The 98,028-nt window shown below is 68.3% G+C and carries 96 protein-coding genes and 3 tRNA genes; 63 read left to right on the top strand and 36 right to left on the bottom strand.

The genetic code is table 11. The annotated features are described in order from the left end of the window. Window positions 1-178: 178 nt before the first annotated feature. Genes arsC through LCM15_RS20275 form a run of 4 tightly spaced genes read right to left on the bottom strand, consistent with a single transcriptional unit; the run spans window position 179 to window position 2,183 of the window. Complete coding sequence (arsC, locus tag LCM15_RS20290) at window positions 179-517, bottom strand: arsenate reductase (glutaredoxin) (RefSeq protein WP_224859646.1); 339 nt, start codon at window positions 515-517, stop codon at window positions 179-181. Then, window positions 514-1,572, bottom strand: a complete 1,059-nt coding sequence (locus tag LCM15_RS20285) for a quinone-dependent dihydroorotate dehydrogenase (protein ID WP_224859645.1) — start codon at window positions 1,570-1,572, stop codon at window positions 514-516. The genes arsC and LCM15_RS20285 overlap by 4 nt, the downstream gene beginning before the upstream one ends. Continuing rightward, entirely contained in the window at window positions 1,569-1,907 is a 339-nt protein-coding gene (locus LCM15_RS20280) for a DUF952 domain-containing protein (protein ID WP_224859644.1), read from the bottom strand. Before LCM15_RS20280 ends, LCM15_RS20285 begins: the two co-directional genes overlap by 4 nt. Before the next feature lie 57 nt (window positions 1,908-1,964). Further along, window positions 1,965-2,183: a hypothetical protein gene (locus LCM15_RS20275; protein WP_224859643.1), complete on the bottom strand. Its 219-nt coding sequence runs from the start codon at window positions 2,181-2,183 to the stop codon at window positions 1,965-1,967. 111 nt (window positions 2,184-2,294) lie between these two features. Here LCM15_RS20275 and LCM15_RS20270 point away from each other — a divergent pair, with 111 nt between their 5' ends. The 6 genes from LCM15_RS20270 to LCM15_RS20245 all read left to right on the top strand — a co-directional run bounded on the left by LCM15_RS20270 (window position 2,295) and on the right by LCM15_RS20245 (window position 9,059). Beyond that, on the top strand, window positions 2,295-2,867 hold the full coding sequence (locus LCM15_RS20270; RefSeq protein ID WP_224859642.1) for a TetR/AcrR family transcriptional regulator: 573 nt from the start codon (window positions 2,295-2,297) through the stop codon (window positions 2,865-2,867). A 164-nt stretch (window positions 2,868-3,031) separates the two neighbouring features. Beyond that, on the top strand, window positions 3,032-4,594 hold the full coding sequence (locus LCM15_RS20265) for a bifunctional metallophosphatase/5'-nucleotidase (RefSeq protein WP_224859641.1): 1,563 nt from the start codon (window positions 3,032-3,034) through the stop codon (window positions 4,592-4,594). Between the two features lie 322 nt (window positions 4,595-4,916). After that, complete coding sequence (locus tag LCM15_RS20260) at window positions 4,917-5,348, top strand: MarR family winged helix-turn-helix transcriptional regulator (protein ID WP_224859640.1); 432 nt, start codon at window positions 4,917-4,919, stop codon at window positions 5,346-5,348. A gap of 87 nt (window positions 5,349-5,435) precedes the next feature. Beyond that, complete coding sequence (locus tag LCM15_RS20255; RefSeq protein WP_224859639.1) at window positions 5,436-5,738, top strand: DUF1992 domain-containing protein; 303 nt, start codon at window positions 5,436-5,438, stop codon at window positions 5,736-5,738. A gap of 62 nt (window positions 5,739-5,800) precedes the next feature. Next, window positions 5,801-7,015, top strand: a complete 1,215-nt coding sequence (locus tag LCM15_RS20250) for a class I SAM-dependent methyltransferase (RefSeq protein ID WP_224859638.1) — start codon at window positions 5,801-5,803, stop codon at window positions 7,013-7,015. Window positions 7,016-7,157: 142 nt separating this feature from the next. After that, on the top strand, window positions 7,158-9,059 hold the full coding sequence (locus tag LCM15_RS20245) for an acyl-CoA synthetase (protein ID WP_224859637.1): 1,902 nt from the start codon (window positions 7,158-7,160) through the stop codon (window positions 9,057-9,059). A 57-nt stretch (window positions 9,060-9,116) separates the two neighbouring features. Here LCM15_RS20245 and LCM15_RS20240 read toward each other — a convergent pair whose 3' ends face one another. The 5 genes from LCM15_RS20240 to LCM15_RS20220 all read right to left on the bottom strand — a co-directional run bounded on the left by LCM15_RS20240 (window position 9,117) and on the right by LCM15_RS20220 (window position 13,024). Further along, a complete protein-coding gene (locus tag LCM15_RS20240; RefSeq protein WP_224859650.1) occupies window positions 9,117-9,407 on the bottom strand; it encodes an ArsR/SmtB family transcription factor in 291 nt (96 codons plus the stop codon). A 157-nt stretch (window positions 9,408-9,564) separates the two neighbouring features. Then, window positions 9,565-10,518 carry a hypothetical protein gene (locus LCM15_RS20235; protein ID WP_224859636.1) on the bottom strand — a complete coding sequence of 318 codons (954 nt, stop codon included), beginning with the start codon at window positions 10,516-10,518 and terminating at the stop codon, window positions 9,565-9,567. A 69-nt stretch (window positions 10,519-10,587) separates the two neighbouring features. Beyond that, a complete protein-coding gene (locus LCM15_RS20230; RefSeq protein WP_224859635.1) occupies window positions 10,588-11,298 on the bottom strand; it encodes an alpha/beta fold hydrolase in 711 nt (236 codons plus the stop codon). Beyond that, on the bottom strand, window positions 11,298-12,086 hold the full coding sequence (gene pcaD / locus LCM15_RS20225; RefSeq protein WP_224859634.1) for a 3-oxoadipate enol-lactonase: 789 nt from the start codon (window positions 12,084-12,086) through the stop codon (window positions 11,298-11,300). Before pcaD ends, LCM15_RS20230 begins: the two co-directional genes overlap by 1 nt. Before the next feature lie 509 nt (window positions 12,087-12,595). Then, the gene (locus LCM15_RS20220) at window positions 12,596-13,024 is read right to left on the bottom strand and encodes an FKBP-type peptidyl-prolyl cis-trans isomerase (protein WP_224859633.1); all 429 of its coding nucleotides are present in this window, start codon (window positions 13,022-13,024) and stop codon (window positions 12,596-12,598) included. 179 nt (window positions 13,025-13,203) lie between these two features. Between LCM15_RS20220 and LCM15_RS20215 the strand changes: the two genes are divergently transcribed. Both LCM15_RS20215 and LCM15_RS20210 read left to right on the top strand, forming a co-directional pair. Then, the gene (locus tag LCM15_RS20215; protein ID WP_224859632.1) at window positions 13,204-13,881 is read left to right on the top strand and encodes a haloacid dehalogenase type II; all 678 of its coding nucleotides are present in this window, start codon (window positions 13,204-13,206) and stop codon (window positions 13,879-13,881) included. Further along, window positions 13,881-14,702 (top strand): alpha/beta fold hydrolase, encoded by an 822-nt coding sequence (locus LCM15_RS20210; RefSeq protein WP_224859631.1) that lies wholly within the window; start codon window positions 13,881-13,883, stop codon window positions 14,700-14,702. The genes LCM15_RS20215 and LCM15_RS20210 overlap by 1 nt, the downstream gene beginning before the upstream one ends. Before the next feature lie 86 nt (window positions 14,703-14,788). Here the strand turns inward: LCM15_RS20210 and truB are convergent, their stop codons facing one another. Then, the gene (truB, locus tag LCM15_RS20205; protein ID WP_224859630.1) at window positions 14,789-15,703 is read right to left on the bottom strand and encodes a tRNA pseudouridine(55) synthase TruB; all 915 of its coding nucleotides are present in this window, start codon (window positions 15,701-15,703) and stop codon (window positions 14,789-14,791) included. Window positions 15,704-15,931: 228 nt separating this feature from the next. Next, on the bottom strand, window positions 15,932-17,644 hold the full coding sequence (metG, locus tag LCM15_RS20200) for a methionine--tRNA ligase (RefSeq protein WP_224859629.1): 1,713 nt from the start codon (window positions 17,642-17,644) through the stop codon (window positions 15,932-15,934). Window positions 17,645-17,840: 196 nt separating this feature from the next. On the opposite strand from metG, the gene LCM15_RS20195 reads away from it, so the two are divergent. Further along, the gene (locus LCM15_RS20195; protein ID WP_224859628.1) at window positions 17,841-18,881 is read left to right on the top strand and encodes an aldo/keto reductase; all 1,041 of its coding nucleotides are present in this window, start codon (window positions 17,841-17,843) and stop codon (window positions 18,879-18,881) included. A 67-nt stretch (window positions 18,882-18,948) separates the two neighbouring features. On the opposite strand, the gene LCM15_RS20190 is transcribed toward LCM15_RS20195, so the two are convergent. Together LCM15_RS20190 and LCM15_RS20185 are read right to left on the bottom strand one after the other, a co-directional pair. Next, the gene (locus tag LCM15_RS20190) at window positions 18,949-19,911 is read right to left on the bottom strand and encodes an acetyl-CoA carboxylase carboxyltransferase subunit alpha (protein ID WP_224859626.1); all 963 of its coding nucleotides are present in this window, start codon (window positions 19,909-19,911) and stop codon (window positions 18,949-18,951) included. Between the two features lie 81 nt (window positions 19,912-19,992). After that, complete coding sequence (locus LCM15_RS20185; protein ID WP_224859625.1) at window positions 19,993-20,592, bottom strand: LysE family translocator; 600 nt, start codon at window positions 20,590-20,592, stop codon at window positions 19,993-19,995. Window positions 20,593-20,664: 72 nt separating this feature from the next. On the opposite strand from LCM15_RS20185, the gene LCM15_RS20180 reads away from it, so the two are divergent. Further along, window positions 20,665-21,117 carry an Lrp/AsnC family transcriptional regulator gene (locus tag LCM15_RS20180; RefSeq protein WP_224859623.1) on the top strand — a complete coding sequence of 151 codons (453 nt, stop codon included), beginning with the start codon at window positions 20,665-20,667 and terminating at the stop codon, window positions 21,115-21,117. 146 nt (window positions 21,118-21,263) lie between these two features. Then, window positions 21,264-22,121 (top strand): hypothetical protein, encoded by an 858-nt coding sequence (locus LCM15_RS20175; RefSeq protein ID WP_224859621.1) that lies wholly within the window; start codon window positions 21,264-21,266, stop codon window positions 22,119-22,121. A 320-nt stretch (window positions 22,122-22,441) separates the two neighbouring features. Here LCM15_RS20175 and ilvD read toward each other — a convergent pair whose 3' ends face one another. From ilvD to LCM15_RS20160, 3 genes are all read right to left on the bottom strand, one after another. Then, window positions 22,442-24,271 (bottom strand): dihydroxy-acid dehydratase, encoded by a 1,830-nt coding sequence (gene ilvD, locus LCM15_RS20170; protein WP_224859620.1) that lies wholly within the window; start codon window positions 24,269-24,271, stop codon window positions 22,442-22,444. A 207-nt stretch (window positions 24,272-24,478) separates the two neighbouring features. Next, window positions 24,479-25,864 carry a 30S ribosomal protein S6--L-glutamate ligase gene (rimK, locus tag LCM15_RS20165; protein ID WP_224859618.1) on the bottom strand — a complete coding sequence of 462 codons (1,386 nt, stop codon included), beginning with the start codon at window positions 25,862-25,864 and terminating at the stop codon, window positions 24,479-24,481. 336 nt (window positions 25,865-26,200) lie between these two features. Beyond that, entirely contained in the window at window positions 26,201-27,160 is a 960-nt protein-coding gene (locus LCM15_RS20160) for an L-malyl-CoA/beta-methylmalyl-CoA lyase (protein ID WP_224859616.1), read from the bottom strand. Between the two features lie 260 nt (window positions 27,161-27,420). Between LCM15_RS20160 and dgcN the strand changes: the two genes are divergently transcribed. The 4 genes from dgcN to LCM15_RS20140 all read left to right on the top strand — a co-directional run bounded on the left by dgcN (window position 27,421) and on the right by LCM15_RS20140 (window position 30,966). Next, window positions 27,421-28,422: an N-acetyltransferase DgcN gene (gene dgcN / locus LCM15_RS20155; protein ID WP_224859614.1), complete on the top strand. Its 1,002-nt coding sequence runs from the start codon at window positions 27,421-27,423 to the stop codon at window positions 28,420-28,422. A gap of 96 nt (window positions 28,423-28,518) precedes the next feature. After that, the gene (dgcA, locus tag LCM15_RS20150) at window positions 28,519-29,484 is read left to right on the top strand and encodes an N-acetyl-D-Glu racemase DgcA (protein ID WP_224859612.1); all 966 of its coding nucleotides are present in this window, start codon (window positions 28,519-28,521) and stop codon (window positions 29,482-29,484) included. A gap of 44 nt (window positions 29,485-29,528) precedes the next feature. Further along, complete coding sequence (locus LCM15_RS20145; RefSeq protein ID WP_224859609.1) at window positions 29,529-30,392, top strand: D-amino-acid transaminase; 864 nt, start codon at window positions 29,529-29,531, stop codon at window positions 30,390-30,392. A gap of 130 nt (window positions 30,393-30,522) precedes the next feature. Further along, on the top strand, window positions 30,523-30,966 hold the full coding sequence (locus LCM15_RS20140) for a pyridoxamine 5'-phosphate oxidase family protein (RefSeq protein WP_224859608.1): 444 nt from the start codon (window positions 30,523-30,525) through the stop codon (window positions 30,964-30,966). Here the strand turns inward: LCM15_RS20140 and LCM15_RS20135 are convergent. Then, on the bottom strand, window positions 30,936-32,144 hold the full coding sequence (locus LCM15_RS20135; RefSeq protein ID WP_224859607.1) for a TIGR03862 family flavoprotein: 1,209 nt from the start codon (window positions 32,142-32,144) through the stop codon (window positions 30,936-30,938). The genes LCM15_RS20140 and LCM15_RS20135 overlap by 31 nt on opposite strands. 74 nt (window positions 32,145-32,218) lie before the next feature. Between LCM15_RS20135 and LCM15_RS20130 the strand changes: the two genes are divergently transcribed. Together LCM15_RS20130 and LCM15_RS20125 are read left to right on the top strand one after the other, a co-directional pair. Continuing rightward, entirely contained in the window at window positions 32,219-32,512 is a 294-nt protein-coding gene (locus LCM15_RS20130; protein WP_224859606.1) for an HNH endonuclease, read from the top strand. 128 nt (window positions 32,513-32,640) lie between these two features. Next, the gene (locus tag LCM15_RS20125) at window positions 32,641-32,790 is read left to right on the top strand and encodes a hypothetical protein (RefSeq protein ID WP_224859604.1); all 150 of its coding nucleotides are present in this window, start codon (window positions 32,641-32,643) and stop codon (window positions 32,788-32,790) included. Window positions 32,791-32,826: 36 nt separating this feature from the next. Here LCM15_RS20125 and LCM15_RS20120 read toward each other — a convergent pair whose 3' ends face one another. Beyond that, a complete protein-coding gene (locus tag LCM15_RS20120) occupies window positions 32,827-34,086 on the bottom strand; it encodes a glycosyltransferase family 4 protein (protein WP_224859649.1) in 1,260 nt (419 codons plus the stop codon). 186 nt (window positions 34,087-34,272) lie between these two features. Between LCM15_RS20120 and leuS the strand changes: the two genes are divergently transcribed. From leuS to folD, 17 genes are all read left to right on the top strand, one after another. Continuing rightward, window positions 34,273-36,843, top strand: coding sequence for a leucine--tRNA ligase (gene leuS / locus LCM15_RS20115; protein ID WP_224859602.1), 2,571 nt, complete (start codon window positions 34,273-34,275; stop codon window positions 36,841-36,843). Then, window positions 36,830-37,315 (top strand): LPS assembly lipoprotein LptE, encoded by a 486-nt coding sequence (lptE, locus tag LCM15_RS20110; protein WP_224859601.1) that lies wholly within the window; start codon window positions 36,830-36,832, stop codon window positions 37,313-37,315. The genes leuS and lptE overlap by 14 nt, the downstream gene beginning before the upstream one ends. Further along, window positions 37,312-38,340, top strand: a complete 1,029-nt coding sequence (gene holA / locus LCM15_RS20105) for a DNA polymerase III subunit delta (RefSeq protein ID WP_224859599.1) — start codon at window positions 37,312-37,314, stop codon at window positions 38,338-38,340. Before lptE ends, holA begins: the two co-directional genes overlap by 4 nt. A 78-nt stretch (window positions 38,341-38,418) precedes the next feature. Continuing rightward, window positions 38,419-38,808: a tol-pal system-associated acyl-CoA thioesterase gene (gene ybgC, locus LCM15_RS20100; protein WP_224859596.1), complete on the top strand. Its 390-nt coding sequence runs from the start codon at window positions 38,419-38,421 to the stop codon at window positions 38,806-38,808. A gap of 158 nt (window positions 38,809-38,966) precedes the next feature. Further along, the gene (gene tolQ / locus LCM15_RS20095; protein WP_224859595.1) at window positions 38,967-39,662 is read left to right on the top strand and encodes a protein TolQ; all 696 of its coding nucleotides are present in this window, start codon (window positions 38,967-38,969) and stop codon (window positions 39,660-39,662) included. Between the two features lie 3 nt (window positions 39,663-39,665). Continuing rightward, window positions 39,666-40,148 (top strand): protein TolR, encoded by a 483-nt coding sequence (tolR, locus tag LCM15_RS20090; RefSeq protein ID WP_040544365.1) that lies wholly within the window; start codon window positions 39,666-39,668, stop codon window positions 40,146-40,148. 10 nt (window positions 40,149-40,158) lie between these two features. Continuing rightward, window positions 40,159-41,331, top strand: a complete 1,173-nt coding sequence (locus tag LCM15_RS20085) for a cell envelope biogenesis protein TolA (RefSeq protein WP_224859593.1) — start codon at window positions 40,159-40,161, stop codon at window positions 41,329-41,331. A 125-nt stretch (window positions 41,332-41,456) separates the two neighbouring features. Further along, window positions 41,457-42,797: a Tol-Pal system beta propeller repeat protein TolB gene (gene tolB, locus LCM15_RS20080; RefSeq protein ID WP_224859591.1), complete on the top strand. Its 1,341-nt coding sequence runs from the start codon at window positions 41,457-41,459 to the stop codon at window positions 42,795-42,797. A gap of 153 nt (window positions 42,798-42,950) precedes the next feature. Further along, window positions 42,951-43,481 carry a peptidoglycan-associated lipoprotein Pal gene (pal, locus tag LCM15_RS20075; protein WP_224859588.1) on the top strand — a complete coding sequence of 177 codons (531 nt, stop codon included), beginning with the start codon at window positions 42,951-42,953 and terminating at the stop codon, window positions 43,479-43,481. A gap of 5 nt (window positions 43,482-43,486) precedes the next feature. Beyond that, window positions 43,487-44,314 (top strand): tol-pal system protein YbgF, encoded by an 828-nt coding sequence (gene ybgF, locus LCM15_RS20070; RefSeq protein ID WP_224859586.1) that lies wholly within the window; start codon window positions 43,487-43,489, stop codon window positions 44,312-44,314. 22 nt (window positions 44,315-44,336) lie between these two features. Then, entirely contained in the window at window positions 44,337-45,683 is a 1,347-nt protein-coding gene (gene tilS, locus LCM15_RS20065; protein ID WP_224859583.1) for a tRNA lysidine(34) synthetase TilS, read from the top strand. An 86-nt stretch (window positions 45,684-45,769) separates the two neighbouring features. Next, on the top strand, window positions 45,770-47,683 hold the full coding sequence (gene ftsH / locus LCM15_RS20060; RefSeq protein WP_224859581.1) for an ATP-dependent zinc metalloprotease FtsH: 1,914 nt from the start codon (window positions 45,770-45,772) through the stop codon (window positions 47,681-47,683). Further along, window positions 47,680-48,456, top strand: coding sequence for a methyltransferase domain-containing protein (locus tag LCM15_RS20055; RefSeq protein ID WP_224859579.1), 777 nt, complete (start codon window positions 47,680-47,682; stop codon window positions 48,454-48,456). The genes ftsH and LCM15_RS20055 overlap by 4 nt, the downstream gene beginning before the upstream one ends. A 93-nt stretch (window positions 48,457-48,549) precedes the next feature. After that, window positions 48,550-49,149: an MOSC domain-containing protein gene (locus LCM15_RS20050; RefSeq protein WP_224859576.1), complete on the top strand. Its 600-nt coding sequence runs from the start codon at window positions 48,550-48,552 to the stop codon at window positions 49,147-49,149. Window positions 49,150-49,232: 83 nt separating this feature from the next. After that, a complete protein-coding gene (locus tag LCM15_RS20045) occupies window positions 49,233-50,909 on the top strand; it encodes a formate--tetrahydrofolate ligase (protein ID WP_224859573.1) in 1,677 nt (558 codons plus the stop codon). A gap of 129 nt (window positions 50,910-51,038) precedes the next feature. Then, on the top strand, window positions 51,039-51,335 hold the full coding sequence (locus LCM15_RS20040; RefSeq protein ID WP_224859570.1) for a chorismate mutase: 297 nt from the start codon (window positions 51,039-51,041) through the stop codon (window positions 51,333-51,335). An 11-nt stretch (window positions 51,336-51,346) separates the two neighbouring features. Then, window positions 51,347-52,249, top strand: coding sequence for a bifunctional methylenetetrahydrofolate dehydrogenase/methenyltetrahydrofolate cyclohydrolase FolD (gene folD, locus LCM15_RS20035; RefSeq protein ID WP_224859569.1), 903 nt, complete (start codon window positions 51,347-51,349; stop codon window positions 52,247-52,249). 48 nt (window positions 52,250-52,297) lie between these two features. Here folD and LCM15_RS20030 read toward each other — a convergent pair whose 3' ends face one another. The 4 genes from LCM15_RS20030 to LCM15_RS20015 form a co-directional block, all read right to left on the bottom strand. Then, window positions 52,298-52,705 carry a PaaI family thioesterase gene (locus LCM15_RS20030; RefSeq protein ID WP_224859567.1) on the bottom strand — a complete coding sequence of 136 codons (408 nt, stop codon included), beginning with the start codon at window positions 52,703-52,705 and terminating at the stop codon, window positions 52,298-52,300. Between the two features lie 40 nt (window positions 52,706-52,745). Next, window positions 52,746-53,408 (bottom strand): ligase-associated DNA damage response endonuclease PdeM, encoded by a 663-nt coding sequence (pdeM, locus tag LCM15_RS20025; RefSeq protein WP_224859566.1) that lies wholly within the window; start codon window positions 53,406-53,408, stop codon window positions 52,746-52,748. A gap of 67 nt (window positions 53,409-53,475) precedes the next feature. Next, on the bottom strand, window positions 53,476-53,619 hold the full coding sequence (locus LCM15_RS20020) for a hypothetical protein (protein ID WP_224859564.1): 144 nt from the start codon (window positions 53,617-53,619) through the stop codon (window positions 53,476-53,478). 93 nt (window positions 53,620-53,712) lie between these two features. Continuing rightward, window positions 53,713-56,142 (bottom strand): ligase-associated DNA damage response DEXH box helicase, encoded by a 2,430-nt coding sequence (locus LCM15_RS20015; protein WP_224859562.1) that lies wholly within the window; start codon window positions 56,140-56,142, stop codon window positions 53,713-53,715. Between the two features lie 174 nt (window positions 56,143-56,316). On the opposite strand from LCM15_RS20015, the gene yghU reads away from it, so the two are divergent. From yghU to LCM15_RS20000, 3 genes are all read left to right on the top strand, one after another. Then, entirely contained in the window at window positions 56,317-57,177 is an 861-nt protein-coding gene (yghU, locus tag LCM15_RS20010; protein ID WP_224859560.1) for a glutathione-dependent disulfide-bond oxidoreductase, read from the top strand. Window positions 57,178-57,268: 91 nt separating this feature from the next. Next, on the top strand, window positions 57,269-57,763 hold the full coding sequence (gene purE / locus LCM15_RS20005) for a 5-(carboxyamino)imidazole ribonucleotide mutase (RefSeq protein WP_224859558.1): 495 nt from the start codon (window positions 57,269-57,271) through the stop codon (window positions 57,761-57,763). A 73-nt stretch (window positions 57,764-57,836) separates the two neighbouring features. After that, window positions 57,837-58,907, top strand: coding sequence for a 5-(carboxyamino)imidazole ribonucleotide synthase (locus LCM15_RS20000; RefSeq protein WP_224859556.1), 1,071 nt, complete (start codon window positions 57,837-57,839; stop codon window positions 58,905-58,907). Window positions 58,908-58,935: 28 nt separating this feature from the next. Here the strand turns inward: LCM15_RS20000 and acpS are convergent, their stop codons facing one another. Genes acpS through LCM15_RS19985 form a run of 3 tightly spaced genes read right to left on the bottom strand, consistent with a single transcriptional unit; the run spans window position 58,936 to window position 60,544 of the window. Continuing rightward, complete coding sequence (acpS, locus tag LCM15_RS19995) at window positions 58,936-59,340, bottom strand: holo-ACP synthase (protein WP_224859554.1); 405 nt, start codon at window positions 59,338-59,340, stop codon at window positions 58,936-58,938. Continuing rightward, a complete protein-coding gene (locus LCM15_RS19990; protein WP_224859552.1) occupies window positions 59,337-59,795 on the bottom strand; it encodes a nucleoside deaminase in 459 nt (152 codons plus the stop codon). Before LCM15_RS19990 ends, acpS begins: the two co-directional genes overlap by 4 nt. After that, window positions 59,792-60,544 carry a pyridoxine 5'-phosphate synthase gene (locus LCM15_RS19985; RefSeq protein WP_224859551.1) on the bottom strand — a complete coding sequence of 251 codons (753 nt, stop codon included), beginning with the start codon at window positions 60,542-60,544 and terminating at the stop codon, window positions 59,792-59,794. The genes LCM15_RS19990 and LCM15_RS19985 overlap by 4 nt, the downstream gene beginning before the upstream one ends. A gap of 244 nt (window positions 60,545-60,788) precedes the next feature. Between LCM15_RS19985 and LCM15_RS19980 the strand changes: the two genes are divergently transcribed. Further along, a complete protein-coding gene (locus LCM15_RS19980; protein ID WP_224859549.1) occupies window positions 60,789-61,250 on the top strand; it encodes an NUDIX hydrolase in 462 nt (153 codons plus the stop codon). A 7-nt stretch (window positions 61,251-61,257) separates the two neighbouring features. Here LCM15_RS19980 and LCM15_RS19975 read toward each other — a convergent pair whose 3' ends face one another. Together LCM15_RS19975 and LCM15_RS19970 are read right to left on the bottom strand one after the other, a co-directional pair. Further along, entirely contained in the window at window positions 61,258-61,761 is a 504-nt protein-coding gene (locus tag LCM15_RS19975; RefSeq protein WP_224859547.1) for a flavin reductase family protein, read from the bottom strand. 915 nt (window positions 61,762-62,676) lie between these two features. Continuing rightward, window positions 62,677-63,279, bottom strand: a complete 603-nt coding sequence (locus tag LCM15_RS19970) for a GcrA family cell cycle regulator (RefSeq protein WP_224859545.1) — start codon at window positions 63,277-63,279, stop codon at window positions 62,677-62,679. A gap of 121 nt (window positions 63,280-63,400) precedes the next feature. On the opposite strand from LCM15_RS19970, the gene LCM15_RS19965 reads away from it, so the two are divergent. Further along, the gene (locus tag LCM15_RS19965; protein WP_224859544.1) at window positions 63,401-64,210 is read left to right on the top strand and encodes an ABC transporter permease; all 810 of its coding nucleotides are present in this window, start codon (window positions 63,401-63,403) and stop codon (window positions 64,208-64,210) included. Here LCM15_RS19965 and LCM15_RS19960 read toward each other — a convergent pair. Then, the gene (locus tag LCM15_RS19960; RefSeq protein ID WP_224859542.1) at window positions 64,131-65,090 is read right to left on the bottom strand and encodes a DMT family transporter; all 960 of its coding nucleotides are present in this window, start codon (window positions 65,088-65,090) and stop codon (window positions 64,131-64,133) included. The two genes, LCM15_RS19965 and LCM15_RS19960, sit on opposite strands and share 80 nt — an antisense overlap. Before the next feature lie 310 nt (window positions 65,091-65,400). On the opposite strand from LCM15_RS19960, the gene leuC reads away from it, so the two are divergent. Continuing rightward, window positions 65,401-66,822, top strand: coding sequence for a 3-isopropylmalate dehydratase large subunit (gene leuC, locus LCM15_RS19955; protein ID WP_224859540.1), 1,422 nt, complete (start codon window positions 65,401-65,403; stop codon window positions 66,820-66,822). Window positions 66,823-66,859: 37 nt separating this feature from the next. Here leuC and LCM15_RS19950 read toward each other — a convergent pair whose 3' ends face one another. After that, window positions 66,860-67,075, bottom strand: coding sequence for a DUF2945 domain-containing protein (locus LCM15_RS19950; RefSeq protein WP_224859538.1), 216 nt, complete (start codon window positions 67,073-67,075; stop codon window positions 66,860-66,862). Between the two features lie 76 nt (window positions 67,076-67,151). Between LCM15_RS19950 and leuD the strand changes: the two genes are divergently transcribed. From leuD to LCM15_RS19880, 14 genes are all read left to right on the top strand, one after another. Continuing rightward, on the top strand, window positions 67,152-67,757 hold the full coding sequence (gene leuD, locus LCM15_RS19945; RefSeq protein WP_224859536.1) for a 3-isopropylmalate dehydratase small subunit: 606 nt from the start codon (window positions 67,152-67,154) through the stop codon (window positions 67,755-67,757). 677 nt (window positions 67,758-68,434) lie between these two features. Further along, window positions 68,435-69,253: a hypothetical protein gene (locus tag LCM15_RS19940; RefSeq protein WP_224859648.1), complete on the top strand. Its 819-nt coding sequence runs from the start codon at window positions 68,435-68,437 to the stop codon at window positions 69,251-69,253. 50 nt (window positions 69,254-69,303) lie between these two features. Next, entirely contained in the window at window positions 69,304-70,209 is a 906-nt protein-coding gene (locus LCM15_RS19935) for an endonuclease/exonuclease/phosphatase family protein (RefSeq protein WP_412103307.1), read from the top strand. Between the two features lie 85 nt (window positions 70,210-70,294). Continuing rightward, the gene (gene leuB / locus LCM15_RS19930; RefSeq protein WP_224859532.1) at window positions 70,295-71,398 is read left to right on the top strand and encodes a 3-isopropylmalate dehydrogenase; all 1,104 of its coding nucleotides are present in this window, start codon (window positions 70,295-70,297) and stop codon (window positions 71,396-71,398) included. 383 nt (window positions 71,399-71,781) lie between these two features. Further along, window positions 71,782-72,759 carry a DMT family transporter gene (locus LCM15_RS19925; RefSeq protein WP_224859531.1) on the top strand — a complete coding sequence of 326 codons (978 nt, stop codon included), beginning with the start codon at window positions 71,782-71,784 and terminating at the stop codon, window positions 72,757-72,759. A gap of 44 nt (window positions 72,760-72,803) precedes the next feature. Beyond that, window positions 72,804-72,880, top strand: a tRNA-Pro gene (locus LCM15_RS19920). A gap of 602 nt (window positions 72,881-73,482) precedes the next feature. After that, window positions 73,483-74,424, top strand: a complete 942-nt coding sequence (locus tag LCM15_RS19915; RefSeq protein ID WP_224859529.1) for a sulfurtransferase — start codon at window positions 73,483-73,485, stop codon at window positions 74,422-74,424. Continuing rightward, window positions 74,421-75,560: a YeeE/YedE family protein gene (locus LCM15_RS19910; protein WP_224859527.1), complete on the top strand. Its 1,140-nt coding sequence runs from the start codon at window positions 74,421-74,423 to the stop codon at window positions 75,558-75,560. The genes LCM15_RS19915 and LCM15_RS19910 overlap by 4 nt, the downstream gene beginning before the upstream one ends. Further along, window positions 75,557-75,721 (top strand): hypothetical protein, encoded by a 165-nt coding sequence (locus LCM15_RS19905; protein ID WP_224859526.1) that lies wholly within the window; start codon window positions 75,557-75,559, stop codon window positions 75,719-75,721. Before LCM15_RS19910 ends, LCM15_RS19905 begins: the two co-directional genes overlap by 4 nt. A gap of 406 nt (window positions 75,722-76,127) precedes the next feature. Beyond that, entirely contained in the window at window positions 76,128-77,420 is a 1,293-nt protein-coding gene (locus tag LCM15_RS19900) for an NAD(P)/FAD-dependent oxidoreductase (protein WP_224859525.1), read from the top strand. Continuing rightward, the gene (locus LCM15_RS19895) at window positions 77,417-78,205 is read left to right on the top strand and encodes a DUF1365 domain-containing protein (protein ID WP_224859524.1); all 789 of its coding nucleotides are present in this window, start codon (window positions 77,417-77,419) and stop codon (window positions 78,203-78,205) included. Before LCM15_RS19900 ends, LCM15_RS19895 begins: the two co-directional genes overlap by 4 nt. Then, on the top strand, window positions 78,198-79,370 hold the full coding sequence (locus LCM15_RS19890) for an SAM-dependent methyltransferase (protein WP_224859523.1): 1,173 nt from the start codon (window positions 78,198-78,200) through the stop codon (window positions 79,368-79,370). Before LCM15_RS19895 ends, LCM15_RS19890 begins: the two co-directional genes overlap by 8 nt. Next, entirely contained in the window at window positions 79,363-80,106 is a 744-nt protein-coding gene (locus LCM15_RS19885; protein WP_224859522.1) for an SDR family NAD(P)-dependent oxidoreductase, read from the top strand. Before LCM15_RS19890 ends, LCM15_RS19885 begins: the two co-directional genes overlap by 8 nt. After that, a complete protein-coding gene (locus tag LCM15_RS19880) occupies window positions 80,103-80,807 on the top strand; it encodes a tryptophan-rich sensory protein (protein WP_224859521.1) in 705 nt (234 codons plus the stop codon). The genes LCM15_RS19885 and LCM15_RS19880 overlap by 4 nt, the downstream gene beginning before the upstream one ends. 8 nt (window positions 80,808-80,815) lie before the next feature. On the opposite strand, the gene LCM15_RS19875 is transcribed toward LCM15_RS19880, so the two are convergent. Beyond that, on the bottom strand, window positions 80,816-81,217 hold the full coding sequence (locus LCM15_RS19875) for a DUF2177 family protein (protein ID WP_224859520.1): 402 nt from the start codon (window positions 81,215-81,217) through the stop codon (window positions 80,816-80,818). 178 nt (window positions 81,218-81,395) lie between these two features. Here LCM15_RS19875 and LCM15_RS19870 point away from each other — a divergent pair, with 178 nt between their 5' ends. Beyond that, window positions 81,396-81,548, top strand: coding sequence for a DUF2256 domain-containing protein (locus tag LCM15_RS19870; protein WP_224859519.1), 153 nt, complete (start codon window positions 81,396-81,398; stop codon window positions 81,546-81,548). Next, window positions 81,545-83,077: a cryptochrome/photolyase family protein gene (locus tag LCM15_RS19865; protein ID WP_224859518.1), complete on the top strand. Its 1,533-nt coding sequence runs from the start codon at window positions 81,545-81,547 to the stop codon at window positions 83,075-83,077. Before LCM15_RS19870 ends, LCM15_RS19865 begins: the two co-directional genes overlap by 4 nt. Before the next feature lie 21 nt (window positions 83,078-83,098). Here the strand turns inward: LCM15_RS19865 and LCM15_RS19860 are convergent, their stop codons facing one another. Both LCM15_RS19860 and LCM15_RS19855 read right to left on the bottom strand, forming a co-directional pair. Next, window positions 83,099-84,898 carry an ABC transporter transmembrane domain-containing protein gene (locus LCM15_RS19860; protein ID WP_224859517.1) on the bottom strand — a complete coding sequence of 600 codons (1,800 nt, stop codon included), beginning with the start codon at window positions 84,896-84,898 and terminating at the stop codon, window positions 83,099-83,101. A gap of 143 nt (window positions 84,899-85,041) precedes the next feature. Further along, window positions 85,042-85,115 (bottom strand) — tRNA-Gly (locus tag LCM15_RS19855). A gap of 97 nt (window positions 85,116-85,212) precedes the next feature. Here LCM15_RS19855 and LCM15_RS19850 point away from each other — a divergent pair. Next, the gene (locus LCM15_RS19850) at window positions 85,213-85,695 is read left to right on the top strand and encodes a flavodoxin family protein (RefSeq protein ID WP_224859516.1); all 483 of its coding nucleotides are present in this window, start codon (window positions 85,213-85,215) and stop codon (window positions 85,693-85,695) included. 27 nt (window positions 85,696-85,722) lie between these two features. On the opposite strand, the gene ggt is transcribed toward LCM15_RS19850, so the two are convergent. After that, entirely contained in the window at window positions 85,723-87,528 is a 1,806-nt protein-coding gene (ggt, locus tag LCM15_RS19845) for a gamma-glutamyltransferase (protein ID WP_224859515.1), read from the bottom strand. A gap of 235 nt (window positions 87,529-87,763) precedes the next feature. On the opposite strand from ggt, the gene LCM15_RS19840 reads away from it, so the two are divergent. Both LCM15_RS19840 and LCM15_RS19835 read left to right on the top strand, forming a co-directional pair. Next, a complete protein-coding gene (locus LCM15_RS19840; protein WP_224859514.1) occupies window positions 87,764-89,806 on the top strand; it encodes an ATP-dependent helicase in 2,043 nt (680 codons plus the stop codon). Window positions 89,807-89,930: 124 nt separating this feature from the next. Then, complete coding sequence (locus LCM15_RS19835) at window positions 89,931-91,139, top strand: lytic murein transglycosylase (protein ID WP_224859647.1); 1,209 nt, start codon at window positions 89,931-89,933, stop codon at window positions 91,137-91,139. 18 nt (window positions 91,140-91,157) lie between these two features. Here the strand turns inward: LCM15_RS19835 and LCM15_RS19830 are convergent, their stop codons facing one another. The 3 genes from LCM15_RS19830 to LCM15_RS19820 form a co-directional block, all read right to left on the bottom strand. Next, the gene (locus LCM15_RS19830; protein ID WP_224859513.1) at window positions 91,158-92,336 is read right to left on the bottom strand and encodes an acetyl-CoA C-acyltransferase family protein; all 1,179 of its coding nucleotides are present in this window, start codon (window positions 92,334-92,336) and stop codon (window positions 91,158-91,160) included. 62 nt (window positions 92,337-92,398) lie between these two features. Beyond that, window positions 92,399-93,763 (bottom strand): mechanosensitive ion channel family protein, encoded by a 1,365-nt coding sequence (locus tag LCM15_RS19825; protein WP_224859512.1) that lies wholly within the window; start codon window positions 93,761-93,763, stop codon window positions 92,399-92,401. 332 nt (window positions 93,764-94,095) lie between these two features. Then, a tRNA-Lys gene (locus LCM15_RS19820) sits at window positions 94,096-94,171 on the bottom strand. A gap of 108 nt (window positions 94,172-94,279) precedes the next feature. Here LCM15_RS19820 and dapF point away from each other — a divergent pair. Genes dapF through LCM15_RS19800 form a run of 4 tightly spaced genes read left to right on the top strand, consistent with a single transcriptional unit; the run spans window position 94,280 to window position 97,729 of the window. Continuing rightward, entirely contained in the window at window positions 94,280-95,119 is an 840-nt protein-coding gene (gene dapF / locus LCM15_RS19815; RefSeq protein WP_224859510.1) for a diaminopimelate epimerase, read from the top strand. Beyond that, on the top strand, window positions 95,116-96,369 hold the full coding sequence (gene mtaB / locus LCM15_RS19810; protein WP_224859508.1) for a tRNA (N(6)-L-threonylcarbamoyladenosine(37)-C(2))-methylthiotransferase MtaB: 1,254 nt from the start codon (window positions 95,116-95,118) through the stop codon (window positions 96,367-96,369). Before dapF ends, mtaB begins: the two co-directional genes overlap by 4 nt. Window position 96,370: 1 nt before the next feature. After that, the gene (locus tag LCM15_RS19805; RefSeq protein WP_224859506.1) at window positions 96,371-96,994 is read left to right on the top strand and encodes an FMN-binding negative transcriptional regulator; all 624 of its coding nucleotides are present in this window, start codon (window positions 96,371-96,373) and stop codon (window positions 96,992-96,994) included. 39 nt (window positions 96,995-97,033) lie between these two features. Then, window positions 97,034-97,729 (top strand): CDP-alcohol phosphatidyltransferase family protein, encoded by a 696-nt coding sequence (locus LCM15_RS19800; protein ID WP_224859504.1) that lies wholly within the window; start codon window positions 97,034-97,036, stop codon window positions 97,727-97,729. Window positions 97,730-98,028 lie beyond the last annotated feature (299 nt).

Here is a 98,028-nt window from a genome sequence, read left to right as displayed (position 1 = left end):
ACCGAGATCTACACTCGGATTCACACTCTTTCCCTACACGACGCTCTTCCGATCTCTGTCGCGCCGCAGGCGCGCAATCGAGAAAAAGAGAGGGGGCTCTGCCCCCTCTTGGCGCTGTGCGCCAATTCACCCCCGAGGTATTTTTGAACCAAAGAAGACGGGGGCGTCTGGCTGGCGCCTAGAGAAGGTCGAGGACCTTTTCCGGGGGGCGGCCGAGGACGGCGCGGGTGCCTTCGATCGCGAGGGGGCGTTCGATGAGCCTCGGTTCGGCGGCCATGGCGCGCAGCAGGGTGTCGTCGTCGGCGGTCTTGCTCAGGCCCATCTCGCGGAAGGCGGGCTCCTTGGTTCGCATCATCTCGATCGCCGGCAGGGCCAGCGCGGTCCGGGCGGCCCTGAGTTCGTCGTAGGAGGGGGCGTCTTCGAGATACCGGCGGATCTCGGGGCGGACGCCGCGCGCTTCGAGCAGGGTGAGGGCTTCGCGGGATTTCGAGCAGCGCGGGTTGTGCCAGAGGATCACAGCCAGTCCTCCCGCCCGCTGCCCACCGCCTCGGCGACGCTGGCAAAGCCGTCCCGCTCGAGCAGCGCATCGAGGCCGCGCACGATCTCGGGCACGAGGCTCATGCCGCCGAAGACCAGCGCGGTATAGACCTGCAGGGCCGAGGCGCCGGCGCGGATCTTGGCATAGGCCTGCTCGGCCGAGCCCACGCCGCCGACGCCGATCAGCGGCAGCCGGCCCTCGGTGAGCTGCGACAGCCGCGCCAGAACGCGGGTGGATCTCTCGAACAGCGGCTGGCCCGAGAGCCCGCCCGCCTGCCCCGCGAAGGGCGAGCTCAGCCCCTCGCGCGAGAGCGTGGTGTTGGTGGCGATGATGCCGTCGATGCCGGAGGCCAGCGCCACCTCGGCCACGTCCGCCAGCCCCGCCTCGTCGAGATCCGGCGCGATCTTGAGGAAGACCGGGATCGGCCTCTCCAGCCCGTCGCGCGCCGCCAGCACGCCGGCGAGCAGCGCCGAAAGCGCCGCCTTGCCCTGCAGGTCGCGCAGCTTCTCGGTGTTGGGCGAGCTAACGTTGACCGTGGCGAAGTCCAGATCGCCGCCGCAGCGGGCCAGCACCTGCGCGAAATCCGCGGCGCGGTCGTCGCTGTCCTTGTTGGCGCCGAGATTGAGCCCCAGAACCATGTCGCGCGGGCGATGCGCGAGGCGACCGGCGATCGCCTCCATGCCGTCATTGTTGAAGCCGAAGCGGTTGATCGCCGCCTGCTCCTGCGTCAGGCGGAAGAGCCGCGGCTTGGGGTTGCCGGGCTGCGGGCGCGGCGTGGCGGCGCCGACCTCGACGAAGCCGAAGCCGGATTTCGTCAGCCCCGACAGCGCCTCTGCGTTCTTGTCGAAACCGGCGGCGAGGCCCACCGGGTTGACCAGCGAAAGACCGGCAACGCTGCAGCGCAGGCGCTCGGAGGTCAGCGCGCCCGCCGACGGCGCCAGCCCCCTCTTGAGCGCCAGCAGGGCGAGACCGTGGGCGGCCTCGGGGTCGATGCGGTGCAGCACCGCAAGGCCCGCGCGTTCGATCAGGCTCATGTCATGTCATCCGGGAAGATATGGCCGCCGAGGCCCAGCGGCAGCGGGCGCGACCAGCGCACGTCTGCAAGCCTCAGGGGGCCGTAGAGATGCGGGAACAGGGCGCCGCCGCGCGACGGCTCCCATTTGAGCGCGTCGCCGAGATCGTCGGACTCGAAGGCGAGGATGTAGAGCCCGTCCTCGTCGGCGAAATGCTTGGCAGCGGTCTCGCGCACCTGCGCGAGGGTCGAGAAATGGATATAGCCATCGGCCTCGTCCACCGGCGCCCCGGCGGTCTCGGCCTCGGCCTGCAGCGCGGCCCATTCACCGGACCTCAGGATTTTGTAGATCAGCATGATCCCCAGATGACCGCGAACGCGCCGTCGGTCAATCCCCGGCGGCGTCGCGGTGGGTCAGAGCCAGCGGCCGCAATGGCGGTGGATGCGGGGAATGATCCCCCAGATCATGCTGACGACGATGATCGGCACCATCACGAGATTGCGCTGCCAGATCTCCCAGCCCACGGTGAACGGGGCGAGGGCATAGATCAGGGCCGTCACCAGCGGATAGACCCCGAGAAACACGAAGATCGCGAGCCGGGTGCGGGAGGGGGGTCGGGGGGCTGCGGACATGGGCTGGTCCTTTGCGGATGTCTTTTGAAACGGAACGTACCGTTCTAGTAAGGGCTGGCCTTGGGTCTTGTAAAGACGTAAGACGTCACAAAAGCACCGGACCCACTGCCCATGACCGAAAAACGCGCGTCCATCGGCGCCCGCCGCAACCCCGAGACCGAGACCGCGGTGCTCGACGCCGCCGAGGCGCTGGTGGCGGAGAAGGGCATTTCGGGGCTGACCATGGAAGCGGTGGCCCGGCGCGCGCGCGCCGGCAAGGCGACGCTCTATCGCTGGTGGCCGACCCGCGGCGCGCTGCTGATGGCGGTCTACCAGCGCCAGAAGCGCATCGCGGGCTATCCCGACACCGGCACGCTCGAGGGCGATGTGAAGGGGGTGCTCGACACGCTCTTCGCGCATTGGGGCCGTCCGGAAGGCCGCATCTTCCGCCACATCATCGCGGCCTCGCAGTCTGACCCGGATGTGCTCGAGGCGCTGGAGGCCTACCGGCTCGGGCGGCTCGAGAGCCTTTCGGTGCTGTTCGAGCGGGCGCGGGCGCGCGGCGAGCTGTGCGCCGAGGTCCCGGCGGCCGAGATGGCGCGGGCGGTGATGGCGATGGCGTGGCTGCACCTTCTGGTGGGCCGCCTCGATGCCGATACCGCCAGCATGGCGCGCACGCTGGTGCGGGGCTGGACCGCCGGCTGACGCCCCACTGACACCCGCGCGCGCCCGGATCGCCGCGCGCCGAATGGGCGCCGCCAGCCGGGTTCGACGGGGCGCCGCTGCGTCAGGTGAAGCCGTGCTTTGACTCGCACGCGGAAGCGTTGCAACACTTCTGCCATAACACGCCCACAGAGAGGTTTTCCCCGATGACTTTCCGTCTGCTGACCAGCGCCGCCGCGCTTGCGCTTACCGCCGGCGCTGCGAGTGCCGAGTACTCGCTGACCATTCTGCACACCAACGATTTCCACGATCGCTGGGAGCCGATCAGCAAGTACGATTCGACCTGCGCGCCGGAAGAGAACGAGGCCGGAGAGTGCTTCGGCGGCATCGCGCGCCTTGTCTCCGCTGTCGAATCCCGCCGCGCCGAGGCCGAGGGCGACGTGCTGCTGCTCGACGCCGGGGACATGTTCCAGGGCTCGCTGTTCTTCACCCAGTACGGCGGAGACCTCGCCGCCGAGTTCATGACGGCGCTCGATTACGACGCCATGGCCGTCGGCAACCACGAGTTCGACAAGGGGCCCGAGGGGCTCGCAGCCTTCCTCGACAAGGTCACGTTCCCGGTGCTCTCGGCCAATATCGACGTCAGCGGTGTGCCCGATCTGGCGGGCCGGGTCGGCAAGTCGGTCCTCCTGCAGCCCGGCGGCGAGCAGATCGGCATCGTGTCGGTGCTGGCCGAGGACACGCCCGAGACCTCCTCGCCCGGCGACGCGGTGATCTTCTCGCCGATCATCGACGCGGCGCAGGCGCAGATCGACAGCCTGACCGAGGAGGGAGTCAACAAGATCATCCTGCTCACCCATGTCGGGCTCAACGCCGACATCCGTCTCGCCGAAGCGCTCACCGGGGCCGACCTGATCATCGGCGGTCACAGCCACACCCTGCTGGGCGACATGGACGACGCCCAGGGGCCCTATCCGACGATGGCCAATGACACGCCGATCGTCACCGCCTACGCCTATGGCAAGTATCTTGGCGAGGTCGTCGCGACCTTCGACGAAGACGGCAAACTCACCGAGCTGACCGGCGCCCCCGTGCTGCTGGACGCCTCGGTCGAGGAAGACGCTGACACCAAGGCCCGGGTGGACGAGCTCGCGGGTCCGCTCGAGGAGATGCGCGCCACCGTGGTGGCAGAAAGCTCCGAGCCGATCGAGGGCGCACGCGAGGTGTGCCGCGCCATGGAATGCCAGATGGGCAACCTCGTGTCCGACGCCATGCTCGACCGCGTGAAGGACCAGGGAATCCAGATCGCCATCCAGAACAGCGGTGGCGTGCGCGCCTCGATCGACGCGGGCGAGGTGACCATGGGCGAGGTGCTGACGGTGCTGCCGTTCCAGAACACGCTCTCGACCTTCCAGATCACTGGCGCCACGCTGGTGGAGGCGCTCGAGAACGGTGCCAGCCAGATGGACGAGGGCGCCGGCCGCTTCCCGCAGGTGGCTGGCCTGTCGTTCAGCGTCGATCCCTCCGCCGAGGCGGGCAGCCGGATCTCCGAGGTCATGGTCGGCGGCGAGCCGGTCGATCCCGAGGCCACTTATGGCGCGGTATCGAACAACTACGTGCGGAATGGCGGCGACGGCTACAAGATGTTCGTCGATGCCGAGAACGCCTACGATTTCGGCCCCGACCTCGCGGACGTGGTGGCCGAATACCTCGCCGCCAACGCCCCCTACACGCCTTACACCGATGGCCGAATCACCGTGACGGAATAAGCGCTCTGCTCCGAGAGCGTTAACCGGGCGCGCGGCATGATGTCCGCGCGCCCTTTTTCGTGCCCCAGGCCTTCCAATCGCCGGAAGACTCCCGAAAGCCGCGCCTGGCCGCCGGGGACGGCCTGCCTCCGGCGGGAGTATTTTCGACGAAGAGACGCCAGGGGCGCTGTGCCCATGTCTTCTTCTGGCCTGAAATATCCCGGGGGAGTCCGCGCCCTGCGCGGGCGGGGGCAGCGCCCCCTCCACAAAGGCCACGCCGTGCCGCGACGTCTCAAGGGGCTGCCAATGGCCACACGATCCTTCCGCTGCTAAGGCCATGCACATGAAGGATTTTGACACCTCGCGCTCCGCCGCCGACCTCGCCAATCACCAGGCTCGGCTCTTCGCCCAGGCGCTGGCCGAGCGCATCAAACCGATGGGGCTGGCACCGGCGCAGTTCAAATGCCTGCTCGAACTCTGGCGCGAAGAGGGGCTGACCCAGCGCGACCTCATGCAGCGACTGAATGTCGAACAGGCGACGATGGCCAACACGCTCAAGCGCATGGAGCGCGACGGGCTGATCGAGCGCCGCGCCCACGAGGGCGACGCCCGCACCCGCACCATTCACCTGACCGGACGCGCCCGGGACCTTCAGGGGCCGGCCCAGGCCGAGGCGCACGCGGTCAATGCCCGCGCCACCGCCGGGATGAGCGCGCAGGAGCGCAGCCTCTACCTCGATCTCATGGCCCGGGCCGTGGCGGCGTTGCGCAGGTAGGCCGCCCGGGGGCTGGAAACGCGCGGCGATCTGCAGCAGTCTTGCCGGCAGGGCCACCCGGCCCATGTGCCCGTTCCGGAGTCGCCGATGGATCATCCGCTGATCGACCTGATCAACGCCCGCATCGCCAAGGCCGAAGGCGAGGGGGCGTTCGACAACCTCCCCGGGGCCGGCAAGCCCCTGCCGGCCTGCGACGATCCCGAGGGCGCGGTGATGACGCGCATCCTCAAGGACAACGGCGCGGTGCCCGAGTTCGTCTCGCTCTCGCGCGAGCTGGCACGGCTGCGCGAGGAGCTGCGCGAGACCGCCGACCGCAGCGAACGGCGGCGCATGATGCAGGAGATGTCGCTGCTCGAGGCGAAGATCGCCATCGCCCGCAAGGCGCGCTGAGGCTTGGACAATCCCCCGGCGCCGTGTCAGGGTCGCGGCCGCATCAAGGAGGGCCGTGCCGGATGGTCAGCGTCAAGGAACAGTACGAAACCTATCCCTATCCCGAGCGCGATCCAGAGGACGAGAAGACCCGGCTGATCACCGGCTCCCCGTCGCACCCGCTCGAGATGGATCACTTCCTGTGGCGCGGCCGGCGCGACTGGTCGCAGCCGTTGAAGGTGCTGGTCGCCGGCGGCGGCACCGGCGACGGGCTGATCCAGCTCGCCACGTTGCTCGACAAGGCCGGCGCCGCGGCCGAGATCACCTATCTCGATCTCTCCACCGCCTCGCGCGAGGTGGCCGAGACGCGCGCCAAGGTGCGCGGGCTGACCAGCATCACCTTTCACACCGCAAGCCTGCTCGATGCCGCCGAGTATGGCCCTTTCGATTACATTGACTGCTGCGGCGTGCTGCATCATCTGCCCGACCCGGCCGAGGGCTTCCGCGCCCTGCGCGCGGCGCTGGCGCCCGGGGGCGGGATGGGCTTCATGGTCTACGCGCCCTATGGCCGCTCGGGCGTCTATCCGCTGCAGGAGGCGTTCGGCGCGCTGTTCGAGGGCCTGCCCGCGGCGGAGCGGCTCGAGCGCGCCAAGACCATCGCCGCGACGCTGCCCGAGGGGCACCCCTTCGCCAGCAACCGCAATCTCGGCGACCACCACAAGAGCGACGCGGGCTTCTACGACCTGTTACTGCACGGGCAGGACCGGGCCTTCAGCGTGCCCGATCTGCTCGACATTCTCGGCCAGACCGGCTGGGCGCTCGCCTCGTTCACCACGCCGGCGATCTACGATCTGGCGCAGATCACCGAGGTGCCCGCGGGCATGGACCGGGCGCAGCAGATGGCGGTGGCCGAGAAGCTGCGCGGCACCATCCGGATGCACACCGCCTATGCGGTGCCCGAGGGCAGCGAGGCGACCATCGCGAAAGGCACCGACCGCAGCCTCGTGCCGCATCTGCGCGGGGTGCAGCGCCAGCCGCTCGCCAAGGCCGTGGCGCAGGGCCGCAGCCTGCCGCTGCGCATCGGCCAGCTGTCCGCCGAGATTACCCTGCCGCGGGGCGCGGCGCCGGTGCTGGCGGCGATCGACGGACGCCGCAGCCTGACCGAGATCGCCCGCGCGGCGCGCTTCGACGCGCTGGGATTCGGCACCGTCTGGGCGCAGGTCGAGGCGGCGCTGGCGCCCTGGGGGCTTTTGCTCTATTCCGGGTTGCTCCAAACGGCTGGGCGGGCGCCCCGCTGACCGCCGCGGGGGTCGGAACGTTGCGTCGTGACGGGGCTGCCGTAACGTCCCTGTGCCTTGCGCCGAGGCCCGTTCCTTCTCAGACTGGGACGCGAGGAGAACATCGCCCGGCGCCGTCCGGGCTCGAGGGAGGAGCCACACCATGAGCTTTGCGTCCGTGAGCGACCGCAACGCGATCGAAGCCGAGATGCCGTGGGCGGAACGCGATGTTCCCGCCACGCTCTGGGGCCAGCTGAGCCGCACGGCAACGGCCTTCCCCGATCGTCCGGCGGTCAGCTACCAGATGTTCTCGGGCCCCAAGGACAAGGCCGAGACCATCACGTGGGCGCAGCTGCGCGACCGCACGGCGCAGGCGGCCAACCTGTTCCGCAGCCTCGGAATCGGCGAGACCGACGTGGTCGCCTACGTGCTGCCGAACTGCAACGAGACGCTCTACACCCTGCTGGGCGGCGCGGTGGCGGGGATCGTGAACCCGATCAACCCGCTGCTCGAGCCCGAGCAGATCGCCGCCATTCTGCGCGAGACCAACGCCAAGGTGGTGGTGACGCTCAAGCCCTTCCCCAAGACCGACGTGTCGCAGAAGGTGGCCGAGGCCTGCCGCCACGCGCCGCATGTGCACACCGTGCTCGAGATCGACCTCAACCGGTATCTCACGCCGCCGAAATCGTGGATCGTGCCACTGATCCGCCCCAAGCCCGGCGGCCATCCCCACGCCGACGTGCTGTGCTTCAACAAGGAACTGCGCAAGCAGCCGACCGAGCTCGGGTTCGCCGACAGCAAGGGCGACCGCGTCGCGGCCTATTTCCATACCGGCGGCACCACCGGGATGCCCAAGGTGGCGCAGCATCTCTATTCGGGGATGCTCTACAACGGCTGGCTTGGCCACAACCTGCTGTTCGACGAGAACGACAACATCATGTGCCCCCTGCCGCTGTTCCACGTCTTCGCGGTGCACGTGATCCTGATGTCGGCGATCTGCTCCGGCGCGCACGTGGTCTTCCCGACGCCCGCTGGCTATCGCGGCGATGGCGTGTTCGACAATTTCTGGAAGCTCTGCGAGCGCTGGAAGATCACCTTCGTGATCACCGTGCCCACCGCCGTCTCGGCGCTGATGCAGCGCAAGGTCGACGCCGACATCTCGAGCGTGCAGGTGGCCTTCTCCGGCTCGGCCCCGATGCCGCTGGAGCTGTTCAAGCGCTTCGAGAGCGCCTGCGGCGTCACCATCTGCGAGGGCTACGGGCTGACCGAGGCGACCTGTCTGGTCTCGGTGAACCCGCCGGAGGGGAAGAAGAAGGTCGGCTCGATCGGCATCCCCTTCCCCTATACCCACGTCAAGATCGTCAAGCAGACGCCGGAGGGGCCGCGGGAATGCGACACCGACGAGGTCGGCGAGATCTGTGTTGCCAACCCGGGCGTCTATGCCGGCTCGACCTATACCGAAGAGGACAAGAACCACGAGCTCTTCCACGAGGGCATCTACCTGCGCACCGGCGATCTGGGCCGCGTCGATGACGAGGGCTATCTCTGGATCACCGGCCGGGCCAAGGACCTGATCATCCGCGGCGGCCACAACATCGATCCGGCCGAGATCGAGGAGGCGCTGCTGGCGCACCCGGCGGTGGCCTTCGCCGGCGCCATCGGTCAGCCCGACGCCCATGCCGGCGAGCTGCCCTGCGCCTTCGTGGAACTGGTGGGGGATGCCACCGTCACCGAAGATGAACTGATGAAGCACGCGCGCGTGCACATCCACGAGCGCGCCGCCTATCCCAAGCACATGACCATCCTGCCCGAGCTTCCGAAGACCGCGGTGGGCAAGGTGTTCAAGCCGCAGCTGCGGATGCTGGCGATCGAGCGGGTCTACAACGCCGCGCTCGAGGCGGCGGGGCTGCCGGCGCGGGTGGTCAAGGTGATCGACGATCGCAAGCGTGGTCTGGTGGCGCAGGTCGACCGCAACGGCGCAGAGCAGGAGGCGGTGCGCCAGTGCCTTGGCGCCTTCACCCGCCCGTGGGACTGGGCCACGGACCGCAATACCGCGGCCGAGTAGCCCTCGTGCCGCGCGGGCGGCTCAGGCCGCCCGGGGGATAAGCCTCGGAAAGGGGAGTCAGCCCGCGTCGCGGGCGCAGAAGATCTCGTAAAGCAGGCCGATGACCCTGCGGGTGTCCGCGTTGGCGAGGCTGTAATAGATCGTCTTGCCCTCGCGCCGGGTGGTCACAAGCTCTTCTTCGCGCAGGCGGGCGAGCATCTGGCTCACCGCGGCCTGCCGCGTGTCCAGCAACTGCTCGAGCTCCCCAACCGATTTCTCGCCTGTCCCCAGATGGCACAGGATCATCAGCCGGCCTTCATGCGCCAGCGTCTTGAGATAGGCCGCGGCACTGCGCGCGTTCTCGGCCATTTCCTTCGGCGGGGGGACAACAGGGGTCTGATCGGTCACTTTGCGGGCTCACTTTGCGAATGCTGCATATATAGCATGTCCCGCAACGATTGCGAGATCGCGCCAAGGTTTGCGGGGGAGGGCAGCGCCCGAGTGCCGCCCCGATGACCCCGCCTGCCTAGTCGCGCGCCACCGCGGCGACGAAACGCCCGAGCGCCTCCTGCGTGAGCCTGTGGTCCGGCCCGGTCGGGTCGCGGTCCATTCGCAGCGTGGCGAGGGCGCGCGCGTGCATCAGGGCGGCCCCCGTGCCCAGCATGAGCTGGGGCAGGGCCAGCCATTCGGTGAAGCGCGCCGCCGGCCCGCACTGGGCGCTCGGGAACATGCTGCGCATCGCCGAGGAGTGCACCCAGAGGGAGGCCAAGGCCGCGGCCTCGGTGCCTGTCTCGCCCGGCGCACGGATCAGCGTCAGCGCCTGCGTGAGCTGTGCCGCCCAGTCGGCGATGGCCCGCGGGCCGCTGCGCTCTTCGCGCCAGTCGCAGCCCGGATCTGCAAGGTTGAGCGCCTCGGCCAGCGCCGCGCGCAGCTCCGTATTGTCGCCAAGAGAGACGCAGAGCGCGCGCTCGCGCAGCTCGGGCAAGGCGTCGCGCAACGGCAGCAGCGCGCGCCCACAGGTCAGCGCCTCGCAGGGGTGGCGGTCGCTGCGCGCCAGCGTCACGAGTTGATCCAGCAGCGCATTGAGCGCCTCGTCGCAGAGCGTCAGCGCCTGCCGCAGCCGCAGCATCAGCGCGCTGTCCTCGATGTCCTCGGGGCGCGTGTCATGGGCGAGGTAGCGGGCGTATTCTGGCGCCTGCATCAGGCCGCCAAAGGCCTCGACCAACGCCGGCACCGTGCTGCCGTCCCGCGCCGCCTGCTCCGCCAGCCCGCGCGGATCGACTTGCAGCTCGAGCGAAGCGCGGTGAATCGCCTTGGCCGCGGTCTCGGGAATCTGGCTCGCGGCGCCCTGCACCTTGGCCAGCGTGCCAAGCACGATCATCATCGCGCGGATCTCGGCGCTGTCCGAGAACAGCTTGCCGATCTCGCCGGCGGCGAAGAGCTTGTGCAAATGGGCGCTGTCGAATGGCGTGGCGGTCATGGCGTCCTCCTGCGAATGGCGCTCCCCCTATAGTGGGGCGCCGGTGGCGTGGCCAGTGCAGGTTGCGCCTCAGGACGCAGCGATGTCCGCAAGCAGCGAGGCGAGCGCTTCGGGGGTCGCGAGGAAGGGCGAATGCGACCACGGTCTCTCGTGGACGTCGCTCGACGGCAGCGGCTCTGCCATCCTGCGCTGGTCGCGCGGCGGGATCGCGCGATCCTCGCTGCACAGGATGTAGCTGCGCGGGACAGAGGCGATGGCGCCGGTGAGCGTGACCGGCTCGGCCTGCGGGCGGATCGCCTGCGGCACCAGCCGGTCCAGCGCATAGGCGCGATCCGCGGTGCTGCAATCATGGTAGAACAGCTCCGGCGCCATGGCGGGATCGAAACGGAAGGTCACGCCGTCGGGGGCGCGGCGGATCGCGGGCAGCAGCGGCTGCTCGGCCTGTGCGCGGCGCAGACCGGCGACGCTGTCACCGTCCTCGGGCCGGTAGGCGCAGAGATAGACCAGACGCTGCACCCGGTCCGGGGCGCGGTCGGCGGCGCCGGTGGCGGGGACTCCGGCCATGGAATGCGCCACCACGAGGGCGGGCTCGGGCAGGGCGGCGAGGATGGCGTCGATATAGTCCTGCAGGCCGATCGCGGCCGCCGGGGTCGGGTCCGCGCCGTGCGACGGCAGGTCGATGGCGGTGACCGCGTGGCCATGCGCGATCAGCGCGGGCACCACGTCGCGCCAGCACCACGCCCCGTGCGAGGCACCATGCACCAGCAGGAACCGCGCCATCAGAGATGCCCCTGCGCGGTCAGGAACGCGCTCAGCACCGCTGCATACGCGTCTGCCGCCTCGACGCAGGCGAGGTGCCCGGCGCCACGGATCAGCTGGAACTGCGCGCCGGGGATCAGCTCGGTGGTCTCGCGCACCAGATCCGGCGGGGTCGAGCCGTCCTCCGAGGCCGCGATGCCGAGCGCAGCGAGCCGCAGTCCGGAGGTCGGGGTGATGAAATCGGTGCCGGCGATGGCGTGGCAGCAGCCGAGATAGCCCTGCACCGGGCTGCGCTCGAGCATGTGGCGCCACACCGCGAACTCGGGCGTCGCCCGGAACCGCGCCGAGAACCAGCGCTGCAGGGTGCCCTCGGCCAGTGCCGCGACGCCGCCAGCCTCGACCTGCGCGATGCGCTGCTCCCAGATCGCCCGCGTGCCGATCTTGCAGGCGGTGTTCGACAGCACCAGCGCGCGCACCAGATCGAGCCGCTTGGCCGCCAGCCCCTGCGCGATCATGCCACCGAGCGAGAGCCCCACGACCACCGCGTCGCGCATCTCCACATGCGCCATCAGCTGCTCGGCGTCGCGCACCAGAGTGCCCATTGAATAGGGCCCCTCGGGCGCATCCGAGAGCCCGTGTCCGCGCGTATCGTAGCGCAGGATCCGCAGCCCCTCGGGGAGCTGGTCGACCACCCGGTCCCAGATCCTCAGATCGGTGCCGAGCGCGTTCAGGAACACCAGCGGCGCGCCGTCCTCTGGTCCGTCGATGCGGTAATGCAGGCGGACACCGCCCAGATCGGCCATCTGCATGGAGACCCTCCTGTCGTTCGCGGCGACCCTACCGTCCCCCGCCTCCCGAGGGAAGCCAAGCCGCAGCGCGCTCATCTCCTCTACGTCCGAATACTCCCGCCGGAGGCGTCCACCCGCCCCACCGGATGCACCGCCGGACCCGCCCCGACCTTTTCACGCCCGAAGCGCAGGCCCCCCGCCAAAGCGCAGCACCCCCATCTTCTCTACGTCCCAAATACTCCCGCCGGAGGCGTCCCCACGCCCCACCGGATGCTCCGCTGGAGCCGTCCCGACGAGCACGCCACCCCAAGCGAAGTCCCCCGCCAAAGCGCAGCACCCCGATCTTCTCTATGTCCCAAATACTCCCGCCGGAGGCATCCCACCGCCCCGCCTGGCGGTCCGCCGGGACATACGGCCCGCCGGCGGACTAAACAAAAAAAGACCCCGAGGCAGTTTGCACTGCCCCGGGGCCTCTCTGTGTCTCGAATGCACCCGTCGGAAGCTTCCGCCCCCGTCACCGGGCGCACCGGTCAGGCAATCTCGACCAGCTCGATGTCGAAGGTCAGGTCCTTGCCCGCCAGCGGGTGGTTGGCGTCGAGGGTGACCTCGGTCTCGGTCACCTCGGCGACCACCACCTGCACGGTCTGGCCGGTGGGCGTCTGGACCTGCAGCTGGGTGCCGAGATCGAGCGGGATGTGGTCCGGGATCTCGGTGCGCGGCACCTGCTGGACGGCCTCGGGGTGGACCTCGCCATAGGCCTCTTCCGAGGCGATCTCGACGGTTTTCTTGTCGCCGGGCGCCATGCCGGGCATCGCCTTGTCGAGGCCGGGAATGATCTGGCCGGAGCCGACGGTGAACTCCAGCGGATCGCGGCCGTCGCTCGAATCGAAGGTGGTGCCGTCGGACAGGGTGCCGGTGTAGTGAATGCGAACGGTGTCGCCGGTCTTGACCTGCGTCATGAGAAACTCCGTGTCTTTTCGGGAAGATAATGCGTGAATTGACGAGGCCGCCGGGGGCGGGTGCTCGTGTCGATCCCCACAAAGCTAACCATCCACTTCCCGGATTGCAAACGGACGCCCTGAATTCTCCTTTAAACACTGCCGTTGCCGTGCAAGTTTTCCGCCGGGAGGACGCTTGCATGACCATCACCACCTGCATTTTCGACGCCTATGGCACGCTGTTCGACGTGGCGAGCGCGGCGCGGCGCAAGGCCGAGCAGCCCGGGCAGGGGGCTCTTGCGGCGGTCTGGGTCGGGCTGGCCGAGGACTGGCGGCGCAAGCAGCTGGAATACTCCTGGCTGCGGGCGATCACCGGCGAGCACGTGCCGTTCTGGCAGGTGACGCAGGATGCTCTCGACTGGGCGATGGAGCGCCACGGGCTTGACGATCTCGAACTGCGGGAGGAGCTTCTTGCGCTTTACTGGCAGCTCGCCCCCTACCGGGAGGTGCCGAAGCTTCTGGCGCAACTCAAGGCGCAGGGAAAGACCTGCGCCATCCTGTCCAATGGCTCGCCGGACATGCTCGAGGGGGCGGTCGACAGCGCCGGGATCGGGCTTTATCTCGACGCGGTGCTCTCGGTCGAGGAGGTCGGCGTCTTCAAGCCCGCCCGCGCGGTCTATGACATGGTCGGCGACCGGTTCGGAACCGAACCGTCCGAGGTGCTGTTTGTCTCCTCGAACGGATGGGACGCGGCTGGTGCCGCGGGGTATGGCTTCACCACTGCCTGGGTCAACCGCGCCGGCGTGCCGGTGGACCGGCTGCCGGCGCGCCCGAGCCACGTCCTGACCGACCTGACCACGATCCCGGAGATACTCTGATGCCGCATTTCACCACCTCGGACGGTCTGTCGCTGCACTATACCGACGAGGGCACGGGCCTGCCGCTGCTCTGCCTCTCGGGGCTGACCCGCGACGGGCGGGATTTCGACTATGTAGCCCCGCATCTCGAACAGGTGCGGCTGATCCGGATGGATTACCGTGGGCGGGGCCAGTCGGAGTGGGGCGATCACAGCCAGTACACCGTCCCGGTCGAGGCCCGCGACGCGCTGGAGCTGCTCGACCACCTCGGGCTCGAGAGCGCCGCGGTGCTCGGCACCTCGCGCGGGGGGCTGATCGCGATGCTGCTCGCCGCCACCGCCAAGGAGCGGCTGACCGGCGTGGCGCTGAACGATATCGGCCCCGAGATCGCCCCGGCGGGGCTGGCGGTGATCGAGGCCTATCTCGGTCGCAACCCGGCCTTCGGCACGCTCGAGGAGGCGGCGATCGCGTTCTCGACCCTGCTGACGCAGTTCGAGGGCGTTCCGATGACGCGCTGGCGGGCCGAGGTCGAAAAGTTCTTCCGCGAGACGCCAGACGGGCTGGAGATCGTCTACGATCCGCGCCTGCGCGACGCGGTTCTGGGCGAGGGCGCGCAGCCTGCGGCGGACATGTGGCCGCTCTTCGATGCGCTCAAGGGGCTGCCGCTCTGCGCCATCCGCGGGGCCAATTCCGACCTGCTGACGCCCGGGACCTTTGCCGAGATGCAGCACCGGCGCCCGGACATGATCGCAGTCGAGGTGCCTGGGCGGGGCCACATTCCCTATCTCGACGAGCCCGAAGCGCTCGATGCCTTGACGCGCTGGCTGGCGATGCTGCGCTGAGGGCCAAGATTTTTCGTCCGAAAAATCTTTTGGGCGGACGGGAAAGATCGGGGTAAGAAGATTTTTCGTTCGAAAAATCTTCGGGTTCAACCGGCCGAGGGCTGCACGAACACCCGGTTCGGGTGCAGCTCACCGCCCTTGAAGACGCCCACCGCCACTGCGCGGCCCTCGAACGAGGCCCAGGCCTCGTCGCCGTAGTCGACATCTCCGGGGATCACCATCCCGGGATTGCCGTTGCGCAGGCGCGCAGCCCCCTCGGCGGTGCATTTCAGTTCCGGAAGCTCGGCCAGACCGACCTCGAGCGGCAGCAGCCTGTCGTCGAGCTCGGGCGTCTTGGCCAGCGCGTCGACCTGTTCGATGCTGATGCCGTCCTCGGCCTCGAACGGGCCCGACCATATGCGGCGCAGCCTGAGCACGTGGCCGTGGCAGCCGAGCGCCTCGCCCAGGTCGCGGGCGATCGAGCGCACATAGCCGCCCTTGCCGCAGGTCATCTCCAGCTCGACATGGTCCGCGTCGGGGCGGCCGGTCATCACCAGCTCCTCGACCCAGAGCGGGCGCGGCTCGATCTCCATAGTTTCGCCGTCACGAGCGCGCTTGTAGGCACGCTCGCCGTCGATCTTCACCGCCGAGAACTGCGGCGGCACCTGCTGGATCTCACCCACGAAGCCGTGCAGCGCTTCCTTGATCTCGTCATCGCCGGGGCGCGCGTCGGAGGAGGCGATGACCTCGCCTTCGGCATCGTCGGTGTTGGTTCGCTGACCGAGCCGCACGGTGAAGCGATAGGCCTTGAGCGCGTCGGTGATGAAGGGCACGGTCTTGGTGGCCTCCCCGAGCGCTACCGCGAGCACGCCGGTCGCCTCCGGGTCGAGGGTGCCCGCATGGCCCGCCTTTTTCGCCGCCAGCGCCCAGCGGACCTTGTTGACCACCGAGGTCGAAGTCATGCCCGCCGGCTTGTCGACGATCAGCCAGCCGGAAATGTCGCGGCCCTTCTTGCGTGCCATGGTCTGCCCTCGCATGTGATGAGGCGCGCGAGGTAGCAAGCCTCCGCGTGGCTTGTCAATCGCGCATGGTCGGGGGCGCTGCCCCCGCCGCGGCAAGCCGCGACTCCCCCGGGATATTTTCGGCCAGAAGACGCCCGGGCGCGGCGCCCCTGTCTTCTTCTGGCCAAAAATATCCCCGTCGGAGGCATCCGGGCTATCGGTGCGCGCGGCCGACGGGACGGGGTCGGATCAGTCGCGCTTCCCGGCGAAGCGGGTCTGCCAGTCCTCGCGCTCGTCATCGGTGATCTTGCGGAAGGTGACGTCGGGCACGGTGAAGGCGTGGCCGGCGGGCAGGGTGGAGAGCGCCGCCGGGACATCGTCGGGCCAGCTGTCATCGTCGGTCTTCAGGGCCTCGAGAAGCTGCGCCGAGGCGTCGGGGATGAAGGGCTGCGAGATCACCGCGTAGAGGCGGATGACGTTCAGCGCCAGGCGGATCTGGGCCGCGGCGGTCTCCGGGTCGGTCTTGAAGGTCGACCACGGAGCGGCGTCCTGCAGGTACTCGTTGCCGAGCACCCAGGCCGCGCGCAGTGCGGTTGCGGACTTGCGCACCTCGGCATGGGCCATGTGCTCTTCGTATTCGCGGATCTTGGCGGTCAGGTCGGCCACCAGCTGCGCTTCGCGCTCACCGGTGCTGCCGCCCTCGGGCACCACTTCGCCGAATTTCGAGCGGCAGAACTTGGTGACGCGGCTGGCGAAGTTGCCCAGCACGTCGGCGAGGTCCTTGTTGACCGAGGACTGGAAGTTCTCCCAGGTGAATTCCGCGTCCGAGCTTTCCGGCGCGTGGCTCAGAAGCCACCAGCGCCAGTAATCCGCCGGCAGGATCTCGAGCGCCTGGTCCATGAACACGCCGCGCCCGCGCGAGGTGGAGAACTGCCCGCCATCGTAGTTCAGGTAGTTGAACGACTTGATGTAATCCACGAGCTTCCACGGCTCGCCGGAGCCGAGGATGGTGGCGGGGAAGCTGAGGGTGTGGAACGGCACGTTGTCCTTGCCCATGAACTGCGTGTAGGTCACGTCTTCCGCGCCCTTGTCGGTGCGCCACCAGCGCGCCCAGTCCTCGCCCTTGCCGGCATCGACCCATTCCTGCGCGCAGGCGATGTACTCGATCGGCGCGTCGAACCAGACGTAGAAGACCTTGCCCTCCATGCCGGGCCAGTCCTCGTCGCCCTTCTTCACCGGGATGCCCCAGTCGAGGTCGCGGGTGATGCCGCGGTCCTGCAGGCCGTCGCCGTCGTTGAGCCATTTCTTGGCGATCGAGGTGGTGAGCACCGGCCAGCCCTCGCGGGTGTCGATCCACTGCTCGAGCTCATCCTTCATCTGGCTCTGGCAGAGGTAGAGGTGCTTGGTCTCGCGCATCTCGAGATCGGTGGCACCCGAGATCACCGAGCGCGGGTTGATCAGCTCGACCGGGTCGAGCTGCTTGGTGCAGTTGTCGCACTGGTCGCCGCGGGCATCCTCGAAGCCGCAGTTCGGGCAGGTGCCCTCGATGTAGCGGTCCGGCAGGTAGCGCCCGTCGGTGGGCGAGTACATCTGCGTCTCCGAGACCTCGCGGATCAGGCCGCGTTCGGCCAGCACGCCGGCGAAATGCTGCGTCAGCTTGTGGTTCTGCGGGCTCGAGGAGCGGCCGAAATGGTCGAAGGACAGGCGGAAGCCCTCGGCGATCCGCGATTGCACCTCGTGCATCTCGGCGCAGTACTCGGCCACCGGCTTGCCGGCCTTGGCGGCGGCAAGTTCGGCCGGGGTGCCGTGCTCGTCGGTGGCGCAGAGGAACAGCACCTCGTTGCCCCGGGCGCGCTGGTAGCGGGCAAAGAGATCCGCCGGAAGCTGGCTGCCCACGAGGTTGCCCAGATGCTTGATCCCGTTGATGTAGGGGATCGCCGAGGTGATGAGATGCCGTGCCATGTATCGCCTGTCCTGTGGTCCGGTTTGGTGCCGCTTTAGCGGAACTGGCCCGGCGTTGCCAGTGGCGCCGTGCCTGCGCAGGGCTTGGGCAGATCGCGACTGCTGCCGCGGCAGGGCCGGGGTCTTGCGCGCCGCCCCTTGGCTTCCCGGCGCGGCTCGCTACGTTGGCGCCGACAATCGACGCACGGAGACCGCGATGAAGATGAACCCGCTTGGCCGGACCGGCATGACCGTGTCCGAGTTCTGCCTCGGCACCATGACCTTTGGCAACCAGACCCCGCCGGAAGACGGCCATGCCCAGATCGAGCGCGCGCTCGATGCCGGCATCAACTTCATGGACACCGCAGAAATGTATCCGGTGAACCCGGTGCGCGCGGAAACCATCGGCCGCACCGAGGAGATCCTCGGCGACTGGTTCGCCAAGACCGGGCGCCGCAACGAGTGGATCCTCGCCAGCAAGCACACCGGCGACTCCCAGATGGTGCGCGACGGCGCCCCGATCAGCGGGGAGACCATCCCTGCCGCCATCGAGGGCTCGCTCAAGCGGCTCAAGACGGACACCATCGACCTCTACCAGTTCCACTGGCCCAACCGCGGCAGCTATCACTTCCGCCAGAACTGGAGCTTCGACCCGTCGGGGCAGGACCGGGCGCAGACCGTGCAGCACATGCACGACGCGCTCGGCGCGCTGCAGCGCGAGGTCGAGCGCGGCACCATCCGCGCCTTCGGCCTCTCGAACGAAAGCACCTGGGGCACGATGATGTGGCTCAGGATCGCCGAGGAGACCGGCGGGCCGCGCGTCGCCTCGATCCAGAACGAGTATTCGCTGCTCTGCCGCCTCGCCGACACCGATCTGGCCGAGATGATGTGCAACGAGGAGGTGGGCCTCCTGCCGTTCTCGCCGCTGGGCGCGGGTCTGCTGACCGGCAAGTACCAGGGCGGGGCGGTGCCCGAGGGCTCGCGCATGGCGCTCAACGGCAATCTCGGCGGGCGCAAGTCCGAGCGGGTGTTCCCGGCGGTCGACGCCTATCTCGAGGTGGCGCAGCGCTTCGGGCTCGACCCGGTGCACATGGCGCTGGCATGGTCGGCGCGGCGGCCCTTCGTGGCCTCGTCGATCTTTGGTGCGACCACGGTGGCGCAGCTCGAGCACCTTCTGGGCGCGGTCGACGTGACGCTCTCGGACGAGCTGCTCGCGGCGCTCGACGAGACCCACAAGGCGCACCCGCTGCCCTACTGAGCCGACATGAAAACGGCGGCGCGAGGGATCGCGCCGCCGTCTGAAGACTGTCGCTATGGGGCCGGGCTCAGGCGGCGAGGCCCTTGTCGCCCATGTTCAGGAACTTGTCGCGGCGCGCCTTGACCAGCGCCTTGGGCTTCATGTCGCTCATCTCGTCGAGCATCGCGGCGATGGTCTTGCCCACGGCGGCGATGGTCGCCTCGCGGTCGCGATGCGCGCCGCCCAGCGGTTCCGCGATGACCCGGTCGGTGATGCCCAGCTTGAGCAGGTCCTGCGCGGTCAGGCGCAGCGCCTCGGCGGCCTCGCGCATCTTCTCGGCATCCTTCCACAGGATCGAGGCACAGCCCTCGGGCGAGATCACCGAATAGACCGAGTGCTCGAGCATGGCGAGGCGATTCGCCGTGGCGAAGGCCACCGCGCCGCCGGAGCCGCCCTCGCCGATGATGATCGAGATCAGCGGCACACCGATCTGCAGGCATTTCTCGGTCGAGCGGGCGATGGCCTCGGACTGACCACGCTCTTCCGCGCCCTTGCCGGGATAGGCGCCGGGGGTGTCCACCAGCGTGATCACCGGCAGGCCGAAGCGGTCGGCCATGTCCATCAGGCGGATCGCCTTGCGGTAGCCCTCGGGGCGCGCCATGCCGAAATTGCGCTCGATGCGGCTCTGGGTGTCGTTGCCCTTCTCGTGGCCGATCACCATCACCGGCTGGTCGTTGAACCGCGCCAGCCCGCCCATCACCGCGTCATCGTCGGCAAAGCCGCGATCGCCGGCGAGCGGCGTGTACTCGGTGAACAGCGCCTCGATGTAATCCTTGCAATGCGGCCGGTCCGGGTGGCGTGCCACCTGGCACTTCCGCCACGGCGTCAGCTTCTTGTAGAGATCCTTGAGGAGGTCCTGCGCCTTGCGGTCGAGCGCTGCGGCCTCGTCCTCCACGTGCATCTCTTCGTTCTTCCGCGCCATGTTGCGCAGTTCTTCGGCCTTGCCTTCGATTTCGGCGAGCGGTTTTTCGAAGTCGAGATAGTGAGTCATTTGCCCGGGCACTCTTGTTTTTCGCCGCCTATATGGCGTCTGACGCGGCGAGTTGCAACAAAGCAGCCGGTTGCTTCGGTGTCAGCCCGCCAGGACCGGGATCAGCGAGGCCACCAGCAGCGCCGCCATGGTCCAGTTGAAGGCGCGCAGCCGGGCGGGGCGGTTGAGCAGGCGGCGCATCTCGCGCCCGAGCACCGTCCACGAGGTGGTGGAGACCAGCGACATCACCACGTAGCAGCCTGCCACCCACAGCACCGAGGCCAGGTCGCGCCCGGCGGCATAGAGCGTGATCGCGCCAAGCGCCATCGACCAGGCCTTCGGGTTCACCCACTGGAAGGCGGCCGCCTGCACGAAGCTCAGCGGCCGGCCCTTGGACTCCGCCCCGGCCTCGGGTGGCGGGGCGGCATGGGCGATCTTCCACGCCAGCCACAGCATGTAGACCACCGACACCGCGAGCAGCAGGTCATGCGCCAACGGCCAGAGCTCGAAGATCTGCATCACGCCCAGCCCGACGAGCAGCACCATGGCGGGAAAGCCCAGCCCGATGCCCATCATGTGCGGAATGCTCCGGCGGAAGCCGAAATTGGCGCCCGAGGCGAGCAGCATCATGTTGTTCGGCCCCGGTGTGATCACCGAGACGAGCGCGAAGGCCGAGAGGGCAAGAAGAAGATCGGGTGTCATGGCGCAATATTTGCCGAAGACGCGAGGGGAAAGATTGCGAAATGCCGCGTTGGGCAGGTAAGGTCGCAACTTATGAGCGCGCTTGATGATACTGACCGCAGGATATTGCAGGTTCTGACCCGCGAGGGGCGGATCAGCAACCTCGCCCTGGCCGAGCGGGTGGGGCTGTCGCCGTCGGCCTGCCTGCGCCGGGTCGCCGCGCTGGAACGCTCCGGCGTGATCACCGGCTACCGCGCGGTACTCAGTCCGCAGAAGACCGGGGTGGGGTTCGTCGCCTATGTCACGGTGGGGCTCAACGCCCATACCAAGAGCGCGCAGGAGGCCTTCGAGCGCGCCATGGCCCGGGCACCGGAGGTGCGCGAGTGCCACAACATCACCGGCAACTGGGAATACCTGCTGCGCATCGAGGCCGCCGACCTCGCCGCCTACAAGACCTTCCACACCGAGGTTCTGGGCACCCTGCCGCAGGTCAACGCCATCACCTCCTACGTGGTGATGGGCTCGCCCAAGGATCAGCGCGCCTGATCCCTCCACGGCAGGGGCGGTCGCGCGAAAGCGACGCTCTGTGTCTTTACCGTGTTACCCCGTCCCGCTAGTCCTTGGGCAGACAGGATCGCCGCGCCGGAGCTCGCAACGACGGCGGCTCGCCGAACGACACAGATGGAGCCGTCATGGCAAAGGACACAGATTTCACCGTGCTGACCGCGCGCGAGGCCCTGGCCCGGCTGGAGGCTCTGCCGACGCGCAAGCGGCGCGATACGGCGCGCCGCCTGATCTACAAGAAGCACCAGCGCCCCGCCGGGCTGACCGAGCAGATCCTGCTCCTCGACGCGCTGCGCAGCGAGCCGGCGCTGGCCGAGATCGACCGGATCTATGCGCTGATCGCCGGCGGTCACAAGGTCTGCGAAGAGGTGCTGCTCGACGAAGCGGCGCACTGGCTCGACCGGTTCCTCGCGGCCGAGGCGCAGATCCGTGCCATGCCGATCGCCTTCGGGCTGCGCAAGGACCGCACGCACCTGGTGTTCTCGGCGCTGAACGTGGCGCTGAATCTCGACCTGCTGACCGGGTCGCGCCATGCGGACCGGCTGGCGACGTGGTTCCGGGAAGAGGTCGAGGGGCTGCAGCTGCGCCGCATGACGCCCTACCTGTTCAACAGCAGCAGCAACACGGTCAAATGCGCCGGCCTCGTGCTGCTCTCCGATCCGGATGACATCGTGCACATCGCGACGCTGATGCGCAAGCTGCTGTCCTACGGCATCGAGATCAACAACCCCGTGCACTGGTGGATCTTCTCCCGCATGAAGGCGCCGGAACGGCTTGGTGAGGTGTCCGAACGCGCGGCGTTCGGCTCGTTCCTCAACAGCGTGCACCGTCTGAGCGCGATCGAGGCCGCCGCCGCGGCGACCGGGCTCGAAGACCGGCGCGCCGCGCTGCACACCGTCGCCGGGCTCTGCGTCGCGCAGGCCACGTTGCCGCAGAAGGCGGCGCTCATGGCGCAGGCCGAAACGCGCCTCGCGGCGCGGGTCTGACGCATCTGCCATCGCGGGGCGGGGTTGCGCGCGTCGCGCCCTTGCCGGGGGGGATCCCTTGCGGCCCCGCCCGGCCTGCCTCCGGCGGGAGTATTTTTGACGAAGAGAAGATGCGGGCGCAGCGCTCCTGGCTTCTTTGGTTCAAAAATACCTCGGGGGTGAATTGGCCGTAGGCCAAGAGGGGGCAGAGCCCCCTTCCTCTCTCCAGACAGAGCACCGCCAGTGCGACAGGGGGCAGACGCGCGACGGTCCGCACGTCAGACATGAAAACAGCGCCCCGAGAGGGGTCGCTGCATAAGCTCAGGGGGCGGGGCCGAAGATCAGATCTGGCGCACGGCACCCTTGGCGGCGCTGGTGGTCAGCGCGGCATAGGCCTTGAGCGCCTTCGACACCTTGCGCTTGCGCTTCTCGTCGGGCCGCCAGCCTTTCTCGTCGCGCTTCAGGCGGCGCTCGGCGATCACCGCGTCATCCACCGCAAGCTGGATCTTGCGGTTGGGGATGTCGATCTCGATCAGGTCGCCCTCTTCCACCAGACCGATGGTGCCACCCTCGGCCGCCTCGGGCGAGACGTGGCCGATCGACAGCCCCGAGGAGCCGCCCGAGAAGCGGCCGTCGGTGACCAGCGCGCAGTCCTTCCCGAGGCCCTTCGATTTCAGGTAGCTCGTCGGGTAGAGCATTTCCTGCATCCCCGGGCCGCCGCGCGGGCCCTCGTAGCGGATCAGCACCACGTCGCCGGGATGCACCTTGTTGGTCAGGATCGCGCTCACCGCACTGTCCTGGCTTTCGAAGATGCGCGCCGGGCCGGAGAACTTGAGGATCGACTCGTCGACGCCGGCGGTCTTCACGATGCAGCCATCCTCGGCGAGGTTGCCGTAGAGCACTGCAAGCCCGCCATCCTTGGAGAAGGCGTGCTCGGCATCGCGGATCACGCCGCCCTGGCGGTCGAGGTCGAGCTCGGCATAGCGGCGGTCCTGCGAGAACGCGGTGGTCGAGCGCACCCCGCCGGGAGCGGCGCGGAAGAACTCGTGCACGCTCTCGGAATTAGTGCGCGACACGTCCCAGCGGTCGAGCGCGTGGGCCATGGTCTCGGCGTGGACGGTGTGCACCGAGCTGTCGAGCAGCCCGGCGCGATCGAGTTGGCCGAGGATCGCCATGATGCCGCCGGCGCGGTGCACGTCTTCCATGTGCACATCGTCCTTCGCGGGCGCCACCTTGCACAGCACCGGCACGTTGCGCGACAGTCGATCGATATCGGTCATGTCGAAATCGACCTCGCCCTCGCTGGCGGCGGCCAGCAGGTGCAGCACGGTATTGGTCGAGCCGCCCATGGCGATGTCGAGGGTCATGGCGTTCTCGAAGGCCGGAACGGTGGCGATCGAGCGCGGCAGGACGCTGGCGTCGTCCTGCTCGTAATAGCGCTTGGCGAGGTCGACGATCAGGTGGCCGGCCTCGATGAACAGGCGCTGGCGGTCGGCATGGGTGGCAAGCGTCGAGCCGTTGCCGGGCAGCGACAGCCCCAGCGCCTCGGTCAGGCAGTTCATCGAGTTGGCTGTGAACATGCCCGAGCACGAGCCGCAGGTCGGGCAGGCGGCCTCTTCGATGGCTTGCACCTGCGCGTCGGTGTATTTGTCGTCGGCGGCGGCGACCATGGCATCGACCAGGTCGAGGGCCTTCTCGCCGTCCTCCCACTCGACCTTGCCGGCCTCCATCGGGCCGCCGGAGACGAACACGACGGGGATATTGAGGCGCATGGCGGCCATCAGCATGCCCGGGGTGATCTTGTCGCAGTTCGAGATGCAGACCATGGCGTCTGCGCAGTGGGCGTTGACCATGTACTCGACCGAATCCGCGATGATCTCGCGCGAGGGCAGCGAGTAGAGCATCCCGTCATGGCCCATGGCGATGCCGTCATCCACCGCGATGGTGTTGAATTCCTTGGCCACGCCGCCGGCCTTCTCGACCTCGCGGGCGACCATCTGGCCGAGATCCTTGAGGTGCACGTGGCCGGGCACGAACTGGGTGAAGCTGTTGACGATCGCGATGATCGGCTTGTTCCAGTCGCCATCGGTCATGCCGGTGGCACGCCACAGGCCGCGGGCGCCGGCCATGTTGCGGCCGTGGGTGGTGGTGCGGGAGCGATAGGCGGGCATGGGTTTCCCTTCCATTGGCGGTGTTGGGGCTATGTATCGTCCGCCAGCGCTTGCGGCAAGGGCGCAACAGGTGGGGGCGCTGCCCCCGACGCCCTGCGGGCGCCTCCCCCGAGGTATTTGGAAACCAGAGAAGCACAAGGGGGCGCCGCTGGTCGGGGGGGCGCCATGGGCCCGGGGCGGGTGCCCTTGGCTGCGAGGGGCAGGCGCCTAGGGGGCGCGGCGGCGCGGCTTGGGCGGGCGCGGCGCGACCTTTTCCTCTATATGCTGGATCACCAGCCCGGCGATGTCCTTCTCGGAGGTGCGCTCGATGCCCTCGAGCCCGGGCGAGGAGTTGACCTCGAGCACCTTGGGGCCGTCCTCGCCGCGCAGCAGGTCGACCCCGGCCACGTCGAGCTTCATGGCGCGGGCGGCCTTGATCGCGGTCTCGCGCTCGCTGCGGGTGATCTTCACCGCCTCGGCGGTGCCGCCCTGATGCAGGTTGGAGCGGAAATCGTCGGGCTTGCCGCGGCGGCGCATGGCGGCCACCACCTTGCCGCCCACCACGAAGCAGCGGATGTCCTCGCCGGCGGCTTCCTTGACGAAGCTCTGCACGAGGAAATCCGCCTTCAGCCCCTGAAAGGCGGAGATCACGCTTTCGGCGGCCTTCTTGGTCTCGGCCAGTACCACGCCCTTGCCCTGCGTGCTCTCGAGCAGTTTCAGCACCAGCGGTGCGCCCCCCACGAGGCTGATCACGTTGCCCGAATCCTTGGGGCTGCGGGCGAAGGCGGTGGTCGGCATCCCGATGCGGTGACGCGCCAGCACCTGATGCGCGTGCAGCTTGTCGCGCGACACGGTGATGCCCTCCGAGCCCGACAGGCAGTAGGTGCCGAGGCTCTCGAACTGGCGCACCACCGCGGTGCCGTAGGAGGTCACCGAGGCCCCGATGCGCGGGATCACCGCGTCGTAATGCGGCAGGCGGCGGCCGTCGTAATGCACCTCGCCGCCGACGGCGCGGATGTTCATGTAGCAGCGCGAGGTGTCGATCACCTCCATCGTGTGGCCGCGCGCCTCTGCCGCCTCGATCAGCCGGCGGGTCGAATAGTTCGTCGGCTCCCGGGTCAGAATGGCGAGGCGCAGGGCGCGGCGGTGCTGCGTGTGGCGCCGGATGGCGCGGTATTCGTCGAAGGACAGTTCGGGCTGCTGGAAGCTGTTGCTGGGCGAGACGATCATGTCGTCATCGAGGGCCGAGCGACCGAGCAGCATGCGATAGGCCATCGCGCCGCGGTCGGTCAGCGTGACTTCGATGGGCCAGCTGCGCCCGTTCATCGCCACCGTGGTCTCGATCACGAAGCGCAGCTCGGTCTCGCCGTTCGACGAGGTCACCTCGCGCCGGTCCTTGAGGGGCGCCGAGCAGATGATCTCGAGCCCCGGATCGGCCGGGTCGGGATGGATGGCGAAGCGCACCATCGGCTTGTCCTCGGCGCCGAAGGGTTCGATCGCGAAGGCGTGCAGCGCCGAGGTGCGCGCCCCGGTATCCACCTTGGCGCGGATCGCCGGAAGGCCGAGATCGGGCAGGGCAAGCCACTCTTCCCATCCGAGGGTGAACTGGGTCATCAACGGGCTCCTTTCGAGACGCGCGGTAGCGTGCTGTAGCGGCACAGTATGACAGGCACAATACGTCAGCGCAGCTAGCGTCCCGGGGCCTCGGGGCAAACGTCCGGGCGGGGCCGAGGGGGCGGAAGTGGTCCGGGCCTCATCTGGTCGGGGCAGCCGTGCCCGGCTGGTATGAAGGGGCGAGGGACACCCCGAGCCGGGGAGGGGGCCGCGAGGGGCGGCGCCGGACGCGCCCCGACAGATGGGCGCGGCCCTGACAGACGGACGCCCCCTTAGAGAGGCGTGCGGACCCCGTCTCCGCCCCTGTCGATCGCCTGTCCGGAGCCTCCCGCGGGCTCAGTGCCCGGCGATCATCTCGGACTGTTTCACGATCCCCTCGGCCTGCTTGATCGAGGCGATGTCCACCAGCCGGCCCTTGTAGACCGTGGCGCCTTCGCCCTTGGCCTTGGCCTCTTCCATCGCGGCGAGGATCTCGCGCGCTTCCGAGACCGCCGCGTCGGACGGGGTGAAGACCTCGTTGGCGAGCGCCACCTGCTTGGGGTGGATCGCCCACTTGCCGACCATGCCCAGCGTCGCCGAGCGCAGCGCCTGCGCGCGGAAGCCCTCGTCGTCGGAGAAATCGCCGAATGGGCCGTCGACCGGCAGTACGCCATGAGTGCGGCAGGCGGCGACGATGGCGGCCTGCGCCCAGTGCCACGGATCCGACCAGTGCTTCTGGCCCTCGCGGATCATGTAGTAATTCTCCTGCGTGCCGCCGATGCCGGTGGTCGCCATGCCCATCGAGGCGGCGAAATCGGCGGCGCCAAGGCTCATCGCCTCGAGCCGCGGCGAGCCGGCGGCGATCTCCTCGACATGGGCGATGCCGGCAGCGGATTCGATGATGACCTCGAACTTGATCGGCTTGGTCCGGCCCTTGGCGCGCTCGACCGCGGTGACCAGCGCGTCAACGGCATAGAGATCGGCGGCGCAGCCGACCTTGGGGATCATGATCTGGTCGAGCCGGTCGCTCGCGGACTCGAGCAGCTCGACCACGTCGCGATACCAGTAGGGCGTGTCGAGCCCGTTGATCCGCACCGACAGGGTCTTGTTGCCCCAGTCGATGTCACCGATGGCCTCGATGATGTTGCGGCGGGCGCTGTCCTTGTCGGTGGGCGCGACAGAATCCTCGAGATCGAGGTTGATCACGTCCGCCGCCGATCCGGCCATCTTCTCGAAGATCGCGGGGCGCGAGCCCGGGCCGAACAGCTGGCAGCGGTTGGGACGTGCCGGGGCGGCGGGCTGGATGCGAAAGCTCATGCGGGTCCTCGCTAAGTAACGATGTTTCGATTATTCCGCGACATTGGTTATTAAATTGCGCGATGCTGCGCAAGCGAAATCCCTTTGGCGGCAGACGCCGCGATGCGGCATGGCCCTCCCGAGAGGATGCACGATTCTTCGGCGCTCCGCCGAAAATGCACGAAAATTCGGCGTGCACCCGGGTGGAACGCTGGCATTCGCGATGCATTTGCGTGTGATGCAAGGCAACATGCCGCAAATTCAAACCACAGGGAACTGACATGATCGAGACGCCGTATCTGCTCTTTCTCGGAGACGCTCCGGACCCCCTCGCCGCCAAGGTGGCGCAGGGCATCAAGGACTGGCGCCCGGAGAACTGCGTGGGCCAATTCCGCCTCGAGGGCTGCAAGGCCGACATGAAACTGCCCGACATGACGCTGGCCGAGGCAAAGGCCGCCGGCGCCAAGACGCTGGTGATCGGCGTCGCCAACCGGGGCGGGGTGATCTCGCAGAGCTGGAAGAAGGTGCTCGTCGAGGCGCTGGAAGAGGGCTTCGACCTCGCCTCCGGCCTGCACAACCTGCTGCGCGACGAGGAAGACCTCGCCGCCGTGGCGCGCGCCACAGGCCGGACGCTGCACGACGTGCGCATTCCGTCGGTGAAATACCCGATCGCCAATGGCGAGCCGCGCAAGGGCAAGCGCCTGCTGGCGGTGGGCACCGACTGCTCGGTGGGCAAGATGTACACCGCGCTCGCGCTCGACGCGGCGATGCGCGAGAAGGGCATGAAGTCGACCTTCCGCGCCACCGGCCAGACCGGCATCCTGATCACCGGCGACGGCGTGCCGCTCGACGCGGTCATCGCCGATTTCATGGCCGGCTCGATCGAGTACCTGACGCCGGACAACGACGAGGATCACTGGGACATCATCGAGGGGCAGGGCTCCCTGTTCCACGTCTCGTACTCGGGCGTGACCATGGCGCTGGTGCATGGCGGCCAGCCCGATGCGCTTGTGCTCTGCCACGAGCCGACCCGCAGCCACATGCGCGGCCTGCCGGGCTACCAGCTGCCCTCGCTGGAATCGGTGCGCGACGTGGCGCTGCAGCTGGCGCAGGTCGCCAACCCCGACTGCAAGGTCATCGGCATCTCGATCAACACCCAGCACATGGGCGAGGACGAGGCCAAGGCCTATTGCAAGGACATCGAAGAGCGCTTCGGCCTGCCGACGGTCGATCCCTACCGCCACGGGGCAGAGCGCCTCGCGGATGCGGTTGCCGCGCTCTGAGCCATCCGGCACTCTGACACGAACCGCCGGTCGGCGGCGCGGGCTGCGCCGCCGGCCGGCACGACGACGGAACGACACAACGAAGGGGCAGGGCTCTTGAGCATCGAGGTCACGCGCGACACGTTCAGACTGGCACAGGTCTTCACCATCTCCCGGGGCAGCCGCACCGAGGCCAAGGTGCTGACCGTGAAGATCACCCGCGACGGGGTGACCGGCTGGGGCGAATGCGTGCCCTATGCGCGCTACGACGAGACGCTCGAGAGCGTGACCGAAGAGATCGCCGGCCTGCCCGCCGACGTGAGCCGCGCCGCTCTGCAGGAGCTGTTGCCCGCCGGCGCCGCCCGCAATGCCGTGGACTGCGCGCTCTGGGATCTCGAGGCCAAGGCGCAGGGCAAGCGGGTCTGGGAGCTTCTGGGCCAGCCGAAGCCCGGCCCGGAGATCACCGCCTACACGCTGTCGCTCGACAGCCCCGAGAACATGCAGGCGCAGGCCGCCAAGAACGCCGCCAGGCCGCTGCTGAAGGTCAAGCTCGGCACGCCCGACGACATGCCGCGGCTCGAGGCGGTGCGGCGCGGCGCCCCCGACAGCACCATCATCGTCGATGCCAACGAGGGCTGGACGAGGCAGGTTTATGCCGATCTGGCACCGCATCTGGTCCGGCTCGGCGTGGCGATGGTCGAGCAGCCGCTGCCCGCGGGCGACGACGAGGCGCTGATCGGCATGGAGCGCCCGGTGCCGGTCTGCGCCGACGAGAGCGCCCATGACCGCGCCTCGCTGCCCGGCCTCAAGGGCAAGTACGACATCGTCAACATCAAGCTCGACAAGACCGGCGGCCTGACCGAGGCGGTGGCGATGCGCGCCGCGGCCGAGGCCGAGGGCTACGGCATCTTCGTCGGCTGCATGGTCGGCTCGAGCCTTGCCATGGCGCCCGCCGTGCTGGTGGCGCAGGGCGCCGCCTTCACCGATCTTGACGGTCCTCTGCTTCTGGCCGAAGACCGCCCCACCCCCCTGCTGTTCGACGCGCAGGGCGTGCATCCTTCCGAGCCGGCGCTCTGGGGCTGATCCCCGCCCGCCGCTCCCGACCGACCTGACTGGAGACCCCCCACATGACCCGCACTGTCTACGTTAACGGAGAGTACCTGCCCGAGGCCGAGGCCAAGGTCTCGATCTTCGACCGCGCCTTCCTGATGGCCGATGGCGTCTACGAGGTGACCTCCGTGCTCGACGGCAAGCTGATCGATTTCGAGGGCCACCAGAAGCGGCTCGAGCGCTCGCTGAACGAGCTCGAGATGAAGAAGCCCGCGGCCTTCGACGACCTGCTCGAGATCCACCGCAAGCTGGTCGAGCTGAACGGCATCGAAGAGGGGCTGATCTACCTGCAGGTCACCCGTGGCGCGCCCGGCGACCGCGACTTCGCCTTCCCCGACCCCGAGACCACCGAGCCGACGCTGGTGCTGTTCACCCAGGCCAAGCCCGGCCTGGCGGACAACCCGACCGCCAAGAAAGGCATCAAGGTGATCTCGATCGAGGACATCCGCTGGGGCCGCCGCGACATCAAGACGGTGCAGCTGCTCTACCCGTCGATGGGCAAGATGATGGCCAAGAAGGCCGGCTGCGACGATGCGTGGATGGTCGAGGACGGCTTCGTCACCGAGGGCACCTCGAACAACGCCTATATCGTCAAGGACGGCAAGATCATCACCCGCAACCTGTCGACCGACATCCTGCACGGCATCACCCGCGCCGCGGTGCTGAAATTCGCCCGCGAGGCGCAGATGGTCGTGGAAGAGCGCCCCTTCACCATCGAGGAGGCCAAGGAGGCCGACGAGGCGTTCTTCACCTCGGCCTCGGCCTTCGTGATGCCGGTCGTCGAGATCGACGGTGCCACCATCGGCACCGGCACCCCGGGCGACGTGGCGGGCCGGCTGCGCGAAATCTATCTCGAGGAAAGCCGCAAGGTCGCGGTCTGACCGCCGCAACGCGATCGGCTTTTCCGGCAAGTCAGAAGGGGCGTCCGAATGCGGGCGCCCCTTTCGTGTGTTGACGGCCCCGTTGCGTGCCATCAGGCTCGCCCGGGCTACGGAGATGGGAGGGAGCGGGATGGAAGACAGGGCCATATTGTGCTGGCTGGCGACGGTCTCCGAGGAGGGGCTGCCGAACGTCTCTCCGAAGGAAGTCTATGCCGAGCCGTCCGAGGGCGTCTTCCTGATCGCCGAGATCGCCTCGGGGCGCAGTCTGCGCAACATCCGCGCCAACCCGGCGGTCTGCATCAGCCTGATCGACGTGTTCAGCCAGCGCGGCAGGCGTCTGGAAGGGCGCGCCCGGATCGTGCCTGCGGGCAGCGACGGGTTCGACGCGCTCGCCGCCCCGCTGCTGGCGCAGGTCGGCACGCGGTTTCGTATCCGCAACGTCATCGCCGTCGACGTGAGCCATGAGAGCGCCGTGCGTGCACCGAGTTACCTCTTCTACCCGGACACAGAGGTTGCCGAGATGCGCGAGGGCGCGATGCTCAGCTACGGCGTGCGTCCGCGAGACGACAGGTAGAGCGCCGCATGGCGCCCGGCCCAGAGCCCGGTCGCGAAGCAGGCGGTGAGCAGGTAGCCACCGGTCGGCGCCTCCCAGTCGATCATCTCGCCGGCCACGAAACAGCCCGGGCGCTGCGTCAGCATCAGCCCGTCGTCAAGCGCAGCGAAGGCCACGCCACCGGCGGTCGAGATCGCCTCGTCCATCGGGCGCAGCCCCTGATGCGGCAGTTCGAGCGCCTTGACGGTCCGGGCGAGCGCGCCGGGATCTTCGGGCAGGGGGCGGGCGCATTCCATCAGCAGGGCGCGGGCGGCGGGCGAGAGCCTGAGCGCGCGGCGCAGGTGGTTCGACAGGCTCTGTTTGCCGCGCGGTTTGGCAAGCCTTTCGGTCAGGGCCTCCTCCGAGATATCCGGCGCGAGGTCGATGACCAAAGCCGCGCCCGCGCGCAGCGCAGGCGAGAGCGGGTAGATCCCGCCGCCCTCGAGCCCACGCGCCGAGATCACCGCCTCGCCGCGCGAGACCAGCCCGCCGGCGCGGAACGCCATACCCTTGAGCGGGGCGCCGAACTGCGGCGCCATGTGCCCGGACCAGTCGACACACAGCCCGGCATTGGCGGGCTGGAACGGCGCCACCTCGATGCCCTGCGCCCTGAAATGCCCCGCCCACGCGCCGTCCGAGCCGAGCCGCGCCCAGCTCGCGCCGCCAAGCGCCAGCACGGTCACGCGCGGGCGCAGCACAAGCGGGCCGTCGGGGGTGTTGAAGAGCGTCTCCTCACCGTCCCAGCCGGTCCAGCGCCAGCGGGTGTGCCGCTCGAGCCCCATGGCGTCGAGCCGCGCCAGCCATGACCGCAGGAGCGGCGAGGCTTTCATCGCCGTCGGGAAGACCCGCCCGGTGGAGCCGGTGAAGGTGCTCTGGCCCAGCCCCTCGGCCCAGGACTGCACGGTCTCGGGGGTGACCTCGGCCAGCATCGGGCGCAGCGCCGCCTCGGCGCCGCCATAGGCCGCGAGCAAGCGGGCGAGGGGCTCGGCCCGGGTCAGGTTCAGCCCGGATTTCCCCGCCATCAGGAACTTGCGCCCGAGCGACGGCTTGGCCTCGGCCAGCAGCACCCTGTGCCCGGCCGAGAGCAGCGCGTCGGCGGCCATCAGCCCGGCGGGGCCGCCGCCGATCACCAGCGCTTCGATCTCTCGCCCTGCCTGCATCAACGCCCCCTTGATCCTGCCGTGACTGGCGCCAGTCTTCTGCCCTGCCAGCCGCCCCCGTTCAAGAGCCGCGCATGACCGACCCGATCTGCCCCCTTTGTCTGCGCCCGATCCCTCGGGAGGCAAAGCAGAGCCTGCATCACCTCGTGCCGAAACTGAAGGGCGGCAAGGGCGGGCCGGTCGTGCGGCTGCACCAGATCTGCCACAACGAGATTCACGCCACCTTTACCGAGGCGGAGCTGGCGCGTGAGTTCAACACGCCCGAGGCGCTACGCGCCCATCCCCGCATGGCGCGGTTTCTCGACTGGGTGCGCAAGCGCCCGCCGGCGTTTCACGCCCGCAGCAGCGGCGGCCGGCGCAAGCGCTAGCCCGGCGTGGCATCGTGAGCACGCGCAAGATCCTGCCACAAAGCGTGACTTGATCCAGAGCGCCGGCAAACCCATCTTCCCGGACTAGAAAAAAAGACGCCCAAGACAAAGAATCAGAGGCAGAGCAGATGTCGATCAGAACCGAATTGTGGGGTATGTGCGGGCTCGTGGTCGCGCTTGTCGCCCTTCTCATGCATCCCGATGGCGAGGCCGAGCGCAGCGCGCTGGAATGGGCCGCATTGTCGGCATTCTCCCCCGAGAATTTCGCCCTGCGCTAGGCCCCTCGCGGCCGTCTTCTGAAATATCGTAGCGCGTCAGTCGCGGGCGGGGCGCGGTTTCTGCGCCACCAGCCGCTCGACCCATTCGATGTGTCGCGGCAGGCAGCGGCTCCTGAGATCGTACTGCTCGCGCACATGGGCGCGGGCGGCCTGCCCCAGCCGGGCGCGGGTCTCGGGATCGTCGAGCAGGGTGCAGAGCCGCTCGGTGAGGGCCTTCACGTCGAAGAAATCGACCAGCCAGCCGGTCTCGTCCTCGCTCAGCGCCTCGCGCACCGGCGCGGTGTCGCTGGCGAGGATGGCGCAGCCCGCGCTCATCGCCTCGAGCAGCGACCAGCTCAGGACAAAGGGGTAGGTCAGGTAGACGTGCACCCGGCTCACCTGCATCATCGACAGGAACCGGTCGTAGGGCACGCGGCCAAGGAAGTGCACCCGCGCCCAGTCCTCCTCGGGGATGCGGTCCTTCACCTCGTCGATGAAGATCTGTTTCCACGTGGTGCCCTTGGGCGGTTTCGAGCCGTAGCTCACCTCGTCGCCGCCGATCAGGGTGATCTGCGCATTGGGGCGGCGCCGCAGGATCTCGGGCAGAGCGCGCATGAAGATGTGATAGCCGCGATAGGGCTCGAGGTTGCGGTTGATGAAGGTGATGACCTCGTCGTCGCGGGTCAGCACCTTGCCGTCGCCGACCTCGAGCGTGGCGTCGGGGTTGGGGCGCACGAGATCGGTGTCGATGCCGTCATGCGTGACGGTGATGCGATCCTGCCATTCCTCTGGAAAGGTCTCGGCCTGGAACCGCGTCGGCGAGATGCCGGCATCCATGATCTCTTCGTGCAGCCGGTTGTTGAGGTTCTTCATCCGGATGCGCAAGGCGTTGGCGTCGGAGGGGGCCTTGTCGAACTCGGGGTCGAAGCCGACGAAGGGTTTCGAGGCAAGATGGTAGAGCTCGCAATACAGCCCCATCCGGGCGTGCGGCCACACATCCTTGAGGAACAGGCTCTCGCCCCAGCCGTGATGGGCGAGAATCACGTCGGGGGTGAAGCCCTGCTTCTTCAGGTGCATTGCCCCGTTGTAGCAGCTGGCGCCGCGGATCAGCTTGGTCTCGAAATCCCCGAGCCACGGGTGAATGCCCTTGGTGCTGCCTCCGGTGATCTTGTACGGCAAAACGCGCACCCCGTTCCACTGCGTCGGTTCCTTCACCTTGAGGGTCAGGGCGACGACCTCGTGCCCCCGCTGCACCAGCGCGGGCGCAAGGTGCTTGTACTGGCCGGGGAAATTCTGGTGAATGCAGAGGATCTTCATCTGTGCGGTCATCTCGAAATGGCTTTCGAGATTTGTTGCATGGGACTGGGGCCGATCCAACCGCGCAGGTTGCGCGGCGCGGCGATCGGGGGTGTCGGTTGCGGAAATGTCGCCTTGCACTGGACGCCCCGGCCCCATGCGCCTATCACCCCGCCCGGAGATCCGTCCGTTCCGAGGGAATAAGAAATGTCGCGTTACGACCCCGCCACGATCGAGCCGAAATGGCAGGCCGCATGGGATGAGGCCCTGACCTTCAAGGCCACCCGCACCGCGGACAAGCCGAAATACTACGTGCTCGAGATGTTCCCCTACCCGTCGGGGCGCATCCATATCGGCCACGTGCGCAACTACACGATGGGCGACGTGATCGCGCGCTACAAGAAGCAGAACGGCTTCAACGTGCTGCACCCGATGGGCTTTGACGCCTTCGGGATGCCGGCCGAGAACGCCGCGATGGCGTCGGGCGGTCACCCCAAGGACTGGACCTATTCCAACATCGACACGATGGTCGAGCAGATGAAGCCGCTGGGCTTCGGGCTCGACTGGTCGCGCATGTTCGCCACCTGCGACCCGGACTATTACGGCCAGCAGCAGGGCCTGTTCCTCGACATGCTCGAGGCGGGGCTCGTCTACCGCAAGAACGCCGTGGTGAACTGGGATCCGGTCGACATGACCGTGCTGGCCAACGAGCAGGTCGAGAACGGCCGCGGCTGGCGCTCGGGCGCGCTGGTCGAGCGCAAGGAGCTGACCCAGTGGTTCTTCAAGATCTCGGAGTTCTCCGGCGAGCTTCTCGATGCGCTCGACGGGCTCGACGACTGGCCCGCCAAGGTCAAGCTGATGCAGGCCAACTGGATCGGCCGCTCGCGCGGGCTCGAGTTCGCCTTCTCGACCGTCGACGCCCCCGAGGGCTTTGACCGCATTGATGTCTACACCACCCGTCCCGATACGCTGCTGGGCGCGAGCTTCGTCGGCATCTCGCCCGATCACCCGCTCGCCCGCACGCTCGAGAAGGACAATGCCGAGCTGGCCGCGTTCGTCGCCGAGTGCCGCCGCGTGGGCACCTCCGAGGAAGAACTCGAGAAGGCCGAGAAGCGCGGCTTCGACACCGGCATCACCGTGCGCCACCCGTTCGACACCTCGGTCGAGCTGCCGGTCTACGTCGCCAACTTCATCCTGATGGACTACGGCACCGGCGCGATCTTCGGCTGCCCGGGCCACGACGCGCGCGACCACGAGTTCGCCACCACGTACGGCCTGCCGATCGTCGAGACCTTCGTGCCGCTCGACGGCGAGATCGACATCACCGCCGCGCCCTTCGTGCCGCAGAAGTCGGAAAAGGTCCGCTACACCCGTCTCGTGGCGGGCGAAGAGGTCCAGACCGGCGACGAGGCGGTCGATGCCGCGGTGGCGTTCTGCGAAAGCAACGGCGTCGGCCACGGCGTCACCAAGTACCGCCTGCGCGACTGGGGCCTGAGCCGCCAGCGCTACTGGGGCTGCCCGATCCCGGTCGTGCATTGCGAGGCCTGCGGCGTGGTGCCGGAGAAGAAAGAGAACCTCCCCGTCCAGCTGCCCTATGACGAGGGCGGCAAGCCGATCGACTTTTCGATCCCCGGCAACCCGCTCGACCGTCACCCGGACTGGCGCGATTGCGCCTGCCCGTCCTGCGGCGCGCCCGCCCGGCGCGAGACCGACACGATGGACACCTTCGTCGACAGCTCGTGGTACTTCGCCCGCTTCACCTCGCCGGATGCCGACACCCCCGTCGATCCCGAGGAGGCCGCCTACTGGATGAATGTCGACCAGTATATCGGCGGCATCGAGCACGCGATCCTGCACCTGCTGTACTCGCGCTTCTTTGCCCGTGCGATGCACCTCACCGGCCATCTGCCGGAGAAGTGCAAGGAGCCGTTCAACGCGCTCTTCACGCAGGGCATGGTGACCCACGCGATCTACCAGACCAAGAGCGCCGAGGGCCGCCCGGTCTATCACTACCCCGAGGCGGTTGAGCTTCGCGACGGCAAGGGCTTCCTCGAGGACGGCACCGAGGTCGAGATCATCCCCTCGGCCAAGATGTCGAAGTCCAAGAACAACGTCGTCGACCCGGTCGCGATCATCGGCCAGTACGGCGCCGACACCGCGCGCTGGTTCGTGCTGTCCGACAGCCCGCCCGAGCGCGACGTCGAGTGGACGGCGTCGGGGGCCGAGGCCGCCAACAAGCACCTCTCGCGCGTTTACCGCGCCTGCGCCGAGATCGCCGAGGCCGACGTGCCGCCGACCGGCGAGGACGAGGCGCTGCTGCGCGAGATGCACAAGGCCATCCACGACGTGACCATGGGCGTGGAGAGCTTCGGCTTCAACGCCGCCATCGCACGGCTCTACGCCTTCACCAACGCGCTGACCAAGTCGCGCGCGGGCACCGAGGCCAAGACCCAGGCCGCCAAGGTTCTGGCGCAACTGATGTCGCCGATGACGCCGCACCTCTCGGAAGAGATCTGGCAGCTTCTGGGCGGCGAGGGGCTGATCGCCGATGCGGCATGGCCCAAGGCCGACGAGGCGATGCTGGTCGAGGACACCGTAACCCTGCCGATCCAGGTCAACGGCAAGCGCCGCGGCGAGCTGACCGTGCCCAAGGACATGCGCAAGGAAGAGATTGAAAAACTCGTCCTCGCGCATGAAGCTGTAGAGCGGACCCTGCAGGGGGCCGCGCCGAAGAAGCTGATCGTTGTCCCGGGCCGGATCGTCAATGTTGTTGCCTGATCGCAGAACCTTCCTGATCTCGCTCGCAGCCCTCGCGGGCTGCGGGTTCACGCCGGTCTACGGGCCGCAGGGCGGCGGCGGTCAGTTGCTGAACGCCGTGGCTCTGCCCGAACCCAACCGGCGCTCCAACTACGATTTCAACGCCCGCTTCGAGGAACGGCTCGGCCGCGCCTCGGGGCCCTACCTGTTGAATCGCTCGATCGAGGTGTCCTCGAGCGGGCTCGGCTCGCTGGCCGACGGTCAGACCACGCGCTACCAGCTCACCGGTCGGGCGATCTACAGCCTGAGCCTCGTGGGCAGCGAGGAGGTGCTGATCTCGGGCCAGACCGACGCCTTCACCGGCTACTCCGCCACCGGCTCGACCGCCGCCACGCAGGCCGCCGAGCGCGATGCGCGCCGCCGCCTGATGGTGATTCTCGCCGATCAGGTCATCGACCGGCTGCTGCTTGACGCCGACAAGCTGGCGCAATGAAGCTCACCGGGCGCGACGCACAGGCTTTCTTCCGCAAGCCCGACCCGTCGCGCGCGGGGGTGTTGCTGTTCGGCGAGGACGCGATGCGCGTCGCGCATCGCCGGCAGGAGGTCATCGCCGCGCTGGTCGGTCCCGAGGGCGAGGCCGAGATGCGCCTCACCCGCATTCCAGCCGGCGAGCTGCGCCGCGACAGCGCCATGCTGCTTGACGCGATCAAGTCGCAGGGCTTCTTTCCGGGGCCGCGCGTGGCCTTCGTGGAGGACGCCACGGATGGCCTCACCGACGTCATCAAGACGGCGCTCGACGACTGGCGCGAGGGCGATGCGCAGATCATCGTGACCGCCGGGCAGCTGGCCGCGAAATCAAAGCTGCGCAAGCTCTTCGAGGGCTTTCACAACGCCTTTTCCATCGGCATCTATTCCGACCCGCCGGGTCGCGACGAGATCGAGGCGGCACTGAGGAAGGCGGGGCTCGAGCAGGTCGACCGCGCCGCATTCGAGGCGCTGGAGGGGCTGGCCCGGGCGCTCGACCCCGGCGATTTCCGGCAGGTGCTCGAGAAGGTCGCGCTCTACAAGCTCGACGATCCCGAACCGCTGACCCCGGACGAGGTGGCGCTCTGCGCGCCGGCCTCGATCGAGGCCGAGCTCGACGACATCCTCAACGTGGTAGCCGAGGGCCGTAGCGCCGAGATCGGGCCGCTGGTGCAGCGGCTCGAGGGGCAGGGGGTCAACCCGGTGACGCTGCTGATCATGGCGATGCGCCACTTCCGCGTGCTCTACGCGCTGGCCTCGGCACAGGGCGGCCCGCAGGCCGGGGTGCAGCGCCTGCGTCCGCCGCTCTTCGGGCCGAGGCGCGACCGGATGCTGCGGCAGGCGCAGAACTGGTCCGCCGACCGGCTCGAGGCGGCGCTGGGAATGCTGATGGACACCGATCTCTCGATCCGCTCCGCCGGCCAGAGGGCGCCGGCCATGGCACTGGTCGAGCGCGGCTTCGTGCGGCTTGCGTGGCTCAGCAACCGGCGCTGAAAAGCCCTTGCCCGTCCGATGCTTGCGTGAGGGGCGGCCTGCGCATAGGGTCGCGGCGCGAGCCAGGGGAGCCTAGAGATGCAGCATGAGTTTCCGGTCCGGGTCTACTACGAAGACACCGACATGGCGGGGATCGTCTACCACGCCAACTATCTCAAGTTCATCGAGCGCGCGCGCTCGGAATGGGTCAAGGGCCTGGGCATCGACCAGAACGCCCTGCGCGAGCATGACGGCGTGGTCTTCGTGATCCGCCGCATCGAGGCCGATTTTCGCGCCTCGGCCCGGTTCGATGACGAGCTTGTGGTGCAGACGAAGGTGCAGTCGGTCGGCGGCGTGCGTCTTGTGCTGCATCAGGAAGTGCAGCGCGCCGGCGAGGCGCTGTTCACCGCCGAGGTGACGCTCGTTTCGATGACGCTCGACGGCCAGCCGACGCGGCTGCCGCAGGAGCTGCGCCGCAAGGTGCACTGAGGCCGTCCGCTCGGCGGAGATGCGCCGTCAAAACCCTGTTACAAAGGGCTTTCACGCCCGCGATGACGCCAATGTGTTGGCGTTCTCCCTGCAAATCCTGTAGAATCGGCGCTAACGAGAGCCCAGTGCACACGGGCCCGATGAGGAAGAGCAGGCAAATGGATCCACAAACCCTCCAGCTCGCGCAGGAGATCGACTTCTCCATGTGGGGGCTGTTCGCACGCGCCACCCTGACGGTGAAACTGGTGATGCTGATGCTGGTGCTGGCATCGGTCTGGGGCTGGGCGATCATCGTCGAAAAGATCGTCAGCTACCGCGCCGCCCGCCGCGAGGCGGCCAAGTTCGACCGTGCCTTCTGGTCCGGCGAACCGCTCGACGAGCTTTACGACCAGATCGGGCCCGAGCCCAAGGGCCGGGCGCAGCGCGTCTTCGCCGCCGGCATGACCGAATGGCGCCGCTCGCATCGCGACGATGGCGGCCTGATCGCCGGCGCCCATGCCCGCATCGACCGCTCCATGGACGTGGCGATCCAGAAGGAATCCGAGGATCTGCAGCGCGGCCTTCCGGTGCTGGCCACCGTGGGCTCCACCGCGCCCTTCGTCGGCCTCTTCGGGACGGTCTGGGGCATCATGCACGCCTTTATCGAGATCGCGTCGCAACAGGACACCTCGCTGGTGGTCGTGGCGCCGGGCATCGCCGAGGCGCTGTTCGCCACCGCGCTCGGTCTTGTCGCGGCGATTCCGGCGGTGATCTTCTACAACAAGCTCTCCGCCGATGCCGACCGCATCATCTCGGGCTACGAGGCCTTCGCCGACGAGTTCTCCACCATCCTCTCGCGCCAGCTGGACGCCTGATCCATGGGCGGAGGGGTGATGAAATCGGGCGGAGGCGGCGGCGGACGCCGGCGGCGCCGCAGCGGCGGCAGGTCGCAGCCCATGGCCGAGATCAACGTCACGCCGATGGTCGACGTGATGCTGGTGCTGCTGATCATCTTCATGGTCGCCGCGCCGTTGCTGACCGTGGGCGTGCCGGTCGAGCTGCCCAAGACCGCGGCCAGCTCGCTGCCCTCCGAAACCGAGGAGCCGCTCGCGGTGACGATCACCGCCGACGGCACCGTGACGATCATGACCACCGAGGTCGAGATGGACGAGCTGGTCAACCGGCTCCGCGCCATTGCCGTGGAGCGCGCCGATGACCGCATCTTCCTGCGCGCCGACGGGGCTGTGCCCTACCAGACGGTGGCGCAGGTCATGGGCGCGCTGAACCGGGGCGGCTTTTCCTCGATCGGACTCGTCACCGACAGCGGTGGCCCGGCGCTCGACGGCGCGGACGGCGGCTGAGGGGGCCTGATTGCGCAGGAGTTTCTCCATATCCGCCGGGGCGCACGCCCTGGTGCTGTTGTGGCTGCTGGTCGGCAACGTGTTCCGTCCGAATCCGCCGGAGTTCGAGGTCTCGAACGTGTCGGTGATCTCGGAGGCGGACTTTTCTGCCATGGTCGATGCCGCGCAGGCGCCCGAGGTCCAGACCGAGGTGACCGCCCCGGTCGAGGCGCCCGAGCCCGAACCGACCCCCGAACCGGAGCCTGAGCCAGAGCCGCAGCCGGAACCGACGCCGGAGCCGGAGCCCGCGCCGGCCCCCGATCCCGAACCCGCGCCGCAGCCCGAACCCGAGCCCGAGCCGCAGCCGGCGCCGGAACCCGAGCCTGCGCCCGAGCCGGACCCGCTGCCGCCCGCCGCCGAGGCGGTGCCTGAGGTGTCGGCCCCGCAAAGCGCCACCCGCCCGGTGCCGCGCCCGGCGCCCCGCGTGGCGCCCGAGCCCGTCGCGCCGTCCGAGCCTGACGTCACCGAAGCCGAAGAGGTGCAGGAGGCGGCACAGGAAGACGCCGACAGCCCCGACGTGGCCGAGGAGGCGCAGGAGGCGACCGCGCCGCCCGAGACCGCGACCGAGATCGTCACCGAGGCCGAAGAGCCCGCCTCGGCCCCGCCCGCCTCGGTGCGTCCGCGCCCGCGTCCGCGCGACATCGCGAGGGCGCAGCCGACCCCGGAGCCGACCCCCGAGCCCACGCCGGAGACCGAGACCGCAACGCCGAGCACGCCGGAGCCGGAGCCCGAACCGTCGGAGCCGAACGACTCTGCCGTCGACGCCGCCATCGCCGAGGCGCTGGGAGGCGGCGCGCCCACGCAGGCCGACACGCCAGCCGGTCCGCCGCTGACGCGCGGCGAACAGGATGCGCTGCGCATCGCGGTGCAGCGCTGCTGGATCGTCGACGTGGGCAGCGAGGCGGCCAGTGTCACCGTGACCGTGGGCATGGACATGGAGCCCTCGGGCCGCGTGGTGAGCTCGAGCCTGCGTCTGATCGGCTCGGAAGGCGGCAGCGCCGCGGCTGCCGAGACCGCATTCCAGGCGGCACGGCGCGCGATCCTGCGCTGTCAGAACGACGGGTACCAGTTGCCGCAGGACAAATACGACCAGTGGAAGACGATCGAGATGACGTTCAATCCCGACGACATGAGGCTGCGATGATCATGCGACCGGCAAGGTCTTGCCCATCGCGGCGGCGGAACTTTGCTGTTCCTGCCGTCGCAACGCACTATCCTGACCACGAGGACGGCCCGAGCAGCGGTCGGTCCGGCAAGGGGAGCTTTGGAATGAAACAGGTTTTGGCGCAGGCACTGGCCCTGGGTCTCGCCCTCGTGGCGGCGCTGGGACTGGCGCTGCCCAACGCGGCACAGGCGCAGGACGGTCCGCTGCGGATCGAGATCACCGAGGGCACCATCGAGCCCATGGCCTATGCGGTGCCCAGCTTCGTCGCAGAGACGCCCGGCGCACAGCAATATGCCGACCAGATCACCCAGGTCATCGCCGAGGACCTGACCGGCACGGGCCTGTTCCGCGAGATCCCGCGCGACGCCCATATCAGCCGCATCACCTCGTTCGAGAGCCCGGTGCAGTTTGCCGACTGGAAGGCGATCAACGCGCTGGTGCTGCTGACCGGTGCGGTCTCCGAGCAGGACGGGCGCGTGACGGTGAAGTTCCGCATCTGGGACGTGTTCGCCGGCAACGAGCTCGGCGAGGGGATGCAGTTCGCCGCCACCTCCGACGGCTGGCGCAGGCTGGCCCACAAGGTGGCCGACCAGGTCTATTCGCGCCTCACCGGCGAGAGCGGCTATTTCGACAGCCGCGTGGTCTTCGTCTCCGAAAGCGGTCCCAAGGACCAGCGCGCCAAGCGCCTCGCGATCATGGATTACGACGGCGCCAACGTGCAGTACCTGACCGACAGCCGTTCGATCGTGCTGGCGCCGCGATTCTCGCCCAATGGCGAGCGGGTGCTCTACACCAGCTACGAATCCGGCGAGCCGCGGGTGCATGTGCTCAACGTGGGCGCGGTGCAGAGCCAGATCATGCCCGCGGGTGGCGGGGTCATGAGCTTCGCGCCGCGCTTCTCGCCCGATGGCAACAAGGTGGTCTACTCGGTGACCTCCGGCTCCAACACCGACATCTACATGCGCGATCTGGCCAGCGGCAACACCACGCAGCTGACCTTCACCCCCGCGATCGAGACCGCGCCGAGCTTCTCGCCCGATGGCAGCCGCATCGTGTTCGAGAGCGACCGCTCGGGCAGCCAGCAGCTCTACATCATGCCGGCCAGCGGCGGTGAGCCGACCCGGATCAGCTTCGGGCAGGGGCGCTACGGCACGCCGGTGTGGTCGCCGCGCGGAGATCTCATCGCCTTCACCAAGCAGAACCAGGGCCGGTTCCATATCGGCGTGATGCGCACCGATGGCAGCGAAGAGCGCCTGCTCACCGCCTCGCATCTCGACGAGGGGCCGACCTGGGCGCCCAATGGCCGGGTGCTGATGTTCTCGCGCGAGACGCAGGGCGCCAGTGGCACCTCCTCGCTCTACAGCGTGGATGTGGCCGGGCGGAAGCTGACCCGGGTGCGCACGCCGGACGGCGCCTCGGACCCGAGCTGGGGTCCGCTACAGTGACCAAGGGGCCCGAAAAATCTTCTTCGAGAGATTTTTCGGGTCGGACGACCGGGGACCAGGATTTTTCGTACGAAAAATCCTGGTCTTCGCATGACATTTGCAAGCCAATATGCCTGTGATAATTTACCGGCAAGAAACGAGCAGGACAGTTCCATGAAACATCTCTCCAAGGCCCTGATGATGACCGCCGTACTGGGGCTGGCGGCCTGCACAAGCGGGGACCGCTTCGGCGCCAACGGTGGCGCCGACGGGTACGGCGCGGGCGCCGGTGCCGGCGCCAATGGCGGCGTCGTGCCGGGCAGCGCCAACGATCCGCGCTCGCCGGCCTATTTCAACCAGACCATCGGCGACCGCGTGTTGTTCCGCGTCGACCAGTCGAGCCTCACGCCCGAGGCGCAGGCGACCCTCGACGCGCAGGCCGGCTGGCTGACGACCAACTCCGATTACCTTGCGGTGATCGAAGGCCACGCCGACGAGCAGGGCACCCGCGAGTACAACATCGCGCTCGGCGCGCGCCGCGCCAACGCCACGATGGAGTACCTGATTTCCAAGGGCGTCGCGCCGAACCGGCTGAAGATCATCAGCTACGGCAAGGAACGCCCGGTCGAGATCTGCTCGGAGGAGGCGTGCTACGCCAAAAACCGCCGCGCCGTCACCGTGATCTCCATGGGTCTCGGGAGCTGACGACCATGCGCCTCGCCGTTCTTGCCCTCTGCTCCGGTCTCGCCGTGGCTTCCGCCGCGCCGGCCCAGGACAGCGAAACCCTGGCCGACATCCGACAGGACCTGTCGCTGCTCAAGGGAGAGCTCCAGCGACTTCAGCAGGAGCTCAACACCACGGGCACGGCCGGGGTGCAGGTCAGCGGAAGCACGCTCGACCGCGTCAACATCATCGAGACCGAGCTGCAGCGCGTCACCGCGCTGGCCGAGGAACTGCAGCACCGCGTCGACGTGGTGGTGCAGGACGGCACCAACCGCATCGGCGATCTCGAGTTCCGGCTCTGCGAGCTCGAGCCCGCCTGTGACATCGGCAATCTCGGGGACGCGGCTCCGCTCGGCGGAGAGGCCCCCTCGACCGGCGCTCCGGCGCCGGCCCCTGCGCCCGCGCTGCCGTCCGGCGACGGTGCGGAACTTGCAATCGGCGAACAGAACGACTTCCGGCGAGCGCAGGAGGCGCTCGCCAGCGGTGACTTTCAAGGCGCCGCGGACCAGTTTGCGACCTTCCGCGAGACCTTTCCCGGAAGCCCGCTAGAGCCCGCCGCACTGCTGGAAGAGGGCAAGGCGCTGGATCAGACCGGCGACACCCGCACCGCGGCGCGCCGGTTCCTCGACGCCTATGCCAACTACCCCGAGAGCGATGCGGCGCCGGAGGCGCTGTGGCGGCTGGGCACCGCGCTCGGCGCGTTGCAGAGCCTCAACGAGGCCTGCGTGACGCTGGCCGAGGTCGGGTCGCGCTATCCCGGCACCCCGGCGGTGGCCGAAGCCGAGGCCGAGATGGGACGTCTCGGCTGCCAGTGAGGCCGCGCCGGAGACTTCGTTCGTGACACCCCGGCCAGATAGTCTCGACCAGCGCTTTGCCGAGGCCATGGGCGCGGCGCTGGGGCCGGATTTCCCCACCGACATCGCGCTCGCCGTCTCGGGTGGCGGCGACAGCATGGCGATGCTGACGCTGGCGCACAACTGGGCGCATGTCTGGGGCACGAGGCTCTGGGTGGTGACGGTCGACCACGGGCTGCGCCCCGAGGCCGCGGACGAGGCGGCGCTGGTGCGCGAGACCTGCGCCGAGTTGGGCCATCCGCATGCCACGCTGCGCTGGCACTGGGACGGGCAGGGCAACCTGATGGACGCCGCCCGCCGCGCCCGGCTCGACCTCATCGGACGCTGGCGCGGTGCGCTCTCGCACGTGCTGCTGGCCCATACGCGCGATGACGTGGCCGAGACCTTCCTGATGCGGCTGGCGCGCGGCTCCGGGGTCGAGGGGCTGTCGGCGATGGCGCCGCTGCGCGAGATCGCCCAGACCGACACCCGGCCGCTTGATCCCGAAGACTGCGACGGCGCTCGGCCTCCGGAAGGGGCCGTTCAAGGCGGGCCGACCATCGTGCGCCCCTGTCTCGACATGCGCCGCGCGGAGTTGCGGCATTACCTGAAGGTGCTCAAGGGCCGCTGGGTCGAGGATCCCACCAACGAGGACGATCACTACGAGCGCGCCCGCATTCGCAAGCTGCTGCGCGGGCTCGAGGACGAGGGGCTGGGGGCCGAGACGCTGGCGGCCACGGCCACCCGCATGGGCCGCGCCCGCGAGGCGCTGCGCGCCCGGGCGGCCTCTGTGTGGCAGCAGTGCGGAGAGGAGGGCGCCGCCGGCGACCTCGTCTTCGACCGCGACCTGTTCGCGACGATCGAGCGTGACACCCAGCTGAGGCTGCTCGCGGCGGCGCTGCAATGGGTCTCCTCGGCGGAGTACCGCCCGCGCGCCGCGGCCCTCGAGGCGCTGCTCGAGCGGCTGCTGTCGGGCGGGGCGGGCACGCTGATGGGGTGCGCGGCGCGGGCCGAACCTGCGCTGCTGCGGATCTGGCGTGAGTACGCGGCTGTGTCTGACGCCTCGGCAATGGTCGGCGACGGGGCGCTCTGGGATGGGCGCTGGCGGGTTTTTCACCCCGATCTCAAGGGGCTCCAAGTGCGCGCGCTCGGCGAGGAGGGTTGGCGTCAGGCGGCGGAGGCCGGGCCACGGCGCGTGCCGCACGCGCTGGCCCTGAGCCTGCCCTCGGTCTGGCAGGGCGAGACCCTGCGCGCCTGCGATGCGCTCGGGGTCGGGCCGGGGGGCACGACGGCGCTGGAGAGCGGCGGAACACGGGGCCAGGGTTTCGACCGCTTCCTGCTTTCGCACTGAATTCGCATTGAACGTGCCGCACTGATCCTTATGTTAGGCACATCGTGCTCTGATCGGGGCACGCGACGCATGTTTGGAGGCATTCCTTGGGCAACGCACGCAATATCGCCTTCTGGGTGGTCCTGTTTCTTCTGATCCTCGCCCTGTTCAACCTGTTCTCGGGCGGTGGCAGCACCCTTCAGAGCCGCGAAATCAGCTACTCGGATTTCGTCTCGTCGGTGGAAGACAACAGTGTCAGCTCGGTCACGATCGATGGCGAACAGATCCGCTATCGCAGCAGCGACGGCACCGACTACGTGACTGTGAAACCCCAGGATGCCCAGGTCACCGACCTTCTCATCGACAACGGCGTGACGGTGCGCGCGGAGCAGCAGGAACAGTCCGGCTTCCAGGCCTTCCTGCTTTCGCTACTGCCCTTCCTGCTGCTGATCGGGGTCTGGATTTATTTCATGAACCGGATGCAGGGCGGCGGCAAAGGCGGCGCCATGGGCTTCGGCAAGTCTAAAGCCAAGCTGCTCACCGAGAAGCACGGCCGCGTCACCTTCGACGATGTCGCTGGCATCGACGAGGCCAAGGAAGAGCTGGAAGAGATCGTCGAGTTCCTCCGCAACCCGCAGAAATTCTCGCGCCTCGGCGGCAAGATCCCCAAGGGCGCGCTGCTCGTGGGCCCTCCGGGCACCGGTAAGACGCTGCTGGCGCGCGCCATCGCGGGCGAGGCCGGCGTGCCGTTCTTCACCATCTCGGGCTCCGACTTCGTCGAGATGTTCGTCGGCGTCGGCGCAAGCCGCGTGCGCGACATGTTCGAGCAGGCCAAGAAGAACGCACCCTGCATCGTGTTCATCGACGAGATCGACGCCGTCGGTCGCAACCGTGGCTCCGGCTATGGCGGCGGCAATGACGAGCGCGAGCAGACCCTCAACCAGCTGCTGGTCGAGATGGACGGCTTCGAGGCCAACGAGGGCGTGATCATCATCGCCGCCACCAACCGCCGCGACGTGCTCGACCCCGCGCTGCTGCGTCCGGGCCGCTTCGACCGGCAGGTCATGGTCGGCAACCCCGACATCAAGGGCCGCGAGAAGATCCTCGGCGTGCACGCCCGCAAGACCCCGCTCGGGCCGGACGTCGACCTGCGAATCATCGCGCGCGGCACCCCCGGTTTCTCGGGCGCCGATCTGGCCAACCTCGTGAACGAGGCGGCGCTGATGGCCGCCCGCGTGGGCCGGCGCTTCGTGACGATGGAAGATTTCGAGAACGCCAAGGACAAGGTCATGATGGGCGCCGAGCGCCGCTCGATGGTCCTGACCGCCGACCAGAAGGAAAAGACCGCCTATCACGAGGCCGGTCACGCGGTCGTCGGCCTTGCCCTGCCGCAATGCGATCCGGTCTACAAGGCGACGATCATTCCGCGCGGCGGCGCCCTCGGGATGGTGGTCTCGCTGCCCGAGATCGACCGCCTGAACTGGCACAAGTCCGAGTGCGAGGAAAAGCTCGCCATGACCATGGCCGGCAAGGCCGCCGAAATCATCAAGTACGGCGAGCCCAATGTCTCCAACGGCCCGGCAGGCGACATCCAGCAGGCCTCGGCTCTGGCACGTGCCATGGTTCTGCGCTGGGGCATGTCGGACAAGATCGGCAACATCGACTACTCCGAGGCCCACGAGGGCTATCAGGGCAACACCGCTGGCCTGTCGGTCTCGGCCCACACCAAGGAGCTGATCGAGGACGAAGTGCGCCGCTTCATCCAGGACGCCTATGAGCGCGCCTACCAGATCCTCAGCGACCGCAAGGAAGACTGGGAGCGTCTGGCCAAGGGCCTTCTCGAGTACGAGACCCTGACCGGCGAAGAGATCAAGCGCGTGATGAACGGCGAGCCGCCGCAAAGCGGCGACGGCGCCGGAAGCTCGGACGATGATACGCCCAGCGTCACCGCGATCCCGAAGACCAAGCCGAAAGCCAAGCCCGCGGGCGAGGGTGGGCTGGAGCCCGAACCGACCGCATGAGCGCGTCTCTGCAGAAAGACTGGGACCCCGGACTCTATTACAGGTTCCGGGGTCTTCGTTTGCGCCCCGCCATCGACCTGCTGCGCAGTGTCGGCCCGCTTCCCGAAGGCGCGGTGATCGACCTTGGCTGCGGCAGCGGCACGGTCGGCCCGGCGCTACAGCAGCTTCGCCGCAAACTCGTCGGCGTGGACCTGAGCCGCGCCATGCTCGATCAGGCCCGGCGCACCGGCTGCTATGACGAACTGGTCGAGGATGACCTGTCGCTCTGGCTGCCCTCCGAACCCGCCGCGCTGATCTTTTCCAACGCCGCGCTGCAATGGGTCGGCGATCATCCCAACCTGCTGACGCTGCTGGCGGCCAAGTTGGCGCCGGGCGGCACGCTGGCGGTGCAGGTCCCGCATCAGAACAACGCCCCCTCGCACCGGTTCTGGCTGAGCCTCGCCGAAGAGCTCTTCCCGGGCCGGATCGATCATGACGCCCAGCCCAAGGTGCTGCTGCCGGCGCAATACCATCGCCTGCTCAGCCCGCTCGGCAGGGTCTCGATCTGGGAGACCGAGTATTACCAGGATCTCGCGCCCGACGGCGAGGGCCACCCGGTGCGTCGCTTCACCGAGGCGAGCTTCGCGCGGCCCGTGCTCGCGGCGCTGAACGACGACGAGCAGGCCAAGCTCATCACCGCCTACGAGCGGGTGATCGGCAGCGCCTATCCCACCGGGGGCGACGGGCGCGTGCTGTTCCCGTTCCGCCGCCTGTTCCTGACACTCACGGTCTGATCTCTTCCGCGAATTCTTCGTGAATTTGCAAAATGCGGTTGAGGCTCCCGGCGCTTTCCGCATTCTCCGCGTAGTTCCAAGGAGATGCCCAGAATGCCCGCTCTGAAGACCACCGATTTCCACGCCAGAATCATCTGGCTCGGTCGCGTCCCGCTCGAGGGGGACGGGCTGCGCTCCGAGCCGGTCGAGGCGCTCGACCTGCGCTTCGAGGGCGCCGTGGGTGAGCGGCATTCCGGGCTGACGCGGCCCTCGTGCAGCCGGGTGCTGGCGCAGCACCGGCGCGGCACCGAGATCCGCAACGTGCGCCAGCTCGCCATCGTCTCTGCCGAGGAGCTGGCCGCCATTGCCGAGCGCATGGGGCTTGAGCGGATCGAACCCGAATGGATCGGCGCGTCGGTGGTGGTCGAAGGACTGCCGGATTTCTCGCACATTCCGCCCTCGTCGCGTCTGCAGGGCGCTGACGGCGTCACGCTGGCGGTCGACATGGAGAACCGCCCCTGCGTGCTGCCGGGGCGCGAGATCGAGACCGAGCGCGAAGGCTTCGGCGCCCGCTTCAAGCCTGCCGCCGAGGGCCGGCGCGGGGTGACAGCGTGGGTCGAGCGGCCCGGTCGGCTGGCGGTGGGCGAGACGCTGCGGCTCAGCATTCCCGACCAGCGGGTCTGGGCGCATATCGAAGCGGTGCGCGGCCGCTAGCGGCGGCGGATTCCCGGTGTTCTCCGCGCGCGCGATGCGGCAAAGTCGCGGCAACCACCGCGAAGACCGAAGGGACGCACGTCATGGCCGCAAAACCGGATATCGAGATCGCCCGCGAGGCCGAGAAACGGCCTATCCAAGAGATCGGCGGCAAGCTGGGAATCCCGCCGGAGCATCTGCTGCCCTATGGCCATGACAAGGCCAAGGTGGCGCAGGGCTTCATCGCCGGGCTTGAGGGCGGCAAAGACGGCAAGCTGATCCTCGTGACCGCGATCAACCCCACGCCCGCGGGCGAGGGCAAGACCACCACGACCGTGGGCCTCGGCGACGGGCTCAGCCGGATCGGCAAAAACACCGCGATCTGCATCCGCGAAGCCTCGCTCGGGCCGAATTTCGGCATGAAGGGCGGCGCCGCCGGCGGCGGTTATGCGCAGATCGTGCCGATGGAAGAGATGAACCTCCATTTCACCGGCGATTTCCATGCCATCACCAGCGCCCACAACCTGCTGGCGGCGATGATCGACAACCACATTCACTGGGGCAACGAGCAGGAGATCGACCTGCGCCGCGTGGTCTGGCGCCGGGTGCTCGACATGAACGACCGCGCCCTGCGGCAAACGGTGACCTCGCTTGGCGGCGCCGCCAACGGCTTCCCGCGCGAGACCGGCTTCGACATCACCGTGGCCTCCGAGGTCATGGCGATCCTCTGTCTCGCCGATGACCTTGCCGATCTGCAGCGCCGGCTGGGCGAGATGATCGTCGCCTATCGCCGCGACAGGACACCGGTGTTCGCCCGCGACATCAAGGCCGACGGCGCCATGACGGTGCTGCTGCGCGATGCCATGCAGCCCAACCTCGTGCAGACGCTCGAGCACACGCCGGCCTTCGTGCATGGCGGGCCGTTTGCCAACATCGCGCATGGCTGCAACTCGGTGATCGCGACCCGCACCGCGCTCAAGCTGGCCGATTACGTGGTGACCGAGGCGGGCTTCGGGGCCGATCTGGGCGCCGAGAAGTTCTTCGACATCAAGTGCCGCAAGGCCGGGCTGCATCCCGATTGCGTGGTGCTCGTCGCGACCATCCGGGCGCTGAAGATGAATGGCGGGCTGGCGAAGGAGGAGCTCTCGGCCGAGAACGTCACCGCGGTGCGCGAGGGCTGTGCGAACCTTGGCCGGCATATCCAGAACTTGAAGGGCTTCGGCGTGCCGGTGGCGGTGGCGATCAACCACTTCACCGGCGACAGCGACGCCGAGGTTGCCGCCGTGCGGGCCTATGTCGAGGGGCAGGGGGCCGAGGCGCATCTCTGCACCCACTGGGCCGAGGGCGGCAAGGGCGCCGAGGCGCTGGCCACGCGGGTGGCCGAGATCGCCGATGCCGGGCAGTCGCAATTCGCCCCGCTCTATCCCGACGAGATGTCGCTCTGGGACAAGATCGAATGCGTGGCCGAACGCATCTATCACGCCGGCGAGGTCACTGCCGATGCCCGCATTCGTGCACAGCTCGAGGAGTGGGAGGCGCAGGGCTATGGGCACCTGCCGGTGTGCATGGCCAAGACGCAGTACTCCTTTTCGACCGATCCCGACCTGCGCGGCGCGCCCGAGGGGCACGTCGTGCCGGTGCGCGAGGTGCGGCTCTCGGCGGGGGCGGGCTTCGTGGTGGCGATCTGCGGCGATATCATGACCATGCCGGGCCTGCCGCGGCAGCCGGCGGCCGAAGCGATCCGGCTCAACGCGGCGGGCGAGGTCGAGGGGCTGTTCTGATCCGCACCGCCCGGTGCCTATCGGAACGGCTTTTGCCGCATCGAGACCGCATTGCGCCGCTTGGGGACGTTGATCATTCGCGGCACTCGCGGCATTAGGGGCATGACGGCCTTGCTGGAGAGCACCGGAATGCGCGACCCCGCCACCCTTGGTGACATGATCGAACTGCGTGCCGAGGTGGATGCCACCGACGCCGCGCTCTGCGATCTGCTGGCGCATCGCGCGCGGGTGATCTCGCGCGCCGCCGAACTCAAGACATCCAACGGTTGGCCCGCGCGCATCGACGCACGGGTCGACGAGGTCATCGGGAACGTGCGCCGCAACGCCGAGGCCGGGGGCTGGGATCCCGAGCTGGCCGAGGCGCTCTGGCGGGAACTTGTGGACTGGTCAATCCGGCGCGAGCAAACCGCGCTCGGGCGCGAATGAAGGAGAGCTGCATGGCGGCGAAGATCATCGACGGCAAGGCCTTTGCGGCCAAGGTGCGGGAACAGGTTGCAGCGCATGTTGCGCGTCTCAAGGACGAGCACGGCATCACGCCGGGGCTCGCCGTGGTGCTGGTGGGCGAGGACCCGGCCAGTCAGGTCTATGTCCGCAACAAGGGCAAGCAGACCGTCGAATGCGGGATGCAGAGCTTCGAGCACAAGCTCGACACCAGCGTCTCCGAAGCCGAGCTCGTGGCGCTGGTCGAGAAGCTCAACGCCGACCCGGCGGTGCATGGCATCCTCGTGCAGCTGCCGCTGCCGGACCACATGAACTCCGACGCGGTGATCAACGCCATCGATCCGGCCAAGGACGTGGACGGCTTCCACATCTCCAACGTCGGCCTGCTCGGCACCGGCCAGAAGAGCATGGTGCCCTGCACGCCGCTCGGCTGCCTGATGATGCTGCGCGACCAGCTCGGCACGCTTTCCGGGCTCGACGCGGTGGTGATCGGCCGCTCGAACATCGTCGGCAAGCCGATGGCGCAGCTCCTGCTGGGCGAGAGCTGCACCGTGACCATCGCGCATTCGCGCACCAAGGACCTCCCCGAGGTGGTCCGCCGCGCCGATATCGTGGTGGCCGCGGTGGGCCGGCCCGAGATGGTGCCGGGTGACTGGATCAAGCCGGGCGCCACGGTGATTGATGTCGGCATCAACCGTATTCCGGCGCCCGAGAAGGGCGAGGGCAAGACCCGGCTGGTGGGAGATTGCGCCTATGACAGCTGCGCCGAGGTCGCGGGCGCCATCACCCCGGTGCCGGGCGGGGTCGGTCCGATGACCATTGCCTGCCTGCTGGCCAACACCGTCACCGCCTGCTGCCGTGCCAACGGTCTTGCAGAGCCGGAAGGCCTCACCGCCTGATATTGTGATACAAGCGCCGGGGCGCCCTGCGGGCCCCGGCGGTTTCGCTCAGACCGGGACCATCGTCCCGGTGAGCAGGGCCGCGTGGGTCTCCACCCCGTCCGCCACGGCGTAGACATCCGCCGTCACGATCACCAGCCGCCGCCCGGGCTTCACCACCCGTCCGCGGGCGATCAGGCGCGCGCCGCGCGCCGGGGCGAGCAGGTGGATCTTCATCTCAGAGGTCACCACCTCGCGGTCCTCGGGCATCACCGTGAGCGCGGCATACCCCGCCGCGCTGTCGCCGAGCGCGAAGGCCAGCGCCGCGTGCGCAAAGCCATGCTGCTGCGACACGCCGGGCGTGATCGCGGCCTCGATCTCGACGGCGCCGGGGGCGACGGCGACCAGCCGGGCGCCCAGCGTCGTCATCATGCCCTGCCGGGCAAAGCTCTCGCGGATGCGGGTGTCGATCTCCATGCCGACCAAGGGGACACGGCGCGCGCGACTTGGCAAGCCCTCAGCGCGGCATCGGGATGGCGACTGGGCGCGGCCCGGTAAGGATGGCGCGGGCATCCCCGGCCATCAGCCCGCAAAGCGCCGCGCTGTCGCTGCGCAGGCCCCCGGTATAGGCGCCATAGGCCGGCAGGATCAGGCGCGCCGCGTCGAAGAGGAAGCAGGGGCGCGACAGCGTCCGCCCGCGCAGCTTCAGCCGCGCCTTGGGGTGGTAATGCCCCGAGACCTCGCCCTCGGCACCCGGCGTGGCGATGTGCCGGAACAGCAGCCCCGCGATCCGCAGTTCGGCCAGATGGGCACCGCCAAGCGCCACCGGTCCCGGATCGTGGTTGCCCTCGATCCACACCCAGTCGCGCCCGGCCTGCAGGCGGGTGATCCAGACCCGGTCCGCCTCGGGCAGTTCGCCCTCGACCTGCGCGGTGTCGAAGCTGTCGCCGAGGCAGATCACCCGCTCCGCCCCGGTGGCCTCGAGATCGGCCTCGAGCCGCAGCAGCGTGTCGCGCGTCTCGTAGGGGGGAAGCGCCGCGCCGCCCACCGCCGAGAGCCGGGCGGACTTGCCGAAATGCAGGTCCGAGACCACCAGAAGCCGTTCGTCGGGCCAGTGCAGCGCGCCCGAGGGCAGCGCCACGAGCGTGCTGTCGCGAAACCGGAAAGGAAGGGTGTTCATGGCCTGTTCCATGCCGGCCTGAATGGCCGAACCGCGCGGCGGAGGCAAGGGGCAGGCAGGGCGGCGTTCAGCCGGTGACGAGATGCACGAGGGCGATCACGGCCTTGATGATGAAGAACCACAGCAGCGCCCCGATCACGAGGCAGGGGGCGAGCCACCAGCCACGCGGCATCTGGCGCTTCTTCGGTGGCTTGTGGTCGTTCTCGGTCATCGCTTCCGTCTTCGCTTCAGTCGGCTGATACATCCGCGGGCGCCGCTGGGCAAACCCGGAATGCGGAGTTGGCCCACTGTCCGCGCAAACCGCTCAGGAGGCAACCACCGCGCCCGGAAGCTGCGACAACCCCGCCTCGTCGAGCAGGGCCGAGACCTCGTCCTGCAGCAGACGTTCATCGGCCATCCCGGCGATCGGGATGCGCCCCGGCTCGAGGAACAGCGGCGCCGAGAGCGGCGAGACGCGGCTCAGCCGCAGCAGGTCGATGCGGTCCTCGACCCGTTCGCACATCTCGCGGATGCGGCTGAAATCCACCAGACCGCGCATCGCCTCCTCGCGGGTGATCTGCAACAGCAGGTGGTTGGGGTCGTACTTGACCAGCGTGTCGTAGAGGATGTCCGACGACATCGTCGCCTGCCGTCCGCTCTTGCGCTGGCCGCCGGTGTTGCGCTCGATCAGCCCGGCGATGGTGGCCGAGGCGCGGAAGGTGCGTTTCATCACCGCGTTGCCCTGCAACCATGTCTCAAGCCCGGCCTCGAGCTTGGCGAGGTCGAAGAGCGGCTTGGGATCGGTCACCGCATCAAGCCCCCAGATCAGCACCGCGTAGTCGGAGGCCACGAAGCCCATCGGCGCCAGCCCCTCTTCCTCCATCCGCTTGGTCAGCAGAAGGCCCAGCGTCTGCATGGCGTTGCGCCCGGCAAAGCCATAGGCCACGAGCTGCTCGCGCCCGTCATGCGGAAAACTCTCGATCAGCAGGCGGCCCGGCTCGGGCAGGCGGCTCACCTCGCGCTGCAGGCCCAGCCACTCGGCGGTGTGGCCCGGGAGTTCGGGCCAGCGCTCCTGTCCGAACATCCGCAGGATGCGCTGCGACAGTTGCGTAGAGGTGGCGAACTTGGTGCCGTTGAAGGTGGCGATCTTGGGCTTTCTCGCGGCATCGCGCGACACTTCCACGGTCATCTCGCGCAGGCCTTCGTAGCGCACGATCTGGCCGCCGATCAGAAAAGTGTCGCCACGGCTCAGCGAGGCGGCGAAGCCCTCCTCGATCTCGCCCAGAGGCGCGCCACCCCGACCCCGCCAGCGCACCTTGAGCGTGTCGGTGTCCTGAATGGTGCCGATATTCTGCCGGATGCGGGCGGCGGAGCGCGGGTCGCGCAACTGCCACAGCCCGTCCTCACGCTGCAGCAGGCGCTGCCAGCGGTCATAGGCCCGCAGCGCGTAGCCGCCGGTGGCGCAGAAGGCGAGGCAGGCGTCGAACTCGGCCCGGCTCAGGTCGGCATAGGCCCCGGCCTGCGTCATCTCGTCGTAGAGGGCATCGGCGTCGAACGGCCCGGCGCAGGCGGCGATGAGGATATGCTGGCAGAGCACGTCGCGCGGCCCGCGCCCGCGCCATTCGCCGTCGAGCTCGCGATCCTTCACCGCCTCGAGGGCGGCCACGCATTCCACCACCTCGAAGCGGTTGGCCGGCACCAGCAGCGCCTTCGAGGGTGCGTTGTAGCGGTGGTTGGCGCGCCCGATGCGCTGCACCAGCCGCTTGACGTTCTTCGGCGCGCCGATCTGGATCACCAGATCCACGTCGCCCCAGTCGATCCCGAGATCGAGCGAGCCGGTGCAGACGATGGCGCGCAGCTCGCCGCGCACCATCGCCGCCTCGACCTTCTCGCGCTGGCCGCGATCGAGCGAGCCGTGATGGATGCCGATGGGCAGCGCGTCCTCGTTGGCGAGCCAGAGGTTGTGAAAGAAGATCTCGGCCTGGGCGCGGGTGTTGTGGAAGATCAGCGTCGTCTTGTGCTGCTTGACCTGCTCGAGCACCGCCGGGATGGCATAGGCCGCGCCGCCGCCGGACCACGGCGGGGCCTCGTCGGTGACCAGCATCGAGATGTCGGGCTCGGGACCGGGATCGGCCTGCAGGATGGCGCAGGGATCGGGGTGGCGCGCCAGCAGCCGGGCGATGGCCTCGGGGTCCTCGACGGTGGCCGACAGCCCCACCCGCCGCAGCCCCGGGCACATCTCCTGCAGCCGCGCCAGTGCCAGCATCAGCTGGTCTCCGCGCTTGCTTTCCGCCAGAGCGTGGATTTCGTCGACGACCACCCGCTGAAGCCCGGCGAACATCCGCGGCGCATCCTCGTAGGAGGTCAGCAACGCGAGGCTTTCCGGCGTGGTCAGCAGGATCTGTGGCGGGTCGGCGCGCTGCCGCCGCTTGCGCGAGGAGGGCGTGTCGCCGGTGCGGTCCTCGACGCGGATCGGCAGCCCCGCCTCCTCGATGGGGATCAGCAGGTTGCGGCGGATGTCGGCGGCCAGCGCCTTCAGTGGCGAGATATAGAGCGTGTGCAGCCCCTCGCGCGGCGCCTCGGCGAGCTCGGCCAGCGTCGGCAGGAAGCCCGCGAGCGTCTTGCCGCCCCCCGTCGGCGCAATCAGCAGCAGGCAGGGATCGGAGGCGCGCGAGAGCATCTCGCGCTGGTGCGGGTGGATCTGCCAGCCGCGGCGGACGAACCAGCCCTGAAGGGAAGGGGGGAGTGACGTCATGGGCCATAGATAGGGCGGCACACGCGATTGCGACAGAGAGCTGGCAATTCGCGCGCGCGAAATGGGCTGCGCGGCCCCGCGCGACGGGCCTGTGCCCCTCCGCACAGGGGCGGCACTGGCATTCCTGCCCGGCGACGTTACCTTTCGCCCAACCACCGCAAGGGAGACAGAGAGATGACCGAAGAGTATACCCCGCCCAAGGTCTGGAAGTGGGAAAAGGACAACGGCGGCACCTGGGGCTCGCTCAACCGCCCCATCGCCGGTGCGACCCATGACAAGGAGCTGCCGGTCGGTGAGCATCCGTTCCAGCTCTACAGCCTCGCCACGCCGAACGGCCAGAAGGTCACCATCATGTTCGAGGAGCTGCTCGAGGCGGGCTTCTCGCAGGCCGAGTACGACGCCTGGCTGATCAAGATCGGCGATGGCGACCAGTTCGGCTCGGGCTTCGTCGAGATCAACCCCAACTCCAAGATCCCGGCATTGCTCGACCGCTCGGGCGACAAGCCGGTACGGGTGTTCGAATCCGGTGCCATCCTGATGCACCTCGCGGAAAAGTTCGGCGCCTTCCTCGGGGCCCCCGAGAACCGCGCCGAGATGCTGTCCTGGCTGTTCTGGCAGATGGGCAGTGCGCCCTACCTGGGCGGCGGCTTCGGGCATTTCTACGCCTATGCGCCCTACAAGATGGAATACCCGATCGACCGCTTCACCATGGAGGTGAAGCGCCAGCTCGACGTGCTCGACCGGGCGCTGGCCGATCGCAAGTTCATCACCGGCCACGACTACACCATCGCCGACATGGCGATCTGGCCGTGGTATGGCCGCACCGTGAAGGGCGGCTCCTACGACGCGGGCGAGTTCCTCGACGTGCAGAGCTACAAGAACGTCATCCGCTGGGCCGACGAGGTTGGCGCGCGCCCGGCGGTGCAGCGCGGTCGCATGGTCAACGCGATGAGCGGCGAGCCCAGCGAGCAGCTGCGCGAGCGTCACGCGGCCTCGGATTTCGAGACCAGGACGCAGGACAAGATCGGCGACTGACGTTCCGTCAAACGGCCGCCCCGGACGCATGGACACGGGGCGGCCAGCCGCTATAGTGCGGGCTTCTTTTTGCGACAGGTCAGGGCAGGAAATGGCGGAAGACACGGTCAAGGTCGGCATCATCATGGGCAGCCAGTCGGACTGGCCCACCATGGAAGAGGCCGCAAGGATGCTCGACGAGCTGGGCGTGGCCTACGAGGTCAAGATCGTCTCGGCCCACCGCACGCCGGATCGGCTCTGGACCTATGGCAAGGAGGCCGCCGGACGCGGTCTTCAGGTCATCATCGCGGGCGCCGGCGGCGCGGCGCACCTGCCGGGCATGATGGCGTCGAAAACCCGCGTGCCGGTGATCGGCGTGCCGGTGCAGACCAAGGCGCTGTCGGGCGTCGACAGCCTTTATTCCATCCTGCAGATGCCGCGCGGCTTCCCGGTCGGCACCATGGCCATCGGCGGTGCCGGCGCGGCCAATGCCGGGCTGATGGCGGCGGGCATCCTCGCGCTGCAGGATCCGGCCCTGGCGGAGCGGCTCGACGCGTGGCGCGAGGCGCTCTCGGCCTCGATCCCGGACGAGCCGGTGCGCGACTGATCGGCCGGCGCGGCTTGTCAGCGGCGGCGTTTCGCGCAAGAAGCGGCGCAGGATCACGATTCCGGAGGCTGACATGACCGAACCACTTCCACAGGGCGCCACCATCGGCATTCTCGGCGGCGGACAGCTGGGCCGTATGCTTTCGGTCGCGGCCAGCCGCCTCGGCCTGCGCTGCCATGTCTACGAGCCCGGCGAGGCACCGCCCGCCGGTCATGTGGCCGACGCGGTGACCACCGCGCCCTACGAGGACACCGCCGCGCTCGAGGCATTCGCGGCGTCGGTCGATGTCATCACCTACGAGTTCGAGAACATCCCCACCGCGGCGCTCGACACGCTGCAGGCGCTGTGCCCGATCCGCCCCGGCCGCGAGGCGCTGCGGGTGAGCCAGGATCGGCTGACGGAAAAGACCTTCCTCACCGATCTCGGCCTGAAGACCGCGCCCTTCGCCGACATCACCGACGCGGAAAGCCTGACGCAGGCGCTCGAGATCATCGGCACGCCGTCGATCCTCAAGACCCGGCGCTTCGGCTATGACGGCAAGGGGCAGGCGCGGATCGACAGCCCCGAAGACGCGGCAGCGGCGCTCGAGGAGATGCGCGGCGCGCCGGCAATCCTCGAGGGCTTCGTCGAGTTCTCCTGCGAGATCTCGGTCATCGCGGCCCGCAGCGCCGACGGCGCCGTGGCCTGCTTCGATCCCGGCGAGAACATCCACAGCGAGGGCATCCTGCGCACCACCACGGTGCCGGCGCGGCTGTCGCAGGCGCAGCGCACCGACGCGGTGCTGCTGGCGGCCAAGATCCTCAACGCGCTGAACTATGTCGGCGTGATGGGGGTGGAGCTGTTCGTGACCCCGCAGGGGCTTCTGGTCAACGAGATCGCGCCGCGGGTGCACAATTCCGGTCACTGGACCCAGAACGGCTGCACCATCGACCAGTTCGAGCAGCACATCCGCGCCGTGGCCAACTGGCCGCTGGGCGACGGCAGCCGCTTTGCCGACGTGCAGATGGAGAACCTGATCGGCGACGATCTCGACAGGCTGCCCGAGCTGGCGACCGAGGCCGACACCGCGATCCATCTCTACGGCAAGGACGCCGTGAAGGCCGGTCGCAAGATGGGGCACGTCAACCGCATCATCCGCGGCTGAGGGATTACGGGGGGCGCGTGTCGAGCGTTCAGCGCTCGACCGGGCGCGCCTCGATCACCACGAAGGCCTGTGCCCAGGGGTGATCGTCGGTCAGGGTCACGTGGACGATGGTCTCGTGGCCCGGCGGGGTCATGCTCTCGAGCCGCTCGAGCGCCCAGCCCGTCAGCGCCATCACCGGCTGCCCGGTGGGCAGGTTGGTGACCGCCATGTCCTTCCACGCGATGCCCATGCGCAGCCCGGTGCCAAGCGCCTTCGAGCAAGCCTCCTTGGCGGCCCACCGCTTGGCATAGGTGCCCGCCACGTCCTTGCGACGTTCGGCCTTGCTCTGCTCGGTCTCGGTGAAGACCCTGTTGCGGAACCTGTCACCAAAGCGCGCAAGCGTGCGCTCGATGCGCTCGATATTGGCCAGATCGGTGCCGATGCCGAGGATCATGCCTCGCCCCGGTAGATCTGGCTCAGGCGGTCGGCGCCGTGCCCGCCATGCCAGTCGAAGGCGTGGTCGCAGGCGCGGGCATAGTCCGCGATCCCGAGGCTCGGGAACTGGAAGAACGTCGGCGCCAGCTCCTGCGTCATGGCAAAGACCAGCCGGTCGATCCCGGCCCACCGCATCGCCGCAAGGCACATCTCGCAGGGCTGCATCGAGGCGATCAGCGTGCAGCCGTCAAGCTTGGTGGTGCCGAGCGCGCGGCTGGCGGTCTCGATGGCGACGATCTCGGCATGGCGCGAGGCGTCGCAGCGCGCGGAGACCTCGTTGGCCGAGAGCGCAAGAACCTCGTCGCCGCGCAGCACGGCGGCAGTGAAGACCGGCCCCTCGCCGGGGGTGAAGCGCTCGAGCGCGGCGGCGATCACCGCGTCGAGCGTCTCGCGTTCTGCCGGGGTCGGCGTCATGCGCGGGCGGCGTCCATCAGCCGGCGCATCTCTTCGATCGCGGGCCCGAGGCCGCGGAACAGCGCCTCGCCGATCAGGAAGTGCCCGATATTCAGCTCGATGACCTCGGGGATCTGCGCGATCGGGGCGACGGTCTCGTAGGTGAGGCCGTGCCCGGCATGGACCTCGAGCCCCAGCGAATGCGCATAGGCCGCCATCTCGCGCAGGCGCTCGAGCTCGGCATCGCGCTCGGCGAACTTCTCCTCGGCGTGAAAGTCGCAATAGGACCCGGTGTGCAGCTCGACCACCGCCGCACCGATCCGTGCCGAAGCCGCCACCTGCGCCTCGTCGGCGCCGATGAACAGCGACAGCCGGCAGCCCGCCGCACGCAGCGGCTCGATGAAATGCGCCAGCCGGTTCTCGTCCTTGGCCACTTCGAGCCCGCCCTCGGTGGTGCGTTCCTCGCGCTTTTCCGGGACGATGCAGACCGCGTGCGGCTTGTGGCGCAGGGCGATGGCCTGCATCTCCTCGGTGGCCGCCATCTCGAGGTTGAGCGGCAGCGACAGGCTGTCCATCAGCCCGTCGATATCGGCGTCCGAGATGTGCCGGCGGTCTTCGCGCAGGTGGGCGGTGATGCCGTCGGCGCCAGCCTCCTGGGCGAGTTTCGCGGCGCGCAGCGGGCAGGGATAGGCGCCGCCGCGGGCGTTGCGCACGGTGGCGACGTGGTCGATGTTGACGCCCAGCCGCAGGCGTCCGGCATATTCGGTCATTTCGCTTCCTCGCGAGGCAATACTCAACGGGCGGACCCTAGCCGCATCCGCGTCGCGGGGGAAACCGATTTCGGTGCTGTCTAGGGGATTTGGGCGCGGCTCGAGGGGGAGATTTCCGCACGGTCTGCGCCCTGTTGGGGGCCGCGCCGCGAAATAAATCTCGTCACATCATCAAGCTGTCATACTTCGTATACCGACAGGCTGTAGTCCTGTCTGATACGTCCGACAGCACAGACGGAGCCTTATGACGGATATCGGCGAGCAGATCGGCGCCCTCCCCATGCATTGGGACAAGAAGGGCAACCTTCAGGTCCTGATGGTGACGTCTCGCGATACCGGGCGCTGGGTGATGCCGAAGGGCTGGCTCATGGACGGCAAGAAGCCCTGGGCCGCGGCCGAGATCGAGGCGCTCGAAGAGGCCGGGGCGGTCGGGCATATCAGCCGCGAGGTGCTCGGCAGCTTCCATTACGACAAGATCCTCGACGATGGCAGCAGCCTGCCCTGCCGGGTCGAGGTCTATCCGATGATCGTCGAGAAGCTGAAGCGGCGCTGGAAAGAGCGCAACCAGCGCACCCGCCACTGGTTCTCGCCGAAGGCCGCCGCCAAACGCGTGCACGAGCCTGAACTGTCCGAACTGCTGCTGTCGCTGGTCGACAAACCGCGTAAGCAGCCGGTCATCAGGCAGTTGCTCAAACGGGCCGTCTAGCCGCGCCTCAATCGGGGGTGAAGGCGCCGAACACGCCCGCCGAGAAGGTCAGCGGGGCGCCGTGGTGGGTCGTCACCCGCAGCACCCGTCCCACCACGATGGAGTGATCGCCCGCATCGTGCTGCGCCTCGGTGCTGCACTCGAACCGCGCGAGGCAGCCTTCGATCAGCGGCACCCCCTCGGGGCTGGCGGACCAGTCGGCGAGGTCGAAGGACTCGGCATTGCGAGCGAAGCCGCGACAGAGCGCGGCCTGATCGCGGCTCAGCACATGGATGGCAAAGCGTTCGGCGGCCATGAAGGAGGCATAGCGCTGCGAGTCCTTCGCCGGCGACCACAGCACCAGCGGCGGGTCGAGCGACACGCTGGCAAAGCTGTTGGCGGTGATGCCGATCGGGCCGTCCTTGGTGGCGCAGGTGACCACGGTGACTCCGGTCACGAACTGCCCCAGCGCGTTGCGGAAGGCGCGGGGATCGGCTCCGGCGGGATCGAAGCTCTGCGGGCTCTGGCTCATGCCCTGTCCTCTCGCGGTGTCGCCGTCGCGTCTCGCACGCCGTCTCTCCTTGTCTCGCATCTGTGGTCTTATCGTCACGCGAGGGTAATGCGTGCTCGGATCGGGCGGGGCAAGCGACGAAACTGTTTGCTGATGCACAGCCCCTCCCGCTCAAACTCGCGCCCGAGGCGGTGAAGTCAAGGCGCCCGGGGCCTTTATTGCTTTGGTTTCCAAAGCCTGCGGGGTGATTCCGCGGATTGCCGGGCGCCCGGAGGGGGTGTTGATTTTCGACAACATTCACGGCGCTGCCAGCGCGCGGGACCTGAATGAAGCTGATCGGCACTGGTGGAAGCGCCCGCGGTGCGGTAGTCAGGTACCAGAAAATAAAGGCCGCCAAACGATAAAAACCGGTGGCCACGAGTGGAGCAGTGTCGTCATGAACGCGATGGTTACCGTCGACCGTACCCGCATGGGTGCGGCCCGGAAAGGCTGTGCGGGTTCGCCTGAAAGCGCGCCGCAACGGTCCGGGAGAGTCTGACAGACAGCCCGTTCGTCCCCCGCTCGTCATCGAGACGCATGTGCCGCTGTCCCCGCGGGGACAGGGATGTCGTGTTGCGCGGTGATGCGAGCGAATGGAATTGCCGCCCCGGTGGATGCACCGCCTGCGTCCCGGGGTCCAACTGGCGGGAGCGTCGATCTTCGACGTTCCCGCTTTTTTCTTTTCTACGTCCCTCTTAGTCGCGCTCGGCGCACGCCAGCCGTCTGGGGCAGGGGCGTTTCACCACCGACGCGATTGGCCGGTGTGCGCCGCGTCGCGCGACACGTGGAGATTACGCGGACGCGCGACGGCCCTTCGAGAAACACATGACGCGCAAAGGCCGCCGTCCCGGTGGGCGGCGGCCTCTAGCACTGGCGTACTTAGTTAGGTGTCTGCCCTCAGCGGCGACGGTCGCGGCGCGACGACATCGGCTGGAACGCCACGCCCACATGCGCCTCGCAGTAGGGCTTGCCCTGCTGCACCGGCAGGCCGCAGAACCAGAAGTCTTCGGTCGCGGGGTCGCCCACCGGCCACTTGCAGGTGCGCTCGGTCAGCTCCATCAGCGTCAGCCGCTTGGCCTTCTTCTCGATCTCGCTGACCTTGGCCAGAGCCTCGGGGCTGATCTCGTTGGCAGACGGCTGCGGCGGCAGCGGCTGGCCGGCCGGAATGATCTGCTTGCGCGCCGGAGACACCGCCGGACGGGTCTCGGGCACGGCGGCCGCCTCTTCGCGCGGAGCGGCGTCGGCCGCGGGCGCGGCCGGAGCCGGCTTGGGCTTGGCGGCGGGCTTGGCATCCTTGACCGGCTTCGCTTCCTTGGCGGGCGCCGCAGCGGCCGCGGGGGCGGCACCAGCACCGGTCCGGTTGGACAGGCCAAGGCGGTGGACCTTTCCGATCACGGCATTTCTCGTGACACCGCCGAGCTCTTTCGCGATCTGGCTGGCGGATTGTCCCTCCGCCCACATCTTCTTCAGCAGCTCGACGCGCTCATCGGTCCAGGACATGACGTATCCTCATTGAAAAAGGCGGCCCTCTGAACGGACCGCCTGGAAATTCCGCGGGTGGCCCTATTGTAGTCATCGCATTCCGAGTTACAAGCCAAGCCCGCAGAGGAAAGGCCCACGCATGACCGATTATCCGCACAGAGATCCCGGCGAGCGCCGCTTCGGGCAGGTGAACTGGCTCGGGCTCTACACGCTGTGCAGCCGCGAGGTGATGCGCTTCATCAACGTCTGGACCCAGACATTGCTGGCGCCTCTGGTCACCGCCGGGCTGTTCCTGATGATCTTCACCATCGCCATCGGTCCCCGTCGCGGAGACGTGATGGGCATTCCCTTCACCGACTTCATCGCGCCGGGGATCCTGATGATGACGGTGATCCAGAACGCCTTTGCCAACACCTCGTCCTCGATCGTGGTCTCCAAGGTGCAGGGCAACATCGTCGACACGCTGATGCCGCCGCTGGCGCCGTTCGAGCTGGTGCTGGGATACCTCGCAGGCGGCGTGGCGCGCGGGCTGATCGTGGCCGTGGCGATCTCAGCGGGGCTGTTCGTGACAACCGGGCTGGTGCCGCAGCACCCGCTGATCCTGCTGGTCTTCGTGACCCTCGGCGCAGCCTTCCTGTCGGCGATGGGGATGCTCGCGGGGCTCTGGGCCAACAAGTTCGACCAGATGGCGGCGATCACCAACTTCATCGTCACGCCGCTGGCCTTCCTGTCGGGCACCTTCTACTCGGTCGAAGCGCTGCCGCCGGGGCTGTACGAGATCACCCACGTCAACCCGGTGTTCTACCTGATCGACGGCGCCCGCTACGGCATGATCGGCGTCAGCGACAGCCACCCGGGCTTCGGCTTCGTCATCGCTCTGGCGGCGACGGCGGCGGTGTTGCTGGCGGCATGGGCGCTGTTCCGGACGGGCTGGCGGCTGAAGGCCTAGGGCCCACCGGCCGGATCCGGGCCTCGCGCCAGGCCAGCAGCCCGGCGCCCGCCACGATGATCCCCGCGCCGAGCAGCGAGACCGCGTCGGGGCGCACCGAGAACAGCAGGAAGTCGTAGAGCGTGGCAAAGATCAGCGTGGCGTACCAGAACGGCGACACGAAGCTGGCATCGGCGCGCCTTATCGCCTGAATGAAGCAGGTCTGCGCCGAGGCCATCAGCACGCCGATGCCCGCGAGCGCCGCCCATTGCTCCGCCGTCGGCATCTTCCAGAACGCGAAGGCCGCGGCGCTGGCGATGCAGGTGCCGATGAAATTGTTGATCAGCAGGATCTGGAACGCCCCTTCGCGCCCCGAGAGCCGCTTGATCACCACCAGTTCCGCCCCGAGGCAGAGCGCCGCCCCAAGCGCCAGAAGTGCCGCCGGCTGAAACGCCTGCGGTGTCGGGCGCAGGAGGATCATCGCGCCCACCAGCGCGATCACCGCCGCCGAGACCCGCACCCGTCCGATCTTTTCCCCGAGGAAGGGGATGGCCAGCAGCATCCCGACCACCGGGTTGAGAAAGCTGATCGCGGTGGCGTCGGTCAGCGGGATGAAGGCGGCGGCGGCGAACATGAAGCTGACCCCGCCCCAGCCGAACAGCACCCGGAGCGTGTGCACCGGCAGCGCCGGGCGGGTCATTCGCGGCCGCATCAGCAGCGCGGCGGTGGCAAACACTGTCAGCGCGAAGATGAACCGCCCCTGGCTGATCTGCAGCGGATGCAGCGGCGGACCGAGCGTGTCGGTGCCGAGCATCTTGGCCAGCAGCGTGGTGCCGGCGATGAAGCCGGAGGCGAGCAGGGTCAGGGCCGCGGCGAGCGGCGGGTTCGGGCGTGCATCCATGCCCGCCGGTCTGCGCCCTCGGCACGGCTTTGGCAAGCCTCGGGCGGCGCGCGTCCCACGCCGGGAGGGCTTTGCGCACTGGGCGCAGGGGAGGGCGGCGGCGCCCTCTTGATCGGGGCGGGGAGTCCCTGTATCCCGCCTGACATGACTCGGGTTCTCGACCTCGGCGACCGCGCGCGTCTGCGTGAACGGTTCTACGGCGCCACCTTTACGGTGCTCGCGCGGCTATAAGCCTGTCATCGCCCGCCCCGGCGCGGGACAATGATGCCTCGCGCCCAGCCCAGCCATTCCCAATTCCGGAGAGGAACCCATGTCCGGCAAGACACTCTACGACAAGATCTGGGATGCCCATGTCGTCCAGCAGGACGAAGACGGCACCTGCCTTCTGTATATCGACCGCCACCTCGTGCACGAGGTGACCTCGCCGCAGGCCTTCGAGGGCCTGCGCATGACCGGCCGCACCGTGCGCGCCCCGCAGCGCACCATCGCCGTGCCCGACCACAACGTGCCGACCACGGTCGACCGCGAGAACGGCATCGAGAACGAGGAAAGCCGCATCCAGGTCGAGGCGCTCGACAGGAACGCCAAGGAATTCGGCGTCAACTACTACCCGGTCAGCGACGTGCGCCAGGGCATCGTGCACATCGTCGGCCCCGAGCAGGGCTGGACCCTGCCGGGCATGACCGTGGTCTGCGGCGACAGCCACACCGCGACCCACGGCGCCTTCGGCGCGCTGGCGCATGGCATCGGCACCTCCGAGGTCGAGCACGTGCTCGCCACGCAGACGCTGATCCAGTCCAAGTCGAAGAACATGAAGGTCGAGATCACCGGCCAACTGCGCCCGGGCGTGACCGCCAAGGACATCACCCTGTCGATCATCGGCCACACCGGCACCGGCGGCGGCACCGGCTATGTCATCGAGTATTGCGGCGAGGCGATCCGCTCGCTGTCGATGGAAGGCCGGATGACGGTCTGCAACATGGCCATCGAGGGCGGCGCCCGTGCCGGCCTGATCGCGCCCGATGAAACCACCTTCGAATACGTGAAGGGCCGCCCGCACGCGCCGAAAGGCGCCCAGTTCGAGGCCGCCCTGTCGTGGTGGAAGACGCTCTACTCCGATGACGACGCGCATTGGGACAAGGTCGTTACGATCCGCGGCGAGGACATCGAGCCAGTGGTGACCTGGGGCACCTCGCCCGAGGACGTGCTCGGCATCTCGTCCAACGTGCCCTCGCCCGAGGACTTCACCGGCGGCAAGGTCGAGGCGGCCAAGCGCGCACTGCAATACATGGGCCTCGAGGCCGGTCAGAAGCTCACCGACATCAAGATCGACACGGTGTTCATCGGCTCCTGCACCAACGGCCGCATCGAGGACCTGCGCGCTGCGGCGGCGATCCTGAAGGGCAAGAAGGTCAAGGACGGCATCCGCGCCATGGTGGTGCCGGGGTCGGGCCTCGTGCGCGCCCAGGCCGAGGAAGAAGGCCTCGCGCAAATCTTCATCGACGCGGGCTTCGAGTGGCGCATGGCGGGGTGCTCGATGTGCCTCGCGATGAACCCCGACCAGCTGGCGCCGGGCGAGCGCTGCGCGGCGACCTCCAACCGCAACTTCGAGGGCCGTCAGGGCCGGGGCGGACGCACCCACCTGATGTCGCCGCAGATGGCGGCGGCGGCGGCGCTCACCGGTCACCTGACCGATGTGCGCGACCTGATGGAGGCGCCGGTCACGGCCTGATGGCCGGGGCGCGGCTCCGGCTCCGGTCAGGAGGCGGTCACGAGGCCTTGCGAAGTTCGCTTTCCGACTTCAGCACCTCGTCGCCGTCCTCCTGCTCGATCCGGTAGGCCGGATCGTCGTCGGAGGCATCGCGCGTGACCTCACTGCCCTTGATCTTGAGGGTGATCTTGCGCGTGTATTTCTTCACGACCTTGCCGGTCCCGGTGCCGTTGCCCCAGTCCCATTCGACCTTGGTGCCTTCGCTGTAAGACATCGCTGAACTCCTGGTATATCCTGGCGGAAAACGCCGGCCCTGCGGCGCCGGTTCCGCCCTCCGAAAGGACCCCGAGATGGAAAAATTCGAAAAACTCACCGGGATCGCGGCGCCGATGCCGCTGGTCAACATCGACACCGACATGATCATCCCCAAGCAATTCCTGAAGACGATCAAGCGCTCCGGCCTCGGCGTGCACGCCTTCGACGAGATGCGCTACCTCGATGACGGTTCGGAAAACCCCGATTTCGTGCTCAACAAGCCGGCCTACCGCGACACCCAGATCCTCGTCGCGGGCGACAATTTCGGCTGCGGCTCCTCGCGCGAGCACGCGCCGTGGGCGCTGGCCGATTTCGGCATCAAGGCGGTGATCTCCACCTCCTTCGCCGACATCTTCTACAACAACTGCTTCAAGAACGGGATGCTGCCCATCGTGCTGCCGCAGGAGGCCGTGGACGTGCTGATGCAGGACGCCGAGAAGGGCGCCAACGCGCGCATGACCATCGACCTCGAGAACCAGGTGGTGACCACCTCGGACGGCGAGGAGTTCCGCTTCGAGATCGACAGCTTCAAGAAGCACTGCCTGCTGGAAGGGCTCGACGATATCGGCCTGACCATGGAGAAGGTCGGGGCGATCGACAGCTTCGAAGAGCAGGCCGGACAGAGCCGCCCCTGGGTCTGACCGCGCAGCGACGGCGAACTGGAAGGCGGGGACCGGTGTGTTCCCGCCTTTCCCGTTTCTGAAGCCTCGCGCCTGTGTCCTCGCCCTGCCTGCCTCCGGCGGGGATATTTTTGGCCAGAAGAAGACAGGAGCGCTCCGCCCCATGCTTCTTCTGGCCTGAAATATCCCGGGGGAGTCGCCGCAGGCGACGGGGGCAGCGCCCCCAACCGTCCCAACGGGACTCGCTCGTGCATCGCACGCGGCTCGGGCCTTCGTCTCGGTCAGCGGCCATTGCATCACTGGCGTACGCTATTCCAAGGTCTCGGGCATCAGAGGCGGCCGGAGCACGCGCTGATCCGGTACAAAGCCGCCTGATGACATGGCGGTATGGCTTGCACGGGCTCCCCCTATCCAGCGCCTCATCCGCGTCTTCTGGGCGCCTCAGCCATATCTTGTGTGTCCGGGGGGGGGCGTGCCACAATTCAGTTGCGCCTGATGCAAAAACGCACCGATCCAGACCCCAATCTGCCCAAATTAGGGACCTTTCCGGCGTAGAACCTTGCCGCGACGCGGTAATCTGGGCAAAACTTGGGCAATACTGAGGCATGCCGTCCCCTGGGGCGGCGTCCGGCGAACAAGGTGCACGGCAACGAATCGTGCCCGGCCGGACATGAGAGGCAGGACCATTGATCAAGCGTATGGTGAAAGCCGGGACGCGCGCCGTCCTTGTTGCGGTGCTAATCTCCATGCCGGCGCTGCTGTTGCCGCAGACCACGGCGGACGCAACCCAGTTCATTGCGCTTCTGGCGCTGATCGGCGCGCTGCTGGCCTTCGTCGAGTATGTCGGCGACTACCCCTCGATCATCGAGTTCCGCGATGCGCCGCCGTTCAACCGGCTGCGTTTCCTGGCGCTTTTCGCAACGGTGCTGATCCTCACCCTGATCTCCCGCGGCGAGGTGGCACCCTCGGCGCTCAGCGACAGACTGCACGGGCTCGGCCACAGCGTCGGGGAGGTGCTCGATTTTCCCTACTCGCCGGTGCGGCTGATGGTGCTCGGCGCCTCGGCGGACCTGACGGTCGGGCAGGGCGAGATGATCCGGACCCACGCGGGGATTGCCTATCTCCTGTCCCTGCTGGCGACGGCAGGGTTCGTGCTGGTCGTGCGGGTGCTGAACTGGCCGACCCGGAGCGGCGCCTTCAACTTCTGGGTCAACCTGCCCCTCTTTGACCCGACCGCGGGCGGCGACGTGCTGCGCCGCCTGAAGCGGGATGCCATCGTTAACATCGCCTTAGGGTTTCTTCTGCCATTCCTGATCCCGGCACTGATGAAACTGGCGACAGCGGCGTTTGCCCCGATCTCTCTGGCGAATGTCCACAGCCTGATCTGGATCACGAGCGCATGGGCCTTTCTGCCGGCAAGCCTGATCATGCGCGGCGTTGCGCTGATGCGCATTGCCGAGCTGGTCGAAGAAAAGCGCCGCCGCGCCTACGCGCAGGCGGATTTGCAGGCGGCCTGAGTCGTTTCCTGATCCTGCCCCTCTTGCTCATCGTTTTCCTGTGGCTGGCGCTGCCGCTGCAGGCCGAGCCGCTGCGGCTGGCCACGTGGAACGCCGATCTCTCCCGCAAGGGGCCGGGGCTCTTGCTGCGCGACCTGCGCGATGGCGCGGGCGCCGGGGTGGTGGCCGAGATTGCCGCCGTGGCCCCGGATGTCCTGCTGCTCACCGATATCGACTTCGATCACGATCTCGCTGCGTTGGGCGCGCTGGCTGCACGGTTGGAGGAGGCCGGGCTGTCCTATCCGCACCGCTTCGCGCAGAGGCCGAATACCGGTCTGCCCACCGGGCTTGATCTCGATGGTGACGGCCGGCTCGGCGGGCCGCGGGATGCGCAGGGTTATGGCCGGTTCTCGGGTCAGGGGGGCATGGCGCTGCTGTCGCGGCGTCCGCTGCGGCTGGAGGCGGATTTCACCGCGCTGCTCTGGCGCGACCTGTCGCGCAGCCGGATGCGCGACGATGATCCCGCGCCCGGGCGCCAGCGCCTCTCTTCCGACGCGCATTGGGTGATCGGGATCGAAGGCGGGCCGACCCTGCTGGCGTGGAACGCGACGCCGCCGGTTTTCGACGGGCCAGAGGATCGCAACGGCCGGCGCAATGCCGACGAGGCGGCGCTGTGGCGGCGCTATCTCGACGGCGCGTTCGGCACGCCGCCGGACCGCCCGGTGCTGATCGGAAACGCCAATCTCGACCCCGAGCGCGGCGAGGGGCTGCGCGAGGAGATGCGCGGCCTGCTGGGTGATCCGCGCCTTCAGGATCCCCTGCCGGGGGAGGCGACGGTGGCGTGGGATCAGACCGGGCCGATGCGGGTGAGCTATATCCTGCCCGCAGCCGAACTCACGGTGCGCGATGCCGGGGTGCGCCCGGCCATCGAGGGGCAGCGGCACCGTCTGGTCTGGGTCACGCTGGACCTGCCCTGACAGGCCACCCCGGCCCCCGCCTTTCTTGACCATCCCGCCCCCAGCGGCTACGCGGATCGGGACATTCCGAGGAGAGGATATTTCCATGAGCAACCCTTCGCTTCTCATCCTGCCGGGCGACGGCATCGGCCCCGAGGTGATGGCCGAGGTTCGCCGGATCATCGACTGGTACGGCGACAAACGCGGTCTCGCCTTCGATGTGAGCGAAGATCTCGTGGGGGGCGCCGCCTATGACAAGCACGGCACGCCCCTGCATGACGACACCATGGCCAAGGCGCAGGAGGTCGACGCCGTCCTGCTTGGCGCCGTGGGCGGCCCGAAATACGACGTGCTCGACTTCTCGGTGAAGCCCGAGCGTGGTCTGCTGCGCCTGCGCAAGGAAATGGACCTCTACTCCAACCTGCGCCCGGCCCAGTGCTTCGACGCGCTGGCGGATTTCTCGTCCCTCAAGAAGGACGTGGTGGCCGGGCTCGACATCATGATCGTGCGCGAGCTGACCTCGGGCGTCTACTTCGGCGAGCCGCGCGGAATCTTCGAGGAAGGCAACGAGCGGGTCGGCATCAACACCCAGCGCTACACCGAATCCGAGATCGACCGCGTCGCGCGGTCGGCCTTCGAGCTGGCCATGCGCCGCGGCAAGAAGCTCTGCTCGATGGAGAAGGCCAACGTGATGGAATCGGGCATCCTCTGGCGCGAGGTGGTGACCGAGGTCGGCAAGGACTACCCCGAGGTCGAGCTGTCGCACATGTACGCCGATGCCGGCGCCATGCAGCTCTGCCGCTGGCCCAAGCAGTTCGATGTGATCGTCACCGACAACCTGTTCGGTGACCTGCTGTCGGACGCTGCCGCGATGCTCACCGGTTCGCTGGGGATGCTGCCCTCCGCCTCGCTCGGTGCGCCGATGGAGAACGGCCGTCCCAAGGCGCTCTACGAGCCGGTGCACGGCTCGGCGCCCGACATCGCGGGGCAGGGCAAGGCGAACCCGATCGCCTGCATCCTCTCCTTCGCCATGGCGCTGCGCTACAGCTTCGATCAGGGCGCTGAGGCCGAGCGTCTCGAGACCGCCATCGAGAAGGTGCTCGCCGACGGTGTCCGCACCGCCGACCTGCTGGGCGAAGAGGGGGTGACCCCGGTCTCCACCTCCGGCATGGGCGACGCGATTCTCGCTGCCCTCGACGCCAGCCTCTGAGGCGCTTGCGGGGCCGGCGGCCCTGACCGGATGACACGACGCGGGCGGCACCTCTGGTGTCGCCCGTTGTCGTTTCAGCGCGCGCTCGGATGTGGCGCGTCGAACGCGGTTGCCGGGGGCGGGTGTGGGGCGGTGTCCGGAGCGCCGCTTTCGGCTCGCCGCGTGTTGCCGCGAAGTCGGGGGGCTGGCCCTCCGGCAGCAGCCGACGACCGCGTCGCCGGGACGCGTCCGGCCTGCGAGGCGCACGCCGCGAACTCCTGCAAAATCAGCGCAGTCGCGCAAATCCGCCGCTCGGGTGGCGCGTCCGTGCCGGTGCCTCTTGTTGGGGGCTGAAACCAGTGTAAGGGTCGAGCCACCTCCGTTTCGCAGAGTCGATCACCGTCATGGGACACAATGCCAAAGGCGCGCTTTTCGCGCTGATCTCCTTCGCGCTCTATTCCGGCCACGACGTCGTGGTGAAGCTGCTTGGCGCGGTCTACAGCCCGTTCCAGATCGTGTTCTTCTCGGTGCTGCTGAGCTTCCCGCTGGTCAGCCTCATGCTGATTCGCGACACCACGCCGGGCCACCTGCGGCCGATCCACCCGTGGTGGACGGCGCTGCGCACCGTCTCGGCGGTGATCACCGGGCTTTGCGCCTTCTACGCCTTTTCCGTCCTGCCGCTGGCGCAGACCTACGCGATCCTTTTCGCCCAGCCGTTGCTGATCACCGTGCTGGCGATTCCCATCCTTGGCGAGCAGGTCCGCCTGCGCCGCTGGATCGCGGTGCTGGTCGGGCTGGCCGGGGTGATCGTGGTGTTGCGCCCGGGGGCGACCGAGCTGACGCTCGGCCACGCCGCGGCGCTGGTGGCAGCCTGTTGCGGGGCGCTGTCCTCGATCGTGATCCGCAAGATCGGCCACGAGGAGCGCTCGGTCGTGCTGTTGCTCTACCCGATGATGACCAATTTCGTGCTGATGGCTTGCGCGCTGCCCTTCGTCTACCAGCCGATGCCGATCGAGCATCTCGGCGGCGTCGGGGTGATGGCGGTGCTCGCGCTGATCGCGTCCTTCGTGCTGATCGGGGCCTACAAGGCGGGCGAGGCGGTGATCGTGGCTCCGATGCAGTATTCGCAGCTGCTTTGGGCAACGCTTTACGGCGCGCTGATCTTCGACGAACGGCCCGACCAGTGGACGCTGGCGGGCGCGGTGCTGATCATCGGCTCGGGGCTCTATATCGTGCTGCGCGAGGGCCGGGGCCGGGCGTCCGAGAACACCCCGGTGCTGCGCACACGCGCCCGGTTCGAGACCGGCACGAGCCTCCGCCTCGGCCCGCTTCTGGGGGCGATGCGGCGGCGCGAGAAAACCCTGCAAAAGAGCGCGCAATGACCCTTGCCAAGGTCGGCGGGCTGGGGTATTCCGCCCGCCACGGTCGGAGTGTAGCTCAGCTTGGTAGAGCACTGTCTTCGGGAGGCAGGGGCCGGAGGTTCGAATCCTCTCACTCCGACCAATGAAACAAGGCGCCCCCCGGGGCGCCTTTTTCGTTCGGGCGATCTGCGCGGATATCGCCAGCGGCGGCGCCACAAACCGCCCAGATGACGACGCAACGCGCGCCTCAACGCTTGTCGCGGTGTGGGCCGGCGGGACACCGGACAGCACGCGGATGAAAGGCTCTTGGGCGGCATGGCGTGCCTGTTACGCCGAAACGATAAGCCAAGCCTGCTCCGTCTGCGGACTTGGTGTCGGGATGGCACTGCGCGTGTCGGTCCGCTGATGTCGCGCATGTAGGGCTGCAGCGAGGGCGGCGCGGATCGTTGGGTCACGCGTGGGCGCCGCAGAGGCGGCTCGGAAGCGGCGTCGCACGGCTTGATCGGGGAGAATTTCCCGCCATCGCGGCACACTGCAGCGCGAAAAGAAGAAATTCACACAGGCGGGGGCGGGTTTGGGAAGATTTTCCGATAACGCTGCTCCAGCTGCGCCCTGTCCTGCCCGCCTGCCGGCTGCGGGATCTTTGTTCCCGGCGGGGACGTCCGGGCCGCTCGGTCAGCCCTTGCGGCTGGCGCGCGTTGCGCCAAGTAAGGGGCAAGTTTCAGCGAAAGGGGACATTCCGCGATGAACACACGCATTCTTGGCATTGCTGCCACCGCAACCGCCCTCATGACCTCTGCCGCCTTCGCCGCTCCGCTCGGCCCGCTGGTCACCGCGCCCGAGCTTGACGCGGCGCTGCAGTCGGACGACGCGCCGCTGGTGCTCGACATCCGTGGCGAGGCCTATGACGAGGGCCATATCGAGGGCGCCGTCTCGGCCCCCTACGGCCTGTTCCGCGGCCCGGCCGAGAACCCGGGCCAGCTGGTGCCGGTGGATGAGCTCGAGACCACTTACGAATCGCTGGGCCTCGAGCCGGGCGAGCCGGTGGTGATCGTCGCGCAGGGCGCCTCCGACACCGAGTTCGGCGCCGCCGCACGCGTCTACTGGACCCTGAAAAGCTCGGGCTTCACAGAGCTGTCGATCCTCAACGGTGGCGCGCAGGCCTGGGCCAATGCCGGCCTGCCGGTGTCGACCGAGGCGGTCGACCCGCAGCCGACCGAGCTGTCGATCAGCTGGGATGACACCTGGACTGCCGATACCGAAGAGGTGACCGCCGTGGTCGAAGGCACCGGCGACGCGGTACTGGTCGACTCGCGGCCCGAGGACTTCTTCCTCGGCAAGAAGGCGCATGGCGCCGCCGAGAAGCCGGGCACTTTGCCGGGCGCGGTCAACTACCCCTACACCCGCTTCTTCCAGTCCGGCGCCACGGCCATCGGGCAGGTGACCGACGCGTCCGAGCTGCGCGATGCGCTGGGCCTCAGCGGCGAGGAAGAGGTCGTGTCGTTCTGCAACACCGGCCACTGGGCGGCGACCAACTGGTTCGCCCTGAGCGAGCTGGCGCAGCTCGAGGACGTCAAGCTCTACCCCGGCTCGATGGTGGAATACTCCAAGACCGGCGGTGAGATGGCCAACGCGCCGGGCCTGATCCGCAACCTTCTGAACCAGTTCACGGGCAGCAACGGATGAGCCAGACGGCGACACATGACACGACCCCGGCGGTCCCCGCCGGGGTCTTGGGGAAACGCGCCGGGCTGCTGCTCGGCGCGCTCGCGCTTGTGGGGCTGGTCGCGGTGTTTGCCGGGGCGCGCTACGGCATGTTGCTGGCCATCGGCCTCGGCTTCGGCGTCGCGCTCGAAGGGATGCGCTTTGGCTTTGCCGGACCGTGGCGGGCGATGATCCTGCGGCGCGAGCCCTCGGGGGTGATCGCGCAGCTTCTGTCCATCGCGGTGGTGGCGATCGTGGCGATCCCGCTGCTGGCCAGCCATCCCGGTGAGCTGGTCGGCGCGCAGGCGCCGGTGGGCTTCGCGATGATCGGCGGTGCTTTCGTCTTCGGCGCCTGTATGCAGATCGTGTTGGGCTGTGGCTCGGGCACGCTGGTCAATGCCGGCAGCGGCAACCCGGTGAGCCTCCTGGCGCTGCCGTTCTTCGCGCTGGGCAGCTTTGCGGGGGCGTGGAACCTGATCTGGTGGACCGATCTGGGCGCGCTGCCGATCATCACCTTCGGCGGCACCTCGGGCCTGATCCTGACGCTGGTGCTGATCGCGCTGGCCGTGGGCCTGTTCCTGTGGCGCGCGGCGCCCGGCACGGTGAAGCTGAGCCGGCGCCACGCCATCGCGGCGCTGGTTCTCGCGGCGCTGGCGATCGGCAACCTCGTGGTCGCGGGCCAGCCATGGGGCGTGGTCTACGGGCTGGGCCTCTGGGCGGCCAAGGGCTTTTCGGTGCTGGGCGGCGACCTCTCGGCCTCGGCCTTCTGGAGCGCGCCCGGCTCGATGGAGCGGGTGCAGTCGAGCCTGCTGACCGATTACACCTCGCTGACCAATATCGGCATCATCGCCGGGGCCTTCGGCGTGGCGGCGTGGCGGCGCGGCGCGCTGTCGGCGGCGCTACCGGGCTATCCTGCGCGGGCCTGGGTGGCGACGGTGGTGGCGGGCTTCCTGCTTGGCTACTCGTCGCGGCTGGCCTTCGGCTGCAACGTTGGGGCGTTCTTCTCGGGCATCTCGACCGGCAGCCTGCATGGCTGGGTGTGGTTCGTGGCGGCATTCTGTGGCGCGTTCTACGGCATCAAGCTGCGACCGATCCTCGGGCTGGAGGCGCGGTCATGACCCGCGCCCTGACCGCCTCCCTGTCGCTGGCGTTCCTCGTGGCGCTGGTCGGGTTCGATCTCGCCACGTCGGACCTCAACCCCTATCAGGCCCCTGCCGCGTTTGCGCTGGGCTCGGGCGCGGTGGCGTCCGGGGGGTTCTGCGGGGCCTTGCCCAACTGATGTTTGGAGACCGGCGGGCAGCGCTCGCCGGTCTTTTTGCCTGCGGTCCGTTTCGAGGATCCGACCAAGTGCGTCGCCCACCCGCGGGCGCGCGATATGGTCCCTTTCGCCCTCCCAGATCCGACGCACATCACACGCAGCGCGGGTATCCGGACAGGACCAGCCCGCCCAAGGGCGCAAATGGCCAAAAGCTGTGGCGGCTCAGTCTTGTAGAGTGCCCTGATCGCGCTAGGCTCCGACTGGGCGACGCGGGCGGGACGCTGGGCGAGATCCACGGTTTGGAGGCTCGGGTCGGGTGTCAGGCGCCTTGCAGGGTTTTTTCGCCGAAAGTGAAACTTTTCGTTCGCCCGCTCCGTCTCTGAAGGCGTGACAATTATTAAGCGAGGCGAATGTGACAGGCGCAGGCATGAAGACGGCCGTGATCGGCAGCGGCATCTCGGGGTTGGCCACCGCGTGGCTGCTGGGGCCGCATCAGGACGTGACGATCTTCGAGGCCGACACCCGGCCCGGCGGCCATGCCCGCACCGCCGAGGTTGACGGGGTTTCGGTCGATACCGGCTTCATCGTCTGCAACCGGCGCACCTATCCCCTGTTCATCCCCCTGCTCGAGCATCTGGGCGTCGAGCTGGCGCCGAGCGACATGAGCTTCGCGGCGAGCTTCGGAGGCGGCAGGCTGGAATACGGCACCACCCGCACGCGCGACCTGTTTGCCCAGCCGCGCCGGCTGGCCGATCTGTCGCACTGGCGGATGATCCGCGACACCCTGCGCTTCTTCAAGGGCGCGCCTGACCACGTCGAGCCGGGCACCAGCATCGGCGAGCTGATCGCCAAGATGGGGCTGGGGCCCGAGTTCCGCGACCGTTTCCTGATGCCGATCTCGGGCGCGATCTGGTCGACGCCCACGCAGGACATGCTCGACTTTCCGGCCGAGAGCTTCGTGCGCTTCTTCGAGAACCACGGCCTGCTGACCGTCAACGACCAGCCGAAATGGCTGACCGTGAAGGGCGGCTCCGCACGCTATGTCGAGGCGATCCTCAAGGCCACGAAGGCCGATCTGCGGCTCGGCTGCCCGGTCTGGCAGGTGCGTCGCGACGGCGATGGCGTGGTCGTGACGAGCGCGCGTGGTGAAGAGCGCTTCGACCGGGTGGTGATGGCCACCCACGCGCCGCAGAGCTTCGAGATGCTCGACCGGCCCGACCCGCAGGAGCGCGCGATTCTGAGCGCCTTCCGCACCGAGCCCAACCGCATGGTGCTGCATTCCGACATGCGGTTGATGCCGCGCACTCGCAAGATCTGGTCGTCCTGGAACTATGTCACCGAGGCCGAGCAGATGCTCACCGACCGCCCGATCAGCCTGTCCTACTGGATGAACCGGCTGCAGCCGCTCGGCACCGAAAGGCCGCTGATCGTGACGCTCAACCCCGAGATCGAGCCGGTGAACCTGCACGACGAGGCGGTGCTGAACCACCCGCAATTCGACACGGCCGCGGTCTCGGCGCAGGCGCGCCTGCCCGAGATCCAGGGGCGGGGCGGGGTCTATTATGTCGGCGCGTGGACGCGCTACGGCTTCCACGAGGATGGCGTGCTCTCGGCGTTGCGGGTGGCGCAGGCGATGGGCATCGACTGGCCGCTCGGCGCCGATCCCTGGGGCGGCAGCGCGGCGGTCGAGGCAGATGGCGCACTGGAGGCGGCGGAATGACCGATCTCTGGCACGGTGCACTGCTGGACTGCCGGATCTGGCACGCCCGCAAGGGCGATGTCGACCGGCAGTTCCGCTACCGCGCCGAATATCTGGCGCTGCCGGTCGACGATTTCGAGGACGGGCGGCTGCCGATCCGTCCCGACCGGCTTGGGCTCTGGTCGGTGCGCCCGGGGGATTACGGCCGCCGGGATGGCGTCTCGATGGGCCGCTTCATCCGCGAGCAGCTCGCCCCGGTCGGGCTGGCGCATTGCGACGTGACGCTGGTCACCATGCCGCGCTCGCCGCTCTACGGCTTTAACCCGGTGAGCTTCTGGCTGGCGCGCGATCACAAGGGGCTTCGCGCGGTGCTGGCGGAGGTGTCGAACACCTTCGGCGAGCGGCACTTCTACCTCTGCCACCACCCCGACAACCGCCCCATCGCGCGCTCGGACCGGATCACCGGGGAGAAGCTCTTTCACGTCTCGCCGTTCCTGCCGCGCGAGGGGCACTACGTGTTCCGCTTCGATCCCGGCCCCGACCGCTTCGGCGCCTGGGTCGACTGGATCGGCGAGGGCGGCGAGGTCAGGCTTCAGACCTCGATGAGCGGCCCGGCGCGGCCACTGACCCGAAAGGCGCTGACCCGCGCCAAGTGGCGCCATGCGTTTCAGGCGCAGAAGGTGATTGGGCTGATCCATTGGCAGGCGCTGAAGCTTGTTCTGCGGGGCGTCCGCGTTATCTCGAAACCAGAACAGCTCGCGCAGCGAGGTTCGGAAGTGACAGGGGGTGCGGGGCACGATGTTTGAACGCCAGATCGAAAGCAAGCTGCTGAGCAGTCTCGACAAGGTCGAGTATGGCAGCCTGGCGCTGACCACGCCGGACGGCAAGGTCCGGCACTTCGAGGGGCCCCAGCCGGGGCCGGCGGCGGATCTGACCATCCACGACTGGCGCACCGTGCCGGCGGCGGCGGCCAAGGGCGATATCGGCCTGACCGAGGCCTATCGCGACGGCTGGTGCGACAGCGACGACCTTGCGGCCTTCCTGATCTTCGGGCTGAAGAACGAGGACGCGCTGGAGCCGTTCCTCTACGGCCATGCGTGGCAGTCGCTGCTGATCCGGGCGCTCTATCTCTTCAACCGCAACACCAAGCGCGGCTCGCGGCGCAACATCCAGGCGCATTACGATCTCGGCAACGAGTTCTACAAGCTCTGGCTCGATGAGACGATGACCTATTCCTCGGCGATCTTCTCGCCCGAGGATGAAGGCCACGCCGACCCACTGGTCGCGGGGCAGCACCGCAAGTACGACCGTATCCTCGAGGGGCTGGGCTCGAACTCGGGCCGGGTGCTCGAGATCGGCTGCGGCTGGGGCGGCTTTGCCGAGCGCGCCATGCAGCGCGGCGATTTCGCCCCCAAGGGGCTGACGCTGTCGCACGAACAGGCGCGCTTTGCCCGCGAGCGTCTGGGGCGCGAGGCCGAGATCGTGCTGCAGGATTACCGCGACGAGTACGGCCGCTTCGACCACGTGGTCTCGATCGAGATGTTCGAGGCGGTGGGCGAGCGCTACTGGCCGACCTATTTCGAGAAGGTCGCCCACATCCTGAGCCAGAAGGGCCGGGCGATGATCCAGACCATCACCGTGGCAGACCGCTATTTCGACCGCTACCGCGCCGGCGGCGACATGATCCGCAGCTTCATCTTCCCCGGCGGGATGCTGCCCTCGTCCCCGGTCTTCGAGTCGGTTGCCGGCAAGGCGGGCCTCAGGGTCGAGGACAACCACGCCTTCGGGCTCGACTACGCCCGCACCCTGCGCGACTGGCTCGACCGCTTCGACGCCAAGGTGGCCGAGGTGCGCGGCCTTGGCTTCGACGATGGCTTCATCCGGGTCTGGCGTTTCTACCTCGCCGCCTGCATCGCCTCGTTCGAGACCGGCCGCACCAATGTCCATCAATACCGGCTGGCCCATGCCTGAGACCTCCAACTCCCCCCGCATCTGGATCATGGGCGCCTCTACCGGGATCGGCGCCGAGCTGGCGCGGGCCTACGCCCGACGCGGCGCGAAGCTGGTGTTGTCGGCGCGCTCGGAAGAGCCGCTGCACAAGCTCGCCGACGAGATCGGCGGGGCCGAGGTGGTGACGGCGGATGTCTCGGACCTCGAAAGCCTGCAGGCCGCGGCCGACAGGATCTCCGAGGGCGGGCTGCTCGACCGCGCGATCACGCTGGCGGCGCTCTACGATCCGGGCAAGGTGATGGAGATCGATCCCGAGTTCGCCGCCAAGATCGTCGACGTGAACCTCACCGGCACCTTCCATTTCGCCCGCGTGGCCGAGCCGCTGCTGCGCGATGGCGGCGATCTGGTGCTGACGGGCTCGGTGGCGGGCTATATCGGCCTGCCGCAGGGGCAGATCTATTCCGCTTCCAAGGCCGGGGTGATCAACCTGATCGAAAGCCTGCGCGTCGAACTGGCGCCAAGGGTCAACGTGCGGATGATCTCGCCGGGCTTCGTGGATACGCGGCTGACCGAGAAGAACGATTTCGACATGCCGGCGGTGATCCAGCCCGAGGACGCCGCCAGCCGCATCGTGAAGGGCCTCGACGGCAAGCGTTTCGAGGTGCATTTCCCGCGCCGTCTGACGCTGTCTCTTAAGCTGATGCAGCTCTTGCCCTACGCCATCTCGATGCGGCTGACCCGCAAGCTGGTGCAATGAGCCGAGCCCTGGCGCCGCTGGTCCTGCTGCTGTCGCTGGCCTTCGCCCTGTCGCCTACGCTGACGGGCGGGTTTCCCGGCTTTTCGCCGGAGCAGTTCCCCGTGGTTCAGTCGCGCTGGCCGGTGCAGCCGGTGGGCTGGGCCTTCTCGATCTGGGGCGTGATCTTTCTTCTGCTGATCGCGAGCGCGGCCTACGGGCTCTGGCGGCAGCGGTTCGATCCGGATTGGCAGCACATGCGCGGACCGCTGGCGGTGAGCCTCGGGCTCGGCACGTTGTGGATCGCGGCGGCGCAGTGGCAGCCGCTCGCGGCAACGGCGATGATCCTCGTCATGGCCGCCACCGCCATCCTGGCGCTGCTGCGCGCCCCCGGCGACCTGCGGGCGCGCGCACCGATCGGCCTTTACGCCGGCTGGTTGACGGCGGCGGCGGGAGTCGCGACCGGCGCCAGCCTCAGCGGCTACGGCGTGCTGTCGGCGCAGGCGGCGGCGCTGGTGATGCTCTCGCTGCTGCTGGTGATCGCGGGGGTCGTGCTGTGGCTGCGCCCCTCGGCGCTGGCCTATGCTTTCGGCGTCGGCTGGGCCTGCATGGGCGTGGTCGTGGCCAATCTCCAGGTCTCGAACCTGCCAGTCATCGCTCTGGCGCTCACGGGCATCGCGCTGGTGGTGGCGGTCCCGCTGCTGCGGCGGGCGGGACCGGCCTGATGCTTGGCTCAGCCGTGGATCCAGCGGGTGATCATCACCCCCGCCCATGCCGAGCCGCCGGTCAGCGCCGCGCCCCAGAGCGTGTCGACGATGACCTGATTGTAGGTCCAGCCCTTGAGCGTCGCGAGGTTGGTGAACTCGTACGTGCCGTAGCACATCAGCCCCAGAAGCGCGCCGCCGAGCAGGGCCTGCGCCGGGCGGCCCGTGGCAAGCGCCGGGACCGAGACGAAATAGAGCAGCCCGGCCACGTAGAAGGCGTAGAACACCGCCGCCGGACCGAGCCGCAGCGGATCGGCGAGCATGTCGCCCACGTGACGCTCGAAGACGGGTTTGACGATCATGGTGATGCCGATCATGTCGATCACCAGAAAGATGATCACGGTCGAGGCGTAGAGGGTGACAAGGTGCATGCGCGTTTCTCCGGCGGTTTTTCAAGGAACGAACGGCACGCGCGAATGGTTGCGCCTTCCGGGAAAATCCTGCCGCGCCACCGGGGCGGCGCGGGCGACCGAGCGTGCATGGCGCAAGGTCCGGTCGCGAGTGGCGCCGGTGGCCGGGGCAGGGCCGGCCCCTCGGGAGGCTGACTGCATGGCAAAGATGCGCAAGAAGGCCGACCTGCCGCACAAGATCTGCGCCTGCTGTGGGCGGCCCTTCGCGTGGCGTCGCAAATGGGCGCGGGACTGGGACGCGGTGAAATACTGTTCCGACCGCTGCCGCAACGAGGCGAGGAACGGGACATGACCGAGACGCTGCGCTTAGTGCTGGGCGACCAGTTGACACGCTCGCTCTCTGCGCTGTCGGATCTCGATGCCGAGACCGACGTGGTGCTGTTGGTCGAGGTCGGCGACGAGACCGGCTATGTGCGCCATCACCCGCAGAAGATCGCGCTGATCCTCTCGGCCATGCGCCACTTCGCCGAGGACCTGCGCGAGAAGGGCGTGACGGTCGAATACGTCAAGCTCGATGACGCGGACAACACGCACAGCTTCTCCGACGAGCTGGACCGCGCGGTGAAGCGGCTCAAGCCCAAGCGCGTCGTGGCCACCGAGCCCGGCGAGTGGCGCGTCTGGGAGATGATGCGCGACTGGGAAAGCGATCTCGGCCTGCCGGTGGAGATCCGCGAGGACGACCGCTTCTACTGCTCGCGCGCCGAGTTCGCCGAGCTGGTGGACGACAACAAGACCGGGCGGATGGAGTATTTCTACCGCGAGATGCGCCGCCGCACCGGGCTGTTGATGGAGGACGGCGAGCCGGCGGGCGGTGAGTGGAACTTCGACGAGGAGAACCGCAAGTCGCTGCCCAAGGGGCTCGAGACGCCGCACCGGATGCGGTTTCGCCCCGACGAGATCACCGAGGAGGTGCTCGACCTCGTCGCGGCCCGCTTCGACAACCATTTCGGCGACCTCGAGGGCTTTGGCTGGGCGGTCACCCGCGAAGAGGCGCTGCGGGCGCTGCGGCACTTCGTGAAGGACTGCCTGCCCACCTTCGGCGATTATCAGGACGCCATGAAGACCGGCGAGGATTACCTGTTTCACGGGCTGATCTCGCCCTATCTCAACATCGGCCTGCTGACCGCCCACGAGGTCTGCGAGAAGGCGGCGCAGGCCTTCGCCGATGGCGAGGCGCCGCTCAACGCGGTCGAGGGCTTCGTGCGGCAGATCCTCGGCTGGCGCGAGTTCGTGCGCGGTGTCTACTGGACCGAGATGCCGGACTACGTGGAGAGCAATTTCCTCAACGCCAAGCGCGACCTGCCGGCGATGTACTGGGGCGGCGAGACCGACATGCGCTGCATGTCGGAATGCATCGGCGCCACCCGGCGCAACGCCTACGCGCACCACATCCAGCGCCTGATGGTGACCGGCAATTTCGCCCTTCTGGCCGGCGTCGAGCCGCGCCAGATCGAGCAATGGTATCTCGAGGTTTATGCCGATGCCTTCGAGTGGGTCGAGCTGCCGAACGTGCATGGCATGGTGATGCACGCCGATGGCGGGCGGCTGGGCTCAAAGCCCTATGCCGCCTCGGGCAGCTACATCAATCGCATGTCGGACTACTGCAAGAACTGCGACTACAGCCTGAAGCAGAAGACCGGGAAGGAGGCCTGCCCGTTCAACTATCTCTACTGGAATTTCCTGATCGAGAACGAGGACAAGCTGGGCGACAACCACCGCATGGGGCTGATCTATGGCAGCCTGCGCAAGAAGAGCGAGGCCGAACGCGAGGAGATTACGCGCTCGGCCAAGGCTTTTCTCGATGGCGGCGACTGGCCGTGAGGGCCGCGCCGTGCAGCGTCGTCACTCCGCGGCGATGCCGTCGGTGAACTGCAGCCGCGCAAGCCGGGCATAGAGCCCGTCCTCGGCGACAAGCGCGTCGTGGCTGCCCTGGGCGACGATGCGGCCCTGATCCATGACGACGATGCGATCGGCCTTCTTCACCGTGGCAAGGCGGTGCGCCACGATGATCGTGGTGCGGCCCTCGGCCAGCCGGTCGACGGCGGCCTGCACCGCGCGCTCGCTTTCCGCGTCGAGCGCCGAGGTCGCCTCGTCGAGCAGCAGCACCGGCGCGTCGCGCAGGATGGCGCGGGCGATGGCGATGCGCTGCTTCTGGCCGCCCGACAGCATCACGCCGCGCTCGCCCAGATAGGTGTCGTAGCCCTCTGGCAGGGCCGAGACGAAGCCATGCGCCGCGGCGGCCTTGGCGGCCTCCTCGATCTCGGCGTCGGAGGCGTCGGGGCGACCGAAGCGAATGTTGTCACGGGCCGAGGCGGCGAAGATCACCGGATCCTGCGGCACCAATGCGATGTGCTTGCGGAAGGCATCGCGCGAGAGGGCGTCGAGCGCCACGCCGTCCAGCGTCACGCGACCAGCGTCGGGATCGTAGAAGCGCTGGATCAGCTGCACGATGGTGGTCTTGCCGGCGCCGGAGGGGCCGACGAGGGCAACCGTCTCGCCGGGCTGGATGGCGAGGTCGAGATGCGTCAGCGCCGAGACGCCGGGGCGCGAGGGGTAAGAGAACTCCACGTGCTCGAAGCCGATCGCGCCGCGCACCGGGGCGGGCAGGGCCCGAGGCTCTGCAGGGTCGGTGATCGCGTCCTCGGTGTGCAGAAGTTCAATAAGGCGCTCGGTGGCACCGGCAGCGCGCTGCAACTCGCCGAAGATCTCCGACAGCGCCGCCACGGCGCCTGCGACCATGACCGAGTAGATCACGAACTGCACCAGCGCGCCGGGGCTCATTGTGCCGGCGCGCACGTCCCACGCGCCCATCCAGAGCACGCCGACGATGCCGGTGAACACGAGGAAGATCACGATGGCGGTCATCAGCGCCCGCACCCAGACCCGCCGGCGGGCGGCGTCGAAGCTCTTTTCGGTGACCTCGGCAAAGGCGCTGCGCGAGATCTCTTCGTGGGTGAAGGACTGCACCGTCTGCACCGCCTGCAGCGCCTCGGAGGCGTTGCCGGACGACGCGGCGATCCAGTCCTGATTCTCGCGGCTGAGTTTGCGCAGGCGCCGCCCGAGCGTGAGGATCGGCACGATGACGATCGGCACCAAGAGCAGCACCAGCGCGGTGAGCTTGGCCGAGGTCAGCAGCATCAGCGCGAGGCCGCCGACGAAGATCAGCAGGTTGCGCAGCGCGATCGAGACGGAGGACCCGATGACCGACAGGATCAGCGTCGTGTCGGTGGTGATCCGGCTCAGCACCTCGCCGGTCATGATGCGCTCGTAGAACACCGGCGACAGGCCGATGACCCGGTCGAACACCCCCTTGCGGAGGTCGGCCACCACGCGCTCGCCCAGCCGCGTCACCAGCGCGTAGCGCGCGGCGGTGCCGATGGCGAGCAGCCCGGCGAAGCCGAGCGCCGCGAGGAAGTAGCGGTCAAGCAGCGCGCCGTCTTCCGCGTTGAAATTGTCGATCACCCGGCGGACGGCCATCGGCAGGGTCAGCGACACCGTCGCGGTGGCGATGAGGGCCAGCGTGGCGCCGATGAGCAACGCCTTGTAGGGCGCCATGAAGGGCCAAAGCGCCGCAAGCGATCCGAGCTTGCGGGATTTGTCTCGCTCTTCCGCCACGGCGGATGCGGGGTTTCCGTGAGCCATTGCTACTCCTGTCCTGCGCCGGGCCGTTTTGCCATGACAGGCGCAGGATTCAAGCCGCGCTTTGACGCAGCGGGCTTTGAACCGCGCAATTTCACCGATTCGGATCGGTCGGATCGGCGGGAACGACACGTTTGGGGAAGATCTGGAGCGGGCGACGGGAATCGAACCCGTATCTCTTGCTTGGAAGGCAAGGGTCTTACCATTACACAACGCCCGCTCGGCTGACTGGCTGGATATTTCATGGGGGCGAGAGCGTCAAGCCGGGTCTCGGCGGGCGGTTCCAGAAACCGGCGCCACGGTCTAGGCTGGGCGTCATGGAACTTCTGATCGTCTATCACAGCCGCACCGGCGGCAGCCGCCAGATGGCCGAGGCCGCGTGCGAGGCGGCGCGCGAGGAATGCGACGTGCGCCTGCTGCGCGCCGAAGACGCGGGGCCGGAGGATCTTCTGCGGGCGCAGGGCTACCTGTTCTGCGCGCCCGAGAACCTTGCCGCGCTTTCGGGCGCGATGAAGGAGTTCTTCGACCTCTGCTATTACCCGGTGCTGGGCCGTATCGAGGGCCGCCCCTATGTGCAGATGGTCTGCGCGGGCTCGGATGGCGCCAACGCGGCGCGCCAGACCGCGCGAATCGCCACCGGCTGGCGGCTGCGCGAGGTGCAGGAACCGCTGATCGTGTGCACCGATGCGCAATCGCCCGAGGCGATCCTCGCCGACAAGACCGTGCCCGAGGCCGACCTGGAGCGCTGCCGCGAGCTGGGCGCGGCCCTAGGGGCAGGGCTCGCTATTGGGGTGTTCTGAGCGGGCTGTTCTAAGCGGGCCGGTGCGTCATTCCCCGAGCGCGATTCCCTCGCGCCGGGGATCGGCGCCGCCCTGCAGCGTCTCGCCGACGGCGATGGCGTGCAGCCCGGAGGTCAGCCCGCGCAGCTCGACCTCGAAGCCCAGCTCGGTCAGCGGTGTCTCGAGATCGGCGGCGGTCGAGCCTTCCTCGAGGTCGTAGGTGCCGAAGCGGTTGACCAGATGCGGCATCGCGACGGCCTCCTGTACATCCATGCCCCAGTCGAGATGCGCGATGATCGCCTGAGCCACGTAGCCGATGATGCGGCTGCCACCGGGGCTGCCGATCACCAGCGAGGGCGCGCCTTCTGACATCACGATGGTCGGCGCCATCGACGAGCGAGGCCGCTTGCCGGGTTCGATCCGGTTGGCGATGGGCACGCCGTCGCTGTGGCTGCGGAAGGAGAAATCCGTCAGCTCGTTGTTGAGCAGGAAGCCCGCCGCCATCAGACGCGAGCCGAAGCCGTTCTCGATGGTGGTGGTCATCGACAGCGCGTTGCCGTCGGCGTCGACGATGGAGATATGCGAGGTCGAGGGGAACTCGATGCTCTCGTCGTCGGCGAGGCGCATGGCGTGGTCCCATTCGGGCGCGCCGGGCGCCACCTCGGGCAGGGCATCATCACCGGCGAGCAGCTCGGCCCGGGAGGCGAGGTAGTCAGGTGCCACCAGCCCCGCGACCGGGACCGGCACGAAATCGGTGTCGGCCATGTAGCGGCCCCGGTCGGCAAAGGCGAGCCGCGAGGCATCGCCGATCAGCCGCCACGCCTCGGCGCTGTCGGGGCCGAGCGTGGCAAGGTCGTAGCTGTCGAGCATCCCGAGGATCTGCCCCACGGTCAGCGCCCCCGACGAGGGCGGGCCCATGCCGCAGACCTCGTGCGCGCGGTAGGCGGCGCAGACGGCGGGGCGCTCTTTCACCCGGTAAAGCGCCAGATCGGCGGTCGAGAGCCGGCCCGGGTTGCCCTCGGCGCCGCGCACGGCGGCAACGATCTCCTCCGCGATCCGGCCCGTGTAGAAGGCCCGCGAGCCATCCTCGGCAAGCAGGCGCAGGGTCTCGGCGTAGTCTGGATTGGTGAGCCTGTCGCCGGCGGCGATGGCCGCGCCCCCGGGGAAGAAATAGCCGGCAGTGTCGGGGAAGCGTTGCAGCCGCTCGGTATCGTCTGCGACAAGCTCGGCCAGCCGGGGCGAGACGGTAAACCCGTTCTCGGACAGCGCGATGGCCTCGTCGAAGAGCCCGTGCCAGTTGGCCCGGCCCCAGCGGCGATGCGCCTCTTCCATCAGCTTCGGTGTGCCCGGCGCGCCCACCGACAGCCCGCCGACCACCGCGTCGTAGAAGCTCAGTGGCTCGCCGGACTCATCCTGAAACTGGCGCGGGTCGGCGTCCAGCGGCGCGGTCTCGCGCCCGTCGAGCGTGGTCAGCTCGCCGCTTTCGGCATCGTACCAGACGAGGAAGGCGCCCCCGCCGAGGCCGGAGGATTGCGGCTCGACCAGTCCCAGAACCGCCTGCACCGCGACCATGGCATCGGCGGCGCTGCCCCCCTCGCGCAGCACCCGCGCGCCGGCCTCGACGGCCAGCGGGTTGGCGGCGGCGATCATCCAGTCCTGCGCCTGGGTGGGCGTGCCCGCCGCCTTGGCGTCGAGCGCCGCGCGGGCGGCCTCGGAGATGCCGTCAAAGGCGTCGACGCTCTCGGTCGCGGCTTCGGGGGCCACGGCATCCGCCGCCTCCTGCGCGAGGGCGTCTTGCACGAAGAGCGGCGTGGCGCTCAGAACGGCGGCCAGAAACAGGCTGTATCTCGACATGGTTGGTCTCCCTCGGCGTGGCGGTGTCGAGGGGGAGCCTAGCAGTGGTCGGGGCGGCGGTCACCCGTTGTGGTTGCAAGCTGCGTCAGGCCCGGCGCAGGGGCGCTTTGCGACAGGTGCGAGGCGACCTGAGCGCCAGCTGTAGCAAGAAATTATTGAAGTTCCCTTTATGTTCCTGTCGCGGTATGCTTGGTCAAACGGTGAACGCCCCGGGACTCAACAAGGGGAGAGGCGCATGGCAGAGGCAGGCTATCTCGATAAACTGAACCACAACCAGCGCGCCGCGGTCGAGTTCGGCGTGGCCCGCGATGCCGTCGCGCCGCCGCTTCTGGTGATCGCCGGGGCGGGCTCGGGCAAGACCAACACGCTGGCGCACCGGGTGGCGCATCTGCTGGTCAACGGCGCCGATCCGCAGCGCATCCTGCTGATGACCTTCTCGCGCCGCGCCGCGACCGAGCTGACCCGCCGGGTGGCGCGGATCACCGAGCAGGCGATGGGCAGTGGCGTGGCCGCCGAGGCGCTGACATGGGCCGGGACCTTCCACGGCATCGGCGCCCGTATCTTGCGCGAGCACGCGCTGGCCATCGGCCTGCACCCCGAGTTCTCTATCCACGACCGCGAGGACAGCGCCGACCTGATGAACCTCTGCCGCAACGGGCTGGGCTTTTCGCAGGCCAAGGCGCGGTTTCCCGCAAAGGGGACCTGCCTCGCGATCTATTCCCGGGCGGTCAATGCGGGCGATCCGCTCGACGAGGTGCTGCGCGACCATTTCCCGTGGTGCAGCCCGTGGCAGGCTGAGCTGAAGCAGCTCTTCGGCGCCTATGTCAGCGCCAAGCAGGCCCAGAACGTGCTCGACTACGACGACCTGCTGCTGGCCTGGGCACAGGTGATGTCGGACGATGGCTTTGCCGCCCATATCGGCGGCGCGTGGGATCATGTGCTGATCGACGAGTATCAGGACACCAACCGCCTGCAGGCGCGCATCCTGATGGCGCTGAAGCCGGACGGGCGCGGGCTGACGGTGGTGGGGGACGACGCGCAGTCGATCTATGCCTTCCGCGCCGCCACGGTGCGCAACATCCTCGACTTCCCGACCGGCTTCCAGCCGCCTGCGGATGTCATCACGCTGGACCGCAACTATCGCTCCACCCAGCCGATCCTCGAGGCCGCGAACGTGGTGATCGGGCAGGCGCGGGAGCGCTACACCAAGGATCTCTGGACCGAGCGTGCCTCGACCGAGAAGCCGCGCCTCGTGACGGTGGCGACCGAGGGCGACCAGGCGCGCTATTTCGTCGACCGCATCCTCGAGGACCGCGAGACCGGCACCAAGCTCAAGGAGCAGGCGGTGCTGTTCCGCACCTCGAGCCACTCGGTGCAGCTCGAGGCCGAGCTGACCCGGCGCAACGTGCCGTATGTGAAGTTCGGCGGGCTCAAGTTCCTCGACAGCGCGCATGTGAAAGACCTGCTGGCCTTCCTGCGGCTGGTGCGCAACCCGCGCGACCGGGTCGCGGGCTTCCGGGTGCTGCAACTCATCCCCGGCATCGGGCCGAAGGCGGCGGGGCAGGTGCTCGACGCGCTCGATCTCGCGCCCGATCCGCTGGCCGCGCTCGAGGACGTGGCGCCGCCGCCGCGGGCCGGGGCCGACTGGCCGGGCTTTGTTGAGGCGATGCGCGGCAAGGCCCCGTGGCCGGCGGCGCTGGGCCAAGCGCGGGCGTGGTACGAGCCGCATCTCGAACGGATGCACGAGGATGCCGAGGTGCGCCGGGCCGATCTCATGCAGCTTGAGCAGATCGCCACCGGCTACCCCAATGCCGAGGCCTTTCTGACCGAGCTGACCCTCGATCCGCCCGATGCCACCAGCGACAAGTCCGGTGTGCCGCTGAAGGACGAGGATTACCTGATCCTGTCGACCATCCACTCCGCCAAGGGTCAGGAGTGGAAATCTGTCTACCTGCTCAACGCGGTGGATGGCTGCATCCCCTCGGATCTCGGCACCGGCTCGACCCACGAGCTCGAAGAGGAGCGGCGGCTGCTCTACGTCGCCATGACGCGGGCAAAGGACCACCTGACGCTGGGCGTGCCGCTGCGCTTCTACGTCACCAGCCAGACCCGCAATGGCGACCGGCATGTCTATGCCATGCGCACCCGCTTCATCGAGAAGGCGATGCTCGACCGGTTCGAGACGCTGCACTGGGCGCCGCCGGTGGGGCAGGGCGCCTCGCGCCCGGCGCCGGGCCAGATCGACGTGGCGGCGAAGATGCGCCAGATGTGGGGCTAGCCTGCCGCTTTCGCTTTAGGTCGGCGTGATCCGGTGTAGGTTGCTGGGCAACGCTCATCTCCCACGCCCTGACAGGAGTATCGTCCCCGTGTTTGCCAGCCTTCGCCTGTTTGTTCTGACCCTGATGCTCGCCTTGGGCGTCCCCGCCATGGCGCAGGACCGCGCCGCCGTCGAGCGCCAGTTCCGCGGCTGGCTCGAGCAGACGGTCTGGCCGCGCGCCCGCTCGGAGGGCGTTTCACGTGGCACGTTCGAGGCGGCGTTCTCGGGCGTGGCGCTGGACTGGGATCTGCCGGATCTCGTGCCGCCGGGCAGCGCGGCGCAGACGCCCAAGCGGCAGCGGCAGGCCGAGTTCGGCGCGCCGGCCAAGTATTTCTCGCGCGGCTCGCTCGATGGCGCCACCTCGGTCGGTCGGCGCATGGCGCGGCAGCACGCGCAGGCCCTTGCGGCGGTGGAGCGGGCGACCGGCGTGCCGGGGCGCATCATCCTTGGCGTCTGGGGGCGCGAGAGCGGCTATGGGCAGGTGGCGATCCGCCACGATGCCTTCCGGGTGCTGGGCACCAAGGGCTTCATGAGCACGCGGGCCGACTATTTCACCGACGAGCTGGTGGCAGCCCTGCGCATCGCCGAGGCCGGCCATGTCGACCCGCGCAGCATGAAGAGCAGCTGGGCGGGCGCGCTCGGCCAGCCGCAGTTCATGCCGTCGAATTTCCTCCGCTACGCCGCCGACGGCAATGGCGACGGTCAGGCCGATATCTGGACCTCCGAGGCCGACACCATTGCCTCGATCGGCACCTACCTCGCCCGCCATGGCTGGCAGGCGGGGCGCGACTGGGGCTTCGAGGTGCGGGTGCCGGCCTCGGTCTCCTGCACGCTGGAAGGCCCCGACCAAGGCCGGCGGATCGCGGACTGGGCGGCGCTGGGCATCACCCGTGTCACGGGCAAGCCGTTCCCCGAGCACGAGGCGCGCGGCGAGGGCTTTCTCTTGATGCCGGCGGGGCGGCACGGCCCGGCCTTCATCGTGACGCCGAACTTCTACGTGCTGAAGGATTACAACATGAGCGACCTCTACGCGCTCTTCGTCGGCCATGTGGGCGACCGCATCCAGTATGGCATGGGCGACTTCGAGGCACGCTGGGGCGATGTCGGGCGGCTCTACCGCTCGGACATCGCGGTCATGCAAAAGGCGCTCGAGGCGCGCGGCCATGATGTTGGCGGCGCCGATGGCCTTCCCGGCTTCAAGACCCGGCGCTCAATCGGACGGTGGCAGGAGGCCAATGGCCGCCCCGCCACCTGTTTCCCGGAGCTTGGGATGAAGTCGGCGCTGGGCGGCTGAGCCGCCCGGACGCCTCGGTCAGAGACGCTCGATCGCGAGCGCGATGCCCTGACCGCCACCGATGCACATGGTGATGAGGGCGCGCTTGCCGCCGATGCGCTCGAGCTCGTAGAGCGCCTTGACGGTGATGATCGCGCCGGTGGCCCCGACCGGATGGCCAAGCGCGATGGCGCCGCCATTGGGGTTCACCTTGGCCGGGTCGAGACCAAGCTCGTTGTTCACCGCGAGCGCCTGCGCGGCAAACGCCTCGTTCGATTCGATCACGTCGAAATCCCCGGCGCCGAGGCCGGTGCGCTCGAACAGCGCGCGCACCGCCGGAATCGGGCCAACGCCCATCACCTCGGGGCGCACGCCGGAATGGGCGTAGCCGAGGATGCGGGCGCGCGGCGTCAGCCCGGCCGCCTCGGCGGCGGAGGCGCGGGCCAGCACCAGTGCCGCGGCGCCGTCATTGATGCCGCTGGCATTGCCGGCGGTGACGGTGCCGTCCTTCTCGAAGGCGGGGCGGAGGCCGGCGAGGGTCTCGACGGTGGTCTCCTTGGGGTGCTCGTCGGTGTCGAACACCACGGTGCTTCGGCGCGAGGCGATCTCGACCGGGACGATCTGCTCCTTGAAGCGCCCTTCCGAGATCGCGCGGGCGGTGCGAGACTGGCTCTCGGCGGCGAACGCATCCTGCGCCTCGCGGCTGATGCCGTGTTCGCGGGCGACGTTCTCGGCGGTGACGCCCATGTGACCGGTGCCGAACGGGCAGTTCAGCGCGCCGATCATCATGTCGACGGTGCGGATGTCGCCCATCTTCCTGCCCCAGCGCTGGTCGGGGTTGATGAAAGGCGCGCGCGACATGCACTCCGCCCCGCCCGCCAGCGCGAAATCGGCATCGCCCAGCATCAGCGACTGCGTGGCCGAGATGATCGCCTGCACGCCGGAGCCGCAAAGCCGGTTGACGTTCATCGCGGGCACCGTCTCGGGCGTGCCCGCCTGCATCGCGGCGACGCGGCTGAGATACATGTCGCGCGGCTCGGTGTTGATGATGTGGCCGAACACCACGTGACCGATCTGGCCGCCCTCGACACCGGCGCGCTCGAGCGCCGCCTTGGCCGCGGTGGTGCCAAGCTCGATCGGCGGCACCGACGCGAGGGCACCGCCGAAGGTGCCGATGGCGGTGCGTGCGCCGCTCAGGATGACGATATCGTCTGACATGGGGACCTCCTCAGATCTTGGGTTGCGCGGAGGATGGCGCGGCGGGCCACGCTTGTCAGCCGCTACGTCCCGTCACCGGGCGCGGGCGGCGTGCGGTCCTCCAGTGGCGGCAGGGTCTCGTTGACCACGCGCACCTCGCGCTGCGGGAACGGGATCGAGATGCCGTTCGCCTTGAACGCGTCCCAGAGCGCCAGATAGACGTTGCCGCGGATATTGGTGAGGCCGCCGGTCGGATCGGAGATCCAGAACCGCAGGATGTAATCGACCGAGCTGTCTCCGAAGCCGACGATATGGCAGACCGGCGGGCGATGGCTCAGCACCCGGCTGACCGAGAGCGCGGCCTCGACGGCGATCCGGCGCACCAAGTGCGGGTCGTCGCCGTAGGAGGTGCCGAAGAAGATGTCGAGCCGGACGAACTCGTTCGAGTGCGACCAGTTCACCACCTGCCCCGTGATCAGGTCCTCGTTGGGGATGAGGTATTCCTTGCCGTCCCGCGTGGTGATCGAGACGTAGCGCGCGCCGAGCGCGTTGATCCAGCCGAAGGTGTCGTTCAGCGAGATCACGTCGCCGGGCTTTACCGACTTGTCGAGCAGGATGATGATGCCGCTCACGAGGTTCGAGACCACCTTCTGCAGGCCGAAGCCGAGGCCTACGCCGATGGCCCCCGACAGGAAGGCGAGGCCGGTGAAATCGACCCCGATCAGCTTCAGCGCGACGAAGAACGCCATGCCATAAAGCGAGACCTGCAGGAACTTGACCGCGAGGACCTGCATCGAGGGGCTGAGATTGGCGTTGCGCCGAATGCTGGCGGCACTCGTGCCCGCGACGAAGCGCGCAAGCGCGACCAGCACCGCAAGCAACAGCAGCCCCTGCAGGATCAGCCAGACCGAGAGCCGGCTCTCGCCGAGCTGGATGGCGACATTGTCGAGCACCGCCACGGTTTCATCGCTCAGGCCGAGGATCCAGATCGTCACCCAGATCCACGCCGCATAGCGCAGCAGGCTGCGCAGCGCCGGATTCCGGATCAGCCGCGTGCTGAGCGCGATGCCGAGCCATGCGCTTGCCAGTTTCGCGATGACGATGAGCAGGTAGGAGCGCGACGGCCACGTGACCTGCTGCATGATGCCGATGGCGTGCCAGATCAGGATGACGAAGAAGATCATCCGCAAGCGGTGTTGCAGCACCAGCAGGACGCGGAGCCGCCATGTCGGCCAGCCTTCGCGCGAGCGCATCCACTTGCGCATCCGCGGGCTCACGCCCTGCGCGATCAGGTGGGCAATGACGAACAGAAACAGCGCGATGCCGATCTGGTAGAAGTTCCACGGCCGCAGGAAGGTGATGAAAAAGCTCTCGGCCTGCGCAAGCGCCTCCAGCGCCGTGCTTTGCAGGGTATCAAGCGGGCCCTGCCCGACCTGCGCCGGGATCATATGTGCAACGTGCTCTTCACGAGAGACAGATTTGCACCGGCAGGGCCGCGGGGCAAGCCTCTCGGGTTACTGCTGGGCGAGAAGTGTCAGGGCAGTGGTCGAATCGCCGTGCGGCACCGCCATGAGCGCAAGAATTCCGAGCGCGGCGATCAGCGTCAGGGTGAGAGCGTTGAGAGGATCCTTCATGGCGTATCTCCGTGGCTACGCAGACATACGCCCGGGCCGCGTCCGGGGTTCCACGCGCCGCATCGGCGCTGCCCTGTCGGAAGATCACCCGACACCGCGAATACCACGCCCCGAAGGGAGCGTTTGTTTTCGCGATGTTGGTGCAGTGGTGAGCCGTGCAGGATTCGAACCTGCGACCCACTGATTAAAAGTCAGTTGCTCTACCAACTGAGCTAACGGCCCACTGTGGGGCGGCTTCTAGAAAGTACGGGGGGTGGGGTCAAGCACATTCTTGCAGTTTTCTGACAGGAAATTTTCGTGGCTCTGGAAAGGGTCCTGCAAGGCGCGTATATGCGCGCCATGGAACACACGCGCGAACCCCTGTCCTTCATGAAGATGCACGGCCTCGGAAACGATTTTGTCGTGCTCGACGGGCGTGCGCGCCGTATCCAGGTGACCTCGGGTCTCGCCCGCGCCATCGCCGACCGCCACCGCGGCGTGGGCTTCGACCAGCTGGCCCTGATCGAGTTGGGCGAGGGCGACGCGCGGCTGACCTTCTACAACGCCGACGGCTCCACCGCCGGCGCCTGCGGCAACGCCACCCGCTGCATCGCGCGGTTCCTCATGGACGAGAGCGGCAAGGACCGCCTCACCCTCGTGACCGAGCGCGGCACGCTGTTCGCGCAGGATGCGGGCAACGGGCTCACCTCGGTCAACATGGGCCACCCGCAGCTTGAGTGGCAGGACATCCCGCTGGCCTCCGCGATGGACACGCTTGGGCTGCCGATCGAGGGCACGCCCGTGGCCACCGGCATGGGCAACCCGCACTGCACCTTCTTCGTCGAGGATGCCGAGGCCATCGATCTCGAGGCGTTCGGGCCGCGATTCGAGCATCACCCGCTCTATCCGCAGCGCACCAACGTGCAGGTGGCGAGCCTGATCGGCCCCGATCACCTGCGGATGCGAGTCTGGGAACGCGGCGTCGGCGTGACGCTGTCCTCGGGCTCCTCCTCCTGCGCCACCGCGGTGGCGGCGGCGCGGCGCGGCCTTACCGGGCGCGCGGTGACGCTCGAGCTCGACGGCGGCACGCTGCAGATCGACTGGCGCGACGACGGCGTCTGGATGACCGGCGCCACCGCGCATGTCTTCGACGGCAGCTTCGGGCCGGCCTGGCTGGAGGCGATCCGATGAGCGCGCCGAAGTTCACCACGCTGGGCTGCCGGCTCAACGCCTACGAGACCGAAGCGATGAAGGCGCTGGCCGAGGAGGCGGGCGTCGGCGACGCGGTGGTGGTCAACACCTGCGCAGTCACCGCCGAGGCGGTGCGCAAGGCGCGGCAGGAGATTCGCCGCCTGCGCCGCGAGAATCCCGAGGCCCGCGTCATCGTCACCGGCTGCGCCGCGCAGATCGACCCCGACAGCTTCGCCGCGATGGACGAGGTCGACGCGGTGATCGGCAATACCGAGAAGATGTCGCCCGACACCTGGGCGGGGCTGTCGAACGGCTTCATCGGCGAGACCGAGAAGGTGCAGGTCAACGATATCATGTCGGTGACCGAAACCGCCGGCCACCTGATCGACGGCTTCGGCACCCGCTCGCGCGCCTATGTGCAGGTGCAGAACGGCTGCGATCACCGCTGCACCTTCTGCATCATTCCCTATGGCCGGGGCAATTCGCGCTCGGTGCCTGCGGGCGTGGTCGTCGACCAGATCAAGCGGCTGGTGCAGAAGGGCTTCAACGAGGTGGTGCTGACCGGGGTCGACCTGACCTCCTGGGGCGCCGACCTGCCGGGCGCGCCGCGTCTCGGCGATCTGGTGATGCGCATCCTGCGGCTGACCGACGTGCCGCGCCTGCGCATCAGCTCGATCGACAGCATCGAGGCGGACGACAACCTGATGCTCGCCATCGCCTCCGAGCCGCGCCTCATGCCGCATCTGCATCTCAGCCTGCAGCACGGCGACGACCTGATTCTCAAGCGCATGAAGCGCCGCCACCTGCGCGACGATGCGATCCGCTTCACCGAAGAGGCGCGCCGCCTGCGTCCCGACATCACCTTCGGTGCCGACATCATCGCCGGTTTCCCGACCGAGACCGAGGCGCATTTCGAGAACTCGCTGAAGCTGGTCGAGGAGTGCGACCTGACCTGGCTGCACGTCTTCCCCTATTCCTCGCGCCCGGGCACCCCCGCGGCGAAGATCCCCAGCAAGGTCGACGGCAATACCATCAAGGGCCGCGCCGCCCGGCTGCGCGCCGCCGGCGAGGCCGCGGTGGCGCGCCACCTTGCCGCGCAGCAGGGCGTGACGCACCGCATCCTGATGGAAAATCCCACCATGGGGCGCACCGAGCAGTTCACCGAGGTCGATCTTTCGACCCCGCAAGCCGAGGGCGCCATCGTCACCGCGACGATCACCGGCCGGCAGGGCCAGCGGCTCGTGGCCTGAGATGCACCCGAACCCGGCCTTCCGCGGTACCGCGCAGGACGAGAGCCTCACCTTTGCGCGGCAGCGCGGTTTCGGCACGCTGGCGGTCTCCGACGAAGGCGCACCGCTGCTGTCGCATGTGCCGTTCCTGCTCACCGAGGATGGCGCATATGCCGATCTGCACCTCGTGCGCTCGAACCCGATCGCGCGGGCGGTCAGGGACGGCGTGCCGGCCCGGCTCGCGGTGAGCGGCGCGGATGGCTATGTCTCGCCCGACTGGTACGGCCTCGGCCCCGATCAGGTACCGACCTGGAACTACGTGGCCGTGCACCTGACGGGCCGGCTGCTGCCGCTGCCCCAGGACGCGCTCGCGCCGCTGCTGGCGGCGCAGTCGGCGATCTTCGAGGCGCGCCTGCCCAAGGTGCCGTGGACCATGGACAAGATGTCCGGAGAGACGCGGGACAAGCTCATGCGAATGATTCTGCCCTTCCGGCTCGAGGTCGAGCGCGTCGACAGCACGTGGAAGCTCGGCCAGAACAAGCCCGAGGCCGCCCGGCGCGCCGCGGCGGACAACGTGGGCGCTGGTATCGGACAGGAGCTCGACACGCTGGCGCAGCTGATGCGGATGCCGCCCGCAGGCGACTGAGCGTTTGCGCTTGCCGGTCACATGCGGCATGAGAGGCGGATGAAACTCGCCTCCAAAGCCCTGCTCACCCATATGCTCACCGCGACCGGGGCCGTCTTTGCCATGCTGGCCTTGCTGGCCGCGGCACAGGAGGAATGGTCGGTCATGTTCCTGTGGCTGGTGGTGGCCTTCTTCGTCGACGGCATTGATGGCCCCCTGGCCCGCCGATACGACGTCAAGGTCAACGCGCCGCGCTTTGACGGGGTGCTGCTCGATCTGATCATCGACTATCTGACCTACGTGTTCATCCCTGCCTTCGCGCTGTTCCAGTCGGGGCTCATGCCGGGTTGGACCGGCTGGTTCGCGATCATCATGATCACCTATTCCAGCGCGCTCTATTTTGCCGACAGCCGGATGAAGACCGCCGACAACTCGTTCCACGGCTTCCCGGGCTGCTGGAACATGCTGGTCCTGGTGCTCTTCGCGATCGAACCGGCGCTCTGGGTGATGCTGGTGCTCGTGGTGCTGCTCGCGGTGGCGATGTTCTTGCCGCTCAAGTTCATCCACCCGGTGCGCACCAAGCGCTGGCGCAGCCTGTCGCTGCCGATCGCGCTGGCCTGGACCGGTTTCGCGGGCTGGGCGGCGTGGGTCGATTTCCACCCCGAGAGCTGGGCGCATTGGGGCCTTGTCGCAACCTCGATCTACCTGATCTTCGTGGGCATCGTGCAGCAGGTGATCCCGCAGCGCGGACGCTGAAACGGCCCGCGCCGCCGCACCCATGCCCCTCCGAGCTCCCAGCCGCCATGGCCGGCCTGCCTCCGGCGGGAGTATTTTTGACGAAGAGAAGATGCGGGCGCAGCGCCCTTTGGCTTCCTTGGTTCAAAAATACCTCGGGGGTGAATTGGCCGTAGGCCAAGAGGGGGCGGAGCCCCCTATTCCCCTCATCTAAAGGCACCTCTGGTGTGACGGGGAGCAGCGCCCCGCGCGCGCACTTAGGCCGTGCCGGTGCCGGGTGCGTCCGTGCCGCGGTCGCCGACCGCCTCGCGCCAGTGCTT

Origin of the sequence: Salipiger bermudensis (assembly GCF_020171625.1) — a bacterium.
GTDB lineage: Bacteria > Pseudomonadota > Alphaproteobacteria > Rhodobacterales > Rhodobacteraceae > Salipiger > Salipiger bermudensis_B.
Note: the sequence above shows the minus strand (reverse complement) of the source record. Positions and strands in the feature narration are given on the sequence as shown.

What these genes read in the sequence shown, in the direction of transcription:
- LCM15_RS20285 (WP_224859645.1), bottom strand. Translation starts at nt 1,572, where the DNA reads ATGAGCCTGATCGAACGCGCGGGCCTTGCGGTGCTGCACCGCATCGAC.
- LCM15_RS20280 (WP_224859644.1), bottom strand. Translation starts at nt 1,907, where the DNA reads ATGCTGATCTACAAAATCCTGAGGTCCGGTGAATGGGCCGCGCTGCAG.
- LCM15_RS20275 (WP_224859643.1), bottom strand. Translation starts at nt 2,183, where the DNA reads ATGTCCGCAGCCCCCCGACCCCCCTCCCGCACCCGGCTCGCGATCTTC.
- LCM15_RS20270 (WP_224859642.1), top strand. Translation starts at nt 2,295, where the DNA reads ATGACCGAAAAACGCGCGTCCATCGGCGCCCGCCGCAACCCCGAGACC.
- LCM15_RS20265 (WP_224859641.1), top strand. Translation starts at nt 3,032, where the DNA reads ATGACTTTCCGTCTGCTGACCAGCGCCGCCGCGCTTGCGCTTACCGCC.
- LCM15_RS20260 (WP_224859640.1), top strand. Translation starts at nt 4,917, where the DNA reads ATGAAGGATTTTGACACCTCGCGCTCCGCCGCCGACCTCGCCAATCAC.
- LCM15_RS20255 (WP_224859639.1), top strand. Translation starts at nt 5,436, where the DNA reads ATGGATCATCCGCTGATCGACCTGATCAACGCCCGCATCGCCAAGGCC.
- LCM15_RS20250 (WP_224859638.1), top strand. Translation starts at nt 5,801, where the DNA reads ATGGTCAGCGTCAAGGAACAGTACGAAACCTATCCCTATCCCGAGCGC.
- LCM15_RS20245 (WP_224859637.1), top strand. Translation starts at nt 7,158, where the DNA reads ATGAGCTTTGCGTCCGTGAGCGACCGCAACGCGATCGAAGCCGAGATG.
- LCM15_RS20240 (WP_224859650.1), bottom strand. Translation starts at nt 9,407, where the DNA reads ATGGCCGAGAACGCGCGCAGTGCCGCGGCCTATCTCAAGACGCTGGCG.
- LCM15_RS20235 (WP_224859636.1), bottom strand. Translation starts at nt 10,518, where the DNA reads ATGACCGCCACGCCATTCGACAGCGCCCATTTGCACAAGCTCTTCGCC.
- LCM15_RS20230 (WP_224859635.1), bottom strand. Translation starts at nt 11,298, where the DNA reads ATGGCGCGGTTCCTGCTGGTGCATGGTGCCTCGCACGGGGCGTGGTGC.
- pcaD (WP_224859634.1), bottom strand. Translation starts at nt 12,086, where the DNA reads ATGCAGATGGCCGATCTGGGCGGTGTCCGCCTGCATTACCGCATCGAC.
- LCM15_RS20220 (WP_224859633.1), bottom strand. Translation starts at nt 13,024, where the DNA reads ATGACGCAGGTCAAGACCGGCGACACCGTTCGCATTCACTACACCGGC.
- LCM15_RS20215 (WP_224859632.1), top strand. Translation starts at nt 13,204, where the DNA reads ATGACCATCACCACCTGCATTTTCGACGCCTATGGCACGCTGTTCGAC.
- LCM15_RS20210 (WP_224859631.1), top strand. Translation starts at nt 13,881, where the DNA reads ATGCCGCATTTCACCACCTCGGACGGTCTGTCGCTGCACTATACCGAC.
- truB (WP_224859630.1), bottom strand. Translation starts at nt 15,703, where the DNA reads ATGGCACGCAAGAAGGGCCGCGACATTTCCGGCTGGCTGATCGTCGAC.
- metG (WP_224859629.1), bottom strand. Translation starts at nt 17,644, where the DNA reads ATGGCACGGCATCTCATCACCTCGGCGATCCCCTACATCAACGGGATC.
- LCM15_RS20195 (WP_224859628.1), top strand. Translation starts at nt 17,841, where the DNA reads ATGAAGATGAACCCGCTTGGCCGGACCGGCATGACCGTGTCCGAGTTC.
- LCM15_RS20190 (WP_224859626.1), bottom strand. Translation starts at nt 19,911, where the DNA reads ATGACTCACTATCTCGACTTCGAAAAACCGCTCGCCGAAATCGAAGGC.
- LCM15_RS20185 (WP_224859625.1), bottom strand. Translation starts at nt 20,592, where the DNA reads ATGACACCCGATCTTCTTCTTGCCCTCTCGGCCTTCGCGCTCGTCTCG.
- LCM15_RS20180 (WP_224859623.1), top strand. Translation starts at nt 20,665, where the DNA reads ATGAGCGCGCTTGATGATACTGACCGCAGGATATTGCAGGTTCTGACC.
- LCM15_RS20175 (WP_224859621.1), top strand. Translation starts at nt 21,264, where the DNA reads ATGGCAAAGGACACAGATTTCACCGTGCTGACCGCGCGCGAGGCCCTG.
- ilvD (WP_224859620.1), bottom strand. Translation starts at nt 24,271, where the DNA reads ATGCCCGCCTATCGCTCCCGCACCACCACCCACGGCCGCAACATGGCC.
- rimK (WP_224859618.1), bottom strand. Translation starts at nt 25,864, where the DNA reads ATGACCCAGTTCACCCTCGGATGGGAAGAGTGGCTTGCCCTGCCCGAT.
- LCM15_RS20160 (WP_224859616.1), bottom strand. Translation starts at nt 27,160, where the DNA reads ATGAGCTTTCGCATCCAGCCCGCCGCCCCGGCACGTCCCAACCGCTGC.
- dgcN (WP_224859614.1), top strand. Translation starts at nt 27,421, where the DNA reads ATGATCGAGACGCCGTATCTGCTCTTTCTCGGAGACGCTCCGGACCCC.
- LCM15_RS20145 (WP_224859609.1), top strand. Translation starts at nt 29,529, where the DNA reads ATGACCCGCACTGTCTACGTTAACGGAGAGTACCTGCCCGAGGCCGAG.
- LCM15_RS20140 (WP_224859608.1), top strand. Translation starts at nt 30,523, where the DNA reads ATGGAAGACAGGGCCATATTGTGCTGGCTGGCGACGGTCTCCGAGGAG.
- LCM15_RS20135 (WP_224859607.1), bottom strand. Translation starts at nt 32,144, where the DNA reads ATGCAGGCAGGGCGAGAGATCGAAGCGCTGGTGATCGGCGGCGGCCCC.
- LCM15_RS20130 (WP_224859606.1), top strand. Translation starts at nt 32,219, where the DNA reads ATGACCGACCCGATCTGCCCCCTTTGTCTGCGCCCGATCCCTCGGGAG.
- LCM15_RS20125 (WP_224859604.1), top strand. Translation starts at nt 32,641, where the DNA reads ATGTCGATCAGAACCGAATTGTGGGGTATGTGCGGGCTCGTGGTCGCG.
- LCM15_RS20120 (WP_224859649.1), bottom strand. Translation starts at nt 34,086, where the DNA reads ATGAAGATCCTCTGCATTCACCAGAATTTCCCCGGCCAGTACAAGCAC.
- leuS (WP_224859602.1), top strand. Translation starts at nt 34,273, where the DNA reads ATGTCGCGTTACGACCCCGCCACGATCGAGCCGAAATGGCAGGCCGCA.
- lptE (WP_224859601.1), top strand. Translation starts at nt 36,830, where the DNA reads ATGTTGTTGCCTGATCGCAGAACCTTCCTGATCTCGCTCGCAGCCCTC.
- holA (WP_224859599.1), top strand. Translation starts at nt 37,312, where the DNA reads ATGAAGCTCACCGGGCGCGACGCACAGGCTTTCTTCCGCAAGCCCGAC.
- ybgC (WP_224859596.1), top strand. Translation starts at nt 38,419, where the DNA reads ATGCAGCATGAGTTTCCGGTCCGGGTCTACTACGAAGACACCGACATG.
- tolQ (WP_224859595.1), top strand. Translation starts at nt 38,967, where the DNA reads ATGGATCCACAAACCCTCCAGCTCGCGCAGGAGATCGACTTCTCCATG.
- tolR (WP_040544365.1), top strand. Translation starts at nt 39,666, where the DNA reads ATGGGCGGAGGGGTGATGAAATCGGGCGGAGGCGGCGGCGGACGCCGG.
- tolB (WP_224859591.1), top strand. Translation starts at nt 41,457, where the DNA reads ATGAAACAGGTTTTGGCGCAGGCACTGGCCCTGGGTCTCGCCCTCGTG.
- pal (WP_224859588.1), top strand. Translation starts at nt 42,951, where the DNA reads ATGAAACATCTCTCCAAGGCCCTGATGATGACCGCCGTACTGGGGCTG.
- ybgF (WP_224859586.1), top strand. Translation starts at nt 43,487, where the DNA reads ATGCGCCTCGCCGTTCTTGCCCTCTGCTCCGGTCTCGCCGTGGCTTCC.
- LCM15_RS20055 (WP_224859579.1), top strand. Translation starts at nt 47,680, where the DNA reads ATGAGCGCGTCTCTGCAGAAAGACTGGGACCCCGGACTCTATTACAGG.
- LCM15_RS20050 (WP_224859576.1), top strand. Translation starts at nt 48,550, where the DNA reads ATGCCCGCTCTGAAGACCACCGATTTCCACGCCAGAATCATCTGGCTC.
- LCM15_RS20045 (WP_224859573.1), top strand. Translation starts at nt 49,233, where the DNA reads ATGGCCGCAAAACCGGATATCGAGATCGCCCGCGAGGCCGAGAAACGG.
- LCM15_RS20040 (WP_224859570.1), top strand. Translation starts at nt 51,039, where the DNA reads ATGCGCGACCCCGCCACCCTTGGTGACATGATCGAACTGCGTGCCGAG.
- folD (WP_224859569.1), top strand. Translation starts at nt 51,347, where the DNA reads ATGGCGGCGAAGATCATCGACGGCAAGGCCTTTGCGGCCAAGGTGCGG.
- LCM15_RS20030 (WP_224859567.1), bottom strand. Translation starts at nt 52,705, where the DNA reads ATGGAGATCGACACCCGCATCCGCGAGAGCTTTGCCCGGCAGGGCATG.
- pdeM (WP_224859566.1), bottom strand. Translation starts at nt 53,408, where the DNA reads ATGAACACCCTTCCTTTCCGGTTTCGCGACAGCACGCTCGTGGCGCTG.
- LCM15_RS20020 (WP_224859564.1), bottom strand. Translation starts at nt 53,619, where the DNA reads ATGACCGAGAACGACCACAAGCCACCGAAGAAGCGCCAGATGCCGCGT.
- LCM15_RS20015 (WP_224859562.1), bottom strand. Translation starts at nt 56,142, where the DNA reads ATGACGTCACTCCCCCCTTCCCTTCAGGGCTGGTTCGTCCGCCGCGGC.
- yghU (WP_224859560.1), top strand. Translation starts at nt 56,317, where the DNA reads ATGACCGAAGAGTATACCCCGCCCAAGGTCTGGAAGTGGGAAAAGGAC.
- purE (WP_224859558.1), top strand. Translation starts at nt 57,269, where the DNA reads ATGGCGGAAGACACGGTCAAGGTCGGCATCATCATGGGCAGCCAGTCG.
- LCM15_RS20000 (WP_224859556.1), top strand. Translation starts at nt 57,837, where the DNA reads ATGACCGAACCACTTCCACAGGGCGCCACCATCGGCATTCTCGGCGGC.
- acpS (WP_224859554.1), bottom strand. Translation starts at nt 59,340, where the DNA reads ATGATCCTCGGCATCGGCACCGATCTGGCCAATATCGAGCGCATCGAG.
- LCM15_RS19990 (WP_224859552.1), bottom strand. Translation starts at nt 59,795, where the DNA reads ATGACGCCGACCCCGGCAGAACGCGAGACGCTCGACGCGGTGATCGCC.
- LCM15_RS19985 (WP_224859551.1), bottom strand. Translation starts at nt 60,544, where the DNA reads ATGACCGAATATGCCGGACGCCTGCGGCTGGGCGTCAACATCGACCAC.
- LCM15_RS19980 (WP_224859549.1), top strand. Translation starts at nt 60,789, where the DNA reads ATGACGGATATCGGCGAGCAGATCGGCGCCCTCCCCATGCATTGGGAC.
- LCM15_RS19975 (WP_224859547.1), bottom strand. Translation starts at nt 61,761, where the DNA reads ATGAGCCAGAGCCCGCAGAGCTTCGATCCCGCCGGAGCCGATCCCCGC.
- LCM15_RS19970 (WP_224859545.1), bottom strand. Translation starts at nt 63,279, where the DNA reads ATGTCCTGGACCGATGAGCGCGTCGAGCTGCTGAAGAAGATGTGGGCG.
- LCM15_RS19965 (WP_224859544.1), top strand. Translation starts at nt 63,401, where the DNA reads ATGACCGATTATCCGCACAGAGATCCCGGCGAGCGCCGCTTCGGGCAG.
- LCM15_RS19960 (WP_224859542.1), bottom strand. Translation starts at nt 65,090, where the DNA reads ATGGATGCACGCCCGAACCCGCCGCTCGCCGCGGCCCTGACCCTGCTC.
- leuC (WP_224859540.1), top strand. Translation starts at nt 65,401, where the DNA reads ATGTCCGGCAAGACACTCTACGACAAGATCTGGGATGCCCATGTCGTC.
- LCM15_RS19950 (WP_224859538.1), bottom strand. Translation starts at nt 67,075, where the DNA reads ATGTCTTACAGCGAAGGCACCAAGGTCGAATGGGACTGGGGCAACGGC.
- leuD (WP_224859536.1), top strand. Translation starts at nt 67,152, where the DNA reads ATGGAAAAATTCGAAAAACTCACCGGGATCGCGGCGCCGATGCCGCTG.
- LCM15_RS19940 (WP_224859648.1), top strand. Translation starts at nt 68,435, where the DNA reads ATGGTGAAAGCCGGGACGCGCGCCGTCCTTGTTGCGGTGCTAATCTCC.
- leuB (WP_224859532.1), top strand. Translation starts at nt 70,295, where the DNA reads ATGAGCAACCCTTCGCTTCTCATCCTGCCGGGCGACGGCATCGGCCCC.
- LCM15_RS19925 (WP_224859531.1), top strand. Translation starts at nt 71,782, where the DNA reads ATGGGACACAATGCCAAAGGCGCGCTTTTCGCGCTGATCTCCTTCGCG.
- LCM15_RS19915 (WP_224859529.1), top strand. Translation starts at nt 73,483, where the DNA reads ATGAACACACGCATTCTTGGCATTGCTGCCACCGCAACCGCCCTCATG.
- LCM15_RS19910 (WP_224859527.1), top strand. Translation starts at nt 74,421, where the DNA reads ATGAGCCAGACGGCGACACATGACACGACCCCGGCGGTCCCCGCCGGG.
- LCM15_RS19905 (WP_224859526.1), top strand. Translation starts at nt 75,557, where the DNA reads ATGACCCGCGCCCTGACCGCCTCCCTGTCGCTGGCGTTCCTCGTGGCG.
- LCM15_RS19900 (WP_224859525.1), top strand. Translation starts at nt 76,128, where the DNA reads ATGAAGACGGCCGTGATCGGCAGCGGCATCTCGGGGTTGGCCACCGCG.
- LCM15_RS19895 (WP_224859524.1), top strand. Translation starts at nt 77,417, where the DNA reads ATGACCGATCTCTGGCACGGTGCACTGCTGGACTGCCGGATCTGGCAC.
- LCM15_RS19890 (WP_224859523.1), top strand. Translation starts at nt 78,198, where the DNA reads ATGTTTGAACGCCAGATCGAAAGCAAGCTGCTGAGCAGTCTCGACAAG.
- LCM15_RS19885 (WP_224859522.1), top strand. Translation starts at nt 79,363, where the DNA reads ATGCCTGAGACCTCCAACTCCCCCCGCATCTGGATCATGGGCGCCTCT.
- LCM15_RS19880 (WP_224859521.1), top strand. Translation starts at nt 80,103, where the DNA reads ATGAGCCGAGCCCTGGCGCCGCTGGTCCTGCTGCTGTCGCTGGCCTTC.
- LCM15_RS19875 (WP_224859520.1), bottom strand. Translation starts at nt 81,217, where the DNA reads ATGCACCTTGTCACCCTCTACGCCTCGACCGTGATCATCTTTCTGGTG.
- LCM15_RS19870 (WP_224859519.1), top strand. Translation starts at nt 81,396, where the DNA reads ATGGCAAAGATGCGCAAGAAGGCCGACCTGCCGCACAAGATCTGCGCC.
- LCM15_RS19865 (WP_224859518.1), top strand. Translation starts at nt 81,545, where the DNA reads ATGACCGAGACGCTGCGCTTAGTGCTGGGCGACCAGTTGACACGCTCG.
- LCM15_RS19860 (WP_224859517.1), bottom strand. Translation starts at nt 84,898, where the DNA reads ATGGCTCACGGAAACCCCGCATCCGCCGTGGCGGAAGAGCGAGACAAA.
- LCM15_RS19850 (WP_224859516.1), top strand. Translation starts at nt 85,213, where the DNA reads ATGGAACTTCTGATCGTCTATCACAGCCGCACCGGCGGCAGCCGCCAG.
- ggt (WP_224859515.1), bottom strand. Translation starts at nt 87,528, where the DNA reads ATGTCGAGATACAGCCTGTTTCTGGCCGCCGTTCTGAGCGCCACGCCG.
- LCM15_RS19840 (WP_224859514.1), top strand. Translation starts at nt 87,764, where the DNA reads ATGGCAGAGGCAGGCTATCTCGATAAACTGAACCACAACCAGCGCGCC.
- LCM15_RS19835 (WP_224859647.1), top strand. Translation starts at nt 89,931, where the DNA reads ATGCTCGCCTTGGGCGTCCCCGCCATGGCGCAGGACCGCGCCGCCGTC.
- LCM15_RS19830 (WP_224859513.1), bottom strand. Translation starts at nt 92,336, where the DNA reads ATGTCAGACGATATCGTCATCCTGAGCGGCGCACGCACCGCCATCGGC.
- LCM15_RS19825 (WP_224859512.1), bottom strand. Translation starts at nt 93,763, where the DNA reads ATGATCCCGGCGCAGGTCGGGCAGGGCCCGCTTGATACCCTGCAAAGC.
- dapF (WP_224859510.1), top strand. Translation starts at nt 94,280, where the DNA reads ATGCGCGCCATGGAACACACGCGCGAACCCCTGTCCTTCATGAAGATG.
- mtaB (WP_224859508.1), top strand. Translation starts at nt 95,116, where the DNA reads ATGAGCGCGCCGAAGTTCACCACGCTGGGCTGCCGGCTCAACGCCTAC.
- LCM15_RS19805 (WP_224859506.1), top strand. Translation starts at nt 96,371, where the DNA reads ATGCACCCGAACCCGGCCTTCCGCGGTACCGCGCAGGACGAGAGCCTC.
- LCM15_RS19800 (WP_224859504.1), top strand. Translation starts at nt 97,034, where the DNA reads ATGAAACTCGCCTCCAAAGCCCTGCTCACCCATATGCTCACCGCGACC.